Annotated in this window: 105 protein-coding genes and 1 other RNA gene (2 of these 106 only partly in view); 37 read left to right on the top strand and 69 right to left on the bottom strand. The window is 42.3% G+C overall.

Annotated features, from left to right (window positions below):
- On the top strand, positions 1-487 hold the final stretch of the coding sequence (cysI, locus tag IEE86_RS01720; RefSeq protein WP_191095653.1) for an assimilatory sulfite reductase (NADPH) hemoprotein subunit. Its footprint begins 1,232 nt before the window's first position; only the last 487 of its 1,719 coding nucleotides appear in the window; the start codon falls outside the window, past its left edge; the stop codon is at positions 485-487.
- A 29-nt stretch (positions 488-516) separates the two neighbouring features.
- Here cysI and IEE86_RS01725 read toward each other — a convergent pair whose 3' ends face one another.
- The 10 genes from IEE86_RS01725 to IEE86_RS01770 all read right to left on the bottom strand — a co-directional run bounded on the left by IEE86_RS01725 (position 517) and on the right by IEE86_RS01770 (position 12,635).
- Positions 517-2,451, bottom strand: a complete 1,935-nt coding sequence (locus IEE86_RS01725) for an AMP-binding protein (protein ID WP_191095654.1) — start codon at positions 2,449-2,451, stop codon at positions 517-519.
- 14 nt (positions 2,452-2,465) lie between these two features.
- Positions 2,466-3,989 carry an acyl-CoA carboxylase subunit beta gene (locus tag IEE86_RS01730; protein ID WP_191095655.1) on the bottom strand — a complete coding sequence of 508 codons (1,524 nt, stop codon included), beginning with the start codon at positions 3,987-3,989 and terminating at the stop codon, positions 2,466-2,468.
- 19 nt (positions 3,990-4,008) lie between these two features.
- Positions 4,009-4,791, bottom strand: coding sequence for an enoyl-CoA hydratase (locus IEE86_RS01735; RefSeq protein WP_191095656.1), 783 nt, complete (start codon positions 4,789-4,791; stop codon positions 4,009-4,011).
- A 12-nt stretch (positions 4,792-4,803) separates the two neighbouring features.
- Positions 4,804-5,712: a hydroxymethylglutaryl-CoA lyase gene (locus tag IEE86_RS01740; RefSeq protein ID WP_191095657.1), complete on the bottom strand. Its 909-nt coding sequence runs from the start codon at positions 5,710-5,712 to the stop codon at positions 4,804-4,806.
- Positions 5,713-5,723: 11 nt separating this feature from the next.
- Complete coding sequence (locus tag IEE86_RS01745) at positions 5,724-5,939, bottom strand: acetyl-CoA carboxylase biotin carboxyl carrier protein subunit (RefSeq protein WP_191095658.1); 216 nt, start codon at positions 5,937-5,939, stop codon at positions 5,724-5,726.
- Positions 5,936-7,285, bottom strand: coding sequence for an acetyl-CoA carboxylase biotin carboxylase subunit (locus IEE86_RS01750; protein ID WP_191095659.1), 1,350 nt, complete (start codon positions 7,283-7,285; stop codon positions 5,936-5,938). The genes IEE86_RS01745 and IEE86_RS01750 overlap by 4 nt, the downstream gene beginning before the upstream one ends.
- Before the next feature lie 8 nt (positions 7,286-7,293).
- Positions 7,294-8,931 carry an AMP-binding protein gene (locus IEE86_RS01755; protein ID WP_191095660.1) on the bottom strand — a complete coding sequence of 546 codons (1,638 nt, stop codon included), beginning with the start codon at positions 8,929-8,931 and terminating at the stop codon, positions 7,294-7,296.
- Positions 8,932-8,973: 42 nt separating this feature from the next.
- A complete protein-coding gene (locus tag IEE86_RS01760) occupies positions 8,974-10,116 on the bottom strand; it encodes an acyl-CoA dehydrogenase family protein (RefSeq protein WP_191095661.1) in 1,143 nt (380 codons plus the stop codon).
- 149 nt (positions 10,117-10,265) lie between these two features.
- Positions 10,266-11,804 (bottom strand): glycoside hydrolase family 10-like protein, encoded by a 1,539-nt coding sequence (locus tag IEE86_RS01765; protein WP_191095662.1) that lies wholly within the window; start codon positions 11,802-11,804, stop codon positions 10,266-10,268.
- Between the two features lie 24 nt (positions 11,805-11,828).
- On the bottom strand, positions 11,829-12,635 hold the full coding sequence (locus IEE86_RS01770) for a tyrosine-protein phosphatase (protein ID WP_191095663.1): 807 nt from the start codon (positions 12,633-12,635) through the stop codon (positions 11,829-11,831).
- A 155-nt stretch (positions 12,636-12,790) separates the two neighbouring features.
- Between IEE86_RS01770 and IEE86_RS01775 the strand changes: the two genes are divergently transcribed.
- Positions 12,791-13,552 (top strand): DeoR/GlpR family DNA-binding transcription regulator, encoded by a 762-nt coding sequence (locus IEE86_RS01775; RefSeq protein WP_191095664.1) that lies wholly within the window; start codon positions 12,791-12,793, stop codon positions 13,550-13,552.
- A gap of 72 nt (positions 13,553-13,624) precedes the next feature.
- On the opposite strand, the gene IEE86_RS01780 is transcribed toward IEE86_RS01775, so the two are convergent.
- Entirely contained in the window at positions 13,625-14,182 is a 558-nt protein-coding gene (locus IEE86_RS01780) for a branched-chain amino acid aminotransferase (protein ID WP_191095665.1), read from the bottom strand.
- A gap of 125 nt (positions 14,183-14,307) precedes the next feature.
- Between IEE86_RS01780 and IEE86_RS01785 the strand changes: the two genes are divergently transcribed.
- From IEE86_RS01785 to IEE86_RS01805, 6 genes are all read left to right on the top strand, one after another.
- On the top strand, positions 14,308-15,441 hold the full coding sequence (locus IEE86_RS01785; RefSeq protein WP_191095666.1) for a CdaR family transcriptional regulator: 1,134 nt from the start codon (positions 14,308-14,310) through the stop codon (positions 15,439-15,441).
- A gap of 77 nt (positions 15,442-15,518) precedes the next feature.
- On the top strand, positions 15,519-16,928 hold the full coding sequence (gene glcD, locus IEE86_RS01790) for a glycolate oxidase subunit GlcD (protein WP_191095667.1): 1,410 nt from the start codon (positions 15,519-15,521) through the stop codon (positions 16,926-16,928).
- A complete protein-coding gene (locus IEE86_RS01795; protein ID WP_191095668.1) occupies positions 16,925-18,262 on the top strand; it encodes a (Fe-S)-binding protein in 1,338 nt (445 codons plus the stop codon). The genes glcD and IEE86_RS01795 overlap by 4 nt, the downstream gene beginning before the upstream one ends.
- A 78-nt stretch (positions 18,263-18,340) precedes the next feature.
- On the top strand, positions 18,341-19,483 hold the full coding sequence (locus IEE86_RS01800; RefSeq protein WP_318010236.1) for a spore germination protein: 1,143 nt from the start codon (positions 18,341-18,343) through the stop codon (positions 19,481-19,483).
- The gene (locus IEE86_RS19275) at positions 19,395-19,619 is read left to right on the top strand and encodes a spore germination protein (protein ID WP_263479565.1); all 225 of its coding nucleotides are present in this window, start codon (positions 19,395-19,397) and stop codon (positions 19,617-19,619) included. The genes IEE86_RS01800 and IEE86_RS19275 overlap by 89 nt, the downstream gene beginning before the upstream one ends.
- Positions 19,620-19,631: 12 nt before the next feature.
- Positions 19,632-19,949 (top strand): GerAB/ArcD/ProY family transporter, encoded by a 318-nt coding sequence (locus tag IEE86_RS01805; protein ID WP_191095669.1) that lies wholly within the window; start codon positions 19,632-19,634, stop codon positions 19,947-19,949.
- Between the two features lie 73 nt (positions 19,950-20,022).
- On the opposite strand, the gene IEE86_RS01810 is transcribed toward IEE86_RS01805, so the two are convergent.
- Positions 20,023-20,253, bottom strand: a complete 231-nt coding sequence (locus IEE86_RS01810; RefSeq protein ID WP_191095670.1) for an excisionase family DNA-binding protein — start codon at positions 20,251-20,253, stop codon at positions 20,023-20,025.
- Positions 20,254-20,417: 164 nt separating this feature from the next.
- Between IEE86_RS01810 and IEE86_RS01815 the strand changes: the two genes are divergently transcribed.
- Genes IEE86_RS01815 through uptA form a run of 3 tightly spaced genes read left to right on the top strand, consistent with a single transcriptional unit; the run spans position 20,418 to position 22,367 of the window.
- Positions 20,418-20,828 carry a GtrA family protein gene (locus tag IEE86_RS01815; RefSeq protein ID WP_191095671.1) on the top strand — a complete coding sequence of 137 codons (411 nt, stop codon included), beginning with the start codon at positions 20,418-20,420 and terminating at the stop codon, positions 20,826-20,828.
- A gap of 1 nt (position 20,829) precedes the next feature.
- Positions 20,830-21,711, top strand: coding sequence for a UTP--glucose-1-phosphate uridylyltransferase GalU (gene galU, locus IEE86_RS01820; RefSeq protein WP_191095672.1), 882 nt, complete (start codon positions 20,830-20,832; stop codon positions 21,709-21,711).
- Between the two features lie 53 nt (positions 21,712-21,764).
- Entirely contained in the window at positions 21,765-22,367 is a 603-nt protein-coding gene (gene uptA / locus IEE86_RS01825) for an undecaprenyl phosphate transporter UptA (RefSeq protein WP_191095673.1), read from the top strand.
- A 39-nt stretch (positions 22,368-22,406) separates the two neighbouring features.
- Here uptA and IEE86_RS01830 read toward each other — a convergent pair whose 3' ends face one another.
- Positions 22,407-23,228 (bottom strand): uroporphyrinogen-III synthase, encoded by an 822-nt coding sequence (locus IEE86_RS01830; RefSeq protein WP_191095674.1) that lies wholly within the window; start codon positions 23,226-23,228, stop codon positions 22,407-22,409.
- 142 nt (positions 23,229-23,370) lie between these two features.
- On the opposite strand from IEE86_RS01830, the gene IEE86_RS01835 reads away from it, so the two are divergent.
- The gene (locus tag IEE86_RS01835) at positions 23,371-23,991 is read left to right on the top strand and encodes an acetate uptake transporter (protein WP_191095675.1); all 621 of its coding nucleotides are present in this window, start codon (positions 23,371-23,373) and stop codon (positions 23,989-23,991) included.
- A gap of 39 nt (positions 23,992-24,030) precedes the next feature.
- Here IEE86_RS01835 and IEE86_RS01840 read toward each other — a convergent pair whose 3' ends face one another.
- The 9 genes from IEE86_RS01840 to nirB (IEE86_RS01880) form a co-directional block, all read right to left on the bottom strand.
- On the bottom strand, positions 24,031-25,050 hold the full coding sequence (locus IEE86_RS01840) for an LLM class flavin-dependent oxidoreductase (protein ID WP_191095676.1): 1,020 nt from the start codon (positions 25,048-25,050) through the stop codon (positions 24,031-24,033).
- 487 nt (positions 25,051-25,537) lie between these two features.
- Positions 25,538-26,905, bottom strand: a complete 1,368-nt coding sequence (locus IEE86_RS01845; RefSeq protein WP_191095677.1) for an MATE family efflux transporter — start codon at positions 26,903-26,905, stop codon at positions 25,538-25,540.
- Between the two features lie 19 nt (positions 26,906-26,924).
- The gene (dacB, locus tag IEE86_RS01850) at positions 26,925-28,409 is read right to left on the bottom strand and encodes a D-alanyl-D-alanine carboxypeptidase/D-alanyl-D-alanine endopeptidase (RefSeq protein WP_191095678.1); all 1,485 of its coding nucleotides are present in this window, start codon (positions 28,407-28,409) and stop codon (positions 26,925-26,927) included.
- Between the two features lie 127 nt (positions 28,410-28,536).
- Positions 28,537-29,517, bottom strand: coding sequence for a pectinesterase family protein (locus IEE86_RS01855; protein WP_191095679.1), 981 nt, complete (start codon positions 29,515-29,517; stop codon positions 28,537-28,539).
- A gap of 89 nt (positions 29,518-29,606) precedes the next feature.
- Positions 29,607-30,314 (bottom strand): DUF421 domain-containing protein, encoded by a 708-nt coding sequence (locus IEE86_RS01860; protein ID WP_191095680.1) that lies wholly within the window; start codon positions 30,312-30,314, stop codon positions 29,607-29,609.
- Positions 30,315-30,374: 60 nt separating this feature from the next.
- Complete coding sequence (gene nirD, locus IEE86_RS01865; protein WP_191095681.1) at positions 30,375-30,698, bottom strand: nitrite reductase small subunit NirD; 324 nt, start codon at positions 30,696-30,698, stop codon at positions 30,375-30,377.
- 23 nt (positions 30,699-30,721) lie between these two features.
- Positions 30,722-33,133 (bottom strand): nitrite reductase large subunit NirB, encoded by a 2,412-nt coding sequence (gene nirB / locus IEE86_RS01870; protein ID WP_191095682.1) that lies wholly within the window; start codon positions 33,131-33,133, stop codon positions 30,722-30,724.
- 70 nt (positions 33,134-33,203) lie between these two features.
- Positions 33,204-35,363, bottom strand: a complete 2,160-nt coding sequence (gene nasC / locus IEE86_RS01875) for an assimilatory nitrate reductase catalytic subunit NasC (protein WP_191095683.1) — start codon at positions 35,361-35,363, stop codon at positions 33,204-33,206.
- Positions 35,360-37,636: a nitrite reductase large subunit NirB gene (gene nirB / locus IEE86_RS01880; protein WP_191095684.1), complete on the bottom strand. Its 2,277-nt coding sequence runs from the start codon at positions 37,634-37,636 to the stop codon at positions 35,360-35,362. The genes nasC and nirB (IEE86_RS01880) overlap by 4 nt, the downstream gene beginning before the upstream one ends.
- Positions 37,637-37,807: 171 nt before the next feature.
- Here nirB (IEE86_RS01880) and IEE86_RS01885 point away from each other — a divergent pair, with 171 nt between their 5' ends.
- A complete protein-coding gene (locus tag IEE86_RS01885) occupies positions 37,808-39,010 on the top strand; it encodes a nitrate/nitrite transporter (protein ID WP_191095685.1) in 1,203 nt (400 codons plus the stop codon).
- 60 nt (positions 39,011-39,070) lie between these two features.
- Here IEE86_RS01885 and gltD read toward each other — a convergent pair whose 3' ends face one another.
- Positions 39,071-40,555: a glutamate synthase small subunit gene (gene gltD, locus IEE86_RS01890; RefSeq protein WP_191095686.1), complete on the bottom strand. Its 1,485-nt coding sequence runs from the start codon at positions 40,553-40,555 to the stop codon at positions 39,071-39,073.
- A gap of 16 nt (positions 40,556-40,571) precedes the next feature.
- Positions 40,572-45,143, bottom strand: a complete 4,572-nt coding sequence (gltB, locus tag IEE86_RS01895; protein ID WP_191095687.1) for a glutamate synthase large subunit — start codon at positions 45,141-45,143, stop codon at positions 40,572-40,574.
- A 153-nt stretch (positions 45,144-45,296) separates the two neighbouring features.
- Here gltB and gltC point away from each other — a divergent pair, with 153 nt between their 5' ends.
- From gltC to IEE86_RS01910, 3 genes are all read left to right on the top strand, one after another.
- On the top strand, positions 45,297-46,199 hold the full coding sequence (gene gltC, locus IEE86_RS01900) for a glutamate biosynthesis transcriptional regulator GltC (protein WP_191095688.1): 903 nt from the start codon (positions 45,297-45,299) through the stop codon (positions 46,197-46,199).
- Between the two features lie 94 nt (positions 46,200-46,293).
- The gene (locus tag IEE86_RS01905) at positions 46,294-48,027 is read left to right on the top strand and encodes an ABC transporter ATP-binding protein (RefSeq protein ID WP_191095689.1); all 1,734 of its coding nucleotides are present in this window, start codon (positions 46,294-46,296) and stop codon (positions 48,025-48,027) included.
- Positions 48,024-49,853 carry an ABC transporter ATP-binding protein gene (locus IEE86_RS01910; RefSeq protein WP_191095690.1) on the top strand — a complete coding sequence of 610 codons (1,830 nt, stop codon included), beginning with the start codon at positions 48,024-48,026 and terminating at the stop codon, positions 49,851-49,853. The genes IEE86_RS01905 and IEE86_RS01910 overlap by 4 nt, the downstream gene beginning before the upstream one ends.
- A gap of 52 nt (positions 49,854-49,905) precedes the next feature.
- On the opposite strand, the gene IEE86_RS01915 is transcribed toward IEE86_RS01910, so the two are convergent.
- On the bottom strand, positions 49,906-50,727 hold the full coding sequence (locus IEE86_RS01915; RefSeq protein ID WP_191095691.1) for a MerR family transcriptional regulator: 822 nt from the start codon (positions 50,725-50,727) through the stop codon (positions 49,906-49,908).
- An 88-nt stretch (positions 50,728-50,815) separates the two neighbouring features.
- Between IEE86_RS01915 and IEE86_RS01920 the strand changes: the two genes are divergently transcribed.
- Positions 50,816-51,385: a GNAT family N-acetyltransferase gene (locus IEE86_RS01920; RefSeq protein ID WP_191095692.1), complete on the top strand. Its 570-nt coding sequence runs from the start codon at positions 50,816-50,818 to the stop codon at positions 51,383-51,385.
- Between the two features lie 222 nt (positions 51,386-51,607).
- Here the strand turns inward: IEE86_RS01920 and IEE86_RS01925 are convergent, their stop codons facing one another.
- From IEE86_RS01925 to proC, 3 genes are read right to left on the bottom strand one after another with little or no spacing between them, the layout of a single operon-like run.
- A complete protein-coding gene (locus IEE86_RS01925) occupies positions 51,608-52,876 on the bottom strand; it encodes a glutamate-5-semialdehyde dehydrogenase (RefSeq protein WP_191095693.1) in 1,269 nt (422 codons plus the stop codon).
- Positions 52,877-52,894: 18 nt separating this feature from the next.
- Positions 52,895-54,013, bottom strand: coding sequence for a glutamate 5-kinase (gene proB / locus IEE86_RS01930; protein WP_191095694.1), 1,119 nt, complete (start codon positions 54,011-54,013; stop codon positions 52,895-52,897).
- Positions 54,014-54,040: 27 nt separating this feature from the next.
- Entirely contained in the window at positions 54,041-54,838 is a 798-nt protein-coding gene (proC, locus tag IEE86_RS01935) for a pyrroline-5-carboxylate reductase (protein WP_224740731.1), read from the bottom strand.
- Between the two features lie 469 nt (positions 54,839-55,307).
- Here proC and IEE86_RS01940 point away from each other — a divergent pair, with 469 nt between their 5' ends.
- Positions 55,308-56,504: a cytochrome P450 gene (locus IEE86_RS01940; protein ID WP_191095695.1), complete on the top strand. Its 1,197-nt coding sequence runs from the start codon at positions 55,308-55,310 to the stop codon at positions 56,502-56,504.
- 135 nt (positions 56,505-56,639) lie between these two features.
- Positions 56,640-58,682, top strand: coding sequence for a molybdopterin oxidoreductase family protein (locus tag IEE86_RS01945; protein ID WP_191095696.1), 2,043 nt, complete (start codon positions 56,640-56,642; stop codon positions 58,680-58,682).
- 56 nt (positions 58,683-58,738) lie between these two features.
- On the opposite strand, the gene IEE86_RS01950 is transcribed toward IEE86_RS01945, so the two are convergent.
- The 3 genes from IEE86_RS01950 to xylA form a co-directional block, all read right to left on the bottom strand.
- Positions 58,739-59,425 (bottom strand): glycoside hydrolase family 11 protein, encoded by a 687-nt coding sequence (locus IEE86_RS01950; RefSeq protein ID WP_191095697.1) that lies wholly within the window; start codon positions 59,423-59,425, stop codon positions 58,739-58,741.
- 89 nt (positions 59,426-59,514) lie between these two features.
- Positions 59,515-61,014: a xylulokinase gene (gene xylB, locus IEE86_RS01955; RefSeq protein WP_191095698.1), complete on the bottom strand. Its 1,500-nt coding sequence runs from the start codon at positions 61,012-61,014 to the stop codon at positions 59,515-59,517.
- Between the two features lie 36 nt (positions 61,015-61,050).
- Entirely contained in the window at positions 61,051-62,388 is a 1,338-nt protein-coding gene (xylA, locus tag IEE86_RS01960) for a xylose isomerase (RefSeq protein WP_191095699.1), read from the bottom strand.
- 212 nt (positions 62,389-62,600) lie between these two features.
- Here xylA and xylR point away from each other — a divergent pair, with 212 nt between their 5' ends.
- Positions 62,601-63,761 carry a transcriptional repressor XylR gene (gene xylR / locus IEE86_RS01965; protein WP_191095700.1) on the top strand — a complete coding sequence of 387 codons (1,161 nt, stop codon included), beginning with the start codon at positions 62,601-62,603 and terminating at the stop codon, positions 63,759-63,761.
- Positions 63,762-63,798: 37 nt separating this feature from the next.
- Here the strand turns inward: xylR and IEE86_RS01970 are convergent, their stop codons facing one another.
- The 3 genes from IEE86_RS01970 to csaA form a co-directional block, all read right to left on the bottom strand.
- Positions 63,799-65,406, bottom strand: coding sequence for a glycoside hydrolase family 43 protein (locus IEE86_RS01970; RefSeq protein WP_191095701.1), 1,608 nt, complete (start codon positions 65,404-65,406; stop codon positions 63,799-63,801).
- A gap of 15 nt (positions 65,407-65,421) precedes the next feature.
- Positions 65,422-66,813: an MFS transporter gene (locus tag IEE86_RS01975; protein ID WP_191095702.1), complete on the bottom strand. Its 1,392-nt coding sequence runs from the start codon at positions 66,811-66,813 to the stop codon at positions 65,422-65,424.
- 535 nt (positions 66,814-67,348) lie between these two features.
- The gene (csaA, locus tag IEE86_RS01980; RefSeq protein ID WP_191095703.1) at positions 67,349-67,681 is read right to left on the bottom strand and encodes a chaperone CsaA; all 333 of its coding nucleotides are present in this window, start codon (positions 67,679-67,681) and stop codon (positions 67,349-67,351) included.
- A gap of 269 nt (positions 67,682-67,950) precedes the next feature.
- Here csaA and IEE86_RS01985 point away from each other — a divergent pair, with 269 nt between their 5' ends.
- Positions 67,951-68,430, top strand: coding sequence for a hypothetical protein (locus tag IEE86_RS01985; RefSeq protein WP_191095704.1), 480 nt, complete (start codon positions 67,951-67,953; stop codon positions 68,428-68,430).
- Here the strand turns inward: IEE86_RS01985 and IEE86_RS01990 are convergent.
- The 7 genes from IEE86_RS01990 to IEE86_RS02020 form a co-directional block, all read right to left on the bottom strand.
- Positions 68,427-70,052, bottom strand: a complete 1,626-nt coding sequence (locus IEE86_RS01990; RefSeq protein ID WP_191095705.1) for a YndJ family protein — start codon at positions 70,050-70,052, stop codon at positions 68,427-68,429. The genes IEE86_RS01985 and IEE86_RS01990 overlap by 4 nt on opposite strands.
- Positions 70,045-70,650 (bottom strand): DUF4166 domain-containing protein, encoded by a 606-nt coding sequence (locus IEE86_RS01995; protein WP_191095706.1) that lies wholly within the window; start codon positions 70,648-70,650, stop codon positions 70,045-70,047. The genes IEE86_RS01990 and IEE86_RS01995 overlap by 8 nt, the downstream gene beginning before the upstream one ends.
- Positions 70,613-71,494 carry a hypothetical protein gene (locus IEE86_RS02000; RefSeq protein ID WP_191095707.1) on the bottom strand — a complete coding sequence of 294 codons (882 nt, stop codon included), beginning with the start codon at positions 71,492-71,494 and terminating at the stop codon, positions 70,613-70,615. The genes IEE86_RS01995 and IEE86_RS02000 overlap by 38 nt, the downstream gene beginning before the upstream one ends.
- Positions 71,495-71,630: 136 nt before the next feature.
- A complete protein-coding gene (locus tag IEE86_RS02005) occupies positions 71,631-72,203 on the bottom strand; it encodes a TetR/AcrR family transcriptional regulator (protein WP_191095708.1) in 573 nt (190 codons plus the stop codon).
- 3 nt (positions 72,204-72,206) lie between these two features.
- A complete protein-coding gene (locus IEE86_RS02010) occupies positions 72,207-72,926 on the bottom strand; it encodes an MBL fold metallo-hydrolase (RefSeq protein ID WP_191095709.1) in 720 nt (239 codons plus the stop codon).
- 37 nt (positions 72,927-72,963) lie between these two features.
- Positions 72,964-73,437, bottom strand: coding sequence for a GyrI-like domain-containing protein (locus IEE86_RS02015; protein WP_191095710.1), 474 nt, complete (start codon positions 73,435-73,437; stop codon positions 72,964-72,966).
- Positions 73,438-73,503: 66 nt separating this feature from the next.
- Positions 73,504-74,424 carry a helix-turn-helix transcriptional regulator gene (locus IEE86_RS02020; protein ID WP_191095711.1) on the bottom strand — a complete coding sequence of 307 codons (921 nt, stop codon included), beginning with the start codon at positions 74,422-74,424 and terminating at the stop codon, positions 73,504-73,506.
- 118 nt (positions 74,425-74,542) lie between these two features.
- Between IEE86_RS02020 and IEE86_RS02025 the strand changes: the two genes are divergently transcribed.
- The gene (locus IEE86_RS02025) at positions 74,543-75,067 is read left to right on the top strand and encodes a CcdC protein domain-containing protein (RefSeq protein WP_191095712.1); all 525 of its coding nucleotides are present in this window, start codon (positions 74,543-74,545) and stop codon (positions 75,065-75,067) included.
- Positions 75,068-75,100: 33 nt separating this feature from the next.
- Here IEE86_RS02025 and czrA read toward each other — a convergent pair whose 3' ends face one another.
- Positions 75,101-75,430, bottom strand: coding sequence for a Zn(II)-responsive metalloregulatory transcriptional repressor CzrA (gene czrA / locus IEE86_RS02030; RefSeq protein ID WP_060697044.1), 330 nt, complete (start codon positions 75,428-75,430; stop codon positions 75,101-75,103).
- A 187-nt stretch (positions 75,431-75,617) separates the two neighbouring features.
- Here czrA and IEE86_RS02035 point away from each other — a divergent pair, with 187 nt between their 5' ends.
- Complete coding sequence (locus tag IEE86_RS02035; RefSeq protein ID WP_191095713.1) at positions 75,618-76,949, top strand: APC family permease; 1,332 nt, start codon at positions 75,618-75,620, stop codon at positions 76,947-76,949.
- Between the two features lie 91 nt (positions 76,950-77,040).
- The gene (locus tag IEE86_RS02040; RefSeq protein ID WP_191095714.1) at positions 77,041-77,703 is read left to right on the top strand and encodes a lysozyme family protein; all 663 of its coding nucleotides are present in this window, start codon (positions 77,041-77,043) and stop codon (positions 77,701-77,703) included.
- Positions 77,704-77,791: 88 nt separating this feature from the next.
- On the opposite strand, the gene prpB is transcribed toward IEE86_RS02040, so the two are convergent.
- From prpB to IEE86_RS02060, 4 genes are all read right to left on the bottom strand, one after another.
- A complete protein-coding gene (prpB, locus tag IEE86_RS02045; protein WP_191095715.1) occupies positions 77,792-78,709 on the bottom strand; it encodes a methylisocitrate lyase in 918 nt (305 codons plus the stop codon).
- Positions 78,710-78,723: 14 nt separating this feature from the next.
- On the bottom strand, positions 78,724-80,160 hold the full coding sequence (locus IEE86_RS02050) for a bifunctional 2-methylcitrate dehydratase/aconitate hydratase (RefSeq protein ID WP_191095716.1): 1,437 nt from the start codon (positions 80,158-80,160) through the stop codon (positions 78,724-78,726).
- Between the two features lie 4 nt (positions 80,161-80,164).
- On the bottom strand, positions 80,165-81,307 hold the full coding sequence (mmgD, locus tag IEE86_RS02055; protein ID WP_191095717.1) for a citrate synthase: 1,143 nt from the start codon (positions 81,305-81,307) through the stop codon (positions 80,165-80,167).
- 168 nt (positions 81,308-81,475) lie between these two features.
- The gene (locus IEE86_RS02060) at positions 81,476-82,015 is read right to left on the bottom strand and encodes a DUF420 domain-containing protein (RefSeq protein WP_191095718.1); all 540 of its coding nucleotides are present in this window, start codon (positions 82,013-82,015) and stop codon (positions 81,476-81,478) included.
- Positions 82,016-82,213: 198 nt separating this feature from the next.
- Here IEE86_RS02060 and IEE86_RS02065 point away from each other — a divergent pair, with 198 nt between their 5' ends.
- A complete protein-coding gene (locus IEE86_RS02065; protein ID WP_224740732.1) occupies positions 82,214-82,726 on the top strand; it encodes a GNAT family protein in 513 nt (170 codons plus the stop codon).
- A 151-nt stretch (positions 82,727-82,877) separates the two neighbouring features.
- Here IEE86_RS02065 and IEE86_RS02070 read toward each other — a convergent pair whose 3' ends face one another.
- The 8 genes from IEE86_RS02070 to IEE86_RS02105 form a co-directional block, all read right to left on the bottom strand.
- A complete protein-coding gene (locus IEE86_RS02070; protein WP_191095720.1) occupies positions 82,878-83,669 on the bottom strand; it encodes a LysM peptidoglycan-binding and 3D domain-containing protein in 792 nt (263 codons plus the stop codon).
- Positions 83,670-83,915: 246 nt separating this feature from the next.
- A complete protein-coding gene (gene recQ, locus IEE86_RS02075; RefSeq protein ID WP_191095721.1) occupies positions 83,916-85,706 on the bottom strand; it encodes a DNA helicase RecQ in 1,791 nt (596 codons plus the stop codon).
- Positions 85,707-85,841: 135 nt separating this feature from the next.
- A non-coding RNA gene (gene ssrS / locus IEE86_RS02080) (6S RNA) lies at positions 85,842-86,027 on the bottom strand.
- A gap of 133 nt (positions 86,028-86,160) precedes the next feature.
- The gene (locus IEE86_RS02085) at positions 86,161-86,661 is read right to left on the bottom strand and encodes a TraR/DksA family transcriptional regulator (protein ID WP_191095722.1); all 501 of its coding nucleotides are present in this window, start codon (positions 86,659-86,661) and stop codon (positions 86,161-86,163) included.
- A gap of 91 nt (positions 86,662-86,752) precedes the next feature.
- Complete coding sequence (locus IEE86_RS02090) at positions 86,753-87,400, bottom strand: SDR family oxidoreductase (RefSeq protein WP_191095723.1); 648 nt, start codon at positions 87,398-87,400, stop codon at positions 86,753-86,755.
- 178 nt (positions 87,401-87,578) lie between these two features.
- Positions 87,579-87,920, bottom strand: coding sequence for a PH domain-containing protein (locus tag IEE86_RS02095; protein ID WP_191095724.1), 342 nt, complete (start codon positions 87,918-87,920; stop codon positions 87,579-87,581).
- Positions 87,921-88,200: 280 nt separating this feature from the next.
- Complete coding sequence (locus IEE86_RS02100; protein ID WP_224740735.1) at positions 88,201-88,338, bottom strand: DUF4025 domain-containing protein; 138 nt, start codon at positions 88,336-88,338, stop codon at positions 88,201-88,203.
- 49 nt (positions 88,339-88,387) lie between these two features.
- The gene (locus tag IEE86_RS02105) at positions 88,388-88,600 is read right to left on the bottom strand and encodes a DUF6501 family protein (RefSeq protein WP_191095725.1); all 213 of its coding nucleotides are present in this window, start codon (positions 88,598-88,600) and stop codon (positions 88,388-88,390) included.
- A 214-nt stretch (positions 88,601-88,814) separates the two neighbouring features.
- Here IEE86_RS02105 and IEE86_RS02110 point away from each other — a divergent pair, with 214 nt between their 5' ends.
- From IEE86_RS02110 to IEE86_RS02125, 4 genes are all read left to right on the top strand, one after another.
- Positions 88,815-90,299: an aldehyde dehydrogenase family protein gene (locus tag IEE86_RS02110; RefSeq protein ID WP_191095726.1), complete on the top strand. Its 1,485-nt coding sequence runs from the start codon at positions 88,815-88,817 to the stop codon at positions 90,297-90,299.
- 117 nt (positions 90,300-90,416) lie between these two features.
- Positions 90,417-92,294 carry a terpene cyclase/mutase family protein gene (locus IEE86_RS02115; protein WP_191095727.1) on the top strand — a complete coding sequence of 626 codons (1,878 nt, stop codon included), beginning with the start codon at positions 90,417-90,419 and terminating at the stop codon, positions 92,292-92,294.
- Complete coding sequence (locus IEE86_RS02120; RefSeq protein WP_191095728.1) at positions 92,287-93,111, top strand: superoxide dismutase; 825 nt, start codon at positions 92,287-92,289, stop codon at positions 93,109-93,111. The genes IEE86_RS02115 and IEE86_RS02120 overlap by 8 nt, the downstream gene beginning before the upstream one ends.
- A gap of 147 nt (positions 93,112-93,258) precedes the next feature.
- On the top strand, positions 93,259-94,215 hold the full coding sequence (locus tag IEE86_RS02125; protein WP_191095729.1) for a bile acid:sodium symporter family protein: 957 nt from the start codon (positions 93,259-93,261) through the stop codon (positions 94,213-94,215).
- 27 nt (positions 94,216-94,242) lie between these two features.
- Here the strand turns inward: IEE86_RS02125 and odhB are convergent, their stop codons facing one another.
- From odhB to cdaS, 7 genes are all read right to left on the bottom strand, one after another.
- A complete protein-coding gene (gene odhB, locus IEE86_RS02130) occupies positions 94,243-95,499 on the bottom strand; it encodes a 2-oxoglutarate dehydrogenase complex dihydrolipoyllysine-residue succinyltransferase (RefSeq protein ID WP_191095730.1) in 1,257 nt (418 codons plus the stop codon).
- 14 nt (positions 95,500-95,513) lie between these two features.
- Positions 95,514-98,348, bottom strand: a complete 2,835-nt coding sequence (gene sucA, locus IEE86_RS02135) for a 2-oxoglutarate dehydrogenase E1 component (protein WP_191095731.1) — start codon at positions 98,346-98,348, stop codon at positions 95,514-95,516.
- A gap of 224 nt (positions 98,349-98,572) precedes the next feature.
- Complete coding sequence (locus IEE86_RS02140; RefSeq protein WP_191095732.1) at positions 98,573-100,489, bottom strand: vWA domain-containing protein; 1,917 nt, start codon at positions 100,487-100,489, stop codon at positions 98,573-98,575.
- Positions 100,490-100,500: 11 nt separating this feature from the next.
- On the bottom strand, positions 100,501-101,379 hold the full coding sequence (locus IEE86_RS02145) for an ATP-binding protein (RefSeq protein ID WP_191095733.1): 879 nt from the start codon (positions 101,377-101,379) through the stop codon (positions 100,501-100,503).
- A gap of 89 nt (positions 101,380-101,468) precedes the next feature.
- Positions 101,469-102,047 carry a superoxide dismutase family protein gene (locus IEE86_RS02150; RefSeq protein ID WP_191095734.1) on the bottom strand — a complete coding sequence of 193 codons (579 nt, stop codon included), beginning with the start codon at positions 102,045-102,047 and terminating at the stop codon, positions 101,469-101,471.
- Between the two features lie 75 nt (positions 102,048-102,122).
- Positions 102,123-103,436: a C40 family peptidase gene (locus IEE86_RS02155; RefSeq protein ID WP_191095735.1), complete on the bottom strand. Its 1,314-nt coding sequence runs from the start codon at positions 103,434-103,436 to the stop codon at positions 102,123-102,125.
- A gap of 411 nt (positions 103,437-103,847) precedes the next feature.
- A complete protein-coding gene (gene cdaS, locus IEE86_RS02160; protein WP_191095736.1) occupies positions 103,848-104,465 on the bottom strand; it encodes a sporulation-specific diadenylate cyclase CdaS in 618 nt (205 codons plus the stop codon).
- Positions 104,466-104,548: 83 nt separating this feature from the next.
- Here cdaS and IEE86_RS19520 point away from each other — a divergent pair, with 83 nt between their 5' ends.
- Positions 104,549-104,674, top strand: coding sequence for a hypothetical protein (locus IEE86_RS19520; RefSeq protein ID WP_003215647.1), 126 nt, complete (start codon positions 104,549-104,551; stop codon positions 104,672-104,674).
- 59 nt (positions 104,675-104,733) lie between these two features.
- Complete coding sequence (locus IEE86_RS02165) at positions 104,734-106,110, top strand: MATE family efflux transporter (RefSeq protein WP_191095737.1); 1,377 nt, start codon at positions 104,734-104,736, stop codon at positions 106,108-106,110.
- Between the two features lie 63 nt (positions 106,111-106,173).
- Here IEE86_RS02165 and bshB2 read toward each other — a convergent pair whose 3' ends face one another.
- From bshB2 to rarD, 4 genes are all read right to left on the bottom strand, one after another.
- Entirely contained in the window at positions 106,174-106,839 is a 666-nt protein-coding gene (bshB2, locus tag IEE86_RS02170; RefSeq protein ID WP_191095738.1) for a bacillithiol biosynthesis deacetylase BshB2, read from the bottom strand.
- 18 nt (positions 106,840-106,857) lie between these two features.
- A complete protein-coding gene (locus IEE86_RS02175) occupies positions 106,858-107,208 on the bottom strand; it encodes a YojF family protein (RefSeq protein ID WP_012010262.1) in 351 nt (116 codons plus the stop codon).
- The gene (locus tag IEE86_RS02180) at positions 107,205-107,486 is read right to left on the bottom strand and encodes a hypothetical protein (RefSeq protein WP_191095739.1); all 282 of its coding nucleotides are present in this window, start codon (positions 107,484-107,486) and stop codon (positions 107,205-107,207) included. The genes IEE86_RS02175 and IEE86_RS02180 overlap by 4 nt, the downstream gene beginning before the upstream one ends.
- Positions 107,487-107,564: 78 nt before the next feature.
- Positions 107,565-108,470 (bottom strand): EamA family transporter RarD, encoded by a 906-nt coding sequence (gene rarD, locus IEE86_RS02185; RefSeq protein ID WP_191096034.1) that lies wholly within the window; start codon positions 108,468-108,470, stop codon positions 107,565-107,567.
- A 95-nt stretch (positions 108,471-108,565) separates the two neighbouring features.
- On the opposite strand from rarD, the gene IEE86_RS02190 reads away from it, so the two are divergent.
- On the top strand, positions 108,566-109,039 hold the full coding sequence (locus tag IEE86_RS02190; RefSeq protein ID WP_191095740.1) for an Hsp20/alpha crystallin family protein: 474 nt from the start codon (positions 108,566-108,568) through the stop codon (positions 109,037-109,039).
- 39 nt (positions 109,040-109,078) lie between these two features.
- Here IEE86_RS02190 and IEE86_RS02195 read toward each other — a convergent pair whose 3' ends face one another.
- Together IEE86_RS02195 and IEE86_RS02200 are read right to left on the bottom strand one after the other, a co-directional pair.
- The gene (locus IEE86_RS02195; RefSeq protein WP_003215921.1) at positions 109,079-109,297 is read right to left on the bottom strand and encodes a hypothetical protein; all 219 of its coding nucleotides are present in this window, start codon (positions 109,295-109,297) and stop codon (positions 109,079-109,081) included.
- A gap of 75 nt (positions 109,298-109,372) precedes the next feature.
- Positions 109,373-109,705: a winged helix-turn-helix transcriptional regulator gene (locus tag IEE86_RS02200; RefSeq protein WP_191095741.1), complete on the bottom strand. Its 333-nt coding sequence runs from the start codon at positions 109,703-109,705 to the stop codon at positions 109,373-109,375.
- A gap of 139 nt (positions 109,706-109,844) precedes the next feature.
- Here IEE86_RS02200 and IEE86_RS02205 point away from each other — a divergent pair, with 139 nt between their 5' ends.
- The 3 genes from IEE86_RS02205 to IEE86_RS02215 all read left to right on the top strand — a co-directional run bounded on the left by IEE86_RS02205 (position 109,845) and on the right by IEE86_RS02215 (position 112,397).
- Positions 109,845-110,462 (top strand): nitroreductase family protein, encoded by a 618-nt coding sequence (locus IEE86_RS02205; RefSeq protein WP_191095742.1) that lies wholly within the window; start codon positions 109,845-109,847, stop codon positions 110,460-110,462.
- A gap of 238 nt (positions 110,463-110,700) precedes the next feature.
- Positions 110,701-110,919, top strand: a complete 219-nt coding sequence (locus IEE86_RS02210; RefSeq protein ID WP_191095743.1) for a DUF3311 domain-containing protein — start codon at positions 110,701-110,703, stop codon at positions 110,917-110,919.
- A complete protein-coding gene (locus tag IEE86_RS02215; protein WP_191095744.1) occupies positions 110,904-112,397 on the top strand; it encodes a sodium:solute symporter family protein in 1,494 nt (497 codons plus the stop codon). The genes IEE86_RS02210 and IEE86_RS02215 overlap by 16 nt, the downstream gene beginning before the upstream one ends.
- Positions 112,398-112,432: 35 nt before the next feature.
- Here IEE86_RS02215 and IEE86_RS02220 read toward each other — a convergent pair whose 3' ends face one another.
- Positions 112,433-113,818 carry a S41 family peptidase gene (locus IEE86_RS02220; protein ID WP_191095745.1) on the bottom strand — a complete coding sequence of 462 codons (1,386 nt, stop codon included), beginning with the start codon at positions 113,816-113,818 and terminating at the stop codon, positions 112,433-112,435.
- Positions 113,819-113,969: 151 nt separating this feature from the next.
- Between IEE86_RS02220 and IEE86_RS02225 the strand changes: the two genes are divergently transcribed.
- Together IEE86_RS02225 and IEE86_RS02230 are read left to right on the top strand one after the other, a co-directional pair.
- Complete coding sequence (locus tag IEE86_RS02225) at positions 113,970-114,668, top strand: class I SAM-dependent methyltransferase (RefSeq protein ID WP_191095746.1); 699 nt, start codon at positions 113,970-113,972, stop codon at positions 114,666-114,668.
- 92 nt (positions 114,669-114,760) lie between these two features.
- A complete protein-coding gene (locus tag IEE86_RS02230) occupies positions 114,761-115,024 on the top strand; it encodes a hypothetical protein (RefSeq protein ID WP_191095747.1) in 264 nt (87 codons plus the stop codon).
- 50 nt (positions 115,025-115,074) lie between these two features.
- On the opposite strand, the gene IEE86_RS02235 is transcribed toward IEE86_RS02230, so the two are convergent.
- On the bottom strand, positions 115,075-115,343 hold the final stretch of the coding sequence (locus tag IEE86_RS02235) for a M15 family metallopeptidase (protein WP_191095748.1). The gene runs 562 nt beyond the window's last position; the window shows 269 of its 831 coding nt (coding positions 563-831); its start codon lies beyond the right edge, outside the window — the gene reads right to left on this strand; its stop codon occupies positions 115,075-115,077.

The raw sequence follows: 115,343 nt of genomic DNA on the forward strand, positions 1-115,343 counted from the left end.
CGAGCAGCTCATTCAGGAATTCGGTTTGTCAGATGGCCAGCAGCACTCTGCACTGCGCCGTAGTTCAATGGCTTGCGTTTCTCTTCCAACATGCGGCTTAGCGATGGCTGAAGCAGAACGCTACCTCCCGCGTTTGATTGATAAAATCGAAGACATTGTCGAGGAAAACGGCTTAAGTGATAAAGAAATCACGATTCGAATGACTGGATGTCCAAATGGATGTGCTCGTCATGCTTTAGGTGAAATTGGCTTTATCGGAAAATCACCTGGCAAATACAACATGTATCTTGGTGCTGCGTTTGATGGCAGCAGGTTAAGTAAACTGTACCGGGAAAATGTGGGTGAGGAAGATATTTTAAAAGAACTTGGCTCTCTTCTCCCCCGCTATGCAAAAGAACGAGAAGAAAATGAACATTTCGGTGATTTTGTGATACGGGCAGGGATTGTGAAAGAAACAACAGATGGAACGAATTTTCATGTGCAATAAAAAAAGACAGGAATCATCCCTGTCTTTTTTTATTGATTCTGTTTCCTTTTCAAGTATTCGCAAATGCCCTTATACACATTTGGATTATCTAGTGATGAAAGATCTGGTGAAGGCTGCTGTTCATATGCTGCTTTTAGTAAACGCCGGACAATTTTTCCGTTTCTAGTTTTCGGTAAAGCTGAAATAAGATGAATCTCCTTTGGTGTGAGCGCTTTTCCCGCATGTGAAGCAACATGTGCTTTGAGCTCTTGAATGAGCTTTGTTTCTTCAAAAGAGTGTGAACCGCTCACAATGAAACAGACAAGCGCCTCCCCCTTCACCTCATCCTTTACCCCAATGACAGCGGCCTCATGCACGGCCGGATGCCAGGCAAGGATGGATTCAATTTCTGCTGGGCCGATGCGTTTACCTGCTGTATTAATGACATCATCCGATCTGCCGGTGATATGGAATTCTCCGTCCTCTGTTTGCATCACCCAATCACCATGTGTCCATACGCCAGCAAATCGTTTGAAATACGTATCTTCATAACGCTCAGGCTCATTCCAAAAACCACATGTCATGCCGACCCATGGCTTTTTCACAACAAGTTCTCCTACTTCATTCGTGACGCTCTGTCCTGCGTCATTCAGCACATCTGCTGCCATTCCTAAGATTGCCGCATTAAAAAGGATTGGTTTGATTGGACGAAGCAGCGTGCTTCCCACAATGCCGCCAGAGACTTCAGTCCCTCCGGAGTAATTTAAGATGGGAATGTTCTTTTCGCCGATTGTGTCAAAAAGCCATTGCCACGGTGCTTCATTCCAAGGTTCACCTGTAGAAATGATGGCTTTGACATGTGGCAGCTTCATACCTGCAAGGTCTTGCTGCATCGCAGAACGAACAAATGTAGGTGAAAGCCCAAATTGGGTGACTTTTTGCTTGTGGATGAATGACCAAAGCTGCCTTTCATCTGGATAATCGGGTGCACCGTCATATAGAACAATCGCGGCTCCATTGATCAAGCCGCCAAAGACGAGAAACGGTCCCATCATCCAGCCCATGTCTGTGAGCCAAAACAAGCGGTCTCCAATTGCGACATCCATACAAAGACCGGCATCAAAAGCCGCTTTCACAGGGAAGCCTGCGTGTGTATGAACGGCTCCTTTTGGTGTACCGGTTGTTCCAGAAGTGTATAAGATCATGAGAGGATCTTCATTTGTGACATAGGTCGTACCCTTCATCGGTTCTTCTTTTAATAAATCATTTAGTTTTACATCATCTTCATATCCAGTATGAGAGGTAGCGTGCACAATGACTGTTTTGACGGTATTTGTTTTTTCAATCGCATCCGCTACACATTCTCGCATGTTGATGGTCTTCCCCCGGCGCATCATGCCGGAGCCTGTGACGACAATAGTTGCACCTGACGCACGAATACGTACGGCAAGAGGCTCACTTCCGTAGCCCGAGAAGACCGGACTAAAGATCACGCCAATCTTTGCAAAGGCAAGCATGACGGCAACCGTTTCAGGAAGCATCGGCATATAGATGATCGCTATATCCCCTTTTTGAAGCCCTTTTTTCAAAAAACCAGCTGCGAGGCGATTCACTTTTTCCTGAAGGTCGAGGTACGTCCATCTTCTCTCTTCCCCTGCTTCATTTCCCCAAATCACCGCTGGTTGATGTTTGGTCTCTTCTTTCTCTGCCCATTTGTCCACGGCCGTTTCGGTCACGTTTAGTAGACCGCCCTTATACCACTTTGGCCACATGAATGATTCTTGACCTAATGTAGCTTCATACGGCACCTTCCACTGTATGCCGATGGCTTTTTCAGCTTCTCTCCAAAACCAATCGGTACGCTCGATACTAGCTTGATAGAACGCATCATAAGAAGAAAAACCAAGTGAGTGCATCCATTTGTAAAGTCGTGTTTTTTGGATCATCTGCTCCTCCGGTACCCATGCTGGCTTTAGGTTTATCATGAGGCTTGCCCCCTTTAGACCGGATAGACCGGATGTTTTCGTCTCGTAAATGTCATCTCTTTAGAGGTATAAGCTTGTAATCTATGACATAATTCAGCTCTTAAATGATCAAATGGGATGACGCCATCGACAATCATTTCAGAGGCAAGCTCGTATATATTCATATCTTCCTGATATTCCTTTCGTTTCTCTTGTATAAATGTAGCTCTTTCTTCAGCAGGCAGTGCGGCAATTTTATTCGCATAGACAGCATTTACTGCGGCTTCTGGCCCCATCACAGCAATTTGCGCAGATGGAAGAGCAAGACAGCAATCCGGTTCAAAGGCAGGGCCTGCCATTGCATATAAACCTGCACCGTATGCTTTACGCACGATGACAGATATTTTCGGAACGGTCGCCTCTGACATAGCGGAGATCATTTTCGCCCCGTGCCTGATAATGCCCGCTTGTTCTACTTTTGTTCCAATCATAAACCCCGGTATATCCGCAAGAAAGAGAAGCGGGATATGAAAGGCGTCACATAGCTGAATAAACTTGGCGGCTTTATCAGCTGAGTCATGGAATAAGACGCCGCCTTTCACCCTTGACTGGTTTGCGATAAGACCGACAGGCTGACCATTCATGCGGCCAAAGCCTGTAATCAGCTCTGCGGCAAACAGCTTTTTGATTTCAAAAAATGATCCTTCATCGATGAGTAAGTCAATGAGCTGATACATATCGAAAGGGGTATTCTGACCCTTAGGGATGAGGTCTTGGATGGTGATCTCAGATGGTTTAGGTGCTTTGGCGGCTCTCGTTTTTGGTCTTTCCGTATAGTTGGCAGGCATGTAGGTTAAATAGTCACGGGCGATGTGAATGGCCTCTTCCTCTGTTTTTGCTAAAATATCTCCGCATCCAGAAATGCTGCAATGCATGCTTGCCCCGCCCATTTCTTCGAGGGATACTTTTTCTCCAATCACCATTTCGGCCATTCGCGGAGAGCCTAAATACATGGAGGCGTTCCCTTTGACCATGACGACGATGTCACAAAAAGCAGGGATGTAAGCACCGCCGGCCGCAGAAGGGCCAAATAGTAAACAAATTTGCGGGATACGTCCAGACAGCTTGACTTGGTTATAAAAAATGCGCCCTGCCCCCCTTCTGCCTGGAAACATGGCGATTTGATCGGTGATTCTTGCACCCGCAGAGTCGACTAAATAAAGCATCGGGCAGTTGAGCTTCTCGGCTGTTTCTTGGATTCGAATGATTTTCTCGACCGTTTTGACGCCCCACGACCCTGCTTTGACGGTCGAGTCATTTGCCATAACGCAAACGGTCTGTCCATTCATACGCCCCGTCCCTGTGACGACACCATCTGCTGGTAAGTGTTCATCTTTACACGCTGCAAACATGGCATCTTCAAGGAACGATTCCTCATCTAATAACAACTGGAGCCGATCACGGACGAACAATTTCCCTTTTTCTTTGTTTTTTTGATGATATCGTTCGGCCCCGCCTTTAAGAATTCGCTGTTTGTTTAATTCATATTCCTCCATCATATTCATTCCCCTTTCCCTGCTATTTGCCTCTATAATGAGGCGTTCGTTTTTCACGAAAAGCCTGAAGACCTTCCGTTCGGTCCTCTGTATCAATGAGCCGTAAATAGGCTTCGTATTCCTTCGTCAGACCTGTACGCAAATCATGATCAAGACTTAATTGAATCGCTTGTTTCGCTTCTTTTAAAGCTATCGGGCCATTTTTGGTGATTTGTTTTGCGAGAGAGATGGCATCCTGCATGAGTGAGTCTGCTAAGGAGATGTGCTCGATTAATCCGATTTGTATGGCTTCTTCGGATTTTAATGAAGCACCTGTGAAAATGAGTTCCTTTGCTTTACCAAGTCCGATCAGACGCGGAAGTCTTTGCGTACCCCCGGCCCCTGGTATAATAGCTAGTCCTGTTTCCGGGAGACCGAGTCTTATCCCGGCTCTTGCTATGCGAAGATCACAAGCCAGGGCTAGCTCAAGGCCTCCGCCAAGTGCGTGTCCGTTCATCATTGCAATGACAGGTATAGGCAGGGATTCAATCTCTGTAAAGGTTTGCTGAATGATAAGAACGGCTTCCTTTGCTTCTTCTTCTGTCATTAATCGTCGTTCTTTTAAATCTGCTCCTGCGCAAAAGACTTTAGAGCCAGCTCCTGTGATGAGCAAACAGCGGAGGCTTTGATCGTGTTTGATTTCTTGGATGGTTTGATTGATTTCCTCCAGCATCGCAGCGGATAGGGAATTTGCTTGCTCTGGTCTGTTTAAGGTCATGATGCCAATCTGCTCATCTAGTATCGAAAAATGAACCATTGATGTCATATCATTCATCCTTTATGAATTATTGTGAGAGTGAAAAGCTCGTAGGCAGTGGCTAGGCAGGGTTCGATTTACTTTTGTTTCAATCCATTCTGCCGCTTTTATCAATGCAGGAAAATTGATATTTGTTTCAACCCCTAGTTTTTGAAGCATATGCACCACATCTTCTGTTGCCACATTCCCGCTAGAGCCAGGTGCATACGGACAGCCACCAAGCCCGCCGCTAGAGGAATCAAAAGTCGTGATGCCAGCCTTTAATGCGGTATAGATATTGGCAAGACCCATCCCCTTCGTATCATGAAAATGAAGGGCGATTTTATCAGCAGGGAAACGTTCAAGTAAAATGTCTAAACGCCGTTCTACTTGCAGTGGATGAGCTTCTCCGATGGTGTCGCCGAGAGAGATTTCATCAATGCCATAAGAGAGCAGAATATCTGTTAACCGCAGGACTTGATCCATTGGCACTTGTTTTTCATAGGGACAGCCAAACACGGTGGAAATATACGCGCGTGAGTTCTTTCCTGCTGCTTTTAAATCTGCTGTCATTTGCTTGATGACAGGAAGGGTTTCATGGATGGATTGATTCATATTCTTCTTGTTATGAGTTTCACTCGATGAGATAAACATAGCGCCTGTGTCAAGATTTGCTTCTAAAAAATGGGCTAAGCCTTTTTCGTTAGGAATGAGTGCTGCATAGGTGATATCGTCTTTTTTGTGTAAGGATTGGGCTAATTCTTTAGCATCCTTTAAGGCTGGAACCCATTTAGGATGGACAAACGATGTGACTTCAATATAAGGGAGATCGGCTGCTGCGAGCAGATCAATCCACGTTTGCTTCTCGCTTGTGTCTAGCCAAGCTGATTCATTTTGTAGTCCGTCCCGCGGGCCGACTTCCCTGATAAACACACTTTTTGGTAATGCCATTTGCTTCCCTCCTATTCTGTCAGCTCTAGTAGCACCTCTCCCTCATCGACAAATTCACCCTCTGCCTTATATACTTTACTGATTACACCTGCCTCTTCTGCAAGAATTGGAATTTCCATTTTCATCGATTCTAAGATGGCGACCTCCTGTCCCTTTTGCACTTCATCGCCTTGTTTGACAAGAAGCTTCCATAAGTTCCCGGCCATTTGTATCGTGACGGTTTTCATGAGCGGTTTTCCTCCCTTTTTTTCATCAAAAAATCGGTTGTGATGCTGCCATGTAAGAAAGCAGCTGATCCGGCCATTTCTCTTAAAAGTGGTAAATTGGTTTTGATCCCTTCTATTTCATATGCTTGTAAAGCTTCTTTTAATCGTCCTATTGCGAGTTGTCGTGTATTGCCGTAAACGATCATCTTCGCCATCATTGGATCGTAAAATGGGGTAATGACGCTCCCGTTTGTGATGCTTGACTCATGGCGTATATAGGGAGCTTCAGGCATAGAAAGCCTAGTGATTGTTCCAGGTGATGGATAAAAGGTGACTGGATCTTCTGCATAGATTCTGACCTCGATGGCATGCCCGATTTGATGAATATCCTCTTGATTAAAGGAAAGCGGCTCTAATGCAGCGATTTTCAGCTGCTCTTCGACAAGATCAATGCCTGTGATTTCTTCTGTGACAGGGTGCTCTACTTGCAATCTCGTGTTCATTTCTAGAAAATAAAATTGTTGATTTTGATCGACTAAACATTCAATCGTCCCTGCATTTTCATAGCCAATCGCTTTGGCTGCTTTGACGGCCATTTGCCCCATTTCATGTCTGACTGATTCATCGAGACAGGCGGCCGGTGCTTCTTCAATGATTTTCTGGTGTCTTCTTTGGAGTGAACAGTCACGCTCAAATAAGTGAACCCCGTGGCCGAAGGAATCAAAGAGAACTTGGATTTCGATGTGCCGCGCGTCTTCAATGACCTTTTCCATATACAGCGTCCCGTCGTTGAAAAAGCTTTGCGCTCTTTTTTGATTCCCTTCAAAAGCCCTATGCAGCTCCTCATCATTTCGAACGAGCTGCATGCCAATGCCCCCGCCTCCGCTTGATGCCTTGAGCATGATGGGATAACCGAGTGACTGCGCTTTACTCACCCCTTCATCTGCGTCATGCAGCGGGGCTGAAACGCCTGGTACAATTGGGATGCCCGCACGAGCCATCGTTTTTCTCGCTTCAATTTTATTCCCCATTTGCTGAATGACTTGTGCAGATGGTCCAATAAAGGCGATTCCTTCGCTCCGGCAGCGTTCAGCAAAAGCGGCGTTCTCTGATAAAAGACCATATCCAGGATGGATGGCATCTGTATTTGTTTGTTTGGCGACCTCAATAATCGCTTCTATGTTTAAATAGCTCTCAGATACTTTTGCGCCTCCAATCGGAAAGGCGCTATCTGCTTCTTGCACATGAAGCGCATGCTTATCTGCCTCTGAATAAACGGCGATTGTTTTGATCCCGAGCCGTTTACAGGTCCGAATTACTCTACGGGCTATTTCGCCTCGATTGGCAATCAGTACTTGCTTAAACATTGCTGTCTTCACTCCTTTATTAGATCAAGCGCCTGTTTTTTTAGTCGGAATTTTTGAATTTTCCCTGAGGCGGTCATTGGATACTCATCTGTAATGAAAAAATATTTCGGGATTTTGTATCGTGCCATTTGCGCCTTACAAAAGTTGGTTAATGTCTCAATCGTGACTGACCTACCTTGTTTGAGCCGAATGAATGCGGCTGCTTCCTCTCCATATGTCTCGTCAGGAATACCAACAACCTGTGCGTCGAGAATCGCTGGATGTGTGTAAAGAACGTCCTCAATCTCTTTTGGGTAAACATTCTCTCCGCCTCTAATGATCATCTCTTTCAGCCGGCCTGTGATTTTCACATAGCCGTCATCATCCATCTCAGCTAAATCTCCCGTATGAAGCCAGCCATCCTTATCGATGACTTCATTTGTGGCTTCTTCGTTTTTATAGTAGCCTTTCATCACATGGTAGCCTCTTGTACACAGCTCTCCTTGCTCTCCTCTTGGTACTTCACTCGTCGTGCCTGGTCTGGCGATTTTCACTTCGATATGAGGAAGCGCTCGACCGACCGTTTGAACCCGTCTTTCAAATGAATCATCGGTTCTTGTTTGGGTAATGACAGGTGAGCTTTCGGTCTGACCATAGGCAATTGTCAACTCCCTCAATCCCATTTTTTCAATGACTGCCTTCATCACATGGGATGGGCAAAGAGATCCCGCCATAATGCCCGTTCGTAATGTGGACAGATCGTATTGATGGAAATTCGGATGATTGAGCTCTGCGATAAACATTGTCGGGACGCCGTGAAGAACGGTGCACTTCTCTTTTTCCACTGTTTGGAGGACTCGCTCAGGATGGAACAATTCGGCTGGAATGATCGTTCCCCCTTTTGTCAGACAAGCAAGCACGCCAAGAACGGAGCCGAAGCAATGAAAGAATGGCACGGGGATACACATTCGGTCCTTTTGGGTGAGCTTCATACAATCTGCGATTTGACTGGCATTGCAGACGATGTTGGTATGGCTAAGCATGACTCCTTTTGGATAGCCGGTTGTGCCTGAGGTATATTGCATATTAATGACGTCATCAGGCACAAGCTCATCCATTCGTTTCTCCCACTCATGATCCTCTGTTCTTTTGGCAGCGGCTTGAATACTGTCCCAGCTTCGCATGCCCTTTGGCATGTGCTCGCCAATATAGACGACACTTTTTAAATAAGGAAAAGATGCGGATGTGATCTCATCTTGAGTAGCTGTTTGCAGCTCTGGAATGAGCTCTTCAAGCATTTTGACATAGGATGTCTCTTTAAAGCCGTCTACGATAAACAGCATGCTGCTATCAGAGTGCTTTAGTAAATAAGCCAGCTCCTGCGATTGAAAATTTGTATTCACGGTGACAAGAACGGCTCCAATGGAGGCGCAGGCGAATTGCAGAATGAGCCATTCAGGTACATTTGGTGCCATGATGGCGATATGATCGCCCTTTTGAACCCCTAATGCCATAAGACCTTTCCCTATTTCCTTGACCTCCCTATAAAACGCTTCATATGAATAACGTAAAGAACGTTCTGGATACACAATGGCTTCATGTGCTGGGTGCTGCTCCGTTTTCTCTCTTAATAGGGAGCCGATCGTCTGCGGGTAAATCGACATCATTGCTTTCCTCCCTCATAAATAGTAAGCGTTTTCATCATGAGGTTACGCTAATAGCTGTCTTGCGATGACTAGACGCTGAATTTCAGAGGTTCCTTCTCCGATTTCCATCAGCTTGGCGTCTCTTACAAGTCGCTCTACACCGCATTCTTTCATATAGCCTGTTCCTCCGTGAATTTGGACCGCATCAAGACTTGCTTTTGTCGCCATTTCAGAAGCGAAAAGCTTGGCATAGGCAGCTTCCTTTGTAAATGGCTTGCCGCTGTCTTTCAGCCAAGCGGCTTTCCATACCATTTGTCTGGCGAGTTCTATTTGCATCGCCATATCTGCCAGCTTAAACTGAATGGCTTGAAAGGAGGAGATCGTCTGCCCAAATTGTTTTCTTTCCTTTGCGTAGGATAGCGAGGCATCAAGTGCCGCTTGCGCGATGCCAACAGAAAGGGCAGCAATCGAAATTCGTCCCCCGTCTAATGTATATAAAAATTGCTTGAACCCTTTGTTTGGGTCTCCTAATATGTGATGTGTTGGTACACGTACGCCGTCTAAAATGATTTCAGCCGTATCTGAACCGCGCACCCCCATTTTGTCATATGGATTGGTAATGGACAGCCCTTTTTGCCCTTTCTCTACAATGAACGCCGAGATGATCGGGCGGCCGTGCTCATCATGATCTGTGACAGCTGTAACGATAATGGTTCTGGCAAAATTAGCATTTGTAATCCAGCACTTCTCTCCGCTGATGACATACTCTTGTCCGTCTTTGACCGCTTTTGTTTTCGTTCCTTTTGCATCAGATCCTGCGTTTGGCTCTGTTAATCCGAAGGAACCGAGTGCTGTTCCAGATGCTAGCGGGACAAGGTGATCCATCTTTTGCTCCTCAGTACCGAAGTAATAAAGCGGGCTTGCACCTAAGGAAACGGCTGCGGCATAGCTAAGACCTGTACTTGCACATTGCTTTCCAATCTCTTCTACAGCGAGCGCATACGATATCGTATCTCCTCCCGACCCTCCATATTTTTCTGGAAAGGGTATGCCCATAAAGCCTAACTCCCCCATTTTTTGAAATGTTTTGATAGGAAATACGGCCTGTTCATCAATCGTTTGAGCGAGCGGTGCAATTTCTGCTTTGGCGAATTCTTTGACCATCTGGCGGATCATTTGTTGCTCTTTCGTTAATTCAAAGTCCATCCTGCTTCCTCCTTTGGCTCTTTTCTATCATATTTATTAATCAGGTAGCTGCTTCATGCCAAGCTTGATTGAATTCAGAAAATTAAAATAAGAAAAGTAGAAAATAAAAAAGCATGAATGAAGATATATCCTCATTCATGCTTTTTTCGTTATTTTACTGTTTTTATAGAAGGCTTGCTTTCATGATGAAGGCGATTGAGAGCCGTTACTTTGTAGGTATCTCGCTGCTTCTGATTGACTGAAAGGTCTTTGACAGAGGTCAGCGGGCCTTTTTCTTTTCTGACCGTTTGTAGTAATTCATATGTTCCTTTATTCGTCAATCGATAGACCGCATAATAGGAAGCAGTAGAATGCGGATCATTTTTGATCTGTAAAGCTGCGCCATCTCCTGTTTTCTTCACAGATTGGATGACTGGCTTTTTTGGAGCTTTCTGATGAAGCCATGGCATTTCTGGAATGAGTGCTGGTTTATGATAGGTTTCTTCTATTAATCGATCCTTTACATTCAAAGGGTTGCGATTGATATCCTTCAGGCTAAAATGCATGCTTCCTTGTACGAGCTGCGACTGCCTGTTCAGCTTGATCTGCCTAAAATATTCTTCTGGGTCAGACCAAGCAGGGTCACTATTTTGATTGATTTTATAAGTCGCCTGACCAATGTATAGGTGAACGGGCTCACCCTTCACTTCATTTGACCACCATTTCGTTAGTACATCATAGGCGGCTGCCTGAAAGCCGATGCTCCAGTAAATTTGCGGGGTGACGTAATCGATATTGTGCTGCTCAATCCACTTTCTAGTATCCGCATACAAATCATCGTAATTGGTCATACCTGCTGTGGTATTTGAGCCAGTTGGATCGTCTTTTATATTGCGCCATACACCAAACGGACTAATACCGAATTTCACATACGGCTTTTCTTTCTTTATCGTATCGTTGATTTGCTGCACCAATTGGTTCACATTATCTCTTCGCCAATCTTCTATGTTCGTGAATTCTTTTTTTCCATATGTTTCATACGTTTCTTGATCTGGAAACGGCACACCGGCTATTTTATTCGGGTAAAAATAATCATCCATATGGACCGCATCAATATCGTAGTTTTTCACGACTTCTTCTATGCCGCCGACAATGAAGTCCTGAGCATCAGGGATGCCTGGATTAAAGTAAAGCTGATTTCCGTAGGCAATCGTCCAATCAGGATGTTTTCTTGCAGGGTGATCGGCTGATAAGCGGCTGAGGTCGGTATGATTCATTGTGATTCGATAAGGGTTAAACCATGCATGAAATTCCAGGCCTCGTTTATGTGCTTCTTCTATCATGAACTCAAGCGGATCATACCCAGGATCTTTCCCTTGTGTCCCGGTCAAATATTCGGACCACGGCCCATATGCCGAAGGATAAAAGGCATCTGCTGTTGGTTTAATTTGCATGATGACGGCGTTCATATTCATTGCTTTGATGTCATCTAACAATTGAATAAACTCTTGTTTCTGCTCATTTGCGGGCAGTCCTTTCTTTGAAGGCCAATCCAAGTTATAAACCGATGCGATCCACACCGCGCGCATCTCTCTTGTGCTTTCAAGCTTCCCTTTTGGCATTGGACGAGCTAGACTGCTAGAAGGAATCAATAAGAATACAAACATTAAAATGAGTGTTAGAACCGTCATACTGCTCTTTTTCAACATGTTTTGCATCACCTCATAACAAGTTTATTCTGCGTTTTGTGATGGAATACCAGCAGATGGTGTCAGCATGATGTTTTTCATTTCATTGAGCTGGGCTTCAGGTACTTCGCAGGCTTCGATTAAATACTGCTCTGCACTCCCGTATGTCTCCATCATCTCGTTTAGCACATCTTCAAGATAATCTTGCTGCACACCAAGAAGCGGCTGAATTTGCTTTTTTGATACCCGGTATAAACTCATCATTCGAATAAATCGCTGCTGCCTTCTAACAAGCATTTGCACGCCTTCATTGGAACGCATGTATTCACTTAAAACGGTATGCACCGGTACACCTGCAGCTAATTGAATAAGAGCAGATAAAAACCCTGTACGGTCCTTCCCACTCGTGCAGTGAAGCATCAGTGGATAATTGCTCTCGTCTGACAGTAGTGCAAACAGCTGCTGAATCTCTTTTTTACGCTCGGTGAGCATGCTTTGATATAAATTTTTCATGATTGGCGTAAATGAGAGAGACTTCCCTTCTGCTATCAGCATACGAAACATCTTCCATTTACTTGGCATCATGCTGTCAGGCTGCATAGGGATATGAACAATTTTGTCAAGTTCCTTGATTTTTGCTGGATGTGATTTACGTTCTGAGGTTGTACGGAGGTCACAAACGGTTTGAATCCCAAGCTTCGAGAATATCGTGATATCTTGTTTCGTCAGGCGGGATAAATCTGCGGATCGATAAATCATTCCGTGCTTCATGACCATTTTGTCTGTTGTTTCAAGTCCTCCTACTTCTCTAAAATTTGCAAGCTGTGAAAATTGATTGTTTGACTGATTCATAGAAGTTATTAATCCTTTCTTCCTTCATTTTTCCTTTCTCTATCATACGCTTTTATAGAATAGGAGAAAAGAGGAGAAAACGACTAGGTCATCATGTAAGAGGAATTATTGGTATAATGAAAAAAAGGACATTCGGAATGATTGGAGATTGTAGCATGATCAAAACAAAACGCATCCAGCAAATCAAAGAGTATGTGTTTGACCGGGAATCTGCCTCACTTGATGAGCTTGTGGCGCATTTTGGCGTCTCAAAAAACACGATACGCCGAGATGTACAAGCATTGGTCGAATCCGGCGTGCTAAAGAAAGTGTACGGCGGTGTGGCTGTGAACCACTCAACGTTAGTGGTGTATCACGAGCGTAAAACCCGTCAAATGAGTAAAAAACAATTGATCGGTCAGACCGCTGCCGCTTTTGTTGAAAATGGAGATATGATTTTTGTGGATTCTGGTACGACGACGCTCGAAATGCTTCCGTATTTGGCGGAAAAACAGGTGACCGTTGTGACAAATAACGTGGATTTCATTACACAGGCGATGCCTTATGAAAATCTTACCATCTTTTCGACCGGCGGGATGCTTGAGCGAAAAACGAATTCTTTCGTCGGCTATCAAAGTGTAGAGCGTCTAAAAGCATACAATGTGAATAAAGCGTTTATTGCGTCAACTGGTTTATCCATTGATCACGGGGTTACGAATTCTTCCCCGCTTGAAACAGATATTAAAAAAACACTCGTTCAAAAAAGTGCAAAAACGTTTTTATTAGTCGATGACAGTAAATTCGATCATTATGCACTGACCACGTTTTGTGACTTACAAGATATTGATGTCGTCGTGACCAATAAAGAACCAAATGAAGATTATCTTCAATATGGAAAAGAGCACGATGTGCACTTTATCACGCCTTCATCAACTTAGGAGCCACGAATGCTTGGACCAGTTTTATAGAATGACGACTAAAAAAACGGCTCAGGAATTTGAGCCGTTTTTTCATTCATTTATCTCAAGCTGCATCATGAGGTGGAATAAAAATTGATACATGGACGAGATGACATCTATGAAAGACGTATCTTCATGGATGCCCTCAAGCTCAAGAAGCGGTAAATTCACATCGAATAAGCCGTCTTGTCCATTAAATTGAAGCTGAGCACCCTTTAATGAAGACAGCATATCCTTTAGAATGCCCGTATCTTTTTTAGGACGTTTTAATCCGAATAACACGGTATACGTTTGAAACACTTCATCCCATTCAATGGCTAATCCATCGACTTTCACTACATCAAACCACTTCGATTCGATATAAATGAATTCTTTTTTTTGTTGTTTTACATATGTAAGCGGTGTGTTTAAAAATGAGGCGGCTTCGGTTTGAATCATTTCCTCTGATTCCTTGTCCACACGCTCTATATATACATCGCTAAAGCGCGCTTCTTCCTTTATTCTTGCACCTTCTAACGGCCAATTGTGACGCGCAGCTTCGTTATATTCAAAGTCCGTCAGCGCCTGCCCTTCTTTCAATAAATCTTGTAAGCGATTTTTAAGCGACATGGCTATGTCTCCTTTCTTCTCCTTCATGTGCGTTTATTATTTTAGCATAACTCATGAAAAGAAAGATATATCTCAGTATATGATGGTATCATAGTGTAAAAAGAAACATCTCGGAGGGGTACGTTTTGCTCACAATGACACTGGCAGAAAAAATCATAGACGAGGTTAAAAAGGTGCTGACTGAGGAAGTCATCATTGCACAAACAAACGGTACCATCATTGCGGCAACAGATCCAGCGCGTATTGGTCAATTTCATGAAGGGGCCTATCTTACGTCCTTTGAAGGGCAGAAACGAATCCTGACAAAGGATGATGAAAGGCATATGAAAGGCGTCAAAGCTGGTATCAATCTGCCTATTTACTTTGAGCAAGAGGTCATTGGTGTGATTGGGATGACAGGAAATCCTGTACATGTATCCCCTTTTGGCGAAATATTACGAAAAATGACAGAGCTGCTCATACAAGAACATGAATTTTTTCAAGAGTCTGAAACAGATGAACGACAACTGGAAGCGTTTGTGTTCGACTGGCTTCATTTGCCGGAGACAGCGATTGACCTCACTGAAAAAGCATCGCGGCTTCAGCTTGATATCAACAAGCAGCGTGCGGTTGTCCTGATCGATTGTCAGGATGAATCATTTATGAAGCATGATCAATTCAAAAAGATGAAGGCGGTGCTGCAGCTGACGAAGCAGGAGATCATCGTGCGCTGGGGGCATGCGCGTTTTTTGCTGATGCTGCAATCAAATGCGGAAGATCGTGACGCTTTGCAGCAGCGCCTTTTTCACATGCATACCTCGCTCTCAGCGCTGTCCTCCTCGAACATATTGATTGGTACGGGAAAACCCGCGGCTTCTCATTCGATGAAGCAATCCTTTCATCAAGCCTTTCGTGCATTAAAATTGGCGCATACGGATACACCGATTGTGTTTGATGAAGATTTGACACTTGAGCTTTTTATGGAGGAAGTGAGTCAGGAAACAAAAGAAGTGTTTCTTGATCGAACGATTGCCCCCCTTCTCCCCTATCCTGAACTGATGAAAACATTGCGGGTACTCATGACATCAGATGATTCACTGAAATATGCAGCTGAAGCGATGCATATACATATTAATACATTGCATTACAGATTAAAACGCATCCAAGATTTAACGACACTTGATCCAAAACGCATGCAAGATGCGATGCTTTTTTATTTAGCCTTGATGCTGTTAGATCATCATCCAAAAAAAACAAGAAAACAGTCCAATATTTTGTAGAATCGTCCATAGGCATGTGGCGATTCTTTTTTTATACTGAAAGGAATGATACGTCAACAAAGTGGGAGTGAATGTACATGCTAGATTCTGAATTTTCAAATCAATTAAAAAAGATTGTCGGTGCGTCTTATGTACAGGACAGCAAGGCGGATCGAGTTGCCTACTCTTATGATGCAACGCCGAATTTTCAGCACATGCCAGATGCCATCGTAAGGCCCCGCACGGCAGAGGAAGTCCAGCAAATTGTCCGGCTCTGCACCTCATACAACATACCGATCGTGCCAAGAGGATCAGGAACGAACCTTTGTGCAGGAACGTGTCCTACACAAGGCGGACTTGTGATGTTGTTTACAAGAATGAATCAATTAATCGAAATAGACGAAGAAAACCTCACCGCAACCGTCCAGCCTGGTTTGATCACACAGGAGCTCATTCGGCAAGTAGAGGCAAAAGGTCTTTTCTATCCCCCTGATCCAAGCTCTATGAAAATCTCTACGCTAGGCGGAAATATCAATGAAAATTCAGGTGGTCTGCGTGGCTTAAAGTATGGTGTGACAAGAGATTATGTCCTTGGACTTGAAGTGGTTCTGCCAAACGGTGACTTGATCAAAACAGGTGGCAAGCTCGCAAAGGACGTGGCTGGATATGATATGACCCGATTATTCGTTGGTTCAGAAGGAACGCTCGGGATTGTTACAGAAGCCACGCTAAAGCTTTTGCCGCTTCCAGAAACAAAACAAACGATGCTTTGCTTATACGACAGCCTAGAGGAAGCCGCTGCTTCTGTCTCTGCCATTATTGCAGAGCGGATCATCCCCGCCACGTTAGAATTTATGGATCAGCCCACCCTTGAAGTTGTTGAGGAATTTGCGAAAATTGGTCTGCCTACTGACGTTCAAGCGGTGCTATTAATCGAACAGGACGGCAACCCTGAGGCGGTTTCCCGCGATATGCAAACAATCGCAAAGGTTTGCCTAGAGCATGGTGCCAAAAGCGTCAATATCGCACAATCTGAAAAAGAGGCAAGTGCGCTCTTAACAGCGAGACGCTCTGCTTTATCTGCTCTCGCCAGGTTAAGCCCGACAACGATTTTAGAAGATGCGACAGTTCCTCGTTCTGAAATTGCCAACATGGTGCGTGCGATCGAGGAAATTGCGCGAAAGTATCAGGTGAAAATTTGTACGTTTGGGCACGCAGGTGATGGAAACTTACACCCTACCTGCGCAACAGATGCAAGAAATGAAGAAGAAATGAGACGAGTAGAAGAAGCCTTTCAGGCCATTTTCGAAAAAGCAGTCTCACTTGGTGGCACCATTACAGGTGAACATGGCGTGGGCCTTATGAAAGCCCCCTATTTGGAGCTAAAGGTCAAAAAAGAAGGAATCGCGGCAATGAAAGCAATTAAACAAGCGCTAGATCCAGCAAATATCATGAACCCTGATAAAGTATTTGGAAAAGCAGCAAGAAAGCGGGTGGTGGTTTCATGAATTCCACTAAACAAACAGAGATTCAGCAAAAATTTCAGCAGCAAATGGATGAAAAGGAGCTGCTCAATTGCATGCGCTGCGGCTTCTGCCTCCCTTCCTGCCCCACTTATATTGAATCTGGTCAACAAGAAACACACTCTCCCCGCGGAAGAATTGCGTTAATGAAGGCGGTAAGAGACGGCATCATTGAGCCAGATGAAGAGGTCGAGCATTCACTGAATCTTTGCCTCGGCTGCCGTGCATGTGAACCGGTCTGCCCTTCCGGCGTGAAATACGGACAGTTACTCGAGGATGCAAGAGACATCATTCAGCAGCATAAAAAACAATCTATCCCTGTCAAATTGATGAGGCATGCTGTTTTTAAAGGTCTCTTTCCTTCTCAAAGCCGAATGCGGCAAGCGGCAGGTCTTCTTCGGTTTTATCAAACATCTGGTTTGCAAACGGCTGCCCGTAAGACGGGTATGCTGAAGGTGCTTCCGCCGCATTTACAGCTGATGGAACAGGCTCTCCCAAGGGTGCCGAGACAAAAAAAGAGTCGTTTGACTGAATACAAAGCCGCCGGCCAAGCAAGAAAACGTGTGGCATTTTTTTCAGGCTGTTTAATGGACACGGTTTTTTCCAGTACAAATGCAGCGACAATCCAGCTTCTACAGCTGGCAGGCTGTGACGTTGTCGTGCCTCCTATTCAGACATGCTGCGGAGCCCTTCATGGCCATAGCGGAGAAAAAGAGCAAGCGAAGCAGTTAGCAAGGCGGAATATTGAAGCCTTTGAGGAGATAGATGCCGATGTGATTGTCATGAATGCAGGTGGATGTGGTGCCTTTTTAAGTGATTACGATCATTTGCTTCAGGATGATCCGGCTTTTCAAAAGCGAAGTGAAGCCTTCTCAAAGAAGATTATGGATATATCAGATATTCTTGTGGAGCTTGAGTTTCACCAACGCATGCCATTGGCTTTGCCTGAGCAAGTCATCACCTATCAAGATTCCTGTCACTTACGGAATGGAATGGGTGTAAGGCGTGCGCCAAGGGTGCTGATGAAGGCTGTTCATGGTGTTACGTTCAAAGAAATGAAGGATGCCGATCGCTGCTGCGGCTCGGCAGGGATTTATAACATCTTGCAGCCAAAGATGTCGATGCAAATTTTAGATCATAAAATGACAGAAGCAAATCAAACAGCGGCGGTTGCCATTGTCACCTCTAATCCAGGCTGTGAGCTGCAAATGGCAGCAGGCATCAGGCGGTCAGGGCACTCACCGGGCATGCGGGCCGTTCATCTTGCTGTCTTTTTATTAGAAGCCGTCCAATATGGAAAAGAAGCGTCCAGCTCATGAGGCTGAACGCTTTTTTCATGCATATCTTCAGACAATTGGTTGGATAATAGAGGCAAATCGCGGAAGGAGATGGTTCAAGTGCTGAAGAAAAACAAACAAGATCAAAAGGACCCGAATTCAGTATTTGAGGCATTGTCACGTTCCGCTGATTTTACAAATGAGTTATCACGCAGTGAAGGTTTTCTTTATCGGATTTCTTTTTTTCGTTCTTTAATTAATGGACATCTCCTGCATGAACAAATTCTGCCCTGTATGAAAGAATTGCACCTAACACCGACTCTTGAAGAGCTGAAAGAACGAATACCCATTGAACAGGCTGTCATCACAAGTGACCTTCAAAAAGTGGAAGAAGCTCTTCATCTGGGCAATATGGCGATTCGGCTCGAAACGGACTGGGGCAAAACGCTTCTTTTACCGATTGAAGAAAAGAAAGGCAGACAAGTGGGTCCACCTGAGATTGAGTTTGGCATCATTAGTGCGCAGGAAGCGTTTGTTGAGGTTCTTGATACAAACTTAAATTTGCTTAGAAGGCGGCTTCCAACGCCAGATCTCAAAATGGTTGAAAAAACGGTTGGCACCCTTTCTCAAACAAAAGTAGCCGTTTTATATATTGAAGAAATCGCCAACCCGCAAAACATAGAAACCGTCCTTCAGCGAATTGAAGATGTTGATTATGATCAAATTTTAGATGCGAATTATCTTGTGCAAATGCTTTATGATGTGTCCAATACGATTTTTCCATTGTTCTTAAATACAGAAAGACCAGATCGCGTATCTTCAGGTCTTACGGAAGGAAAAATTGCCATCATGGTAGATGGATCGCCTCATGTCTTGCTTGCTCCAACGATTTTACTTGAGTATTTTTCGACAATGGAAGATTATAATATGTCGTGGATTGCGGCTTCCTGCTTTAGGCTGTTACGAATATTTGCTGTCATATTTTCCATTTTTGCGACGCCTTTATATGTAGCCGTTTTAACCTTTCATTATGAACTGATCCCAAAGGATTTATTAGAAACGATTGTGGCCTCGCGCTATCTTGTGCCATTTCCTCCGATTATCGAGGCTTTATTTTTAGAGATTTCCTTTTCTTTTCGCAGCGCAGGTTTGGGGTGCATTAGGTATGACACTAATGGGGGCTTTTCTGATCACCCATTTAATGAAATTAACATCTATTGGCCGGCCGTATCTAGAACCAATTTATCCACTTCGTTTGGCTGATTTAAAGGGCAGTTTGATTCGTCCTCAGCTTCGCTTTTTGAATAAAAGACCGGAAAATTTACGTGGACAAAATAGAACCATTCACCAGCCAAAGCCAAAGCAAGGCCGGAAGGGGAAAAATGATTTTTACGAATAAGGAAGTGAAAGTGTGGGCTCTTCTGTTAAAGAAAAATTTCAAATCTCCCCTTTTTTTGTGTTGTTTTTAATCAATGCCAATCAGGTTGGTGTTGGCATTTTAAATTTTCAAACGAACCTTGTTCGGTCAGTCAATAATGATGGATGGATTGCGATCCTTATTGCAGGGATCAGTGTCAATTTCATGATTTTTCTCATTTACTTGATGTTTCGCAAGGCCCCTTCTCCTGAATTTAGTGACATCACACAATATGTGTTTGGCAAATGGTTAGGGCAATTTTTATTGTCATTCCTTATCTTCAATGTTTCAGTAGAGGAAAAGCAAGAGTGACGGTGGATGAGAGATCACCCTTTCGATCACCCGCAGACATTGCTTAATATGAAAGTGAAGAAATAACAATCTTCTAATCTTCATCCTTTACATCTGGGTCATCAGGTATCGGTTCATTTAAGATCTCTTGGACGAGCTCTTTATATTGTTCAAGCTGCTTCATATGTGTTTGAAACTGCCCTTGATTAATTAGGTAAGATTCTCCGTCAAATACGAAGCGAATCTTGTTTTGCTGGATTAATTTTTCAATATACGCTTCTGATACTTCTAGGTATTCAGCTGTTTCTGCAATTGTTAAATACATGTATGTGCACCACCCGTTCGTTTCATCTTACAAATTATATCACGAGCTGCTAAAAAAACGGATACGGCCTGTTCATGTTTTTTTCATCTTTTCTTCACTGATTCGTCAACTCCCTTTTGTACAGTATTCATATACACAATTTATAGGAGGTGGCCATTCTTCACATGACAAGGAAAAACATACGAACCTATGCCGCGTTTTCAATTGTAGGTGCGGGCAATACGCTTATTGACTTGAGCTTGTTCTTCATACTAACAGTCTGCTTTGTGCCCCCCTTCCTCGCGCAGTGCCTTTCCTATAGTGCAGGGATGATGAACAGCTATTTTTGGAATCGAAAATGGACATTTCAGGTGAAAAAGAAAGCTGACAAGTGGGAATGGATCAAATGGATCACTGTCAATGGCGCAGCGTGTCTCCTTACCTATCTAGTCTTATATGTCATGCAGATAGCAGGTTTTCCATTATTCACTAGCAAAATCATCGGCACTCTTCTTGGCATGATCATCACTTTTACTGGAAGCCGTCTTTGGGTCTTTCAAACAGGAAATCAACAATCAGAAATGGAGCGATCATAAAATGAACATTAAAAAAGCCGTCATACCAGCAGCCGGATTAGGCACTCGTTTTTTACCAGCAACTAAAGCACAGCCGAAGGAAATGCTGCCCATCGTCGATAAACCCGCCATTCAATATATTGTTGAAGAGGCCGTTCAATCAGGAATTGAAGATATTCTTATTATTACAGGCAGGAATAAAAAATCGATTGAAGATCACTTTGACCGGTCGATTGAGCTAGAACAAAATTTACTCGAAAAAGGGAAAAAGCAGCAGCTGGCTGAAATCAAGCATATTTCGGATATGGCCAATATTCATTATATTCGTCAGAAGGAACCTCTAGGTCTCGGACATGCAGTGTTATGCGCACGTCATTTTACCGGAAATGATCCTTTTGCTGTTCTGTTAGGGGATGATGTGATGGTATCAGACAAACCCGCCCTCTCTCAGCTTATGGAAGTCTATGAAGATAAACAAACCGAGGTCATTGGTGTTCAGCAAGTAGATCGTCTAGATGTCAGTAAGTATGGTATGATAAAACCAGCTAGACTAGAAGGTGATGTGTTTGAAGTCTCAGACTTGGTGGAAAAGCCAGCCATTCATGAAGCACCTTCCGATTTCGCCGTGATGGGCAGATATCTTTTAACCCCATCAATTTTTTCTGTGTTAGAAAGAATCGGCAGAGGCGCTGGCAACGAAATACAGCTAACAGATGCTCTGAAAGAAATGGCCCATCAATCGCCCATTTATGCAAGACAATTAGATGGTTTGAGATTTGATGTTGGAGACAAGCTTGGCTCTTTTAAAGCAGCGACTGAAATTGGATTAATGCGTCATGATATGAGGCCAGCCATGCTAGCATTTATGCAAAGCATACTCATGAGAGAAGCAAAACAAGCATAGGCTCTTATAAGGTGCTTGAAGAAAATCGTATTTAAAGGCAGTGTGAGAAATGAATGGGAACCTTTTTTAATGAAATTTTAACCTGGCTGACAAGCCTTGGTTATGTAGGTGTTGCACTTGGACTCATGATTGAAATCATTCCGAGTGAAATTGTCCTTGCCTACGGCGGATATATGGTATCAACAGGAACAATTGGTTTTGTTGGAGCTGTCATTGCCGGGGTCATCGGAGGTACGCTGGCTCAGTGCTTCATTTACTGGATTGGGCTTTACGGCGGAAGACCTTTTTTAACAAAGTATGGAAAATATTTATTCATCCATGAGCATCATATTGCCACTGCTGAGCGCTGGTTTGACCGATATGGAACAGGTGTGGTGTTCACAGCACGCTTTATCCCTGTAGTTCGCCATGCCATCTCGATCCCAGCGGGTATTGCCAAGATGCCCTTTTTGAAATTTGTTCTCTTGACCGGGTTAGCCGCCATCCCTTGGTCCATCTTATTTATTTATCTCGGGATGCAGCTTGGAACAAAATGGGATCACATTCAAAGTGTTGCCCACGCTTATACAACACCGATTATGGCTATTGCCATCGTCCTGATCGTTCTCTATTTCGTGTTCAAAAAAATTCGGTCGAATCGAAAACGGACAATCTAACGAAAACGCCTTCCACTGATATGGTGAAAGGCGTTTTTTCTATGAATGTGTCGATTGTTTTTTCATATATTGGGATAATTCCATAATCATTGCACCCATTCTTTCAAGAGACGGAGCAAGAATTCGGTCTATTCCCTCTTCTTTTAAAGCTTCAGCTGTCACCTTTCCGACAGCGACTGCCAGTACTTGCTGCTCGAATAGATCTTGAAGCTCTTCTTTTCTGCCCCATTCTGATGCTAGCTTGAAAAAGGCGTGAACCTGGACAGCAGTTGTAAAACAGACGGCATGGACTTTCCTATCCTTCATTTCTTGAAGCAAAGTTTCAGCAGCCTCTGGTTCAGGAGGCGTATGCTGATAGGGTAATAGCGGCAAAACATCTGCCCCCTTATCATGTAAAAACTGCATAAGAGCTGGCGCATTTTCGCCGTGAAGCTGTACCATCACCCGTTTGCCTTGAAACTCCTTGTCTTCAAGCTTTGAGATGAGGTCACGAACGGTTCCATCTTCATCAGAAACATCTGGCTGAATTCCGTGTTTTTTGAGAGCAGCAAAGGTTTTGTACCCTCTTGAAGCGATGTGGGCATTTGCTAAAATATTCATAAAAGCTTCCCCAAGCTGCAGTTCTTCTGCACTCTCAATTAATGTGTTTGTCCCAATACCCGTTGTTAAAATCACCCAGTCAGCCCCTTGTTTCACAAAGGTTTCGATACCTGGTTTTAACTCTTCTTTGGCTAAAAACACTGTTCCTTGAAGAGAGCGAATAACGGCTTGTCCTCCTTGCTTTTCAACAAGTGTACGCATTTCTTCGGTTTTTCTCGTTCCACAAATGGCAATCGTTTTTCCAGCTAAGCCTTTACTCATTTTATCCCTCTTTTTCTATCACATATAATATGTATTAAATATAGATTTATTTGGAAGAGGTTGCAAGTGTCTACTAAAAAAGAGCTTGACGTTTCTGTGGAATTCAAGTATCTTTTGTAAGTGCAAATTGTAGGAGGTCATTATGGAAAAACAGAATGTTCAAGCAATTCGATTATCAATTGCAGACCCAACACCACTTGGTTTGTTTGGTTTAGCAATGGTGACGCTCGTTGCGTCCTCACAAAAACTAGGAATCACAGATGGTACGTCCCTTATCTTACCATGGGCTATCTTCCTTGGAGGAATCGCGCAGTTGATCGCGTCCATACAAGATTCAAAGCATCATAATATTTTTGGAGCCACTGCTTTTGGCGCATTCGGTCTTTTTTGGATGGGCGTTGGAACGACTTGGCTCATTCAAGCTGGCGTTTTTGGGAAAACGCTTGCGGAAGCTGCAGACCCAAAACAACTAGGTTTTGCTTTTATTGGTTATTTGATTTTCAGCTTGTTTATGACGATCGGTGCAATGGAAACACATAAAGTGTTATTTTTGATTTTCGTCTTTATTGATTTCTTATTTATCGGCCTTTCCCTTAGCTCGTTTGGTGTGATGTACGATGTGACCCATACGATTGCAGGCGTGTCAGAACTGATCATTTCTCTGCTTTCGTTTTATGGTGCAGCAGCTGTTGTCCTGAATACACATTTTGGTCGTACTGTGCTGCCAATTGGACAACCATTTCGCATTTTTACAAAAGCATAAATAAAAAAAGAACTGCTCTGTGCAGTTCTTTTTTGTTGCTTATTTTTCTTGTTCCTCTTGAAAGATCTCTCCGATGATTTCATAAGAGCGCATTCTTTCTTGGTGATCAAACATATCCGAATTAATCATCACTTCGTCTGCTTGAGTGGCTTCAATAAAGGCTTCTAATTCTTTTTTCACCTTCTGTTTATCTCCAATTATCGTCGAACTTAATTGTTCATCAACCATCGCTTTTTCATATGGGCTCCAAAGGCCATCCATACTATCAACAGGTGCCTTGAGTTTTCCTGGTGTATTGCGAATGAGACTCAAAAATCGCTGATAATGAGAGGTTGCCAAATATTCAGCTCGCTCTGTTTGGTCTGCAGCAAAAACTGTCACACCCACCATCGCATAAGGCTCTTTTAACACGTCAGAAGGTGTAAATGACTGTCTGTACAATTCTAAAGCGGGAATTGTATTTTTAGGTGAGAAATGTGCAGCAAAGGCAAATGGCAATCCAAGCTCTCCAGCTAGTCTTGCGCTAAAGCCGCTTGAGCCAAGGAGCCAAATGGGAATGTCCAGACCTTCACCCGGTACTGCCCTGACATGTTTTTTCACCTGACCTGACGGTTTGAAATATTGACGAAGTTCTTCAAGTTGCTCAGGGAAATCTTCTCCGTTATGAAGGTTACGTCTGAGAGCTCTTGCCGTTAACTGATCCGTTCCGGGTGCTCTGCCAAGACCTAAATCAATTCTTCCCGGATACAATGTCTCAAGTGTCCCAAATTGTTCGGCAATGACAAGTGAAGAATGGTTTGGAAGCATAATACCGCCAGAACCCACCCGAATTTTTTCGGTTCCTCCCGCAATATATCCAATCAAGACAGACGTTGCAGAGCTCGCTACCCCTTCCATGTTATGGTGTTCTGCAAGCCAGTATCTATGATAGCCCCACTTCTCCGCCTTCTTCGCTAAATCCATACTATTCTCAAAAGATTCCTTAATGGTGCCGCCTTCTGTCACAGAGGATAAATTTAATACGGAATAGGCTGTGCGCTGTAAAACTGATTGACTCATGAATGATGTCCCCATTTCTGTCAAAAATCATACTATTTTCATACTTTCAACACCATAACATAAAATCATTTAACTTTTAAATAATTTGATTCGATGTTTATCGAAATGAGGAATGTTTGATGTGGAAACAACATGGAAAAGCACAGTAATGATTGATTCAGAAGCAGTCTGACCCAGCTAAAAGTCCAAAAGTGGTACAATCTTTAACCATCATACGTCTCAGCTGAACTAAAAATAAAGGCTTTTTCAGCCTTTCTTCAGCGTGTAAGCAAATCCTCGCATGTTGCGTTAGTCCTGGGCGCAGATACAGGTGCTTACGAATGGCACATTTGCTTTGGTACTCGTCCTTCCTAGGGTTGCAAAGGTTTTCATGTCACGCTAAAAAGTCATCGATATCATACAAGCTCTTTGATTTAAAAACATAGAAGATCAGACCTTCTAAAAAGTAACGGATCTTCGTATGTATATGCTGATCAATATCATCGCATTATGATTGAATAAGCGCGACGATCTGTTTTTTCTTCCAGACGAGCTGGTAGTAGCCGTATTGAAGGAGTAAGTTCACAAAGAAAGCCGCAGGATAACCGATCCAGATTCCTTTTATGCCAAGTGAAGTGTGGTGTGACAACACATAAGCGACTGGAACTTCAACGAGCCATATAGAACAAATACTAAAGATCGTCGGCCATAGAACCGTTCCACTAGCTCTCATCGTGGCTGCAACGATTTGAGCCGTGCCAAATATGAGATAGCTCCATAATGTAATGATGACCAAGCTATATGCAATGTCAATCGTCTCAGGATCAGTTAAAAAGATGGATAAAATCTGCGGTGCAAAAATATAAACGAAAATAATGATACATCCGCCTATCGCAAAGTTGAGTCCTAGTCCAATTTTAATCACATCTTTCAGACGATTCATATTCCCTGCCCCAATGAATTGTGCTGCAAAGATAGAGACCGCAATGCCAAGACTCACTGCCGGCATCTGCACGTAGCTCACGACCTGATTGACAACACCATAAGCAGCTGTCGCCTGTGATCCATAATCATTGACAAAAGAGATCACAGCAATTTCTGATAAAGAAATGAGGATCATATTAATGCTTGAAGGAATACTGAGCTTTAATAACGTTTTTAATAGATCCCCTTTCATCAATAAATGCTTTCTCACCGACGCATCAATGCGAAGTGGGTGCTTTGTCTTATATAAGTAGATATGTAGAATGATAAACGTCACAATTGTTGAAATCACAGAAGAATAAGCAGCGCCGTACAAACCAAACGCCGGCAGCCCTAGCCAGCCGAATAACAAAATCGGCAGGAGCAATATATTCGTTGCCGTACTAATCATTAAGAAGTAAAAAGGCGTTTTCGAATCCCCTGTCCCTCGCAGGAAGGTCGTATAAACAAAATAAAGAAATAAGATCGGCATTGAAATAAATAAAATTCTGGCATAAGCCGCACTTTCCTCCACTATATTTGCAGGTGTTCCCATGAGGTTTAGAATGTCAGTTGCAAATAAACCTCCAATGACCGCTAAAGAAAGTCCGATCAAAAAGGTGAACGAAAGCGTTGTGCCAATAATCTCTTTTAATCTCTGTTCATTTTTTGCTCCATAGGCTTGTCCAATAAGGATGGAGCTACCTGATCCTATTCCAATAGAAAATGAAACGAGTAAAAAGAAAAGCGGAAAGAATGCAGAAATAGCAGCTACTGCATCCTCCCCAATCCATCTGCCGACAAGTACAATAGACACAAGCTGTCCGATTGATTGCAAAATATTACTTAACAAAAGTGGAATAAGAAAAATGGACATGGTTTTTACTAAAGATTGATTGTTATCTAACGTCATGATGGTTCTCCTTTTTTGTCTAAAGATCCTCAGCTAAGATGCTGACAATACGGTCTTCTATATCCTTTCCTTTTTCGTCATCTACAAGATGATTTAATAGGATAGAAAAAGCGAGCGTCTTTCCGCTCTTCGTTTCAATATACCCAGAAAGTGTGCTGACCGTTGTTAATGACCCCGTTTTTGCACGTACTTTTTCTCGTGTAGCTGGCTCTTTCAATCTGTTCCTTAACGTCCCTCCCACCATCCGTTCACTTGCTCCTGCTAATGGAAGCGCATGTTGATAGGTCTTAAACCATTTTTTCTTTTGAATGTTTGTCAAAAAGAAAGTGAACTGGTTGGCAGAGACAAGGTTAATAGGTGATATGCCCGATCCATCACGCAGCACTGCATGCGAAGGATCGATGCCAAAAGCAGGAAGCCGTTCCTTCATTACGTCCAGCCCATCGTCAAAGCTTCCTTTGTTCTTCACTTGCTTTCCAAGTTCTTTTAGCAAAATTTCTGCGTGTGTATTGTTGCTTAATTTCATCATGGGTACAAGCAGCTCTGATAAAGGCATCGATGAATGGGAGGCGATTTTTTTTGCTTTTTTAGGAACTTGTTTTGTTTTGAGTGGTCCCTTCACTTGAATCCCTTCAGCCTTTAGCGCTCGTTTCATTAAGTCTAAAGCATAGGTTGTCGGCTCCCATAATGCTACCCATTGTTTAGACGAAGATGCTTTTAGCGGAATAGTCCCAGTCAATGTCACCTTGTTTGTGCCGTGAGAGCGCTTAAAAGAGATCTTCTTTTTTCCGCCTTCTGGAACAGTTTTCACTCGATTGATGACTTGAGCGACATCCGTTTTCGGGATCATGTCATAGGTGGCCTTCTGCCCTGCCTTTTTTCCTGGTTTGACTTCGAGAATCATGGTTCCTGCATCATAATCTTGATTCGGTGAAGCTGTAAGCGCAGAAATTTGTGCGCCATAATATTGATCCTCATCACTCCACGGCAGGTCAATGGAATATCTTGTGTCATCAAACCAAGTATCATCTGCTGCAAGCTGCCCACGAATTGTATGTATTCCGGCCTTTTTGACTTGCTTGGCAAGTGCTGCAAAATCCTCCTCTAATAAAGTCGGATCGCCGGTACCGCGAAGATAAAGATTGCCATGTAACGTTTTCTTTTGTATAGAACCATCCATCCAGACATCTGTAGGGAATGTATGTGTTTCTCCAAGTATATCAAGGGCAATGGCTGATGTGAGCAGTTTTATATTAGAAGCAGGAGTAAGCCGGATATCAGCTTGATGTTCATAAAGAAGAGAGGTGTCAGAAGTATCGCGGACGCTGATGCCAGATATAGCGCCCTCTAAGTCAGGTGCTGTTCGTATGAATTCATCTAATGCAGTGATCCATTTTAATTGATCATCACGAGCCGTTAATTGTTCATCTTTCGCTGAAAAAGGGAGAAATAAAATCGATAGGATACATATTTGTAAAAACATGAACTGTGAAAAACGCTTCACGCAATTCCTCCTTTTTTATGGCAACCAATTTTAGAAGATTATGTTCATTATACACAAAAGAACGTTTGTTCTCAAAGGTTTTTTAAACAGAAAAGTCAGCTTTCTTTGACGAAAACTGACAAGCCCTTTACCTCTTTTCAGGATTCCAGCCATCGGTTCCGCTAAGAACGGCATGTACTGTGATTTGACTTGCTTCGTTTTTTGTTAAAATCGTTGACCATTTCACCCGATTTGCCACATGGCTCCCTGCCCCTGTCGATCCATATTCTTTATATCTAGCCGTTCTTTCATTCTCTTTGTTATCCCAATTATGCCATCCCTCTCCTTTTATATGATCATCCATTTTTGTATGGAGAAACGTGACAGCGGAATGTGGCCTCCACGGACGACCTAAGTAAACAGATTGAGACGCAGTCGTTCCTTTATTTAACGTGGAATCAATAAAAACGTAGCCGTACTTTTGTGCTTCTGTTGTAGATGCCGCAGTAATATACCCATTTCCAAGACTTTTTATTTCAGCTCTTTTAAACACAGCCGTTGCTGAACCAAATATGAAATCAACCGTGCCCTCGATATAGCAGTTTTCATAATATTGTCTTCCTGTGCCTGTGGCATAAAGCGTATCTTGATATCCGAGAACACGTACTTGTTTGAAACTGGCACGGTCTCCAGACACATAAAGGGCAACCGCCTGCCCTGCATGTCTGCCAGCTGTGTTTTGAAAGGTGATATTTTCAGCGTAAAAGTGGTTCGCCCGAATCATTGTACTAGAGCTATTGGTCGTGCTCCCAGTGCTTGCATTTGTATCATCATACGTTAGAATCGTCTTGTACTGATCTTCTCCGATAAAGGACACGTACGGCTTATTTTGCGGAAGGAGAATCTTTTCTTTATACACCCCATTTTTAATATATATCGTCGTGTGCTGTTGATTGTTCACTGGTATCGCATCAATGGCGGATTGAACCGTTCGGAATGACCCATTTCCTTTTTGATCGACTACAAGAATGAGATTCGTTTGATTTTTGTGTCCAGCTGCTTGCAGCGAAGCTAAGTCCAAAAGGAGTAAGGACAATACCATCATCAGCAGTAATTTCCCATACTTCATCACACATCTCCTCCTTATATTGTGAACGTTTTCATTGAAACATTCCTTTTGATCATATTCATGCATTAAACAAAAAAACACCCACTGTGTTAGGTTGTGGATGTTTTTTCAGATTTATCATATTTCATCGCATAAATGCCTTCATTTTCAATCCATTCACAGAATAGGACGTCCTTATAGGAAGAAATGTGCTGCTTTTTTAATTGCTCACGCAGCCACGACTCATCAAATCCAGCTTCCTGTAAGTCTTTTTTTAAAATTTCCCCGTCGATTATAAACGTTCTAGGCAATTTGACTTCTTTTCCTTTCACGTTTACATCTTCGGCAGTAGCTGGTGCGTATTTCATTTTCGGAAGCACACTCACAGATCCGTCCGTTTCTAAAATCGCATATTCAATTTCGTTAAGAGCAAAATGCCCTTTCGCTCGTATAAGCGTCTGCAGCTGATTTAAATCAAGCATATTTTTCTTTAATCGATTGTAGCGAATCTTTCCTTTATCAATGACAAGGGTCGGTCTTCCTTCTAAAAAGGCACGAATCGATTTAAATTTTTGCGAAAGCAATTCAATTGTGTATATCAAAATGCCCCATACCGCTACTGCAAAAAGAATATGCAAAATGCTGACTTCTGGATCAAAAATGGCGTTACCGACCATTTCCCCTAAAATCAGTGCAGAAATAAAATCAAACGGCGTGATTTGTGCAAATTGTGTTTTTCCTAATAGTTTTGTAATGAAAAATAAGGCGGAAAATCCGATGAAGAGCTCAATAAATATATTAAAAAATGCCACAAACATACCTTCCTTTCTTACTGCATGTATCTACAGCATGTACAGGAAAGGAAGGTTTTAAACCATTTATGAAGGCAGTAAAATAAAGATGTCGTCTCCCTCAACGAATGTTTCATATGTTTTGACGCACCCATGATCTGGTGCTTGAACGTTCCCTGAGGTAAGATCGATCTTCCAATCATGCATTGGACAGAATACATGATCTCCGCTCACCATACCTTCAGCTAGCACACCGCCTTTATGAGGACAGCGATTTTCTATGGCTTTGAACTGCTTGTTAGAAGTTTGAAAAACAGCTAATTCAAGCGTACCGACTGCGACTGTTTTCCCTAGCTGCAGCGGGAAATCTGAGAGGGTGCCAATGTGAACTTTTACACCTGAAACTGTCATATGATCTCATCCCTTCAATTGATTTAGACGGAAGCCGTCGCTTTTTGAAACAATTGTCTTGTGTCTTTTTGACTCTCGCGAAGCTCCTGCCAAGGGTCCTCATAAGTTGAAAGTGCGATGTCCATTCTTTGGATTAAGGCTTCTCGTTTCTCATCATCTAGAAGGACTGATTGAATATGATCTAATCCAAGTCGTTCAACCCAAGCAGAGGTTCTTTCTAAATAATTTGCCGTTTCTCTGTAATATTGAAGGTATGCAGCCGCCACTTGCTCTACTTCTTCTGCTGCATGGACCTTCATCAATAAATCTCCAGCCCGCAAGTGTGTGCCGCCATTTCCGCCGGCGTACAATTCAAACCCTCCATCAATTCCCACAATGCCGAGGTCTTTGATTCCAGATTCTGCACAGTTTCTAGGGCAAGCAGAGACAGCCATTTTCACTTTATGCGGTGTCGCAAGACCTTCGAATTTCTTTTCTAGTGCAATTCCAAGAGCCATGGAGTCCTGCGTGCCAAACCGGCAAAATTGTTCTCCGACACATGTTTTAACCGTTCTTAAAGATTTTCCGTATGCATAACCAGAGGGCATATCCAGATCCGCCCACACTTTAGGTAAATCTTCTTTTTTGACTCCTAGTAGGTCGATACGCTGGCCGCCCGTCATTTTCACAAGCGGTATTTCATATTTGTCGACGACATCTGCTATTTTTCTCAGGTCATTTGCATTTGTGACGCCGCCGTACATTCGCGGGACAACCGAATAGGTGCCATCTTTTTGAATATTGGCATGCATGCGTTCATTCACAAATCGTGAGCTCTTTTCATCTTTGTACTCAAGAGGATGAAGCATACCTAAATAATAATTTAATGCTGGCCGGCATTTTGAACAGCCTTCCTCTGTCTCCCAGTCAAGTACATTCATCACTTCTTTGACATGCTGCAAGCCTTTTTCTTTGATTTCACGAATGACTTCATCTCGTGAAAGAGTGGTGCAGGCGCAGATCGTTTCTTTTTGCACCGTTCGGTTCGTATCATCGCCTAAAGTGTGCCAAAGAATCTCTTCGACAACGGGTTGACAGCCGCCGCATGATCGTGAGGCACTTGTACATTGCTTCACTTCTTGAATCGTTGTTATGCCTTCTTTCTGAATGGCTTCGACAATCTGACCCTTCGATACACCATTACAGCCGCAAACGATATGGTCGTTTGCCATGCTTTCAATCGTGCTTTCTTGCGCAGGATCATTTGATGTTAAGACGGATACCTTTTCCATATCCGACATATCTACCCCTTCCCTAATATAAGAGAATAAACGAGGTCCGTCGCTTGTTTCTCCAAACATGACGGCTCCTACTAATCGATTTTGCTGAAAGACCAGTTTTTGATAAATCCCTTTTTGTTCATCAAAAATCTTAATCGCCTTTTTCTCATCGGTTTCTATAAAATCACCAGCAGAAAAGACGTCAACTCCAGATACTTTCAGCTGTGTTGATAGAACAGAGCCTTCATACGGTGCAGGATTCATGTCACATACATGTTTTGCGAGTACATTTGCTTGGTCATATAAAGGAGCGACAAGTCCGTATGTCTGCCCCCTGTGCTCTGCACATTCTCCGACGGCATAAATACCTGGGACACTTGTTTCCATAAAATCATTGACGATAATCCCTCGGTTCACTTCAAGACCACTTATTTCTGCAAGCATTTTACTTGGTTTAATTCCTGCTGCCATGACGACCAGGTCTGTCTCGAGTGCAGAGCCATCTGAAAATGTTAATCCTTCCACTCTTGTATCTCCTAAAATCTCATTTGTTTGTTTTCCTAACAGGAAGTTCATGCCCTGTTTTTCTAACGCTTTTTGAAGAAGCTGACCTGCTATAGGATCTAGCTGGCGTTCCATTAAATGAGAGCTGAGGTGAATGACGGTCACTTCCATGCCTAAGTTTAATAGACCACGTGCCGCTTCAAGTCCAAGAAGTCCGCCTCCAATGACAGCTGCTTTTTTATATTTTGTGGAAGCCTTCACCATTTCTTCTGTGTCTTGCAATGTACGAAAGGCCGTTACGCCTTTTTTATCACACCCTGGAATTGGCAAGATAAAAGGAAGTGACCCCGTCGCTAATATCAACCGATCATAATGCACGGTCCGTCCTTGATCGCTGACCACTGTTTGGTTTACTGTATCGATCTTCACGATGGTCTCATTTGTAAACAGCTGAATATGATGCTCTTGATACCAATTCCAATCGTTTAACGTAATATCATCGACCTTCGTATCCCCTTGAAGCACCTTTGATAAAAGAATCCTGTTATAGTTAGGATGCGGTTCACTTCCAAATACCGTCATGTCAAACCGCTCGCTGTCTGTTTTTAAAATGTTTTCAAGACTTCGAATACCAGCCATACCGTTCCCAACTAATACGAGTTTTTCTTTCATAATAAAAACACCCCTCATGTGATCATTTTTTAGATCGTACCATCATCTAAACAAAGATAGAAAATACATGTTATGATTTCTCACATATTTTTTCCTTCACGTAGGCTGACAGCTGAACAGGACAATATTTAAAGCCTGGCATTTTACTGTGCGGATCTAGTTGTTCACCAATTAATTGGTTAATCGATTGATGTTTACTCCAATGAAATGGAACAAACACAGTATCTTTGCGAATGGTGTCTGATATGTGGCATCTCATGATGACACTGCCTCTTTTTGACTGGATGGTCACGAGCTCCCCGTGCTGAAGTCCATATGTTTTCGCTGTGTCAGGATGAAGCTCTGCATAAGCTTCAAACTGCCGGGCAACAAGAGAGGTGCTTTTTCTTGTTTGAACGCCTGTTTGGTAGTGTGCCATCACTCTGCCAGTCGTTAAATAAAGAGGATATGCTTGACTGACTGGTTCCTTTGCCACAATTTTTCCGTGTGTGACGACGGCAAACTTTGCTAAACTGTCAGAATGTGAGAATTCATCTTCAAATAATCTTTCGGTTCCTGGGTCTTCTACATGAGTACAGGGCCATAATAGGCCTTGCTCCTTCCTCAGCCTTTCATAGGTTATGCCAGAATAATCAGCTTTTGAGCATTTTGTTGCGGCTCTTAATTCCTCAAAAATCTCTTCTGCGGATGAAAAGGAAAAATAGCCGCCTTTGCCTAATACAGCTGCTATGTCACAAATAATTTGCCAATCGTGCTTTCTTTGGTGCTTAAGTGGATATGTTGCTTCTCTCAGCGTAACGCGCCCCTCTACGTTTGTCATGGTACCTTGATCCTCTAAATATGACGAAGTAGGTAAAATTACATCTGCCAGTGCAGCTGTCTCAGAGATAAATAAATCAACCGCCACAAAAAAGGATAACTTCTCGATCGCTTGTTGAATAAAGCGCGCATGCGGGGCCGATTGAACAGGGTTAGAGCACATTAAAAAGAGCGCTTTTATCTCACCTTCTTGCATTTTTTCAAACATTTCAAAAGCAGACACGCCTTTTCCAGGCAGTTCCTTTTCATCGATGTTCCATATCTCGGCGATTTCCTTTCTGTGAACACGGTTTGTGATATCACGATAACCTGGAAGCTGATCTGCTTTTTGTCCATGCTCTCTTGCCCCCTGGCCATTTCCCTGTCCAGTTATTGCGCCATAGCCGCATCCGGCGCGGCCAATCTTCCCAGTGACAAGCAGAATATTCAGGAAATTCCGCACGGACGCTGTTCCGTCTATTTGCTGCTCAATGCCTCTTGCTGTGAAAATCATGCCTGTCTTTTCTTGGGCGAATTTCCTCGCTATTTTCTGTATAACTTCAGCCCGTACGCCGGTTTCCTCTGAAATGTCAGAGAGGGACATGCGCAAGACATGCTCCTTTAATTCCTCGAAACCTGATGTTCGTTTTCTAATAAAGGCTTCATCAATTAAATTGTCATGAAGCATGATGTGCAATATGCCATTTGCCAGTGCGGCATCTGATCCTGGTTTCAGGCTTACATGTAAATCGGCTAGTTTGGCTGTTGGTGTGCTGCGCGGATCAATGACAATCAGAAATGCCCCGTTCTTTTTCGCTTCTTCGATGTATGGCATGAAGGTTGGCTGACATTCGGCTATATTCGTTCCAACTAATATCAAAACCCGTGTATGCTCGATGTCTCGTAAAGGAAACGTCAACCCGCGATCAAGTCCGAATGTTTGGTTTGCAGCAGTTGCTGCCGACGACATACACAGTCTCCCGTTGTAATCAATGTATTTCGTTTTCAGCGCCACCCTTGCAAACTTTCCGAGTAAGTACGCCTCCTCGTTTGTAATGGATGCGCTTCCGTACACACTAATGGCATCATGGCCATGTGCCAGCTGAAGGGCTTCAATGTTTGTTTTGATTTCATTAAGTGCCTCCTGCCATGTCGCTTTTACAAATTGTCCGTCTCTTTTGATAAGCGGGTGATTCAAGCGTTCTTTGTGCAGTGCGTGCTGGTGTGCATGCTGTCCTTTCATACAAATTCTTCCGTGCGTGGTTGGATTGTGAACGCCAATCGTTTGATAGCGTGTTCGTCCCTCTACATGCTGCTCGACTAATTGCATTTTGCACTGCATACTGCAAAATGGACATTGAGATGGAAACACTCGTTTTCGTTCTTTCTGCTCTAATTTGTGCTGCGCATATGGTAAAAAAGATTGACTCATACCTTCACATCCTTTTGTCTGACATTCCCTTGTCTGCTTTGGTCAAATCGCTCACAAAGGTCCTCTCTTATTTCTTCATCAAGTAATTTTTCGCGAATGGAAATATCCCCATGCCGTAGAAGCCAATCGCCAATGGATTCCTGAAAATAAGCACTTTTTCTATAATCTTCAAGCAGCGCTTTTAAAAAAGGAATGAGCTCACTTGAATGAGATAAAGTGTAAAAAAGCTGACCAGCCTTAGGCTGACGCACATCGCCGCCTATGTAAATGTTCCATTCATCCAGCTGTTTCTTTATGCAGATATCATGAATTGGGCCGATTTTACACGTGCAAGAAGGACCGGTGACATGAATGGATGTGACGGCTGGTAAAAGCGTGTCTTCTAATTGTCTTTCCATCTCCATGACTAGTGCCGGTACAGCTGGCTCGTGATGACAATCACATGAAAGGACATGAGATAGCCTTTTTTTGTCTTTCGGCATAATTGGCCAATGCTTTTTGACAATCTGTGCCGCCTGCTCTGAAACGCCGATGAGCCGTATTCGTTTATGCTCGATCAGCTCCGCCTGCTGAATGAGCCTTTGCTCTAATAAAGAGGTAATGATTTGCAAGAAATCCAGATCAAGACGGCCTCCATATAACTGTGGAATCAACATGTCTTCTTGATCAGCAGCGCTGATGTTTTCCACCGGTGCTTCGAACTGTTCGAGATAGTATGGAATGGCAGACTGGCAGATGCCGCAGCCGTTATCCGTTTTCCAATCAAAATGTCTTCTTATTTCCTCAACATTCACCGGAAGATGCTTTTTGATAAACGAAAGAATGGTCTGTTCATCTACTTCTGTACATGGACAAAAAGAGGCCGGCGCTTCTGTTTGCTCATTTGATGATAAGTGGAAGCAGGCACGGACAAGCTCTTGACAGCCCCCGCAGCCAGTTGCTGCCCCTGTCTGTTTTTTGATCTCTTCTAAGCTTGTCAGCTGATGGACCGATATGCTTTTTAAAATGGCGCCTTTTGTCACTGTTTGACATTGGCAGACGAGATCTTCCGTTTTTAATGTCTCTAGAGGGGATGGCTGCTCTTCATGAAGTGATCTCATGACGACACTTTTATCACGTCCCACTTTTACATCTTGCAAAAGCTGATCAGCTTTCTCCAACTCGCCAACTAATAAAAAGCCTTTTAGCGCCTCGTGTTCAAACACGAATTTTTTATACACTTCTTGTTCTTCGTCTAAATAGGTCACCACTGACGTATATGGGGTACGGTTCTCAATCCATCCGGCAGAATAGATGAGCATGTCATTTGCTTTTAACTTTGTTGAGTAAATGTGATGAGGTGCCTGTGAGATTTCTTCGTCTAATAAATGCTTGGCAAGCACGCTTGCTTGTTCGTAAATAGGCTGAACAAGACCGTGCACCACACCTTTGTGCTCTGCACATTCCCCAATGGCATAAATATTAGGGACATTTGTTTGCATCACGTCATTGACGACAATGGCTTTTCTCGTGTGAATGCCGTGATTTTTTGCAAGTTGTATATTCGGACGGATACCTGTTGTGAAGACAACAAGATCAGCATCCACGATATCGCCATTTTTGAGTAGAACCCCTTCTACCCTCTCGCCGCCTAAGCATGCAAGGGTATGGGCATTTATTTTCACCTGAATGCCCTTGCGCGTTAATTGCTGCTGTAATAGACCGGCGGCTGTTTCATCTAATTGGCGCTGCATCAGCCATTCGGTATGATGAACGATGGTTGTTTCAAGCCCTGCAATCTGCAAACCAGCCGCCACTTCCACACCAAGTACACCGCCTCCGATTACTGCTGCTCGTTGATAACGCATCGAATCAGCACAAATGGCCTCATAATCATCAATCGTTCGAAAAGCGTAAACCCCTTTTTTGGACACGCCTTGAATGGGAAGGAAATAAGGTGATGACCCTGTTGCGATCACGAGCTTGTCATAGGGAATATTGCGGCGCACATCTGTCATGATACTTTTCCGTTTTGTATCGATGTGTACAACTGTTTCTCCTCTGTACATTTTGATGCCATGCTTCGTGTACCATTCTTTTTCCTTTAGTTCAATTTGAGATAATGATTCGCTTTTTTGCAAAATTGACGAAAGTTTTATTCGATTGTAGGCAAGGTGCTTCTCTTTTCCGATGATTGTGATGGAAAAGCGTTCCGGCTGCTTTTGAACGATCTGCTCGATACATTTCATACTCGCCATGCCGTTTCCGATAAACACGAGCTTGCGTTTTGTCATGTGTGATCAACCTTTCTAAGCCTCTTGCTCCAAAACATGAGTATGGCTAGATTATGGCACGTATTTGTAAAAAAGTGTTTATTTATGTCAATTATTCTAACACAATACTTTCATTCTCTAGTTAAACTCGCTATCTTTAAGTCAGAAAGTTCAAAATAGAGGAGGCGTTTTATGAAACTCTCAGAGTTAAAATCAAGTGGTCATCCTAAGACATTGTTTGGTTCATTTTTATACTTCGATGTGAGTTTTATGATTTGGGTGTTATTAGGGGCACTGGGGGCTTTTATTGCACAAGACTTTGCTTTATCGACATTAGAGAAAGGCATGATTGTTGCCATCCCGATTCTATCTGGTTCTTTCTTTCGAATTGTGCTCGGTTTATTCACCGATCGGATAGGACCTAAAAAGACAGCGATGATGGGAATGCTTTTAACCACCATTCCTCTCATTTGGGGATTCATCGCTGGTACAACCCTTTCAGAGCTTGTCCTGATTGGCATTTTGCTAGGAGTGGCAGGGGCAAGTTTTGCTGTTGCTTTGCCAATGGCAAGCCGCTGGTATCCTCCTCATTTACAAGGAGTGGCTATGGGGATTGCAGGCGCCGGAAATAGCGGTACACTGATCTCCACGCTATTTGGGCCAAGACTTGCCGAGATGTACGGATGGCATGCAGTGATGGGGCTCGCCCTTATTCCATTAAGTCTTGTCTTTTTGTTTTTTATTTTCACAGCAAAGGATGCACCCAATCAGCCTGCTCCTCAGCCGCTTCGATCGTATTTTTCAGTATTTCAAGTAAAATCGACGTGGTTTTTCTGCCTTCTTTATGCGATTACATTCGGAGGCTTTGTCGGGCTTTCCAGTTTTCTAAGTATTTTCTTTGTCGATCAATATGGAATCTCGAAAATTCATGCTGGTGATTTTGTGACTCTTTGTGTGGCGGCGGGCAGCTTCTTTCGGCCTGTTGGCGGTCTCATTGCTGATAAAATAGGCGGAATGAAGGTACTGCTTGGATTATTCGCAGTCATCGGCATCTGCTTAGGAGCAGTAAGCAGTCTGCCAGCTTTACCTGTCGTCATTGCCCTTTTATTTGGCGGGATGATGTGTCTTGGTATGGGAAATGGGGCTGTTTTTCAGCTTGTGCCGCAAGTGTTTCATAAGGAAATTGGGATTGTGACTGGAATTGTTGGTGCCGCGGGGGGCATTGGCGGATTCTTTTTACCAAATGTTCTTGGCAGCTTCAAGGAAATGACTGGCTCGTATACGTTTGGCTTTTTGACCATTTCCCTTATTGTTCTTATCGTCTTTCTTTGTTTAGTCGTATCACAGCTTAAACGTAAAAAAGTCATCATCCATCACACCATCTCTGAATCATAAAAAGCCATGACCACTCTTTGGTCATGGCTTTTCTCTATGTGTAAACACCCTTTGTTTGACCTATTTTGGCAGAACCGAACTCCCCATTAAATAACGGTCTACCTCGTGTGCCACTTGTCTGCCTTCGTTAATTGCCCAAACAATCAGACTTTGGCCGCGTCTTGCATCTCCCGCTGCAAATACGCCTTCTACATTTGTTGTATATTCCCCATACTTTGCGTCAATGCGATTGTTTTTGCTGTCCACGCCAAAGTGTTTCACAAGTGGCTGTTCAGTTCCCTCAAAACCAATTGCAATAAAGACAAGCTGAGCAGGCCATACCTTCTCTGTTCCTGGAATTTCATGAAATTCGAACTTCCCATGCTCGTTTTTCACCTTTTCCATTTGAATGGTATGAAGCTCTTTTAATTTCCCATTTTTATCTGCCACCATTTTTGTGGTTTGAATTGAATATTGACGTGGGTCTTCTCCGAATTTAGCTTGTGCTTCTTCATAAGCATAATCGAGCGAGAAGACATAAGGCTGCTCTGGCCACATGTTATCCCCTACACGTGTATCTGGAAGCTTTGGATGCTTCCCAAATTGAACAACACTTTTTGCTTTTTGGCGAAGTGCAGTTGCTACGCAGTCAGCACCTGTATCTCCTCCGCCAATAACAATCACGTCTTTTCCTTTTGCATCAATGAAGTTTTTGTCTTTAAATCCTGAATCAAGCATGCTTTTGGTAGCGAGGGTTAAATAATCCATCGCCAGGTGTATCCCTTTTGCTTCACGGCCTTCAATTAATAGGTCGCGCTGCTTTTGGGCACCTGTGCAAAGGATAACCGCATCAAATTGTTCCTTTAGCTCGTCGGCAGTGATATCCACCCCGATTTCTGTATTCGTCACAAAGTCAATGCCTTCTTGTCTCAGAAGTTTGATTCTACGCTCAACGACTTCTTTGTCCAGCTTCATATTCGGAATACCATAGGTGAGCAGTCCGCCAAGTCGATCAGATCGTTCAAACACTGTCACGGCGTGTCCTGCTTGGTTTAATTGATCCGCACTTGCAAGTCCTGCTGGCCCTGAACCGACAATAGCAATCTTTTTCCCTGTACGACTGGAAGGAATTCTTGGCGTGATCCATCCATTTTCAAAGCCTTTATCAATGATTGTGCGTTCAATATTTTTAATCGAAACAGCTGGATCATTGATTGCGACGGTACATGAGCCTTCGCAAGGTGCTGGACAAACTCTCCCAGTAAATTCAGGGAAATTGTTCGTTTTTTGTAGTCTTTCGAGCGCTTCTTTCCATCTTCCGCGATAGACTAGGTCATTCCACTCTGGTATTAAATTGTAGATCGGGCAGCCAGACACGCCGCCCCTGATTTCCATCCCAATTTGACAAAACGGTGTGCCGCAATCCATACATCTAGCACCCTGCTTCTTTAATACCTCATCTGTATAAGGAGCTGAATATTCCTTCCAGTCATTTTGACGAGTGAGAGGGTCACGTTCATTTGGCTTTTCTCTTTTATATTCCATAAAACCTGTTGCTTTGCCCATTGTCCTCTCCCCTTTCTTAATGAGCGAGGGCTGCTTTTTGCCCGTTTGCCGCTTCTTTATTTTTCGGTTTTGTGTTTGCTTCAAAGGCATACATCACCGCTTCTTCATGACTGAGACCCGCTTGTTTTTGTTCTTCAATGCTTTCAAGCATCATTTTGTAATTTCTCGGAATGACCTTGATGAATTGATCCTTTTCTTGCGCCCAGTTCTCTAGAAGTGCTGATGCTTTTGAGCTGTTTGTATAATCAAGGTGCTCCTGAATCATTTGCTTCACTTCTTGTTCTTCTTCATGATCTGTCAGCTTTTCAAACATGATCATTTCCCTGTTACACATTCTTTTGAACTGCTTCGCATCAGATGTATGCACATAAGCCACACCGCCAGACATACCTGCGCCAAAGTTTTTCCCGACATCCCCTAAAATGACGACACGTCCACCAGTCATATACTCACAGCCGTGATCCCCAATTCCTTCAACGACCACATGTACACCTGAGTTACGAACGGCAAATCGTTCACCTGCACGGCCGTTAATATAAGCCTTTCCGCTTGTTGCGCCGTAAAATGCAACGTTTCCGACAATCACGTTTTCATGTCCATTTTGCACAAAATGATCAGAGGTTTTAACTGCAATTTTCCCCCCGGAGAGTCCTTTGCCGATATAGTCATTTGAGTCACCTGTTAAATATAATGACATGCCCTTTGGCACAAATGCGCCGAAGCTTTGTCCAGCAGAACCAGTAAAACGCAGTGTAATCGTATCCTCTGGCAAGCCTTCTTCCCCGTAGCGCTTAGACACCTCACTGCCGGTGATTGTTCCGGCCACACGATTGATATTTCGGATGTTCAGTGATAGATCAACCGGTGTTTGATGATTCAGTGCTTCCTGTACATAAGGAAGAATTTCATTCATATCTAGTGATTCATCAATTTTATGATTTTGCGGTGTTCTGAACGTTCGCGCCCCTTCTGGTTGATACAGCAGTGTTTCAAGGTTTAGCTGCCCTGCTTTCCAGTGAGCTTTTGCTCGCTCACTAACTGTTAGAACGTCTGTGCGCCCAATTAGTTCATCCATTGATTTAAAGCCAAGCTCAGCCAAGATTTCTCTTACTTCTTCTGCGATAAACATCATGAAGTTCACAATGTGATCAGGGTTACCCATAAATTTTTTGCGAAGCTCTGGATTTTGTGTCGCAACACCGACTGGGCAAGTATCTAAATGGCATGCTCTCATCATCACGCAGCCTAAAACGACTAGTGGAGCTGTCGCAAAGCCGTATTCTTCTGCTCCTAAAATCGCAGCCATGACAACATCACGGCCTGTCATTAGCTTTCCGTCCGTTTCAAGCACCACTCTCTCGCGAAGACCGTTTAAGACAAGGGTTTGATGCGCCTCTGCCAAACCGAGCTCCCAAGGAAGTCCTGTATGCTTAATACTCGTTTTCGGAGAAGCACCAGTGCCGCCATCATAGCCACTGATCACAATGACATCGGCAGTACCTTTTGCTACACCTGCTGCAATCGTGCCAACGCCGGCTTTAGAGACAAGCTTGACACTAATGCGGGCATCACGGTTCGCGTTTTTCAAATCATGGATCAGCTGCGCCAAATCCTCGATCGAATAAATATCATGATGCGGCGGTGGTGAGATCAATCCAACACCTGGCGTAGAGCCTCGTACATCGGCGACCCAAGGATATACTTTATTTCCCGGCAGCTGTCCGCCTTCTCCTGGTTTTGCTCCTTGCGCCATTTTAATTTGCAGTTCATCTGCATTGACCAAGTAATGACTTTTAACCCCAAAGCGGCCAGAAGCAATTTGTTTAATCGCACTTCTGCGATCATCGCCGTGTTCATCTACTGTAAAGCGTGCAGGATCTTCCCCGCCTTCTCCGCTGTTACTTTTACCGCCAATTCGGTTCATGGCAATCGCAAGTGCCTCATGCGCTTCTTTACTTAATGAACCAAATGACATGGCACCCGTCTTAAAGCGGCGCACAATCGATTCAGCAGATTCAACCTCTTCAAGAGAAACTGGCTTTTGTTTTGGATGAAAAGCGAATAGATTTCTAAGGAAGCCAATTCTTTCTTCATCCGCTGCCTTTGTATATTGCTTGAATAGGTCATAATCTTCGTTGCGGCATGCCCACTGAAGCGTATGGATCGTTTTTGGATTAAAGGCATGGTGCTCTCCATTTTTTCTCCACTGGAATTCACTGCCTGATTCAAGTGTTTGATCAGTAGCTGCCTGATACCCTGCTTCATGACGAAGCTTCGCCTCACTAGCTATGGTGTCAAGATCAATTCCGCCCAGCTGCGATGCTGTTCCTGTGAAATATGCCTGAATGACGTCTTCACTAATGCCGACGGCTTCAAAGATTTGTGCTCCTCTATAACTTTGCACAGTGGAAATCCCCACTTTAGACATGACTTTGACTACACCCTCGGTCACACTTTTACCAAACCTTGTGACAGCTTCATCAAAGCTGATAGAGATCGCTTCTTCTGCAATCAGCTGTTTGTACGTTTCATAGACAAGATAAGGGTGGATCGCATCTGCTCCGTAGCCAATGAGTGCAGCGAAATGATGGACTTCTCTGACTTCTCCAGATTCAACGATCAAACTCACTTTTGTTCGTAAGCCTTGACGCACAAGGTGCTGATGAAGTGCACTTAACGCAAGAAGTGGTGGAATCGGCACTTTTTCTTCTGTCATTTCACGATCTGAAAGAATTAATAAAGATACGCCCGCGCGAATGGCTTTTTCCGCTTCTTCAAACATCGCATCAAGTCCGCGCTTTAGATCATCGGTGAAAAGTGTATGAATCGTCTTGCTTTTAAAGGCATTATGAACAATTGTTTTCAAGCCATTAAATTGCCCGCTCGTTAAGACGGGTGTATAAAGTTTAATTCTTCGGCATGAATATTCATTTGGATGTAAAATATCTCCCTCAGCGCCTAACCAAGTCATGGTTGATGTAACAAGCTGCTCACGAATCGCATCAATCGGTGGATTCGTCACTTGCGCAAAGAGCTGTTTGAAATAGTTAAACAGAGACTGCGCACGATCTGATAACACAGCAAGCGGTGTGTCACTTCCCATTGAACCAATTGGGTCCTTGCCTTCCTCTAGTAAAGGAATTAAATATTTTTGAATGTCTTCGTACGTATAATGGAACGCACGCTGACGTGTCAATAAATCATCCATTATACTAGAATTTTCTGAATTTTCTTCCGAGCGATTGACGTGGACCATTTCTTCATCGAGCCATTTTTGATACGGAAGTTCATTCGCAATCGTTGATTTCACTTCTTCATCAGAAATAATTCGCCCTTCTTCTAAATCGATTAACAGCATTTTGCCTGGCTCAAGGCGGTCTTTATATTTAACATCTTCTTCATTTGTATCAATGACGCCGACTTCAGAAGAGAAAATGATATGATCATCATTTGTGACATAGTATCTTGCCGGTCTTAAACCGTTTCGGTCTAAGATAGCCCCGATTTGCTTCCCGTCCGTAAAGGAAATGGCTGTTGGTCCATCCCACGGCTCCATGAGAGAGCTATGATATTCATAAAATGCCCGTTTCTCTTTTGACATGTGCGTGTTTTCAGTCCAAGGCTCAGGAATAAGCATCATGGCTGTATGAGCAGGTGTACGACCTGCGAGCACAAAGAATTCAAAGGCATTGTCTAAAATGGATGAATCACTTCCGTCTGCATTCAGCACTGGTAAAATCTTGTCTAAATCGTCTCCAAAGGCTTCAGACACGAATTGTTGTTCTCTTGCTCTCATCCAATTGATGTTTCCTCTTAATGTGTTGATTTCTCCGTTGTGAATCAAGTAACGGTTTGGATGGGCTCTTTCCCATGTAGGAAATGTATTTGTACTAAATCTTGAATGAACAAGTGAAAATGCAGAAACAAATGTTTCATCCTGTAGATCAAGATAAAAAGCATCGACTTGATCTGATGTTAAAAGCCCCTTGTATACAATGGTTTGACTCGACAGGCTGACAAAGTAAAATTGTTTTTCCTCTGCTGCTCCCCAGTTTTCAGCCTGTTTACGAATGACATATAATTTTCTTTCAAATGACAAACGATCTGTGACATTGTCGTTTGCTCCGATAAAGACTTGCCTTACAACCGGACAGCTCTTTGCTGCGACCGTACCAATTTTCCCAGCATCGACAGGAACCGTTCTCCAGCCAATTAATGTTTGACCTTCTTGCTTAATGAACCCGTTGATTTTCTGTTCGATGGCTTGACGCGTTTTTTCGTCATCATCTTTTGAAAAGAAAACCATTCCTACCCCGTAACGGCCCTTTTCAGGAAGTGCAAATTCTTTGCAGCTTTTTCTAAAGAAAGCGTCTGGCAGTTGTACCATTAAACCGGCACCATCACCTGTATACGGATCACTGCCTTGCCCGCCGCGGTGATCAAGCTGGCATAGCATTTGTAATCCCTTTTTGACGATGCTATGTGTCGCCTCCCCTTTTAAATGGGCGTACAGTCCGATTCCACATGCATCATGTTCAAATTCAGGACGGTAGAGACCTTGTGGTTGTGGTAGTTGATTATAAGTCATCGTTTCTCTCCCCCGTTTAAAAGATCCGTTTTTTCACAGTAATAAAATCTCACAAACTCTGTAACTTATTTTAAGTTTTCAAATTAATATAAACAATATATAATTTAGATCAAAACAATCTCTTTTTGAGATAGATGGGTGTGAAGTGCAAAAATGGAGCTTCGTCAGTTACGTTATTTTGTAGAAGTCGCAGACCGTGAACACGTGTCAGAAGCGGCTGAAAACCTACATGTTGCTCAATCTGCCATCAGCCGGCAGATTGCCAATTTAGAAGAAGAACTTGGAGTCGCTTTATTCGAACGAGAAGGTCGAAATATTAAATTAACGAAAATCGGCAGACAATTTTTAGATCATGTCAGAACTGCACTAAAGGCCATTGATTACGCAAAAGAGCAGGTGGATGAATACTTAGACCCGCACAAAGGGACCGTGAATATTGGCTTTCCTACAAGTCTAGCAAGCCAAGTCCTTCCCTCTGTCATATCCGCATTTAAGCAGGAATATCCAGAGGTCGATTTTTTACTTCGTCAAGGATCCTATAAATTTCTCATTGAAGCTGTAAAAAATCGAGATATTGATCTCGCCTTTTTAGGACCCGTACCGACAAACGATCCTCAAATAGAAGGAAATATTTTGTTTTCAGAAAGCATTTATGCCCTTTTGCCTATTAGCCACCCCTTTAGCGGGCAAAGAAGTATTCATTTAAGTGATTTGAGAAAGGACCATTTCGTTTTATTTCCTGAAGGGTATGTGCTGAGACAAATTGCGGTAGATGCTTGCAAGCAGGCAGGCTATGAGCCAACCATTTCATCTGAAGGAGAAGATTTGGACGCGATTAAAGGTCTCGTATCTGCGGGTATGGGCGTTACCTTATTACCCGAAAGTGCCTTTTATGAAACAACACCACGATTTACAGTGAAAATTCCGATCGATTTCCCGCAAGTGAGAAGAACCGTTGGTATTATCGCATCTAAGTCACGAGAGATGTCTCCATCTGCCCATGATTTCTATGTGTTTGTGAAGGATTTCTTTTCTAAAATTGAACAATATAAATAATTCATTAAAACAAGACATTTCATTTGTAGAAATAATCCCTCTTTGTATATGATGGGTTACAGAACAACAGACTATATGGAAGAAAGGTATTCGTATGAAATCAATTTTATCGTTTTTAAAGCCCTATCGGCTATCCGTTGTGTCCATTGTCATCCTCACCTTTTTAAGCAGTATGCTCCAGCTGTATTTACCGACTTTGACGGCAGATATTGTCGATGTTGGAATCGTACAAGGAGATATCGCTTATATATGGAAGGTTGGCGGCTGGATGGTGGCCTGTTCTTTACTTGCCATCTTGCTGACGATTTGGAAGTCTTACCTGTCATCAAAAACTGCCCTTGGCTTCGGGCGTGATATGAGAAGACAGCTGTTCGTGCATGTCGAACGATTTTCACTAGAAGAATTTCAAAAGATCGGGACGTCTTCCTTTATTACAAGGTCAACAAATGATGTGAAGCAAGTCCAAGATGTCACGATCATGATTTTACAAATGATGACGAGAGCTCCTCTTATGCTTGTAGGCGGAATTATTTTAGCTGTCTCTCGAGATGCTGTCCTGTCTCTTATCTTTTTAGCAGCCCTCCCCCTGCTTGGCGGGTTTATCTATTTCGTTTCAAGAAAAGCCATCCCGTTATTCGGACAGCTTCAGAAAAAAACGGACCGCCTGAATTTAATTATGAGAGAATCTCTTTCAGGCATCCGGGTCATTCGAGCTTTTAACCGTGTCGATGATGAAAAGGAGCGTTTTCAAGAAGCCAATACCTCCTATAAGGATACGGGTCTCAAGGTCAACCGGTTAATGGCTTACCTGTTTCCATTTATGCTGATCATTATGAACTTCACGAATATTGGCATTGTCTGGCTTGGTGCAAACCGAATTAATGCCGGAGAGATGGAGGTTGGCAATCTTATTGCCTTCATTCAATATGCGATGATGATTTTAATGGCGCTTATTATGCTATCGATGAGCTTTATTATGGTGCCAAGAGCACAGGCATCAGCTAAACGTATGAATGAAGTGTTAAACATGGAACCGAAGATTAAAGACAAAGAACAGTCTGTTACAGAGCTTCAACAACCCGCACAATCCATTCGCTTTGAGGATGTGTCATTTTATTACTCAAATGCTGAAAAACCGGTCGTTCAAGACATTACGTTTGAAGCCAAAACTGGCGAAACGACTGCTATCATCGGAAGTACGGGTTCTGGGAAAACAACTCTCCTCCAGCTGATGACGCGCTTTTACGAAGCTACAGAAGGACGGATTACACTAGATGGTGTAGATATCAGAGAGCTGCCTCAGGAGAAACTAAGAAGTCAGATGGGCTATGTCGCTCAAAAAGCTGTTTTATTCAGTGGAACCATTGCCGATAATGTGCGCTTTGGCCGGCAGGATGCAAGCGAGGAAGACATATGGCAGGCGCTGCGAACCGCACAGGCTGAAGACTTTGTTTTGCAAAAAGATGGCGGGATCCATGCAGAGATCGACCAAGGTGGTTCCAATCTATCTGGTGGACAAAAGCAGCGGCTTTCCATTGCAAGAGCACTTGTTAGAAAGCCTTCATTCTATCTGTTTGATGATAGTTTCTCTGCACTTGATTACAAGACGGATGCAAAGCTTCGAGCAGCATTAGAAGCCGAAAAGGAGCACGCAGCCCTCATTATTGTCGCTCAAAGAATCAGCACAGTAAAGCATAGCGATAAAATCATTGTGCTAGATGAAGGAAAAATCGCAGGTATCGGAACACATGAACAATTACTGAAGGACAATCTTGTGTATCAAGAAATTGTCGCATCACAGGAAGGTCAGGAGGTGGAGCAAGGATGAGTAAGAAAATGTCTTCCGGCATGGGCCATAAAGGCGGTCACCCTAGGGGGCCGGTCGCAAAACCGAAGGAATTCAAAAAGACACTTCTTCGGTTGACTGGGTATTTAAAACCGAGGAAATTTCAGCTGATGATGGTCCTGATTGCAGCGATCGGTTCAACCGTCTTTAGCGTCATTAGTCCAAAGCTGCTCGGGGATGCCACCTCTTCTCTATTTGAAAGCTTTACACAAGGAACAGCCGTTCAATTTGATGTGATTTCACGCATTTTATTGCTGCTTGTCCTCTTATATGTCGTGGCCTCTCTCTTTTCATTCGTTCAGCAATACGTGATGGCGGGTGTTTCCCAAGAGACGATTGCTGAGTTACGACAAGAGGCAAGTGACAAGCTCACACGTCTCCCCCTTCGTTATTTTGATAAAACCACTCATGGGGACACGCTGAGCCGTGTGATGAACGATATCGACAATATTAATACATCGCTTCAGCAGGCACTCACCCAGGTGATCACATCTGTTATTACGGTCATTGGAATTGTCGTCATGATGCTTTTCATTAGTCCGCTGCTTACCTTGCTTGTTTGTTTGACGCTGCCACTTAGTCTATTTGCGATTCGCGGCATCACGTCATTTTCTCAAAAGCATTTTAAAGCGCAGCAAAAAGAGCTTGGGATGATCAATGGACATATAAATGAAATGTTCACAGGACATCAGACCGTTCGTGCGTACGGCTATGAAAAGAAAGCGATTGATACCTTTGATCAATTAAACGAAAAACTGTATGAATCATCTAGGAAAGCACAGTTTATCTCCGGTTTAATGATGCCAATGATGACCTTTATCGGGAACCTTGGCTATGTGGCAGTAAGTGTGGCCGGCGGTATTCTTGTCATTAACGGGAATATTCGTGTTGGGGACGTGCAGGCGTTTATTCAATACACGCAGCAAATGTCGCAGCCGCTTGTGCAAGCATCAAGTGTCGCAAACTTAGTTCAATCAGCGATTGCTTCTGCTGAAAGGGTGTTTGAAATCCTGGATGAGGAAGAAGAAAGTGCTGAAGAGGATGCGGCAATTGATCTTGAATCACTTTCAGGCGATGTGACCTTTGAACAAGTTCAATTTGGATATGAGAAAGATCATCCGATTATTAAACATTTGAATTTGCATGTTCAAGAAGGACAAACGGTTGCCATCGTCGGACCAACAGGCGCGGGAAAAACAACCATTATCAATCTTTTAATGCGTTTTTATGAGTTGGATCAAGGCTCCATTCGCATTGGCGGCGTCAAAACAACGGACCTTAGCCGTCAGCAAGTACGGGACTTATTTGCGATGGTTCTTCAGGATACGTGGCTTTTTGAAGGAACGATTTACGACAATATTGCCTATGGCAGGCAGCACGTCACAAAAGAGGATGTCATGAAAGCCGCGAAACATGCCTATGCAGATGATTTCATCCGCACGCTTCCAGACGGATATGACACACTCCTAACAGAAGATGCTGGCAACCTATCACAAGGTCAGCGTCAGCTCTTAACTATCGCCCGTGCGATTTTATCTGATCCAAAGATTTTGATATTAGATGAAGCGACGAGCAGTGTCGATACGCGGACAGAGATGCACATTCAAAAAGCAATGAATGAACTGATGAAAGGCAGAACGAGCTTCGTTATTGCACACAGGCTCTCGACGATCAAAGATGCCGACCTCATTTTAGTCATGAAAGATGGCTCGATCATTGAAAAAGGAACTCACAGTGAACTTTTGAAAGAAAAAGGCTTCTATGCTGACTTATATATGAGTCAATTTGCCGAACATCAAGTGGGGTAAAATCAAAAAAGAGGAAAGACAGCATGGAAAAATGCGTGTCGATCCTCTTTTTTTAATCTGCTTGTTTTTTCACTTTTACACTCAGTTTTGTCATATACTCTGCTTCATTTTTAGACATGAGCGAATGAAGCAAATACTCCTCAAATACATCTCCATCCACCACCATGTTCTCTTTTTCGATTCCATCTAACAGCTGTAAATAGGCTGATTCGAGCTCTTCATATGTTCCTTGGTCATACATCACCGCATAGATACCAGCAGGTTTTTTAACTGCACCTGGTCCTTCCATTCGGCAAAACAGCACATCTGACTGATGAAAGTTACGCTGAAGAAATTGCTCTTTTTTTAACACAGAACCATTTGCCGCAGCACCTTTAATGCCAACCTCCTTTAGAAATTCTCCTACAATACGAGAGATTTCTTCTATTGGCGTGCTTAAATCTATCGGGTGTGATGCACTTAGTACGACCGGTTCTTCTGGCAGTTCTTGAAACAAGACCTCCCCTGTTTTCACAGATGATAATTCATTCGTCGTCTCAATCACGCGCAAAAGAAAAGACTGGATATCCTGCAGTTTTTCAATCTCCTGCTTGACCTTTTCAACTTGTTCGGTCGCAAGGCTTTGCAGTCTGTCCCGGGAAGGCTCTGTGAAATATTGTTTTAACTCTTTAATAGGAAATTGAACAGCTCGAAGGGATTGAATGGCGATAAAGTGATCAAATTGCTCGAGTGTATAGTAACGGTATCCATTTTCATGGACACCAGCCGGCTTAAATAAATCGATTTTATCATAATAAAGCAGTGTATCTTTTTTGACATCAAATAACTTGGCAAATTCCCCAGTGAAAAACGTTTTTTGTACCTCATTCATCATGATTAGGGCTCCTCTCTTGACTATGGAGTTACTCCATCCTTTATGATAACATGCAGAAAGACCACTTCTGTGGAGAAAGGATATAAAAATGAACAAAATATCTCAACATCAAGTCACATTATCACTTGCAAAAAAAGAGGACTTCCCTTCCATGAAAAAGGAGTTACAGGAGGCGTTTACAGCTGGCGTGATCGAGGCGTTTGGCGATGCAAAAGGTGGACCGATTCCTCCAGATGAAGCAATAGATGAATCTTTTCATGCGAATGGAAACACTGTTTATCATATTTTACTAAATGGCGAAAAAGCTGGCGGCGTTGTATTAAACATCAACCCACAAACACATCACAACTCGGTTGACTTGCTATACATCTCTTCATCCTCACACAGCCGGGGCATTGGTCAGACAGCATGGAAAGCCATTGAGGCGCAATATCCAGAAACGATCGTATGGGAGGTGGTGACCCCCTATTTTGAAAAACGCAACATTCATTTCTATGTCAATAAATGCGGGTTTCAAATTGTTGAGTTCTATCACTTACACCACCCAGACCCAAACACCCCTCGCGAAGCTGATCAAGAAAACGTGCCTTTAGCACCTGAGGAATTTGAATTCTTTAAATTTGAGAAAGTCATGAAAAAAGAGTGTGCAAACAAATGAAAGGTTAAAAAACTCCCTGGAGAGCTTTTAGATTGTTGACTAAGGGCTTCAGATAGCCCTTTGTCTACTTTTTTAAGTTATGTCAGCACTTTAGCATCGTCTTCTATAAAGTCTTTTCGATATATTGATGAGTTAATTTATTCCCCTCTCTTCTCTATTTATTCATCATACACTAAAAAAACACTACCCCATGAAAAAAGGTAGTGTTTTTAACATTCATTCTCAGTCTCTAATCTGACCATCACCAGATAGAAGCAGCTTAGTTGTCGTAAGTGCAGGCAGTCCCATTGGCCCTCTTGCATGTAGCTTTTGAGTGGAGATCCCAATTTCAGCCCCATAACCCAGTGCGCCGCCGTCTGTAAAGCGGGTAGATGCGTTATGGTAAACAGCCGCCGCATCGACTTCGTTTAGAAACATTTGTGCATTTTTTTCATCTTCTGTCACGATGGCTTCCGAATGTTTGGTTCCGTACTGATCGATATGGCTGATCGCTTCCTCGATTGAATCAACAACTTTCACCGCAAGATCAAGACTTAAATATTCATCTGTCCAATCCACTTCCTCCGCAGGAACCGCTTCAGAAAAGAAGGATTGTGCGCCTTGATCTCCATGAACAGTGACATGATGCTGAAGCAATGCTTCATTTAATTCAGCCCCATTCTCTTTCAGCCAATCGCGATGAATGATCAGAGTCTCAATCGCATTACAAACAGCCGGGCGATTTGTTTTCGCATTAATCACAATCTCAATGGCTTTTTTCACATTCGCTGTTTGATCAATAAAGACATGGCAGTTCCCTGTCCCTGTTTCAAGAACTGGAATGGTCGATTCTTCTACAACGGTTTTGATTAAAGACGCGCCGCCTCGCGGAATTAAGACATCAATCCATTCTTTTAGATGAAACATCGCTTGAACCGATGAACGGTCTGTTTGTTCAATAAACTGTACCGCATCACGAGGAATCTTTGTTTGATCTAATGCGTCATGAATGACGCTGACAATGGCTTTGTTGGAAGAAATAGCGGAGGAACCGCCTTTTAAAATCACTGAATTGCCTGCCTTGAGGGCAAGCCCTGCTGCATCGACAGTGACATTCGGTCTCGCTTCATAGATCATACCAATCACGCCGAGCGGTACTCTTTGGCTTTTCACATGTAAGCCGTTTTCAAGAGTCCATTCATCCAATATTTCTCCAACAGGATCTGTTAATCTCGTCACAAGCCGCAAGCTTTCAGCAAACTCATGAATTCGTTCTTCATTTAACATTAATCGATCCATCAATGCCTCTGAGAAGCCCTTTTCTTTCCCTGCCTCTAAATCCTTTTGATTTTCCTTTAAAATGAAACTGCTCTGCTGCTCTAACGCTTCTGCTATTTTTAGCAGCGCCTCATTCTTTTCCTCTGTTTGAAGTAAACCTAGTTTTTTTGAAACGTGCTTTGCTTTTTTTGCTTTTTCTTTGACCGATGTGACAACTTCAGCTGTCAGTGTCATGAAATTCCTCCCTTATGGTTAGCAAACTGGTATAGATAAATCTAAATGACAAACAAACGCTTCAAGATCGACGACATGAACCACTTCATCTTGTAACAAGTTACTGCTCAGTGCGAGTTCGTCAGACGGATAATTCACAATGCCAAGTCCAATTTCTCTTCCATCTTGATCTAAAATACGGACGACATCGCCTTTTTTAAACGAACCCTTTACATCTACAATGCCATCGGAATCAAGGCTTTTCTCACGGTGCATGAGGTTCTCCTGTGATTTCTTTTGAACAACGATTTCGCCTTTAGGTCCAGAATGAAAGGCAATCCACTGCTTTTTATAATTCAGCGGCGCTAAATTTTCATCAGCTGTAAAATAAGTGCCGTCCTCTGTGCCATTGATCGCTTTGTCTAAAATGTGAGGCGTATCCGCTTTTCCTAGGAAACCGTTAATGCCTGCGGCCATTGAAATTTTAAAGGCGTCGAGCTTTGATTTCATTCCGCCTGTGCCCACGCTACTTCCTGCATCTCCAGCCGCTGCTTCGATGTCTTCTGTAATCTCTGTGACTTCAAGAATTCTCTTCGCATTTGGGTTTGTATGCGGGTTATCTTCATATAGGCCATCAATATCAGATAAAATGGCAAGGAAATCCGCATCAATGAGTCCAGCTACTTTTGCAGACAATGTATCGTTATCTCCGAATTTCAAGCGATTGATCGTCACTGTATCATTCTCATTAATAATGGGAATGATGCCTCTATCCAATAACACATTCATCGTATTTCGCACATTTTGATAGCGCGTTTCATCTGAAAAATCACTTCTTGTGATTAAGAGCTGTGAGGCAATATAGCCGTGCGATAAAAATAAAGTAGAATAAGATTCCATTAAAAGTCCTTGCCCTATTGAGGCAGATGCCTGTTTTTCCGGCAGTGTTTTCGGTCTATCGATAAATCCTAGTTTTCGGTAACCAGCTGCAACCGCACCAGATGAAACCAAAATGACTTCGTGTCCTTCATCTTTCAGTTTCACAATTTGATTGACGAGGTTTTCTAATTTTTTTAAACTAATCTCACCTTGAAAGCTAGTAAGAGAGCTGCTTCCAATTTTCACAACAATTCGTTTTCTCTCTTTATCTGCGTACACCTTATCACTCCTGTACATGAGCTCTATTTATATAGATACTTTTTGTTTTTGCTGCTTGCTTATCTCTTTTGAACGATTGGCAGCATGTTTGACGGCCTGCTTGATCGCTTCTCCTCCGCCAAAATCATCTAATGCATTCAGTCCTGCAGCAGTTGTTCCATTCGGTGACGTAATTTTTTCTCTTAGGACAGAAGGGGTTTCAGCTGTTTCTTGCAGCATTTTCGCTGCGCCAAGCAGTGTCTGTGCACCAATCTGGCGAGACATTTCCTTAGATAAACCTGCTTCTTCCCCTGCTTCTTCGATTTTTTCCATTAAAAAATAAAAATAGGCTGGCCCGCTTCCGGCAATTCCTGTGAAAATATCCATTTGCTCTTCCTGAATGGTATAGACTTCTCCCATTTCAGATAAAAGGGCCTGACTCATGCTCACATGTTCATTTTTTACATAACGTCCAGCAGATAAAGCGGTCGCTGAAGCCCCAATTGTGCTTGACGTATTTGGCATTACCCGCATAACGGGCTGCCCTTCATGCAGCATGTCTTCAATATACGATTGCTTAACACCTGCAAGGACAGACAAGATCAGCTGATCTGGCTGAATATGTGGTTTTAATGATTCAAGTGCTGTTTCAGCATCCTTTGGCTTCATGGCCAGGATCAAGATATCCATTTCTTCAAAAGGCAATGAATCCATTGCGGGTGTTTGTATCCCGTATCGTTTCGTTAGTTCATTCAATCGAAGTTGATTTTTTCTGTTTGTGGCGTAAATTTGGTCTAGCGGCATCTGTCCTGATCGCACAATCCCTGCAATCATTCCCTCCGCCATAGAACCTGCTCCAATGAAAGCCACTTTCTTTTGATCAATGATATTGATCCTCTCCCTTGTTCGGTTTTGTTCGTGTTTTTCGCACGTTAGTTATCGTAACATGATGAGAAATCGTGTCAAGAAAGAGCCAGTGCTTTTCAAAAGTCCCGAATGCACGGTGAACAGCTTGCTGTATGTATGTTAGCTGCGTTTTTTCATTTCAGTAATTTAGATCAAAAGAACTAGTATAATTTGAATCATAGTACCCTTTCGTTCGACTGAATTCACCATTTTATTTTTGGTTTCGGTGACTTCAATTCTATTTTTTAGAAAGCGCTATCATTTTGGAGACTTTCTATTTTCCTATACAATGAATGTGCTTGAATATTCCGATCAGACTATTGACATATTTTAGAAAACATGTCCGTTGAAATGACATTTTACTGGTGATACCGTGAAGGTGAAATCAAGTGAAAAAGGAGCGTTCATAATGAAAGTGAAAGAAAATTACGTCAACGTCATTCCAATGAAAGAAATCCGATCCACGGATGACCTTCTTTTCCCATTCCCTATTTACAATGATTTACGTGCGCAGAGTGATTTGAGATACGATGAGACAAGAAAGTGCTGGGACCTCTTTCGATATGCGGATATTCAGTCCGTTCTAAAGCAGCCAAAAGTGTTCTCTTCACAGCGAGGAAGAAGCACGTCTAAAACGAGCATTTTAACAATGGATCCTCCAAAACATACAAAAATGAGAGCACTCGTGAATAAAGCATTCACGCCAAAGGCAATCAAGCAATTAGAAGAAAAGATCAAAGACCTGACACATGATCTATTAAAACAAGTCAAGGATCAACGTACATTTGATATCGTGCAAGATCTAGCTGCTCCCCTTCCTGTGATGATCATCGCAGAGCTTCTCGGTGCAGAGGTAGAGGACAGAGAGCTGATTAAAAAACATTCTGATGCTCTTGTGGCAGGTGCTAAGGATGAATCAGCACAAGCCATTCAGGCTGTTGTAGACATGCAGAAACGCGCAGAAGAAGAGCTGTCCGTTTATTTTGCCCATTTGATCCAAAAACGAAAGGAAACCCCTGCTGATGACTTGATCTCTCTTCTCATCCAAGCAGAAATCGATGGTGAGCGATTAACGGAAAATGAACTGCTTGGCTTTTGTATTCTCTTACTCGTTGCTGGCAATGAGACAACGACGAATTTAATCACCAATGCAGTACGACTGCTGACAGAGCAGCCGCATATCGCCGAATCAGTGCGCCAAGATCCCTCTCTTATTCCTCAATTGACCGAGGAAACGCTACGTTATTACCCGCCTGTTCAAGCCATTGGGCGAATCGCAGCAGAGGATGTTGAGATCGCAGGCTCACGTATTGAAAAAGGAGACTACCTCATCAGCTGGGTTGCTTCTGCAAATCGTGATGAACGGAAATTCGAAGATCCTGATACGTTCCGCCTTGACCGGAAATCAAATCCACATATGAGCTTTGGCTTTGGCATTCACTTTTGTCTCGGTGCACCGCTTGCCCGCCTCGAAAGCCATATTGCGCTTGACGTTTTACTCCATACGTTTCAAGACATCACCTGTGCCGCAGAAAAGCTAAAGCCCATTCAAAGTACGTTTGTTTTTGGGGTAAAAGAATTTCCTGTACAGGTTACTCGTTTTTAAAAGGCCCTTTTTAGGGGGGGCTTTTTTTTCATTTTCTTCAGGTTCATCATCTCTTTCTTACCTTCCACCCTCGAACATGCTAAAATAAAGTCCATACAAAGTGATAACGGAATGCAGAAAGGGAGCCAAAAACTCATGACCGATTATACAGCTATGAAAGACGGAATATTCAAATCAGTTTGTTCGTTAGATTGCCCGGATCAGTGCGGTCTTTTAATACATAAAGAAAACGGAAAGATCGTGAAAGTCCAAGGAGATCCAGACCATCCTGTGACACAAGGAAACATTTGCAACAAAGTACGGAATGTCACAGCCCGTTTATATGATGAAAAACGGCTGACCACTCCTTTAAAACGTGTTGGCAGAAAAGGCGATGGTCAATTTGCACCCATCACGTGGAAGGAAGCCATTGAAACCATTCGGCAAAAATGGACAAAGCTGATCGAAGAAAAAGGCGCGGAAAGCATTTTACCTTACAGCTTCTATGGAAACATGGGCAATCTAAATGCAGAGGGAATGGACCGCCGCTTTTTCTATCGTCTCGGTTCAAGTCAGTTAGACCGAACCATCTGTCAGTCGGCAGGAACGACTGGCTATAAATACACAATGGGTGGAAGCATCGGGACAGACCCAGAGGACACCATTCATACAAAACTATTTATCTTTTGGGGCATCAATGCCGTGTCGACCAATATGCACCAAATCACCCTGGCACAAAAAGCGCGAAAGCAAGGAGCAAAGATGATTGTCATTGATGTTCACAAAAACCAAACCGGCCGGATGGCTGATTGGTTCATCCCGCTTCGGCCTGGCACTGACAGTGCGCTTGCCCTCGGCATCATGCATGTCCTTTTTGAAGAGGATCTTACAGATGCTTCATTTTTAGAGACTTACACGGTCGGTCATAAAGAGCTGCGCGAGCATGTGAAGCAGTATGATCCAGAAACCGTTGAGCATATCACAGGTGTCCCTAAAGACGACATCATCACACTTGCAAGAATGTACGCAGAGACATCACCGTCTCTGATTCGTATTGGCAATGGTTTACAGCATCATGATAATGGCGGAATGAGTATTCGAACCATCGCCTGCCTCCCTGCCCTGACTGGTCAATGGCTGCACAAGGGCGGCGGCGCGATGAAATCAAACTCTTCTTTTCTCAGCTATAATGAAACAGCTCTTCAGCGGCCTGATCTATTAAAGGAACGCACGCCTAGAACATTTAATATGAATCAGCTAGGCAGTGTGCTGACGAATGCAGAGCCTTCCGTAGATTCACTCTTCGTCTACTCTTGCAACCCTGCTGTCGTCACACCTGAAGCAAATAAAGTAAGAGAAGGTTTGCTGAGAGAGGACTTATTTACAGTTGTTCATGACTTGTTCCTGACAGAAACAGCCACATATGCAGACATTGTCCTGCCGGCGACATCTGCCTTTGAAAACGAGGATTTCTATACATCATACTGGCATCATTATATTCAAATTCAAGAGCCTGTCATTGAACGCTATGGAGAAAGCAAATCAAACACAGAAGTTTTTCGCCTTTTGGCTCATGCGATGGGCTTTGAAGATGACGCCTTTCGCGAGACAGATGCGGAACTCATGGAACAAGCCCTTCATCACCCTGAAAACCCGCATTATGAGAACATTTCATACAAAGCATTAAAGGAAAAGAAATGGATTAAAGCAAAACGAGGACCTTTCCAGGACTTAAAGCTCTCTACACCAAGCGGAAAAATTGAGCTTTATTCAAAGCAAATGAAAAAAGACGGGTATCCAGCGCTTCCAACCTATGTGCCCCTTTATCAGGAAAGTGATTATCCGCTTATCTTTATACCGGGGCCAAACCATAATTTTCTTAATTCCACCTTCTCACTTCATGAAAAGCATCAAAAGCTTGAGAAATGTCCGAAGCTTCACATGAATGAACAAGATGCAAAGGAAAGAAAGATTGAAGATGGTGACATGGTGCGTGTCCTAAATGACCGTGGAGAATGTGAGCTTGTCGTTTCGGTCGGTCACAATGTGTTACCAGGCGTTGTGGTCAGTCAAGGATTATGGGCAGATCAAAAAGGCAAAAAGCATTTGGTCAATGGCCTAACACCTGATCGTTTAGCAGATATGGGCGGCGGCGCCACATTCTTTTCTGGAAGAGTCGAGGTTGAAAAGAGAGCATAGAAAGAGGAAAAAGCCAGCAGTGAAATTGAGACTGCCGGCTTTTTTTATCATCTTTTTTAACGTCCAATAAACAATTGATTGGTCATCACATTCGCACTTCCGTTGCTGCGATAGCCTTCTACAGTTAATGCCGTTTCATACATTTTCCCCATTGGCATCCCTAGGCTTTCCCATTTTCTAAAATGCTGACTGACAGACACAGTCCCGCTTGTACGTTTTGTTTGACGTACACTCCAATATTGCTTGAAGGTCGCAATCCCAATAATGGAAGGCTGGTTGACACGGGTTGTTTCATAAATGTCATATGTCCCCCCGTCTACCGTAAATGTTCCTTTATGTGTTCCTGTTGGACGATATGTGCCCCATGAATCAACAATGTAGTATTCAGCTAGTGGAGATTGTGTCCAGCCATAGACACATAAATAGGAATTCCCGCCTGGGTTAAAGCTTGCGTTGTAATTGATGGAGATGTTGCCAAGCTGATGATGGGTTTGTGTGGAATCAAACTTCTTTCCTTTTCGAAACAAAGCATTTCCGATATTGTTCCATTGCGCGCTAAATGCCCCGCCGTTATTGAGTGTCATCGATGTGTTTCCGTAGTCCTTCCATAATTCATAATCGTACCCGCTATGGTTCCCCATTTGATTATTGGTAATAGTCATTGCATGAACTGGTACAGCAGTCAGTGTCAGCGTGAGTCCAATGCACATCACAATCAATAGCCTGAGTCTTTTTAAATTCATTCTTTATTCCTCCCTTTTTCATCAATATTATTGTGTCATCTCTCAGATGAAACGACCCCATCACCTCCTTTCATGTAGCGGCTGTCTTGCTAGGTGGAACGATACTGCTTTAAACCGGCATGTATGTCTCTTGTTTTTGTATAAATGCTTTGATACAAACAGAATAGATGAGCATAGATATCAACATGCTGCTGATGCGGCTCATATACGCCGGCTCGGTGAATAAACTGATCAGCGCATGCTTCAAGCGATGAATGCCATCCTGAGCCAACCGCTGCAAGCATGGCAGCACCTAAAGCGGGTCCTTGTTCATGTTCTAACTGAATGACCTTTGTCTGAAAAATGTCCGCTTGCATTTGAAGCCATGTTTGACTTCTCGCACCGCCGCCAATGGACACAATAGAATCTATTCTTTTACCTGCCTGACGGAATAAAGCGATGGATTCATTTAACGAAAAGGTGATCCCCTCCAGCACAGCTCTGACCATATGCGCCCTTTTATGCCTGCTGTCTAATCCAATGAAGCTTCCGCGGATGATAGAATCCGCATAAGGCGTTCTTTCCCCCACTAAATAAGGGGTAAAGAGCAATCCATTCGCTCCTGGCGCTACATCCGCTACACCTTCTAAAAGCGTCTGGAACGATTCCTCCGGAGCCAGTAAGGATTTTGTCCAATCAAGACTATATCCAGCTGACAGAGTGACACCCATTGTATAAAAAGCGTCTTTTTTTGCATGATGAAACAAATGCAAGTTTCCTTGCAGCTCTCTTGCCTGGTCCTCTTCGTAGGAAAGAATGACACCTGAGGTGCCAATACTGCATAACGTGTCACCGGATGACAAAATACCAGCACCAATTGCCCCGCAAGCATTATCTGCTCCCCCTGCAAAGACTTTCACACCTTCTTTGATCCCAGTCTCACGTGCAATATGCGGCAAAAGTGTACCAACCTCTGCATCTGATGAGACAAGCGGCGGACAAATATGAGGAGGTATATCAAACGCCTGACAAATCTCCTCACTCCACGTTTGTTCTCCGATATCCAACAGTAAAGTGCCAGCTGCATCAGAATAATCAATATGAATGGCACCGGTTAATCGAAATCTGACATAATCTTTCGGGAGTAAAAACATGTCTATTTGTTGATCAATCTCTCGTTCATGTTCTTTGACCCATAATAATTTAGGCAGTGTGAACCCTTCTAACGCATGATTTTTAGTGATCTTTTGCAGCCGATCCCCTAGCTTTTTTGTGATACGTATACATTGCTCTGTCGTTCTTGTGTCATTCCACAAGATTGCAGGGCGGAGCACCTCACGGGATTCATCCAATAAAACAAGACCATGCATCTGTCCTGAAAAGCTGATGCCTTCTACTTGCTTTGAATGAACAGGCTGCCTTTCCATTAATTCTTTCATCGCGGCTATTGTCTGCTCTACCCAATCCTCAGGATGCTGCTCGCAATAGCCAGGTTTGTCTTGAATGAGCCGGTAAGGCTTAGCGGCTTCGCCGCACACCTTTCCACTCGCATCTACTAATATCGCTTTGACTCCGCTCGTTCCAAGATCAATTCCCATTACATATTTCATGTTTTCACTCCTTCAAAACAAGTCCGCCCATTCCATTTAATCTTCTAACAAGTATTGATTCAATCGGGCTTTTAGCTGTTCCTCTCTCCCCGATTCGTTTCGGATCAATGGATGCTTCAACGCATATTCTTCTAATGTATGAAAGTTTGCTTTCCCTTCTGAAATGTCGCGTCCAATTCCTTCAGCAAAGCTGCGGTACCTGTGCTTGATCACATCTTCAAATACACGGTCTTCGATGAGTCTATGAGCCACCCGCAGCCCTTTTGCGAACGCATCCATTCCCGCAATATGAGCATACAAAATATCTTCAAGCTGAAAGGAGGCTCTTCTGACTTTTGCATCAAAATTGAGACCACCAGTTCCTAGTCCGCCATTTTGCAAAATTTCATACATGGCAAGGGTTGTGGCATATAAATCGGTTGGAAATTCATCTGTATCCCACCCAAGAAGCGAATTTCCTTGATTCGCATCAACTGAACCGAGGAGTCCATGAATTCTTGCGACACGTAATTCATGCTCAAACGTATGACCAGCGAGCGTCGCATGATTGGCCTCGATATTTAATTTAAAATGTGAATCTAATCCGTATTGCTTTAAAAAGGCGATAGATGTCGCTGCATCTGTGTCGTATTGGTGGGTTGTCGGCTCCTTTGGCTTTGGCTCAATTAAAAATTGACCGGTGTACCCAATTTCTTTTGCATAATCGACAGCCATGTGCAAAAAGGTCGCCATGTGGTCAAGCTCCCTTTTCATATCTGTATTGAGCAGTGTGTCGTAACCTTCTCGTCCTCCCCAGAAAACGTAATTTTCTGCGCCGAGTTCTTTCGCTGTTTCAATTCCTTTCTTAACCTGTGCGGCCGCATAGGCAAATACATCTGCATGACAAGATGTCGCAGCACCGTGTACAAATCTAGGATGCTTGAACATGTTAGCTGTGTTCCACAGAAGCTTCACTCCGCTTTGCTGCATATAATCTTTCATTCTTTCTAAAATGATGTCTAATTGTTGGTTTGTCTCTTGCAGCGTGTCTCCCTCTGGTGCAATATCACGGTCATGGAATGAAAAATATGGAACATCCAATAGGTCAAAAAGCTGAAAAGCCACTTCTAATCTAGCTTTCGCCAAATCCATTCCACTATAGGAATCCCAGGCTCTTTGCATGGTGCCAGTTCCAAACATGTCTGTTCCATCAGCAGTTAAAGTGTGCCAATAAGCGACTGAGAAACGCAGGTGTTCTTTCATTGTTTTTTTGCCAATCATTTCGTTCGGATCATAATATTTAAAAGCAAGTGGATTTTTTGATTGCTTTCCTTCATATTGAATTTTGCCGATTCCCTCTAAGCTGTGTAAGGATTTTATATTTGAGTTGACCATACTTGATTCCTCCTATTAATACGCTTTGTAAGTTGATTCAACAAACTAACGAATCATCTGTCATCAAATGTCTTTGAATTTTCCATATTTTTTAGTTTTTTAGAAATATTTTCGTTATAATAAAGTTGAAATCATCATTCTCATAGAATACATTCATAAAAAAGTACCTGTTTTCAACTTAATCTAAAGACGAAACAAATGGAGTGGATAACGTGGATATCGCTGATCAGAACTTTGTGAAAAAGATAAATCAAAAGCTATTACTAAAAGAAATCCTCCAACATGCGCCAATTTCTAGAGCGAAATTATCTGAACGCACTGGTTTAAATAAATCGACTGTTTCTTCCCAAGTAAGTACGTTAATGAAAGAACACCTCGTCTATGAAATCGGTCAAGGTGAATCTAGCGGCGGGAGAAGACCTGTTTTACTCATGTTTAATAAACGTGCTGGCTACTCGATCGGTATTGATGTCGGCGTTGATTATGTTCATGGCATTTTAACCGACCTTGAAGGCTCCATTCTTTATGAAGAGCAGATCAAGCTTCCATCTAGCTCTCCTGATGTGACGATACGCATATTAATTGAATTGATTCAGCAATTGATCACGCAAATCCCTTCTTCTCCATACGGGCTTATTGGGATTGGCATTTGTATACCTGGGCTAGTCGATGAGCATGAACAAATCGTGTTTACCCCTCATTCAAAATGGAAAAATGTTGACCTGAAAACAACGCTCCAACATACCTTTCAAGTGCCGGTCTTCATCGAGAATGAAGCAAATGCTGGTGCATGTGGCGAAAAAATCTTTGGTTCTGCTAAACACTATGACCACCTGATATATGCAAGTATCGGCACTGGAATTGGGATTGGGATCATCATTAATCATCATTTATATAGAGGTGCTTTCGGCTTTTCTGGTGAGATGGGACACATGACGATCGACTTTAATGGGCCAACATGCAGCTGCGGAAACCGCGGATGCTGGGAGCTGTATGCTTCTGAAAAAGCATTGTTTCAGTCACTTCAAACAGATGACCAGCACGTATCCTATCAAGACATTGAACAGCTGGTGAAGTTAAATGATATGAAGACGCTTAATGCCTTGCGTAACTTTGGTTTCTACCTTGGCGTGGGTCTCACAAACGTCCTGCATACCTTTAACCCGCAAGCCGTGATTTTACGAAACAAGGTCATTGAATCACAGCCAACGGTTCTAAGTGTTATTCAAGATGAGGTCTCCTCGAGAATGGATGCACAATTTAGCTCTCGGGTTGAACTGCTTTCATCATCACTAGGACACAATGCACCGGCATTAGGGATGACCTCTCTTGTCACTGAAGCTTTCCTGCATAATGTCACCCTTTCACAATGACTGATTAAAAGAGACAGCTTTGACAGAGTTGTCTTTTTTACTCCTCTTTTTCCTCATAGCGAAAATAGTGAAAATCAGCAGGCAGACGCTCGCCGCTTGTATCTTGGCACTGCATGCCGACAAATGCCCCAGTAAAGAATCCCCCGCCTCGAATGAAATCATCGGATAAATGGATTGATTCAAACGGCACATCAATTTCTTCCCACTTTTGCTGATCAAAAGAATAAGAATACGTGTAAGTTTCTCGCTGCACAGTCACTTTTAAATACACATACGTGACCCCATCTGGAATGACAATTTTTTTGGTCAACGGCTGAGAAAAGGTAAGGTTTTGACAGACAGATAATTCAAGAATGCGGCCAAGGTCCTCATCATATGTCACCTGAAGCGCTGTCCAGTTTTCGGTATTATAATAGTTCACAAGACCAGCGGCTTGCTGAAAGTTTTCTGGAAAGAATGAAACCGCTGTCTCTGCTTCAAAATAAAAACTTTGCCAGCGCCTTGCAACAAACGCTTGAGTAAATTTAGATGTAAGAGACTCCTGACCGTATAGCCTTAAATGATCAGGTTTCTCCGTCAATGAACCAATCTGATCGGTAAAAGGGATTCTTAATGTTTGAAAGTGTCTATTTAACACAGGTTCTTTAAATTCATCGACTGTATGGTGCGTTGGAGCGAAGACCTTTTCGCTTATGGCTGGCGCTTCAACCTCCAGTGATCCTTCTTTTCCTCCTACAACATAAGGCCAGCCATCTTTCCATTCGAGCTTTTGAATCGCTGTTTCTCTTCCTAAAGGACACCAGCCTCTTTGTTGAAAAATATATTCCTTACTTGATTGAATCGGACGCCCCGTGAGATGAGCCAAATACCATTCATTGGTATGTGTTTGGACAATTGAGGCATGCCCGCATTTTTGAAGTGGATGGCTAGGCGCATGGAACGCACTTAAAATCGGGTTATCAGGATGAACCTCATAAGGCCCTTCAATGTGAGTGGACCGGGCAATCGTGGCTGCATGCTCGTAGCGAGTACCCCCTTCTGCTGTTAATAAATAATAGTAATCACCAATGTGATAAAGATGCGGAGCCTCTGTCAATTTAATAGGAGTACCTTTAAAAATGACCTTCCGCTGACCGATCAGTTTTTTTTCAGTCACACTGTATTCCTGCAATGCAATTCCTGCAAAGGAATGATGCTTTTCCCTATGATCCCACAGCATATTTAAGACGTATTTCTTCCCGCTTTGATCATGGAATAAAGACGGATCAAATCCAGAGCTATTGAGCCGAATGGGTTCGCTCCACTCGCCATCGACTTCGCTCGCCGTGACCAAATAATTATGACCATCCTTAAATGGACCATCCACTACCTTAATATCTGAATAAATGAGCCAAAACTGGCCATCCGCATAGCTTAAGCACGGCGCCCATACCCCGCCGGAATCGGGATTTCCTTTCATGTCAAGTTGAGATGTTTTTTGTAAAGGGCGCGCAACGAGCCGCCAATGGACGAGATCCTTCGAATGATAAATTTGGACCCCTGGAAACCACTCGAATGTAGAGACCGCAATGTAATAATCGTCTTCTACACGGCAAATACTCGGGTCGGGGTTAAACCCTTTTAGCACTGGGTTGGTCATCTTCACCTGAATTCCCTCCTCTTACATTTTAAAATCGTCAATATGATCGACATACACCTGATCCCTGTTTTCAAGCTCCCTCACGACCTTTTGATGTTTTTCTTCATCTAGGTTATAAAAATTAATATCAATCATCGCTAAAATAAGTAAGCATACAGGAATGACCGTTGTCGTGATTAAAATGCCTAGCAATGCATCTGGTGTTTGTATTTGGTTCGCTACATAGCCAAAGCGATCGAGTACAAGCCCTGGAACAATACCGCCTAATGCCATACCAAATTTAAAGAAGAATCCAATCACTGCATAAATCAGTCCGCCCATCCTTTTCCCTGTTTTATATTCGCCATATTCAACGGTTTCCGGAATGAGCGCCCACATGTAAGCACCTGCTGTAATACTTCCAGCAGCAGCGACGAGCCTGAAAACGAGAATGAGAACTATTTGACTCGGCGGTATCACAAGTAGAGCAAGAAGACCTACGATATTCAGAAGTAATGAATAATTCAGCAGCTTTTTCTTTCCTAACACCTTGTGTAACCGCGGAATAAACGGGAGGACCATTAAAGCTGGCAGACTGCCAATGAGACCGTACCACTTCACTAAATCTTCTCTGCCAAGGTTATATGTCACATAATAGATTCCCACCGAGTTGCTAATCGAGTTCACACCAAAAATAATGATAAAGAAAATACTTAACACAACAAGCGGACGATTCACTCGTAACTGGACAAAGATATCGCTGAATTTAATTTTTTCCTCAGGCTTTTGAAGCGTGACGCGTTCATTCGTGCTTTTAAAACAGAAAATCAGCAGTGCACCACCAAGAACGCCGAGAAATGCCATCGTCATCTGCCAGCCGAGTGCTGTATTTCCTGTTGTATCGCCTAAAAAAGTGGCAAGAAAAGGTACAAAAAAAGCAACAACCAAACCGCCGAGATTTGCAAAAACCATACGAACAGACGTAATGCTGACAACCTCTTGGTTATTTCTTGTCATTGCTGATGTTAAAGCCCCATAAGGAACATTGATGAATGTGTATGTAAGCGATAAACCGACATACGTGATGTAGGCATAAATGAGTTTACCCATAGCGGAAAAGTCAGGTGTCGTAAAGCAAAGGATGGCGAGTACCACAAAGGGAAACGCACCGAATAACAAATAAGGTCTAAACCGGCCAAAACGGCTGTTCGTTCGATCAACCATTGCGCCAATAAAAGGATCTGCAAGCGCATCGATGGCGCGAACAACCAAAAACATCGTCCCTGCTGCTGCCGCTGATAAACCATATACATCTGTATAAAAAAATAATAGATACGTAGAGACCGTTGCATAAATTAAATTACATGCGAAATCTCCTGAAGCATATCCCACTTTCTCAGACATACGAATCTTCTTTAAATTTTCACTAACCATGAGCTTTCTCCCTTCTTCACTTAGCCTCTTCTAACGAACAGATGGTGCAGGGCAGCAGCAATCAATACATAAAATATAAAGCGCTTTCAATTTTGTTATAAAAATGTAGCTGAACCTCTCAATCTTTCAGCTTAGCCCACATACACAGTCAATCATTTGAATGATGGAATCATCCCCTCTATGATCGGATCAATAATTGAACATCATCTTAGTTTATTGACTAAACAAACTAAGATGAATTCATTTTATAAAATCTGATCTGACTTTTCAATATTTTTTGAAAAAATAATCCAAATAATCGATATCTTGTCATTTTTTCTTTTATATAAGGACCCCTCTCTACTAAAAATGTCACAACATCAGAGAGAAATCATTTAATGGTTGCATTCACACGCATCTCGTGCTATATTAATCAAGCGATGAGCTGAATTGTGTAAGTCGGGTAACACGTCTCTTTGAGACACACACGAATGTGGCGTGTGGTTATTCCGCCTCAATACGCAAAAGACATCTTCTGTTGAAGATGTCTTTTTTCTTATCCTATTTTCGTCCCATTTTCAACCGGCTCATCTGTAGAAAGCAAGACAACGTCTTCTTTCGACGGCATGCCTCCTAAGACAAGCACCTCTGATTTGAATCCTGCAATTCTTCTTGGCGGGAAATTAACGACGGCTACGATTTGTTTGCCGATGAGATTCTCAGCCGTATAACGCTTTGTCAGCTGAGCACTGGATTGCTTTAGCCCAATATCGTCACCAAAATCTATCTTTAGTTTCAGTGCAGGTACTCTGGCTTCTGCAAAAAATGCTGCTTCAATGATGGTCCCGACACGAATATCTAACGCCAAAAACTGTTCAATATCTGCCATATGAATCTCTCTCCTTTTCATTTAAAGATACATGCACTCAATTCCTCATCTGCTAGATGGCGACTAATCTCTTGTTGATTTCTCTATTGTAGCACATCCAATTTGCCAGGTAATCGAGTTCAAAAAGTTGATGTAGCGGCAATATCACCCTTTAGTTTACATAATCAATTTATTGTAGTCTATTAAATGTTTGCATCTTGAAAATGAATTCTGTAAAATGGCAAATAATCCTACTGCTTCCTCTCGAATATTTCAGGGAGGGTTAACACTTGTTTACATTATCAGATATGTGGACGTTTTGCTGGTCGTTTTTCGTCATTCTTCCTATCGTTGCCATCCTGCATCAGCTAGGCCATATTATGGTCGCATGGATGTTTGGCGCAAAGGTTTCCTTTGCTCTTGGCAGAGGCAAAAAAGTATTGAAAGTAGGCGTCGTTGAAATTAGACGAATCTATTTTCTAGATGCATTTTGCCATTATGAAGAAATGAGGAAAAATAACCGATTGTCGCACATTCTTGTCTACTTAGGCGGATCATTATGCAACCTGCTCAGTGTTCTCATACTGAATACGATGATCGCCAATGATTTCCTGCCAGAACATCAATTTTTCTATCAATTTGCTTACTTCTCAGTCTACTATGTATTTTTTGCGCTGCTGCCAGTACAGTATGCAGATCATCATCCGAGTGACGGGCAAGCGATTGTGAACATCATTCGGCACGGTGAACCATGTGACATCATTGACTAAGATGAATGACTTTCACTGTGAATATCGTAATGAATTGTTAAAAAAGGAATACCGAAAAGCTTCATTTGATGAAACGCTGTGAGACTTTTTTCTGTCTCTGGTTTCATATGAAAGCTTTCTTCCATTGGCAGTTTCATGGTGATAAAAGGCGTATGCAAATACAATCCTTCATCACCGGTACTGCCTTTTGGACATGTGCTTTTTAATAGAAAGTCTTCCTGCTCATTAACAGGTTTTAAAATGGCGGTAAGCTGTGAATACGGAAGCGGCAGCGCAATATTCATATAACCCGCATCTGCATCGTGATGATGAGCATAAAGCGCAAAAAAGACTTGCTCGCCCTTCTCATTGTGACGAATCCACGCACGCACATTCTCTCTTTCTTCCTTAGGGTGTTGAAATCGACACAGACTCCCCTTCATTTGATATGGAATCCGGGATACCCCCAAATACAGCTGACCTATTTTTTTAAAAGCTGGTTGAAGTAAAAAGACAAACGGTCTCACCCACCAATGAAAACATACCGCTGCTTTTAACGTAAATGCCATGGGATTTTCATAAAATCTGCGAATTACCGGTGACACCCTTTCAGCTGAAAACGACTCTCCATTTAATTCTTCAAGTGAATCTACTAAACCGACCTTCTCCTGATCAAGCATTCTTTCATTTTGAAAAGAGATCAAATGAAAGCGGCCGTGTACCCTCGAAATCGGAAAATGATTACTTTTTAATCGATCAGCTGGCCTTTCGATCAGCCACCCTATCAGACCTGGTAAAATAACAAAACATGCGTTGATACTGCCATGAAACCAAATCATTTGATCAATACTGATGTAGGTCACGCGCATGAGCATACCAGCGGAATAAAGAAGAGATAATACGATCGTTCCCATTAACACGCAGCTAGAAAACACAACCAGCCCTTTAGCCACAGTTGATCGAAATCTTGTTTTCATACACAGGATGCCATACAGATAGAGTGCGATCACATAAAGGATGACGCTGAACGTATCAAACAGACGGGAGAAGCTAATCCCAGCAGCAATCATCACAGGAGACAGCAACATCACCCACCCGCCCGCTTTGTATAAAACCGTCTCTGTTTTCCGCTGTCTCCCTAATAACCCATAAAAAATCGGGATGAAAAAAGCGGAGTAATGAAAATGAATAGCAGTCAAAAGAACAATAAGTGGTGAAAATGTCATCACTTGTATATCTGCTGTGTACAGCCAAAACCAAAGTCCGCCTAAAGCGATATATATAAACGCACCATCTATCATCAGCTCATGCAGTGGAAAGGTTCCTCTTTTCAACAAACGAGCGAAGCCAAATAACGCCAGTATGATGGTATAAAAAAGCCATCCCGCTGCAAGCCAAGCAGAATGATAGATGAATGCACCCGTTGCACAAAGAGCAGCAACTGGAAAGGCTTTCATGATAAAGCCGATCAGTACCTCCTGCTGCCGCTTTTTCTCTTCCTGATCGAAAAAGTGTATTACAGCGGGAAGAAAAAACAAAATCGCCAGAAGAACAAAGAACTCTGCTATCGGACCTGTCATCAAACGGATAGCGAGAAAAAAAGACATGAAGATGAGGCTTGATGCCAAATGCCATTTATTCATCATGAGACACCCTTTCATGAAACCGGCCCTTATAGGTAAAAAGAGTTCCAAAGAGGCGATTTTTCACATGCACATGAATGGTATACTCACCTGTTTGCTCGTCGTAGCCCTCCGTGACATCTGATACACCATAAAGCCATGAAGGCAACGGCCACTCTCCTCCTAACATCAAAAACTTCTGCCGGCCGGATTGAATATGTAAGAAGCCTTGCTTTGTTACTGTAAAATGAAGCTCTGACATAAGAAGCCTAGGCTTCCCAAAATAGTCTAGTACTTGATGACTTTTCTCGTCAATGATCATATCTGCATCAAAGTGTCGTTCCTTCTTTGGGAAATAAAACGTACGAAACCAGTGCATTCCTTCCTCTCCCTTACTTGTCATAAAGGGCTCATTAACAATTCGAAAGGGAATGTTTTTCCCTCTCTCATGGAAAAAACAGCGAAACAATGGACCTATTCTAAACATAAATCGAATGAGCCTCGTCCCGCCGCCTATTTCCTCCATGATGCCTTCAGCAGTAAACGCGCGGTTGTACCGCTCTTTTAGTTTCGGATGCAGCTTATCGTAATCTTTTACTTGATGACGATGAACGACCATGCCTTCCTCCCCTTTTTCGTTTGATCGAAAATACATCTACACAATCTTTTAAATTCATCATTCCTGCAATGGACAAGATGAAAAATGCACTCAACACAAGTGGCTCATGAAGGGTCATTTCTGGAGATAGGATCCTTATACAAAGCATGATGAGAAGAAAAATACTTTGCAGCATGAAGACATATTTCTTTGATCGCTTGGGAACGAGCCATGAAACGCCTAAAAGACCATAAAACAATCGAAACCAGGGGCTATGATCAAAAGCAGAATGTGAAAAAGGAATGATCGCTTGGCATAGCCAGACGATAGCAAACAGTAAACAAATCCCGTAATGAGCAAGAGTTCTCTCTAGTAACAACCGGGGGTGTGTTCCCTTTTCGATCCACGTCTTTAATGCACCAAAACTAAAGGCGGTCATAAAGCCCATCATTGGCCGAAAAAAGAACCGGTCTGCCCATTTCCACCCTTGTCCTTCTTTCGTTTCATAATCAAATTGAGTTTGAAACACAATGTGATCGTTCGTTTTCATGTACTTCCAATAGCCGCCGCCTTCTTTAATGAAAGATAAGGGATGTGACGATTGGAATTTGAGCGACGATACTCTTTCATTGCGCTCATCCATTGTTCTTGTGCGATACGCTCCTGTCCCTGTCACACTTATGCCGAATCCAAGATGTTTTTCATACAAAAAGGATTGAGGCTGTTCGTCTCTAGGTCCATTTAATGAAATGGTTGAAAATCGCAAATCCCACTGTTCATGCAGCTTTGGATTTTGCGTATATTCCCATACTTTCTCTATAGGTGCATGAATGGTTGTTTCCACATAAACAGGCTTTCTTTTCATCTGCCTCTACTCCTCTATGTGAATTATTTCACATAACAAGCATATCATGTTTCACAAAACTGTCAATTCTTTATTGATTTTTTGTTTCAAAAGACCACCCCTTTATGATACCGATTAGATACATAAAAAAGACCTGTCAGTGAGACAGATCTTCTTGCTTCTTTATGCCTGCGATATAAAGACGAACCGCATAACTCACACTATCTTCAAGCTGTTCTTTTCGTTGAAACCCCTTTTTATTTGAAATATCTCCAAAGCCGTGCAGTAAGCTTCTAAGTCCCCTTACTACATGCGTCATATCCTCTTCTTTTACACCAAATGGTGACATCAAGGATTGGACGAACTCAGCAAGGCGTTCGGCAGCAATACCGACTTCTTTCTCATTCATATGTGAAAAGGCGGCTTCATAAAGACCGGGATGTTCTCGGAGAAATCGAACATATTGTCTTGCGAAGGCTAAAACGGCGGCTTCTTTTTCTAGCCTTTCCGTTACCTGTATTCCTTCCTCACAAAGCATTGACAGTCCCTTGACTGCGAGAGCCGCTTGAATCTCTTGAAGACCAGATACATGATTGTAAAGTGAGGGCGGCCTGATGTTCAGTCGTTTAGATAATGTAGCAATTGTCAAAGCAGAATAGCCCTCTTCATCAACAAATGCAGCAGCTGTATCCATGATTTTTTCTTGCGTGATACCCATTCTTGGAGACACGGTTTACCGCCCCCTTTTCTTTAATTGATGCTCCCTTTTTGCGATGGCAGCTTGAAGCTTTGCATGAGGCCCCGTGATAAGATCACCATGTCCTGCTGCAAGACAGGATAAGCGGAGGGCCAGCAATTTTTTAGCACTTTTGAGTGCTGTTTCTGCATCCCAAGTAGCAAAAGCCGGGAACGGGAAGGTCAAACGAAACTCACCCGTTACAGATAAACCGCCTTTTGTCACAAGTGCATCTCCTGTAATGAGAACTTCTGACCTTTCATCGTATAAAGAAATGCTTCCAGGTGTATGTCCTGGTGTAGCAATGACTTTAAACGGCCCAATCTCATCCCCTTCTTCGACAAGCATATCCGGTTTTGTGAGAATGTCTTTCGAAAAACTGCCTTTGATTTTTTGCTGAGGCTCATCAGGCAGGAGGGAAAAGTCACCAGCAAAAAGGCGGGCATCGCGTTTTGATAAATAGACAATTGCCTCTGGAAAAGCCTTTTTGACTTCATCTAATGCTCCGATATGATCCATATGACTATGAGTAAGAATAATCTTTTCAATTGGCTTGTTCTTTTTGCGGGCAAAATCGATGATCGAATTGGCTGCCATTTTCAAAGCCGCATCAATTAATATCAGTCCATCCTCTTCCTCAAATACATAACAATTTACCGGAAATAGTCGCGGCATCAATGTGAGCTGGTGCAGGCGGTCAAAAGTTGTCAATCTCATCATGTGTCCTCCTAAAACTAATGTCGTTAGTTTTATATTAACTAATGTGATTAGTTTTAGCAACTATTTTTTCATCAACCGTAATATAAATATCAATTTGTGCTTCTTTTGGATCAATTGATCTCTCGTCATACCATTCAAAATCGCCCGTATATGTGCGGAAATGACGCTGATCCCACTTCCAAATCTGCTGCCATGTTTCAAGCACTACCTCTTCAATCGGTCCCTTTCTCGTTCGAAATCTTGCGTAGGCAGACGCAGGAATCTCTATTGCCTGCTCAGTATGCTGATTCACGAGTTGTCCCGCTGTAAACAAATAAGAGCCATTTTCATCTTTTTCATAATCTGAATAAAGACCTATCACTGGAGCTTGTCCTCCATGAAGCTGCTGCGCGAAAAATTGCTCCCAAAGAGGGGCAATTTTTCGCTCTTTTGTTCGCTCCATTTCGTTCGTTGTTCGAATAGACAACCCTTTAATCCATTGTTTCTGTAATGTCACGATATCGTACATACATTCTCATCTCCTTTTTTTCCATCATATAAAAAGAAACCTGACAACACTGTGTCAAGTTCCTTTTCATTTGTAAAATTGTTTCAACTGGAATTCAAAAGCTTCTTGGATATGCTGCGGTGAGATAATGTCCACATCTGGGCCTAAATAGAATAGAAAACTATATAACCAATCATCTTGAGGCACGGTGATGGTTGCAAGATAGGTTCCGTCTGAACATACGATCCATTCGTTCTCATCCACCCATTCCTTCACTTTGCCCACTGATGCTTCCGTTAACCTTAGCGTAAGTGTGGTAGCTGAAGGTTCTTCGTGCCAAGAGTCATTCCAAGGCTTCTCCTCGTTTTTGACTCTTTTCGGTTGGAAATAACCTGAAATGGTGATGAGGTCTGTCATTCTTGTGAGTTTGAACAGACGAAAGGCTTTCTTCATACAACAAAATGCATACAAATACCAATGTCTTCCTTTTAAGACGAGCGTATAAGGCTCCACCTTCCGTGGAAGTGTTTCACCTTTCGCATTACGATAGGTGAACTGAATGTATTGGTGCGCTAAGGCAGCTGTATGTATGAGCTGGAGCTTCTTCTCTGCCTGACTGTCTTTTCCCCAGGAGCTCAAATCAATGAAGACATGATGCTGTTTTTCGCTTTCATCGGTATGTGGCGGAATCAAGGATTTGATTTTTTTCAGTACATGCTCACTTTCTTTAAAGGAGTAGGCACTCGTCATGCTTTCAAGGGCTGTTAAAATAAGCTCAATGTCATCATCGGTGAATAATTTTTTCTCTAGACGATAGTCGTCCACAAGTGAAATGCCTCCGCCTGCTCCTTGCGTTGTCACAACTGGAATCCCGGCTTGATTGATGGTATCAATATCACGATAAATGGTCCTCACGCTCACCTCATAGAGTTCAGCAAGGTCTTTCGCTTGTACTTGCTTCTTGCTAATAAGCACCATCACAATAGACAAAATGCGATCGATTTTCATGTCTTTTCCTCTTTTTCATAAATGTAGGTTTTGATTTGATAAAAAAAGAAAGAATGGTAAAGATAAGTAACAGCCAGCATTCGTTTACATCCCTGCACATGCAGGAGGAGGTTGCATCATGACACATCACGTGTGGCAGTTATTCATAATTGGGGGCATTATAGTGATCTGCATCATCTTTCGAATGAATCGAATGAGACGCTATCAGCTTGTGCGCCCGATCAGTCTTTTGATGAGAATGTATGTATTTGGACTCACTGCCCTTATTCTCCTATCAGAAGGCTGGCAAAATCACAGCATTTTCATCTATGCCGCTATTGGTACGCTCTTTGGAAGCAGTCTGGCCGTTCATGCCTATGAGACGATCCGCATGAAAGAGGAAAATGGCCGTCTTTATGTGAAAACGAGTAAATGGATTGAAAGCTTCATTTTATGCTTATTTTTATCTAGACTTAGTTTTAAGCTGGGTGAGCTGACGAACCATTCGTTGACGAAGATTGGTGTCGTTGAACTGTATCAGCATATTGTGAGCAATGATGCCATGACCATGCTCAGCTTCTTTCTTTTAGCTACTTACTATATTGTTTTTTCTTATCACATGATGAAAGCAAGTAAACGATCGACGCATGTGCATCATGTATAAAAACCTTCCTATACGAAAATAGGAAGGTTTTTATCAATCATGCTGCGCATGGTGAATCATTTGTTCAAGCACTTCCATCACATGCTGATCTTCAGGACTGTAAAAAATCGAGGTCCCTGCTCGTCTAGATTTCACAAGACGAAGGTTTTTTAAAAAGCGCAACTGATGAGAAACGGTTGATTGCATGAGGTCCAATGTCTCCGCTATATCATTTACCGAGTGTTCACCTTGAGACAGCAGGTGCAGGATACGAATACGTGTCGGATCAGATAAGGCTTTAAATGTTTGGGAGACAAGAAATAGACTTTCTTCGTCCAGCTCCATCCGCTCCTGTTCTTGATTTGTATTCAATTCTTCCTTCATTTTGCTTCACCTTTCTTGTCAGTCAATTCACGACTTATTCTATGTATCATCATATAACAAAACGTGCGGCGTGCAAAGCTTACACACCCTCTGAGAAAAGATTTATTCAAATAGCATTGACACTTGGTAGCATTCTTTTTAAAATGAGCATTATTTATTCATTTTTTTAGAGGAGCTGATAGGCAAATTGACTGAAGAGCCAAGACTAAAACGCAGCCTGACTGTCTTTCCACTTGTTGTGATCGGGCTTGCTTATATGGATCCACTTGTCGTATTTGATTCATACGGCATTGTTGCTCAGCTGACGAAAGGACACGTAGCTGCAGCTTATATATTTACTTTACTAGCATTACTATTGACAGCGCTTAGCTATGGGAATATGGTGAAGGCTTTTCCAAAAGCGGGATCTGCTTATACATACGCGCAAAAAAGTATTCATCCTCACGTCGGCTTCCTTGTAGGCTGGACGCTTTTGCTGGATTATTTATTTTTGCCTATGGTGAATTTTGCAATCGGAAGTGCTTATTTAACCGCAGCCTTTCCAGATGTACCTCATTACATTTGGATCATCATACTTGCTATCGCCATAACGACTGTCAATGTAATCGGTATTCGTCTTACAGCCAACATTACTGCGCTATTTGTTACCTTTCAGGTCATTGTCGCCGTCACCTTTGTTGGGTTTATTATTTATGGACTCACGCAAAACGCAGGCAGTGGAGAATTATTGTCAGCGCGACCCTTTTATTCAGCGAGCTTAGATCCGGCGCTTATTTTTTCAGGGGCGACCATTTTATGTTTTTCTTTTCTAGGATTTGATGCGATTTCGACTATGTCGGAGGAAACCATTAAGCCAAAAAGAACAATCCCTCTTGCGATTTTTTTGACAGTTGCTATTGGAGGTGTTCTGTTTACCCTCACCTCATATTTTTTGCAGCAGGTGTTTCCAAATTTCCAGCAGTTCAAGCATCCAGATGCGGCCTCACTTGAAATTGCAGAATTTGTAGGTGGGGCATTTCTCCACTCGTTCTTTTTAGCTGGCACAATGGTCGCTGTCATCTCTTCCTCCTTATCATCTCACGCGAGCGCAGCAAGACTGCTCTATGCAATGGGAAGAGATGAGTCGTTACCGAAACGTTTCTTCGGTTATATTCATCCGACATTCAAAACCCCTGTATTTAATATTTTATTAATTGGTGTTTTCTCTTTAACCGCTGTTATTGGTGAACTTGAAGTCATTTATTCGTTTATCAGTTTCGGGGCATTGATTGGATTCACTTTTGTGAACGTGTCTGTTTTTGCATATTATTTCGTTAGACAAAAACAAAGAGGTGTTCTGAACACATTGAGATATGCAATGATCCCTCTATGCGGAACAGTCTTTTGTATTTGGCTGTTAACAAGCATCAGCCCAAATGCATTAATCATTGGAATGGGCTGGCTTATTATCGGTTTCCTTTATTTCTGCTACAGGCTGAAAACAAGACCCGAATTTACATTTGGATATGATGGATCATAAGGTTTTCACTTGGTATCCGGTGCAGGATGTGGCATAATAAAAAGGCTGTACTTCCCTTTTAAAAGCGGGGCAAAACAGGGGTGAACTGACCTTGAAAAAGAAAAAGACAGGATGTTTTGCCATTTCAGGCTGTTTCACGATTTTTCTGTTTGTTTGCGTATTCGCAGCCATTGTCATTTCCTTTAATCAAAAGGAGTTAAAAAAGCTGCCGATTGATACGGAATCAATTGTTTTGTCGAGACTGGATGATTACAAACCGCTTGTAGAAACAGAGTTAAGAGATCAAGATTTAGATCAATATACCGCATTAATCCTCGGTATGATGTATCAAGAATCAAAAGGCAGAGGCGGAGATCCAATGCAGTCCTCTGAATCTCTTGGTTTGAAACGAAATGAAATCAATGACCCTCAGAAAAGCATTAAACAAGGAATCCATCATTTTTCAACCATGTACAAGCATGGAAAGAAAAAAGGCGTTGATTTGGAAACCATTATTCAAAGCTATAACATGGGAATCGGCTATATTGATTTTGTTGCAAAAAACGGGGGAAAACATTCCGAGAAATTGGCAAAGCAATACTCCAAAAAGCAAGTGAAACGAAACCCCGAAGTTTATACGTGCGGGGGCAACAAAGATAACTTCCGCTATCCGTATTGTTACGGTGATTTCACTTATGCTGAAAAAGTAAAAGAAAAAACGAAAACAGTTGAAGAAAAGATGAAATTGGCTTCATCATCCACACCATCATCGTAAAAAAAAGCACTTCCAATCAGAAGGTGCTTCAAATTGTTGACAAAGGGCTAAAATGATCTTTATTTTAGCCCTTTTTCTTCTTTTCATTTTATGAATGTTCCTTCCCAATTTCCGGCAGGATCGTTTTCGCTAAATGCTGATCCATTTCTTCATATTCATCATAATGAATCGTTTCATATAGCTCTTTTCTCGTTTGCATGTCCTTCAGCATTCCCTGCTGCGTTCCCTTTTCCATGATTTCTTGAAATAAACGCTCATACGCCTTTGCTGCGACTCTGAGTGATGACACAGGGTAAATGACCATTTGAAAGCCAAACACAGAAAATTCGTCTGTATGATAATAAGGCGTCTTGCCAAACTCCGTCATGTTTGCAAGGAGCGGCCCTTTTATATTGTTTGAAGCATACGTGAAATCTTCTGCTGTGATCAGCGCCTCAGGAAAAATGGCATCTGCTCCTGCTTCTAGATAGAAATTAGCCCGCTGAATCACATCCTCCATCCCGTTTACTGACTTCGCATCCGTTCTTGCGATGACGAGAAGTGTAGGAGCCGCTTGTTTGATCGCTTTGATTTTCGCGATCATCTCTTCTACTGGAACAAGTGACTTCCCGTTTAAATGTCCGCATTTCTTCGGCATTTGCTGATCTTCGATTTGAACAGCCGCCACCTTACTCTCAACCATTTCCTTTGCCGCCCTTGCTGCATTTAATACACCGCCATAACCAGTATCCATATCTACCAAAAGCGGCAGCTGGGAAGCGCGAATGATTTCCTTCGCTTTTTCAGCCATTTCTGTTGAATGGATCATGCCGAGGTCAGGAAGTCCTTTGCTCGCGCAAAAAGCGGCACCTGATAAATAGAGCCCTTGAAAGCCCATTTTTTTCGCATAGAGCGCAGACATTCCATCGTGAACGCCTGGGATTTGAAATAAAGCGGATTTGTGCATTTGCTCTTTAAAAGCTGCGGCTAAATCAGCTTGACTCGTTTCATCATTCACGATCCACACGCTAGTTCCCCCTTTTATATCACGAATAAGTCCATAAATGCTGGTACGGTCGTTGTTTTTAATTGATTTGGATTTTGGCAGAGTGACACAATTTGATCGACTTGTTTTTGTGGAAATCTTGTCTTCAAATGATACACCCATTTCTTTTCAAGCAGCGGGATCCCTTCCTGCCTTCTTCTGCGATGACCTAGCGGATATTCAATTTCGATTCGGTCTGTCATTGTCCCGTCTTTAAAGAAAATTTGAACACAGTTTGCAATCGATCTTTTTTTCGGGTCTAAATAGTCTTCTGTATAACGTTTCTCTTCTTTCACAACCATTTGATCACGCAGACGGTCAATGAGCGGATTCTGTGCCGTTTCTTCTTCATAATGATCAGCTGTCAGTTCACCATAGATTAACCCAATGGCCGTAATATATTGCAAGCAATGATCACGGTCTGCCGGGTTGTAGAGCGGTCCTTTTTTATCAATAATTCGAATGGCTGATTCATGTGTCGTAATTTCTATCCTGTCAATCTCATCTAAACGGTCTTTTACCGCGTCATGTAGAATAACAGCCGCCTCAGCGGCAGTTTGCGCATGAAACTCTGCTGGATAAGCAATTTTAAAAAGTACATTTTCTATCACATATGACCCAAGTGGCTGGGCAAGTGTGAGCGCTTTTCCTTTCATTAAAACATCTTCGAACCCCCACTTTTCTGCACTGAGTGGTGTTTGATAGCCCATTTCCCCTTTCAGCGTCATCATTGCCAGTCTCACCCCGCGGCTTGTTGCATCTCCTGCTGCCCATGATTTCCTTGACCCTGTGTTCGGGGCGTGGCGGTACGTTCTAAGCGGAGAGTTGTCAACAAAGGCTTGCGATAAAACATGCTGCACTTCTTCCTTCGTTCCGCCAAGCATCGCACAAACGACTGCACTTGTCGCCACCTTGACAAATAAAACATGATCCAAGCCATTTCGATTCAAACAATTTTCTAAAGCAAGCACACCTTGAATTTCATGAGCCTTTACAATCGCATGCAGTACATCATTCATTGAAAGCGGCTCTTCTCCATTTGCAAGCCGCGTTCTGCTGATATAGTCACTTACAGCTAAGATTCCGCCTAGGTTATCAGACGGATGTCCCCACTCCTGTGCAAGCCATGTGTCGTTATAATCTAACCAGCGAATCATACATCCTATATCAAAAGCCGCTTGAACAGGATCTAGCACAAACGAAGTGCCAGGCACTCTTGCTCCGTTAGGCACAACTGTTCCAGGAACAATCGGCCCGAGGTGCTTCGTGCATTCTGGAAAATTGAGCGCAAGCATTCCGCAGCCGAGCGTGTCCATGAGCACATAGCGCGCTGTTTCAATTGCCTCTTTGCTCGTAATTTCTCCGTCCACTGCATAGACTGCGATTTCTTCTAATAGCTGATCTGTTTGATTGGCTACTGCTGTTTTATTCATGTTCTCATTCCCCCGTTTTTCCATCATCATGTGAAACCTTTAATCCTCTTGGCCCTAAATATCGAACTCTCGGTCTAAAAATACGATTGTGCAAATGCTGTTCTATGACATGGGCAGCTAACCCGCTTGCTCTTGCAGCAAAGAAAATCGGTGTATAAAGGGAGATAGGAATCCCAAGCACGTAATATATAGGTGCTGCATAATAATCAAGGTTTGGATAGAGGTTTTTCTTCTCTTTCATGTATGCCTCGCCGGCTACACACATGTCATATAGCGTTGTATCTCCCTTCGATTCCGTAAGCGTTTTCAATGATTGTTTTAAAAGAGCGGCTCTTGGGTCCATTTTTCTCATGTATACCCTGTGGCCAAAGCCCATCATTTTTTCTTTTGCGGCTAATTTTCGTTCAATGAGCGCAAGGAAACCTTCTGTTGTTTTTCCTTCGAGAAGCATGTGCATAACAGCTTCATTCGCTCCTCCGTGTAAGTCCCCTTTCAATGAAGAGATCGCTCCGGTAAAGGCGCCATACATGTCAGAATGAGTGGATGCAATAACCCTAGCAGCAAACGTTGAATTAGGCAGCTCATGTTCACTATATAACGTGAGTGTTTGGTCAAAAGCGGTGATTTCGTCTTGTGTCGGGGTGCGGCCAGTTAGCATGGCTAAAAAGTTTTCAGTGTAGGATTTGGTCTGATCTGGAGAAATAGCGGCGTCTTTTGCGAGAATATGATAGCTTCCAGCAACAATGACCGGCAGCTGACCCAGTAATCGAACTGCACGCCTTTGCTGGCACGCTTCTGATCGATCATGTAATGCGTCATCGTACCCACTAAGAGCAGATAAGCACGTTCTCATGGCATCCATGGGGTGAGTGGATTTTGGTAGCTTTGTCAAAATGGTTTGAATGGTTGGATGTAAGTTGGTTTGTGAGGAGATGTCTTGCTGAAATTGGTGATGCTCCATAGCATCTGGTAATCTTCCGTAAATAAGCAGATAGGCTGTTTCTAGATATGTCTTGTGTTGTGCTAATTCGATGAGGTCATAACCGCGAATCACAATTTCTTCTTGCTGCACATCTAAGTATGAAATAGACGTTTCGCTTGCCACAATGTCTTCAAGCCCCGGTTTATACTGCAATTGTTCAGTCATCATATAACCCCCGTTTCGTTCAATTGTTGTTCTCCAAACGAGCAAACGGCCAGAAATGATGTGGTTCTACAGATGGGAAGATACCGTGCAAGCCGGATACCCAATTCCCATTTTATCCAAAGCGCTTCATCTTGTAAATAAAAGAACGTATGTCCGATTGGACATACGTTAGCTGTAATAAGGTGAAATCATGATATACACAATGACGCCAGTTAGACTGACATAGAGCCAAAGCGGCATTGTCCACCTGGCAATTTTACGGTGACGCTCGACTTGCATCTGTGCGCCTCTAAATAGTGTAATCAGTGCAAGCGGCACAATGACGGCAGATAACACGATATGTGTAATTAATATAAAGAAGTAGATCGGACGAATGATCCCTTCTCCCCCGAAGTGGGTATCAGCTGCCATTGCATGATACGTTACATACGAAATTAAAAAGACCAGTGTTGTGGAAAAAGCAGCAAAGATAAATCGTCTATGCGCTTTAATGTTCTTTTGTTTAATCATGATGAGTGCTGAAAGTAAAAAGATAAACGTAAAGCTATTCATCACAGCATTGAGTAACGGCAGAAATGTGATATCCAGATGACTAAATTTATCTGTTTTTGGCATGAAAAATAATAAAGCAATTAATCCGTTTATGGCAATTGTTAAAAAGACAACAATGCCGGTGAAATTTTTCGGTTTTTGATTCTGTTCTTTCATGTTTGAAAACCTCTCTTTATTAGTTCCGACTAAGAGTATGTTATTTAACTTTCTCTATAAAGTCAATGAATTCGCTATCTTCGTCGAATTTTAGACAAACTTGCCGATTGCCTGCATTCTACTAGCTTGAAAGATCGATCCACTTCCTTTAGAATGGGAATTTGTGTGGTTTTTATGATCTCTTATAAGAAAGGAGCAATGGACTTGTCAATCTTACAGGAAACAACCAAAGATGTGAAGACATTAGAGCAAGAATTACAGCAATTGCAATTCCAAATGTATCGAATGCAAGAAAATATGAAAGATATTTCAAAAAAAGCAAAGATCATTGGCATCGATCAAGCGAAAGAAGATGAATGGATGATCGTCTCTGCCATTGAAAGTGCTGATACATGTAAAATCATGTTAAGCGATTGTGAAAAAGCTTTTCGTGGAAAATCTGATTTTTCCTTAATTGCGGAATATCCTGAAGAAGGAAAGATTCATATTGCTGATATTAAAGGGCCCCCAGACAATGGTTACGGCTCAATCTGTATGAAGCATTTAAAAGAAATCGCAAGAGAACAGAACATTCCAGTCATTACTGGTGATCTCGTGAAAAGAGACTGGAATCACGTGGACCGCTTGATTCATTTTTATGAAAAGCATCAATTTGAAGTTCAAATCAATTGGAAAGAACAAAGTGGAGAAATTTATTGGGTGGACAGCTAACGACAAAAACCAGCGTGTATAATAAGATAAGCGCTGGTTTTTGTCGAAAATGCAAATTTTTCTGAAAAATATGTGTATTTTTGACCAAAAAAAGGTATAATAAAAGCATCAGGCCGCCACCTGATGCTTTCTTCCAAAATACAATAGACTACTAGTTAAGTACTTTTACTTTAACTGATTTTACGCCCCAATTTTTCGCTTGGGATTTGTTTGGTACGTGTACATCAATTTTATTACCTTTAATTGCGCCGCCAGTATCTGCTGCGATGGCTTCACCGTAGCCTTCAACATAAACCTTACTTCCTAGTGGAATGACATTAGGATCTACTGCAATGACTTTTGCATTCGGGTTTTTGTTTAAGTTTACCCCTGTTGCAGTGATACCTGAGATGCCACCATCATTTGCTGTATAAGCCGTAGCTGTTACAGTCATTTCTTTTTGAACACTTTGACTAGCAGAAGATGATTCTGCTTTAGCTGTTTCCTTTTTAGGAGCAGCTTTTTTCGTTGTTTGCTCTTTTTGGACAGGTGCCTGTTTTTGAACAGGCTCTGAGCTTACCGGAGCTGAAGCTTGACCTGCAACACTGAGTGTTGTACCAGTCACAATTATATCTGAGTTTAAGTTATTCCAAGACTTAAGATCGCTAATTGACACATTGAATTTTTGAGCGATTTTCCAGAGGCTGTCCCCCTTCTGGATTTTATACTGCTCCTGAGTTTTCTCTTTTGAAGAGATTGTCAATTTATCACCTACATAGATCATATCAGTAGATAAATTGTTCCAACCCTTTAGGTCCTTTAGAGACACATCATTTTTTTGAGAGATTCCCCAAAGTGTATCACCTTTCTTCACAGTGATTTCCTTTGCAGAAGCTTGCTGCGCTCCAAATGCTGTTGTTGAGATTGCTGCAACAGCAACCAAGGACATAATAGTCTTCTTCATAAAGTAAATCCTCCCTTGTTAGCTTTTTATGGCGGCTAACGAGTGCTATCGTAACATATGTAAATGTCATTTCAATAACAAAACGATATGTTTTAGGTTACAGTTCCTTTACATGAAACATCTCTCTCCATTGGTAAATCAGCCCATAAAACAGCTCGATTACCCGCCATATCAAGGTTTTGAAAGGATGGAAAACGTTCTGATGAAAACGTGTCCAATCGCAGCAAAAAAAATTATTTTTCTTCTTCAAACTTTTTGTTTTTTCTCTTTTTCTATAAATAAACGAATTTCTTCTAGAAAAACATCCCCGTATTTCTCTCTTTTGTGAGCGCCGATCCCCTTAATATTGAGAAGCTCTTCTTCCGTTTTAGGCTGAGTTGCTGACATTTCCTTCAAAGTTTGATCAGAAAATACAACAAATGGCGGGACGCCCTGTTCTCTTGCTAACGTCATTCTGACCATTCTTAACTGCTCAAATAAAGCATCATTCTCTTGAATAGCTTCTGCTTTTATCGCTTGCTTTTTATAGACAGCTTCTTGTCCAACTAACACTTTCTTTCCTTTATGTGTCACCTTTAGGGTTGGATAAGCCCCATCAGACATGTGCAAATACTCTTCCGTAATTAAAAATTCGATGAAATCACTAATTTGCTGAGCTGAATGTTGCTTCATTAAAGCATATGTAGGAAGCCGGTCGAAGCCAAGGTCAAGCACTTTTTTGTTTTTAGAGCCTGCCAGTACTTGGGCAATCATCATTTTCCCGAATCGTTCATTCATTCTCACCGTACACGATAAAACCATTTGCGCTTCTCTTGTCACCTCTTCACGCTCTCTCTCGTCTAGGCAATTGCTGCATTTTTGGCAAGGGATGCTTGTTGATTGATCAAAGTAGTCCATGACAAATTGCTGAAGACACTGCTCTGTATGACAGTAATCCACCATTTGTCTTAGTTTAAGCAGTTCATGCTGGTACCGCACTTCATCTTCTGTCGATTGTTCTATGAGAAAGCGCTGCACCCGAACGCCTTGTGGTGAAAACAGTAAAATACATTCACTTTCAAGACCATCTCTACCGGCGCGCCCAGCTTCTTGATAGTAGCTTTCAATATCTCTTGGAATTTGATGATGAATCACAAAACGGACATTCGACTTATTGATCCCCATACCAAATGCAGATGTAGCGACCATTACCTGAATGTGATCATTTAAAAAGAGGTTTTGCTGTTCTTCCCTCACATCATCATCTAACCCGCCGTGATAAATGCCAGCTTTAATCTTTTGCTTTTTCAGACGATTGTAAATATGATCTGCTTCTTTTCTTGTAGCTGTATATATAATGCCAGACTCACGACTGTTTTTCTTCATATATTGGGTAATAAAACGATCGCTGTTTTCTCCTTTCACCACTTGAAAGGACAAATTTTCTCTAGCAAAACCAGTAAAGATGGTTTCTTCCTCATTCATGCCAAGCTGCTGACATATATCCTGATGAACCTTCTTTGTGGCAGTTGCTGTTAATGCGACAATCACAGGCCTTTTTGCCAGCTTGTTTAAGCATTCTTGAATATAGCGATAGCTCGGTCTAAAATCATGACCCCACTCTGATATACAGTGCGCCTCATCAATTGCGATTAAGGGGATCGTCAACCGATCAAGCAGCTGAAAGAAGCGCTCATTTTGTAAGCGTTCAGGCGTGATATAAAGCAGCTCATATTCTCCATTTTCGCATTTTTTCAGCCTGTCATTCATTTCGCCTGCTGACAGTGTACTGTTTAAAAAGGAAGACCGTATCCCCATCTCATTTAACGCATCGACCTGATCTTTCATTAAAGAAATAAGAGGAGATACAACGATCGTCGTTCCTTCCATCATAAGGGCAGGAATCTGGTAGCAAACCGATTTCCCTCCGCCTGTCGGCATAATGCAGACGGTATCCTTCTGTTTGTTCACAATCGATTCAATGGCCTGTTTTTGTCCCCGCCTAAAGGCGTCAAAGCCATAGTATTGTTTAAGAAGTGCTTCTGCTTGTTCTAACATCCAAAATTCCCTCTCCGTCATTTGTTTTGTCTATTTTAACATATATTCATGCATCAACATGTCGTCTAATCAATTTCGTTTTTTTACAAAATAAAAAGCCATTTTCCGAAATGGAAAATGGCTTGAATCATCCTAGGAAAAGCTGCGGATGCCGTAATCTAAGTAAGAAAGTTTTAAACCACCACTCCTCAAAGTGGGTGTTTGCAGAAACGTTCCTGTCTTCCTCTCTAAGGAGGCATGACATTCCGGCTTCAATATAAAACTCCCTATTACAGCTTAAAGGTTAAAACTTAATTAACATTACGCGCATCGCAGCCTTTAAACTATACTACACGAAAGTTTATTAAATTTCAAGAGATCTTTTTTCTATCAAATCACTCATGTATACAAAACATTTGACCATGCGTATACAAGAAAATATTATTCTGAAAAAATTTAACGACTTCTCATCACTTTATTTTTCCTCATCTACATCAACATCCTGCTCTTCCTCTAATCTTTCATACGTATCTGAATGCATCTGATCCATCGTTTCTCTATTTGTTAAATCACGCATTTGATCGGAAAACGACCGGTCAAACTCATTCGGATCTTGATTGGTTTCTTCGTTCTTTTTCGCATCGATAGAATAACGTGTATATGGTACTGCTTTTAAACGTTCGTACGGGATCTCTTTACCTGTTTTTTCACATATCCCATATGTTCCATCTTCCATTCGTTTCAGCGCGGCATCAATTTCACCTTCAAGCTGATCATCAACTTGATCCAGCGTTTGTTCTGTCATACGGTCTAAATAGATGCTCCCGTGATCAGCGATGTGATTTCCAACACCATTTGAAATCTCACTTGATTCGACCAGCATGGATTCTTCTTTCTTTTTTGATCCTGTCACATCTTCTTTTAATTGAATCAGTCTTTCGTATAAATCAGCTTTTTGTTCTTTCGTTAAGCCCACGGTCAATCACTCCTTTCTCATTACCTTCCCGCTACAAAGGAGATGAAAACATCAAAAAAGCCACCGCCTCTCTGGCAGCAGCTTTCTTCTCTTAAAGCATACGAAGTGCTTCCTCTACTGGTTTGTCGCCTTTAATCAAGTCGAAGGACTTATTTTTCACATTGGATTCTGTTAAGCTTTCCACAAGAACAATAGCTACGTCCTCTCTTGAAATCTCAATGTTTCGATCATCTGGAATATGTGCGGCTGCTTCGATTTTTCCTGTTTTTTCTTCATGAAGCAAAGCACCTGGACGGACAATCGTATAGGAAAGACCAGACTGTTTTAAATGTTCATCTGCTTTTCTTTTCGCTTCATAATAAATTTCCATACTTCCTTGTCCTTTTCCTTGATTAGGATCGTCGGCATTATAGGAACTCAGCATCACAAAATGCTGAATGTTTTCTTTTTTGGCTGTATCCACGAGGCGCTTTGCACCTTCTTGATCCACCGCAATGGTCTTATCTGCACCGGTTTTTGAGCCTGAACCAGCTGCAAAGATGATTGCTTCCGCTTGCTTTACAGCAGAGGTAACATCCTTTTCAAGATCACCGATGACAGGCGCTGCACCGAGTTCTTTTAACGCATCAGCCTGTTTTTCATCTCGAATGAGAGCAAGCGGCTCATGTCCTTTTTCTTTTAAATAACGAATGACAAGTCTACCTGTATGTCCATTTGCTCCAGCAACTAATACTTTCATTGTTCATTCTCCTTTCTGTATCTTTTTCATGTTTATCCTTTTTTGCCCTTATTCAAACACGCAAGCAGAAAAAAGCCTTTCCCATCAAATATGGAAAAGGCTCAGGCAATGTGCGATCTATTAAGATAAGAACGAAGAATGAGAAAAGTGCATGTGATCTATGTAATCGCAACGTTGATCAGCAAAGATGTTTTGTTAAAATGGCTTGCACATCACTCAAATCAGTATCTTTAGAAAAATCGAGTTCAAATACTTTTGAGCTTGTGACGAGCAATATACCAGTGTCCTGATCAAACACGCCAGCTTCTTGAATAGCAAAACTTTCAATTGATCGATACGGCAAGGAGACCCTAACTTTCTTCTTAGAAAATACGCGGTTATCGCCAAAGATCAGTCGTTTATTGGTGAAACAAATTTGGTCGTGACGCAGTCTGTAAACAGCCTCAATTCTCTCCCCTTCAATCAATAAGGATTCGAATTTTTTATGATCATTTTGTTTACTGACAGAAAAAATACCCACGTAAACCCCCTCTTCCTGCATCAAATTCCTTTATGACAAAACGGCCACACGGCTCTGTGGGTACGTTTTATTCTCACTTATAGAATACGCTATAAATGGTCGTTATTCTATTACGAATAGATTAAATTTCATTTAACTTTTTCTTTTTGATCCGATGCTCTTTCCTCTACTTATTTAGACTGTTAAAGCAGGAAAAAAGTTTCAGTTCTTTTTGAGAAAAAATGCTGAATCATTCCAATAAAAAAACAGTGATTATTTTCAAATCACTGTTTTACAATGGCTATTCGTCTTTTGGTGTATCAATGGTTCCTTCGGCATATACATCGGAAATCTGTTCAAGCGTCATCGCCATATCTGCATCTTCATTGTCATGCCAAGCATTTTGATGATTCTGCTCGTCTGTTTGCTGCTTTTTCATCATCATCACCCTTTACTGTTTTTCTTAGTATGAGTGATAAGCCTTAAAATCATTCAGCAGACATATCTTCGAAATACTCCTTGTAATACCCGCCTACTTTGCCCGTATTATCAACGACAAACAGAAATTCCTCTGTTTCGTTTTTCACTTCATATGTATTTCCAACCGTTAAAGCCCGGTCGACCATATATTTTTTCGCATTCGTATGTACACATTTTACTTGTTTTAACGTTTGAGCCGTTTGCCAATTTTGATGGATCATGATTTAAAAACTCCTTTTTTCATCTATACATTTATTGTAGCTAATTTTTCGCGAATTGCAATGAGTGTTATGGATTGCTTTCAAACATGTCGTGTAATATGATAAATGTATACGTTTACATATGTATGCGTATACAGGTTCAGTTGCTTCATGTCCGCTTTTTCCACCTAGAACTCGCAGAACAACCCATATCTTTAAGGAGGTTTGTTTATTTATGAGCTCTACAACACTTCAAATTAGTTCAAAACTCGAATCTTTTCTCCAAGGGACGAAAAAACTCTACATTAACGGTCAGTTTGTCACAAGTCACGATCACAAAACCTTTTCTACTCCTAACCCAGCCACAGGCGAAACCCTTATTGATGTATATGAAGCAGGTGCAAAAGATATTGATGAGGCAGTGAAAGCGGCTAAAAAAGCTTTTCATGGTCCTTGGCGTTCAATGTCAGCTGCTGAACGCGCTCGGCTGATGTTTAAGCTTGCCGATTTAATGGAAGAACATCAAGAGGAACTGGCTCAGCTTGAAACACTTGATAACGGAAAACCAATTAATGAAACAACAAATGCGGATATCCCTCTCGCCATTGAGCACATGCGCTATTATGCGGGCTGGACGACAAAAATGACTGGACAAACCATTCCTGTCAGTCAGGGGTATTTTAATTATACCCGTCATGAGCCTGTTGGCGTTGTGGGACAAATTATTCCTTGGAACTTCCCGCTGCTAATGGCCATGTGGAAAATGGGGGCTGCACTCGCAACAGGCTGCACCATTGTGTTAAAGCCCGCAGAACAAACACCACTCTCTGCACTTTATTTAGCAGAATTAGTGGATCAAGCTGGATTCCCAGAAGGCGTCATTAACATCGTTCCTGGATTTGGTGAAACAGCTGGGGACGCATTAACCGATCATCCTGATGTGAACAAGCTTGCCTTCACAGGATCAACAAGTGTTGGAAAATTAATCATGGAGAAGGCCGCTAAATCCATCAAACGTGTCACATTAGAACTTGGCGGAAAATCGCCAAACATTATTTTACCTGATGCAGATTTAAAGAAAGCCATTCCAGGCGCTTTAAATGGCGTCATGTTTAACCAAGGCCAAGTTTGCTGTGCAGGTTCAAGGGTCTTTGTTCACCGCAGTCAATACGATGAAGTAGTCGATCAAATGGCCAAATACGCGACATCACTTAAGCAAGGCGCCGGTCTTCATCAAGATACGCAAATTGGACCACTTGTGAGTAAAGAACAGCACGAACGCGTGTTAGGCTATATTGAAAAAGGTAAATCAGAGGGTGCAACAGCCGTTGTTGGTGGTGATTGCCCTTATGAGGCAGGCTATTTCGTCTCTCCTACTGTTTTTAAAGATGTAGAAGATGACATGACCATCGCAAAGGAAGAAATCTTTGGACCTGTCTTATCTGCAATTCCATACGACTCCATTGATGAAGTGGTCGAACGGGCCAATCAGTCTGAGTATGGTTTAGCCGCAGGCCTTTGGACAGAAAACTTAAAGCATGCCCATGACATTGCTTCACGTCTTGAAGCAGGAACGATTTGGGTCAACTGCTACAATGTCTTTGATGCCGCCTCCCCGTTTGGAGGATATAAGCAATCAGGTCTTGGCAGAGAAATGGGATCATACGCCCTTAACAACTATACAGAAGTCAAAAGTGTGTGGATTAATCTCCAAGACTAATGTCGTCAAGAAAGCCGGTGATCATGGGACTGCCCCCCATGGCATCGGCTTTTTTGTGTTTGCATGTGACAGGCAGGCTCCTGAATATAGTAGGAAAGGAAAGGAGCATGACCGAATATGCAAGATTTCAAAACGAGAGTAAACGAGTATTTGAAAGAACTGCACAAACAAGTAGAACACAGACAACGAGAAGATGGTGCCTTTATTTTCTGCTTTGAAGGCCCGATGATGACAAATGCTTTTTTGATTATGCTGTTAAAGGCTGTCGGCGATTCTGATCAGGCATTCATTCATCAATTGGCGGAAGCTATACGCGGAAAGCAAAATGAGGATGGTTCCTTTTCTTTGTATCATGATCAAACAGGACATTTAACTGCAACAGTGCAAGGCTATTGCGGAATGCTCACTTCTGGCCGATTTCAACAAGACGAACCTCATATGGAAAAAGCAGCACAATACATTCGAGCAAAAGGCGGGTTAAAGAACGTTCATTTTATGACAAAGTGGATGCTCGCTGTCAACGGCATGCACCCTTGGCCCTACTTCTATGCACCCCTTTCTTTTTTGCTCATTCCCACATACTTTCCACTGCACTTCTACCATCTTAGTGCATATGCAAGAATTCATTTTGTGCCGATGATGATTGCACTGAATAAGCGGTATATCTCTCATGTAACCTTTCCATCCTTAGCACACCTTGATGAGCGCATGTCTAAGAATCCATTTGATTGGTTTATGGTAAGAGAGGAACGTTCCACTCACCACTTTTTGACGTATATGCGTTCATATGCAGCCATAGACAGCCGTCTAGATTTTTTCGGGTATGAAGCGGCTAAACGATATATGTTTGATCGTCTTGAAAAGGATGGCACGCTTTACAGCTACTTAAGTGCGACCATCTTTATGGTCTATGCGCTTATGAGCCTTGGAGCCTCTCCGGGACATCATCTCATCCAAAAAGCGGTGAAAGGCATGAAAAAGCTTGTTACCTCCTGTCACGGTGAGCTATATGCTGAGAATTCGACATCCACAGTTTGGGATACTGCACTTGTCAGTTATGCTTCTCAAAAAGCAGGCAGAAAACGAGAAGACCCTCTTATCACAAAGTCATTCACATACTTGCTGAACCGGCAGCAAATGAAGAAAGCAGATTGGGCGATTCATAACCGCCATGTCGCTCCAGGAGGCTTTGGTTTCTCACATATCAATACAAATAATCCTGATTGTGACGATACCCAAATTGTGTTAAAAGCTATTCCTAAAGCTTATGCACCAGTTCAATGGAAACGAGGGTTTGATTGGCTTCTATCCATGCAAAACCGTGATGGCGGCTTTTCTGCTTTTGAAAAAAATCAAGACCACTTCCTGCTTCGTCATCTTCCGCTTGAATCTGCAGAGGATGCGGCGATTGATCCCTCGACTCCTGATATTACTGGCCGTGTGCTGCATTTGATTGGACTTGAGGAGAAAAACACGGCTTCTCCATCTTTTCTCAGGCAAAAAGATCGGTGTGTGAAATGGCTCCTTGATCATCAAGAGAAAAACGGATCATGGTTTGGGAGGTGGGGTGTTTGTTATATTTATGGGACCTGGGCAGCGTTAACAGGACTCAAAGCTGCCGGCATTCCCTCCTCACACCCTGCAGTTCAGAAAGCTTGCCGTTTTTTAAAACAGATTCAACTAAAAGATGGTAGCTTCGGAGAATCGTGCAAGAGTGCTGAGCTGAAAACCTATGTCCCGCTTCCATTTGGCACAGTGGTTCAAACAGCTTGGGCAGCAGAGGCTCTTTTGCAATATGAGAAAGCAGATGACAAATCGATTTTAAAAGCCATCTCATTTTTGGTGAACCCTCAGCATTCCAATGAAGCGTTGTACTATCCAGTGGGCATTGGTCTTCCAAAGCAATTTTACATCACCTATCATAGCTATCCATTTGTATTTCCAATGATGGCTTGTTCTACATTTTTAGAAGAAATGGGGCGTATCAATGAATAAGGAAGAATACCGAATACAGCTCAAGGAGTGGCTTCACTCTATTCAAAACATGGCTCAAGATGACACCATTCGTCAAAAAGCAGAACATTTATGGTTAAAAATGAATGATGAGCACACCAGTGAACAAGAATGGTATGAACTGGCTGAACGTATTGCAGATGACATGAATCAGGCCGCAGAAGCACTGCGAGATGTAGCAGCCGGTGACCACCAATTACCTCCCCTCCCTTACCCGTATGAAGCACTAGAACCCTATATTTCAAAGGAGATTATGTATTTGCACCACCAGAAGCACCATCAATCATATGTCGATGGTTTGAATCGAGCTGAGCTTGCATTAAAAAATGCGAGAAGAACGAATGATTTTACGATGATCAAGCACTGGGAACGAGAGCTTGCCTTTCATGGGGCGGGGCATTATTTACATTGCATTTTTTGGTTTTCCATGAGTCCTTCCGGAAAAAGAAAGCCTACTGGTCAAATGCTCCGTCTCATTGAGCAATCGTTTGATAGCTATGACGCATTTAAATCTCAATTTTCAGCAGCTGCCAAACAAGTAGAAGGTGTTGGCTGGGCCATTCTTGTATGGGCGCCAAGGTCACAGCGTTTAGAGATTTTACAGGCAGAACGTCATCAACTTTTATCACAATGGGATGTCATTCCTCTTCTTGCCCTTGATGTATGGGAGCATGCCTACTACCTTCAATATCGGAATGAAAAGGCGCAATACGTAGACAGGTGGTGGAATGTCGTCGATTGGCGTGAGCCAGAAGCAAGACTGAAGCAAGCGCAGCAAGTGAAATGGACACCTTACTGAAACCATACGCCATGTAGGCAAATGCCTATGTGGTGTATTTAGTTTACATAATTTTATTATAGACACCCCTGTAAAAAATGGGTTGTTTTTTCAGAAAATTCATTTAAAATAAGAAAGATATGTGAAGAAAGAGAGCTGAAGCAATGAATGAAGATTCTATTAACCATTAGTCACTTTGCAGGAAGAACCTTTGCGATTTGGGTCATTGTCTTTGCGTGTCTTGGATTTGCTTTTCCTAGTGAATTTTCCAAGATTGGACCTTATATTCCTTTTTTACTCGGCATGATTATGTTTGGAATGGGGCTTACACTGTCTGCTGAAGATTTTAAAGAGTTGTTTCGAAAGCCTCTCTATGTACTGATTGGGGTTTTGGCGCAGTACACACTTATGCCACTTATTGCCTTTCTGTTAGCATATGGATTGCGCCTCCCTGCTGAAATCGCGGTAGGTGTTATTCTCGTAGGCTGCTGCCCAGGTGGCACTGCATCCAATGTCATGACCTTTTTGGCGAGAGGTAATACAGCATTATCTGTAGCCGTAACCACCATATCGACACTCCTTGCCCCCTTTTTGACACCTGTCTTTATTTTCATCTTTGCAAGATCTTGGTTATCAGTATCACCGGCGGCTCTATTTTTGTCGATTGTACAAGTTGTGCTGATTCCAATTATTTTGGGCGTCATCGTTCAGTTGTTTTTCAAAAAACAAGTGACATATGCAGTTCAAGCACTGCCACTTGTATCTGTTGCCGGAATTGTGGTGATCATTGCAGCGGTCGTTAGTGCAAATAAAGACCAGATTCTTCAATCTGGCTTGCTGATATTTGCAGTTGTCGTTTTACATAATGGGCTTGGTCTTTTATTTGGTTACTCCATTGCAAAATGGTTCAAAATGGATATTCCTTCTCGAAGAGCGATTTCGATCGAAGTAGGCATGCAAAACTCCGGACTCGGTGCAGCTCTTGCGACAGCACACTTCTCACCACTCGCAGCCGTCCCAAGTGCGATTTTTAGTGTGTGGCATAATTTATCCGGGTCCTGGCTTGCGACGTATTGGTCAAAACGGGGAAATCAGGAAAATAAAAAGAAAAAGGCTAGCACCTAAACGGGTGCTAGCCTTTTATGTTGATCATTATCCTTCAAGCAATAGCTGCTCAGGATCTTCAAGCAGGTTTTTAATTGTGACAAGGAAGCCAACTGCTTCCTTACCATCGACAATACGGTGGTCGTAAGAAAGAGCTAAATACATCATCGGACGGTTTTCAAAACGTTCTTCATCAATCGCAACAGGACGAAGCTGAATTTTGTGCATACCTAAAATTCCAACTTGAGGGCTGTTTAAAATTGGTGTTGAAAGCAGTGAACCGAATGTTCCGCCATTTGTGATCGTGAATGATCCACCTTGTAACTCACTAAGGGACAATTTGTTATCTCTTGCTTTTTTCGCAAGATGACCAATTTCTTTTTCAATCCCTGCAAATGACAATCTATCTGCATCACGAACAACCGGTACGACAAGTCCTTCATTTGCAGCGACAGCGATACCGATGTCATAGAATTTCTTCAAGACAAGTTCATCACCTTGAATTTCTGCGTTAAGTAGCGGATATTTCTTCAGTGCTGCTACAACTGCCTTTGTGAAAAAGGACATGAAGCCAAGTTTTACATCATTTTGTTCAAGGAAGGCATCTTTCCGACGTTTTCTTAAATCCATCACAGCTGTCATATCAACTTCATTAAATGTTGTCAGCATGGCAGCCGTTTGTTGAACTTCAACTAAGCGTTTTGCAATCGTTTGTCTGCGGCGTGACATTCTTTCACGCTCAACAGGTTTTCCTGCTTGTTCATTTTGCACCGCAGCATTTGCTTGTGGCGCGGCTTTTGGTGCACTTGCAGGTGCTTCATTCTTTTGATAAGAAGCGACATCCTGCTTTCGTACCCTGCCCAGCGGATCTACGGTTGGAATTTCAGATAAGTCTAGCCCCTTCTCTCTTGCTAGTTTTCTAGCTGCAGGAGAAGCGATGGTTCTGCCATTACCAGATTTCGGCTCTTCTTTCACTGCTTCTTCTTTTTGTTCAGCTGCCGGTTCTTCTTTCGAAGCTGGTGCAGAATCTTGCTCAGGTGCTGGAGCTGCGGACTCGCTTCCGCCAGCTTCACCTGCTGCAATCGTTCCAATGACTTCTCCAACTTGTACAGTGTCACCAGAATCTTTCAGTACTTCTTTGAGTACACCAGATTCTTCGGCTGTCAGTTCGACATTGACTTTATCTGTTTCAAGTTCTAACAGGTATTCTCCCTGCTCCACATAATCGCCCGGCTGCTTTAGCCATTGAGCAATCGTTCCTTCCGAGATTGATTCCGCTAATTCAGGTACTTTAATTTCCGCCATTTTTCATTTCCCCCTTAGTTTTTGCGAGTCAAGCTATCAGATACAATTCGTTCTTGTTCTTTTTTATGCACAGTTGGATCACCCTCAGCCGTACTTGAACGTCTTCTTCGGCCGATGTAACGTACTTTTATTTTTTCAGGCGCAATTTCACGTAAATATGGCTCAATGTATCCCCAAGCCCCCATATTTTGTGGTTCCTCTTGTACCCATACGATTTCTTCTAAGTTTTTCAGCTTCGTTAAAATTGCTTTAATATCTTTGGCTGGGAATGGATATAGTTGTTCCACTCTGGCAATATGAAGCCAATCTTTTGGCTCTTCCATTTGAGTAAAACGATCACTAATATCGATCGATACCTTCCCGCTAGATAGAACAAGGCGTGATACCTTTTCATGATCATGCACAAGACCCGGCTGCTCAAGAACGGGACGGAACTGTCCATCCGTTAATTCTTGGACTTCAGACAATGTGTTCGGGTTACGAAGCAGACTCTTCGGTGTCATGATGACAAGCGGACGAATCTCTTCACGAAGCAGCATTTTTGCCTGTCTTCTAAGAATGTGGAAGTATTGCGCTGCACTTGTCAGGTTCGCCACTGTCCAGTTATTCTCAGCAGCTGATTGCAGGAAGCGCTCTGTTCTTCCACTTGAATGTTCAGGACCTTGTCCTTCATATCCATGCGGCAAGAGCATAACTAAACCTGATTTTTGTCCCCATTTTGCGCGGCCTGCTGAAATAAATTGATCGAAATACACTTGAGCCGCATTTGCGAAGTCTCCAAATTGAGCTTCCCAAATCACTAACGTTTCAGGAGAATAGACATTATAACCATATTCAAATCCGATGACAGAGCCTTCCGACAGTGGACTGTTATGAACGGCAAATGATGCATTCACATCACTCAGTTCATGAAGGGCAATAAATTCCTCTCCCGTTTGACTGTCGTGTAGAACAAGGTTTCTTTGAGCAAATGTGCCTCGCTCTGAATCCTGTCCGGTCATTCGAATTGGCGTACCGTCTTTTAATATAGATGCAAATGCGAGTGCTTCTCCAAGTGACCACTCCACTTTACGGTCATCTGTAAACACCTTTGCACGTTTTTCAAGGATCCGCTTTAGCTTACCGAAGACTTGAAAATCTTTCGGCCAGCTAATTAATTCTTCGTTCAGCTTTCTTAATACATCAAATTCTACTGATGTATCCACTGCTGGGAAGCCGTTTGAGACAGGCTCTGGAAGTTCAATTTCTTGAATCGTATGCTCTTTCTTTGAAGGCACTTTTTTATAGGCTTCTTCAATCCTCGTCGTAACAGCCTGCTCAATTTCTTCTCGTTGCTCTTTTGTCAGCAGACCTTCTGAGACAAGTTTATCTGCAAAGATATTCTTGACAGTTTTGTGCTTTCTGACGGCATCATATAGCATTGGCTGAGTTGTAGAAGGCTCATCCATTTCGTTATGGCCATATCTGCGGTAACCGATCAAGTCAATTAAGAAATCCTTCTTGAAACGTTTGCGGTATTCTACAGCTAGCTGAACAGCCGCTAAACATGCTTCCGGATCATCTGCATTGACGTGAACAATTGGAATCTCAAAACCTTTTGCAAGGTCACTTGCATATTTCGTCGAACGAGATTCATTGCTTTCCGTTGTGAACCCGATCATGTTGTTTGCAATGATATGGATGGTTCCACCAACTTGATAGCCTACAAGTTGACTTAAATTTAATGTTTCTGCCACAATTCCTTCTCCAGGAAATGCCGCATCACCATGAATTAAAATGGCTAACGCTTTTTCAACATCTTGTACTGGATAGCCTTTTTGAGTACGCAATTCCTGAGCCGCGCGTGTGCTTCCTTCAATAATTGGATCAATAAACTCCAAGTGACTTGGGTTATTAGCAAGTGTGACTCTCGCACTCTTTGTATCTTCGTCTCTAATTTGACGGTCAGCTCCAAGATGGTACTTCACATCCCCTGTCCATCCGTAGCTGATGCCAATAGAGCCTTCTGATGGAACAAGCTCTTTATTTGGTGCATGCTGGAATTCTGAGAAAATGATCTCATATGGTTTTCCTAACACATGTGCTAATACATTTAAACGGCCTCTATGCGCCATTCCAATGTTAATATTTGAAGTCCCTTGTGTAACAGACTCTGAGATAATTTCATCAAGTACTGGAACAAGTGCGTCTAATCCTTCAATAGAAAAGCGCTTTTGCCCAACAAATGTTTTATGAAGGAACTGCTCGAAATACTCAACTTCTGTTAATCTTTTGAGTACAGAAACTAGTTTATCTGCTGGTTTTTTCTTAAATAGTTCACCAGATTCGATAGAGCTTGAAAGCCAGTTTCGTTCTTCGAAGTCATGCACGTGATCAAACTCAAATGAAATCGTACGCTTATACGTATTTCTCAAATGGTTAATGGCTTCTATGCCGTTTGAAATGTGTTTTGGTGCGTCTGGACTAATAATTGATATCGGAATATTCTTGACATCTTCTTCTGTTAAACCGTACTCCTTTAAAGGAAACAGCTCTTGTAATTCCTTTTCTTTACGAAGAGGATTGACGGAAGCATTTAAATGGCCATACGTTCTGATGTCTTCTGCCAGTTTAACGACTGATGCTATCTTTTGGATTTGTTCAGAAGTAACAACACTATTTTCTTTTTTCCCAATTTCCTCCTTCATTTCACTCGGTGGTGCACCAAGTTCATCAAATATGCCTCTTAGATCTTCATCAACACTATTAGGATCTTGGACATACTGATCGTAGAGCTCGAGCACATAGCCGAGGTTCGGACCATGAAATTCTTCCCAACTCAACGGTTGTTTCACATCATTTTGAAACATTTTGAACACTACCCCCAACTTTGATCATCAAGTGATTGAACACTATCTCGATATAACTTCCAGAACACAATGACCAAATTTATGTAATAAAACGCTTCCAATAATATTCTACCACTGTTTCGGATTACTTTCTACATTCTTTGTTCAATTAAAGATAAAAAATTCGCAGAAAAACAAAAAATTTAAATCATTCCGAAAAATATTTTGAAGAGAGGGGCAAAACCTTATGCCCCAATGCTTTTATGCAGCAGTTTCTTCAGTAATGGATATAATACATCTGGTAATGTATCGACATCTGGTACAAAAATGCTGAACTTGCCATACATATCTTGAATGGTTTTCATCTGTGCTTCTTCAATCGGCGAATTGGATAAAAACACGTTGATGACCTCAATGCCCTTTTTTCTCGCTTCAAGAACCGCTTCATGTGTATCGACGATCCCATTTTGTTCGTAGCTGAACGCAGCTGGTTCTCCGTCTGAAAATACAATGAGAAACTTTTGCTCTTCTCTTCGTTTTAAAATCATTTTCGTCATTTGGCGAATCGCATAGCCGTCCCGGTTATCCTCTTCTGGCTCAAGTGACATAATGGAAGGCCCTGCATCAAATAAAGAATCTTTGAACGATACGACTGTATTGAAATAGTTCGGCTGACTTGTTTCTGTTGCGTCGTTTGTATCTTCCCAAAACCCAACAATTTGGTGCGGGACTTGGACTGATTTTAAGGCTTCATGAAAAAGAACAATCCCTTTTTTCGTCTCATCCATCTTGTCGAACATGCTTGCAGAGCAATCGACTAATAAGGTGAAAACAGCATCAATTTGAGAAGATGGTGCCTGTTTTTTATAAAAAAGACGAGGGTTAGATTCTGTAAAATAGCGAATGAGCTTTTTACTTAGACGGCCTGCATGAAGATCTGTTTTTGGCCATGTTTTTTTATGCTCAAGTGTTTTTTGAATCATTTGCTTTAAGCGTTTTTGATAAGGCTCAACCGCCTTTGCATGCTGCTTGTACACGTCTATTTGTTCTGGCGCGGGCGGCTCTGGTGAAATCATCACTGGAAATGCGTATTTGTTCTCTTTTCCATTCTCATGAGCATCTGCTCCGCTTTCTTCGCCTTCTGCCTCTTCTAGTGCCTCAAGCTTTGAATAATCTTTTCGATGTGTTTGTTTTGCAGAGCCTTGAACAGTTCCAAGCGCCTGGTCTCCATCGTCACCTTCTCTTGCTGCATCTTTGCCGAGGTCACTCTTACCGCCATGCTGTAAATCAAATTGAAGGAAGCTTTTTGACGGCGCTTCAGTTTCTCTATGCCACACTTCCATATACTCTTGGTGGATGTCTTCATCCCCCTCTTTTTCCCGGTCAACTTTGATGTCCTCACTTAATGTAGGTTTTCTTTTTAAGTCATGGAACAGCGGTTCTTTTGCCGCTTTTTCATAGTCCAGTTCTGGGAAGAAAAAATACGTATTCAGCATATCTTTTTCAAGAAGCTCATCGAAGCCTTCCATCAATTCTTTTACAATGGCTGCGATGTCAGTTGTTGAATGTGCTTCATATACACGTTCAAGACTTGACTCAATAAACGGAATCATTGGATTGATGCGTTCGTGAAGGGGCGGAATCTCTTCAAGCGGTGAATCTGCTGTCAGCTTGACATACATCGCACAAAACAGGGCATCCGTTAAAATGCTTCGTTCTTGGTTAATCGTTAGTTGCGTCTTAAAGTGACGCCTATAAAGCTCTCTTCTACGTTTGAACACCTTTTTTGTTCCTGGGCGGTCGCGTTTAATCCTCTCTTCAATCCGGATATCTTCAAACAGCATAAACAATTGTTTACATAGGTCAGAGATTGTTAATGTACGAGCGTAGCGGATCATGTCCTCAAACACCGTCAGATCACTATACACAGTCCCTACTGCACGCAGGAAAACATCACTTTTCAGACCAGCTGTCATGTCTTCTTGTTTACGATCATCCCAAAAATGACTGATGAAAATTTTCTTTTCAAAGGGCTCATAGTAGGACTGCACACCGTATTCAAGCTCGACGTCATCACTTTTCGCTAATGTTTTAGCTAAATCTGTTAATTCCATAAATAGAAATGAATCGATTCTGCTGTCATTAAATTTGATGAATTTCAAAAGTCAGAACCTCACTCGAATAAAGTTTGAGCGATATTTCTTACCGCTGCTTTTTCCCGGTCATCTTCTAGCTTTTCAACAATCCCTCGTTCAACGGCACGAAGCGGCGGAATATATTGTGCAAGATCACATGTATCTAGAAGTGCGCGGATCGATGCTGCTTCTTCGCTAACCTGTCCATTGTGCGCTTGTGTAATGAGGTCTGATGAGAGCTGTACGAATTGATCGATTAACCGCTCATCCTTTAGTACAGATTGAGATTGCAGGACCTCTTTCAGGATGCTGCCGCCGATGTAAGGAACATCTATAACGACAAAACGGTTTTTCAGCGCTTCATTTAGAGGCACTGTGCCAACATACCCTTCGTTGATTGCCGCAATCACGCCAAAGCCCTCTTCTGCTCTGACAACCTCACCTGTAAATGGGTTTGTCATCATTTTTCGGTAGTCTAGTACACCGTTTAAAATAGGCAGCGTCTCCGGTTTCGCCATGTTGATTTCATCAATATATAAAAGATGACCTTTTTTCATCGCTTTTGTCACGGGTCCTTCAATGAATTCAATAGAAGCGACCTGACCATCGTTGTGGATGGTTTTATAGCCAATTAAGCTTTCTGCATCAAGATCAACCGAACAGTTTACACTATGCATCGGCTGCTGAAAGAAAGCGGATAAAGTTTCTGCTAGTTTTGTTTTACCTGAGCCAGTTGGCCCTTTTAATAGAACGTTTTTTCCTAGTGCTAGTGCAATCATGGCATCTTGCATGATAGTAGTATCCTGTGATTCATAGCCGCCTGTTCCAATCAGCGGACGGAATTCTTCTTCTAGCTCTTTTGCTTTCGCTTCGATCATTGCTTGAATTTCTTCTGGGAGTGATTGTTGGTTGAACATATATGATTAATTCCTCTCTTCGATCATTTTCCTCACCAAGTATACTAAAAAAACCTTTATGCACTCAATACATAAAGGTTAGACTTCTGTTATTTTACCATTTCTTTTGTGATCGCCCCGCAAGCAATTCGTTTTCCAGAGTTTCCAGAAGGGTTGCTTAAGTAATCATCTGCTTCTGCATGAATGATAAAGCTTCGGCCGTTTTGATCAATTAATTGATTAGGGCCTCCCTTTAACGTCACATTTGGTACATTGACGACAACATCAATTTGACCATCTGCTCCTACCTCTAAATTAGGCATATCTCCAGCATGATGCCCCTTTGGGTTGTCAAAACCATGCTCCCTGTACGTTGGATTAAAATGAGCACCTGCCGTTTCAAAATCTGGCGCTTCACATACACCTGTCTCGTGAATATGGAAGCCATGAGGACCTGGTGGTAACCCCTTTGCTTTCACATGAAGATCGAGGCCATTTACTGGAGATGCTCTAACTTCGATGCTTCCAATTTTTTGTCCACTTTCATTGATGAATGAAGTGGTGATTGGCGCACGGTTAGGTGCTGCAACTTCATGACTTTCTTCTGTCATTTCTTTTTTCGGTGGTGCCTGACATGCTGATATGAGAAAGACCACACATATCATGATCGTCCACACTGATTTTTTCATATAACTGCCCCCTTTTGTGATCAGTATGGACAATCTCATGAGAGGGCAAACAAAAAAAGCCGAAAATCGGCTTTTTTAGAAGAAACGTTTTGCACCTAAATAGGCTTTTTTCCAATAAGGATTACTTAAGTTTGAGATTCCTACGCCGCTGTCACTCGCATGAAGGAAATCTCCTCCACCTAGGTATAGTCCCATGTGAGAAGGACCCGCTTTGTATGTTGTAAAATAAACAAAGTCCCCAACTTGTGGTGTGCTGACAGGCGTCATCATATTCCAGTAGCCCGCTGTGCTTAATCTAGATACAGATGAAACCTTGTTAATGAGATAGTAAACAAAGCCGCTGCAATCAAACCCAGCTGGTGTATTACCGCCCCATCTGTAAGGAATTCCTGTTAGCTTTTTACCTTCTTGGATCATCGTTGTGATTTTTGCATTCATTGGTACATCGGTTTTGTTATTGTTCACCGGAGTCGTAGAACCATTAGATCCAGTCGAGCCAGAAGCCGTTCCATTAATTTTTAATACTTGTCCAATTCTAAGCACATCACTTTTCAAGCTGTTTGCCGTACGAATGGATTGTACCTGCACCTTAAACTGATTCGCAATTTTCCATAATGAATCGCCTGATTTTACGGTATAAGATGTTGTTTGACCGCTTGAAGACGAGTTACCACTTGAAGATGAGTTGCTTGGTTTTGAAGGTGCTTTCGGCTGACTTGGTTTTGAAGCAGCCGTCCCTTTTACTTTCAATACTTGATTCGGATAAATCATATCAGACTTTAACCCGTTCAATGTTTTGATTTCACCAATCGACATATTTAACGAATTCGCAATTTTCCAAAGAGAATCCCCTAATTTCACCTTATATGTACTAGATGATGAACTATTTGAGTTCGTTGTCTTATTGCTTGAGCTGGAATTTGATGTTGAGTTTGAATTTGATGACTGACTTCCGCTCGACTTTGTGCTCCCAGATACTTTTAGCTTTTGACCAGGTCGAATGAGGTCACTGTTTAAGCTGTTTAGGCTTTTTAAGCTTGCAACTGACATTTTGTGATTCTTTGCAATCAGCCATAATGAATCCCCAAGCTTGACTGTATAGCTAGATGTTGTTGAAGCGCTGGATTGCGTTGCCTTTGAACCTGTTGACGAGCTGGATTTCGTACTTTTTGCACCAGGAATCTTTAAGCTTTGTCCAGCAAAAATCATCGTCGTTTTTAATTGATTAAGAGATTGAAGCTCCGATATACTTGTTTTGTACTGTTCGGCAATCTTCCAAAGTGAGTCACCGCTTTTCACCTTGATCGTCTGTGCTTCTGCCGGTGCAGCAATAACAGCTGAGCCTGCGATCGCTGAAACTGTGAGGCCGGTTACTACTTTTTTCTTCATGTATGAATCTCCGCCTTTCATGATTTCGTTCAATAAGACTTATGTACTAGTTTTGAGTTTAGCATTTAATGGTTCTGCTTCTCTTGCACTATTTTATCTTTATTTCTATTATATTACTCGACATGAAGACGTTGGGCAATAACAAATAGGTTTGAGCAGCAAACTCAAAATGCTAAAACAAAGCCATATCGTTTCTATCGGCTGTTTGCTGTATTTATAAACATTTTTTAAGGAATTTTTAAGTTGACGTTTAGAAATTTGTCAAAACAAGCACTTTGCTAGTTTCATAGTTCTATTCTACATGACAAATTTTTCTGTATCAAATGACTTTTTACTTAATTGACTGTTTTTTCTCCTCAAATAAAAAAGCATCCTTCGGAATGAAGAATGCAGCGGTTCGTTTTTATTTTCTTATTTCCGATCTTTTACGGTAAGCGGATAAAGCACCCCTTCTTTAGCAAACGACATTTTACCCGTTTCTTCAGATACGACGAGAACCAGTGCGTCGGTCATACCAGAGAGCCCGATGGCTGCCCTGTGCCTTGTGCCAAGAGAAGGACTGACTTTTTTTGAGGTGAGCGGCAGTACATTTGCAGCGGAAACGAGTATATTTTCTTTCACTAAAAGAGCCCCATCATGAAGTGGGTTTCCCGGATAGAAAATGCTTTCTATTAATGATGCACTAATTTTCGCATGGAGGTTGGTCCCTTTTTGAATAAAATCCTCGACTTCATCTCTCCTTTGAATCACAATAAGTGCTCCGTGCTTTTGTTTAGATAAATGCTCAATTGCTAATGAAAATTGAGCAAAGCCGGGCGTGAATTCTTCCATATACGATTGCAAATAAAACGAGGAAGCCTCTGCATGCATTTCATTAAACTCATCATGTAATGATTCGAGGTCACAAAGTAAACATTGTTCAGTCTCATCAAGAGAATTGACGATTTTTTTTGCATCCATCATGATTTGCATCAAATGTGATTTCATCTCTAATTTAAATCTGGCTTCTTCATTTGTACGATTTAACATCTTGACCATTTCCCTCCTTCGCCGGTCTTGTGTCATAAAATAACAAATTGTGTACATTCTATTTGTATGGAGGTGAACTCAATATGACCATTCAGAAAGTCATTCAATATGCTTGCAGCATTTTAGGTGTTGTCAGCCTTTCTTTTATTTATGCCCAAATGTTTAAAAAAACGAAGCCATCAAAGAAAAATAATCCGACAGAGAATTGATTTTTTTACATAGCGTGATATAATTCCTCTCGTTATTTCTGTTCAGAGAGGAACTGATGATGAGAAAAACGAATAGCATTCGAGCAAAGTTGGCACAATTTTTAACCATTTTGATCCCGATTTTAATCACACAAGCGGGTCTTTCGCTTATTACGTTTTTAGACACAGTGATGTCTGGAAAGGTAAGTGCAGAAGACCTTGCGGGTGTCGCGATCGGTTCTAGCATTTGGACACCTGTTTATACAGGGCTTGCCGGTATATTGATGGCCGTTACTCCGATTGTGGCTCAGCTGATGGGCGCTGGTCATAAAGAAGATGTTCCCCGGGCTGTCTTTCAGGCGATCTATTTATCCCTTCTTTTAAGTGTCGTTGTGATCGTTATTGGAACGATTAGCGTTCCTTTCATATTAGGAGGACTTGGACTTGAGCCAACCGTAGAGGATATTGCCAGGAGTTTTCTGAGCTTTCTTGCTTTTGGGATCATCCCGCTGTTTGGTTATTCAGTGCTGAGGTCGTTTATTGATGCATTAGGGAAAACACGTGTGACGATGTTGATTACGTTAACAGCACTTCCTATTAACTTTGTTTTTAATTATGTATTTATTTTTGGGAATTTTGGCTTTCCAAAGCTTGGCGGTGCGGGGGCTGGCCTTGCATCTGCGATAACGTATTGGGCGATCTTCATCATGAGCATTTGTATTGTCATCAAGGCAGAGCCATTTGCCTCATTTCGTTTATTTCAAAAACTGCCTCGGTTCAATCTTTCCCGTATGGGGCAAATACTGAAAATCGGTATTCCTATTGGGTTTGCAATCTTTTTTGAAACGAGTATTTTCGCAGCTGTCACGCTTTTAATGGGTCATTTTGATACCGTGACGATCGCCAGTCACCAAGCAGCAATGAACTTTGCTTCTATTCTATATATTTTACCGCTTAGTATCTCAATGGCATTAACGATCGTCGTTGGCTTTGAAGCGGGAGCAAAGAGGTATAAGGACGCGCAAAGCTATAGCTATATCGGGATTGCAACTGCTGTTTTATTCTCTTTATGTACAGCAGCACTTATTTTGTTATTTAGACCTGAGATCGCAAGTTTATATACAACTGAATCACCTGTTTTACAGCTGACACAGCACTTTTTGATTTACGCAATCTTTTTCCAGCTGTCAGATGCGATCGCTGCACCGATTCAAGGGGCTCTGCGCGGCTATAAAGATGTGAACTATACTCTCATTGCAGCTTTTGTCTCTTACTGGGTCATCGGTCTTCCTTCCGGCTATCTGATTGGCACGTATACCTCATTTGGGGCGTTTGGCTACTGGATCGGTCTCATTACCGGGCTTGCTGCTGGTGCCATCGTTCTCTTTATCCGTCTTAGATTGATTGAAAGACGATATTCTCTGTCCCATACATTTGAAAATGAGCGTGCAAAATAATTGGCTCAATTCGAAGTTCAAAAAAGGAGGCTGTCGATATGATTTCGACAGCCTCCTTTTTATTTAGTCATTCCATTGATACGTCCAGAAAATTTCTTCATCGAACCATTTTTGAACGACTGGTTCTTTATTTTTCAGCTTCTGCTCAAGTTCTTTCAGCATGCCTTCTGTTTGTGTTCTGTGCGCTCTTAATGCATTTAATTTGATATCGGCTACATCTGTAATGTCGATCACAATATCTGCATTTCCTAGCACTTCTTCTCTATTTCTCGTAATGGCCATGCAGTATGTGACAGGACGGTCTTCTTTTTTCTTGCGGTAAAGAGCGCGGATGACGGCCTCCCCTGTCGCATCATGATCAGGGTGTACACCATGTCCTGGGTAAAAGGTGACAATAAGTGTTGGTTTGACTTCATCGATAATGTTTTCCATCACATCCGCCAAATACTCATCATCTTCAAATTCGAGCGTCTTATCACGGAGGCCAAGCATACGCAAATCCGTGATATCCATTTCTTTACACGCGTTGATTAATTCCTGCTTTCTTAATTCAGGAAGTGTTTCACGATTGGCATATGTTGGGCTGCCCATATTTCTGCCCATTTCCCCAAGCGTCCCGCATGCATACGTGACTGGAATTCCGCGTTTTCTGCTTTGTGCAATGAGACCTGCGACCCCAAAGGATTCATCATCGGGGTGAGGCAGCATCACTAGTACATGTTCGTTCATCACTTGTCACCCTTTCTTCTACACCTGAAATGGTGTTTCACTAATTTGTAATGAGATCGCTAGTTTTCCGTCTGGCAAATGCCCTGCTAATAAAAGGCGGCCCTGGTCATCAAACTCATAATCGGTTAATCCTTCTGCGTAAATCCAGCCATCTTCTGTTTTCATTCCAACACGGTACGGACCTTGTCCTTTTATTTTCGCCTGTGAATAGACGACTTTTGCATTGCGGATATACGCCACAACTGTCATATTTTGTTCATTTACATGAGCTGAATAAGAACCAGTAGTCGTTTCAAGATGAACGAAGACTGGACGATTTAAAAACGATTCAAGATGTGCAGTGACATCCTCCGTTTGAATTGGTTTCATGAGTGGTTCCTTCCTTCATTTTGAATTAATTCTCGCAGCTTTTTCGTATGTAAGCTGATCAGCTGCAATTGATGATCATGATGAACAGCACTTTCTAATATTCTCTCCACAGCGAGCACATACTTTTGATGTAATGATTTTCTCGCTCGCGGATGGGTACGTGCGTCGAGTAAATCATCACATATCGCCTCGAGTAAAGAAGACATATCATCGACATCAAGCTGACGATTTTTCCATAAAGATTGATAAGCGGCTGTAAGCTCATTGGCTGATGACATGTGATCACCTCTACAGTTTTGGTAACAACTTATTATGACATGATCCGCCTTCAAAAAAAAGCAAACTGCTTGTTCTATTTAATGAGAGTTCGCTGTTTTTTTCATTCGTAATTGTGAGGTGGTAAACAAGAAAATCGCCACCCAAATACAAAGAAACGTCACGATTTTTGCCGCAGATAAGTGTTCGTGATACACAAAGAGACCTAAAAACAGCGTAATCGTCGGTGCAATGTATTGCAAAATACCCACTTGATAAAGAGGAAGTCTTTTTGCACCTTCAGAAAATAAAAGAAGCGGCACAGCTGTAAAGACCCCTGCAAAAAATAAGAGGCCAAGCGATCCGAAGCTGCTCGGGTTCATGGTGACCACAGGTTCCTTTAAGAAGAAGAATAAGTAAATAAGTGCAGCTGGTGCGAGTAGTAGTGTTTCAATCGTTAACCCAATCGCACTCGTAAAGCTCATCCTTTTTTTAATCAGTCCATAGAAACCAAAGCTAAAGGCTAATAAAAGAGCAACGAAAGGAAATGAGCCATACTGGACCGTTGAAATGATCACACCAGCGGCGGCAATGAGTATCGCGATCGTTTGCATTTTATTCAGTCGTTCTTTCAAGAAAAGGATCCCTAATAAAACGGATACTAACGGATTAATATAGTACCCTAAACTTGCTTCTAGCATAAGATGATGGTTGACCGCCCAAATGTACACATACCAGTTGACCGAAATTAAAATAGCAGATAAAAGTAATGAGAAAAGTGCTTTTCCATCCATCATCAGCCCTTTCACAGTCTGCATCGCTGGACGGACTTGCTTTAGATAAAGGAGAATACCGCACATAAAAATAAATGACCAGACAATTCTGTGCGCTAAAATTTCGCCTGACGAAATATGCTCCATCAACTTCCAATATAACGGGAATAGCCCCCATAATGTAAAAGATGCTGCCGTATACAAAACACCTTTTGAATGCTGCTGTTCGTTCAATCTAACCATTCCTTTCTAAACCTATCGTATATTATAGCACGCACTCAGCTGAATGGGCATATACTAATTCAGGGCATTTAGAAAGGATGATTTGCATGTTTGACTGGAACCGATTATTCCCTTTTCAAAAGCAATTTTCGAAAGAAGCCTTAAAGAATTCGGACCCTAAAGACGTTGAGCAGTATGTCAATCAAGTGATGGAAAGTGTATTCGGCTCCAATTATCCTGCTCAGTTCCCTTTTCAGGACCCACTCTCTCAAAAACAAAAAAAGGGAGAAACGGACGTCAAAAAAGAAAAGGAGCCCGAAGTTGAAGTGTTCGAGACAACTGATCATGTGTTTGTCAAAATTGAGCTTGCTCGTCCGAACACGGAAAAAGTAAAAATCAAACATACAGCCAATCTGCTGTTTATCGATCATTTCCCTGAGGAGAATGCACAAAAAAAGGTCGTCCTGCCTGCTGCTGTGAAAAGGAAAGGAACGAAGGCTTCTTATCAAGACGGGATTTTGGAGATTATGTTCTTAAAGCATGATGATCCGGGAATTTCTGAAATTGATATTCCATTATAAAAAGCCTGCTTTGATATTGAAGCAGGCTTACTCTTTTTCTTAATAATATGGTGGATATCCGCCGCCATAAGGCGGTGGAACAGGCGGTGGTGGTGGCGGGTAATATGGGCGAGGATAATTAAAAATCGCACTTCCTAGAAATCCGCCAAGCAGTCCGCCGACTAAAGGAGCGCCAAAACCAAAAAACAAAGGGACTCTGGATTCATATGGCGGAATGCCAGGGGCGCCGCCTCGAAAATACGGAGTATGAGGGTACATGCATTTCTCCTCCTTTGTCATGTGCCTAACATCAGCATATTCATCAGGAGTCAAAACGTTTGGGCAAACCCGAAACTAAGCTTGCTCCTTTTTTTCATGAGAATCTGCATACTCCCCTGCCCAGCGTGATACCTCTCCGAATACATCGTTGAGTGCATTCCCTTTTTCGGTTAAACAATAGATGACTTTCACAGGTGTCTCAGGGAGGACAGTTCGCTCTATAATACCTTCTTGCTCGAGCTCTTTTAAACGTTCTGCGAGCATTTTTTGACTGATGGATGGGATAATGTCCGTCAGGTCTTTAAACCGTTTTGGACCATCAAGCAATACATGAATAATGAGACCATTCCACCTTTTGCCAAGAAGTAAAAAAGCTTGCTGAATGTGTGGACATAATTGGAATTCCATAAATTTCAGCCTTTCTTTTCATGATTGTTTGACAAACTAATGGTATACAATTTAAAATATCTCTAGTTACAATAAGTAAGTTTCTCACTTTTTTAGTTATTGTACCATACTATTTGCAAAAACGGGAGGAAATATCCATATGGCGATTGATCAAAAAACGATTGACATTTTAAAAGAAAGAGCTTCAGTAAAAGAGTATGATACAACTCATGAAATGACAAAAGAAGAACTAACAGAGCTTCTTGATATTACAACAAAAGCACCATCTGCCTGGAACCTTCAGCATTGGCATTTTACTGTTTTCCATAGTGCTGAATCAAAAGCAAAGCTTCTTCCAATCGCTTACAACCAAAAGCAAGTCGCTCAAGCATCGGCTGTGATTGCTGTGTTAGGTGATCTTGAAGCCAATCAAAATGGCGAAAAAATCTACAGCGAGCTAGCTGAACAAGGTTTCATTACAGAAGACATTAAAGAAACTCTGATGACGCAAATCAATGGTGCTTACCAAAGCGAGCAGTATGCACGTGAAGCTGCGTATTCAAACGCTTCGTTAGCTGCTATGCAGTTAATGATTGCGGCGAAAGCAATGGGATATGATACATGCGCAATGGGCGGTTTCAGCAAAGAAGCGTACGTGAAAGAATTCAATGTGAGCGGCCGCTACGAGCCAGTGATGTTGATTTCTGTTGGGAAAGCAGCAAAAGAAGCTCATAAAAGCAATCGTTTTGACATCGAAGAAGTATCTGATTTCCTATAAAAAATGGCAGAGTCTCAGCTTTCATGCTGGGGCTTTTTTATTTGCTTTAAATATTATTCCTCCATACTTTTTTTAAGCTCACGCTCTTTTTAGCCTTCATTATTCTCTCCTTTTGAGAATGAAAGCGTTATATTAGTATGATATTCTCAAAAATGATTGTTTTTTCTGAAAATGGTCTTGTGATCTAATCTGACAACTGCTATTATTATGAAATTACAAAATATTAGAGGAGGAAATCATGAATAAAAAATTGATGCTGGCACTACTTATATCGATTCCTTTCATCGGACAGCTTGCACTGCTTCCCTTTGTGAATCGTATTCATCCATTTGTGATCGGGCTACCCTTTTTCCACTTTTGGCTCTTACTATGGATTGTTCTCACACCAGTTTGCACATTTATCATTTACCGGATGCAACATTCAAATGGAGGAACTGACGAATGCAAGGAAATTTAACAGCTTTATTGATTACTGCAAGTATTATTTTCATCGTCGTGATCATCGGATTTGCCGCTGGTCGTGATAAATCGTCAAGACAGTCGGTAGAAGAATGGTCTGTCGGCGGGAGAAAATTCGGCGGGTTGCTCGTCTGGTTCCTCGTTGGCGCGGACTTATACACAGCTTATACCTTTTTAGGGCTGACAAGTACAGCTTATACGGCAGGAAGTGTCGCTTTTTTCGCTATCCCTTATTCGGTCCTTGCTTATTTTATTGCGTATTTTTTCTTACCGAAACTTTGGACGGTTGCGAAAAATCACAAGCTTACAACCCTTGCTGATTATGCACGTGAGCGGTTTGACAGCAAGCTGTTATCAAGTTTGATTGCCATTGTTGGTGTACTTATGCTGATTCCTTATATTTGCCTTCAGCTGAGCGGGATTCAAGATACGTTAACTGTCGCTGGAACGAATTATATTAATGTGAATGCAGTTGTTATCATTTCATTTATTTTAGTTGCACTTTATACATTTTTCAGTGGAATTAAAGGCCCTACATATACAGCCATTATTAAGGATATTCTTGTTTGGGTGATCATGCTCTTTATGGTCGTTTCTCTACCAATTATCCATTTTAACGGATGGACGCCGATGATGAATACGTTAGCCAAGGAAGCGCCGCAGCTTCTGACGATACCTGAAGGCGGCCCAAAAGGCATTTTATGGTTCATCACTGCTTCAGGTGTTTCTGCCCTTGCTCTTTTTATGTGGGCACATGCGGCAACTGGGGTTTTTACAGCCAAAAGCGCAGATGCCATCCGTAAAAACAGCATGTTTTTACCTCTTTATAATATTGTATTGATTTTGGTCATCTTCCTTGGATTTATTGCCTTTTTAGTCTTACCAGAGGATACAAATCCAAGATTTGCTCTTCTTCATTTAATTCAAACGTCATACGGCGGCGTGATGCAGGGACTCGCTTATTCAACGATTGCACTAGCTTCCCTCATTCCATGCTCTATTATGGCCATTGGCGCATCGAATTTATTTGCGAATAATTTATACCGTGACTTAATTCATCCGAATGTGTCTCCGAAAAAATTAACCATGATTACACGTTCGATGGTATTTATCGTCATCGGGCTGGCTCTTTTATTCGGGATGCTGTTCCCGACTGCACTTGTCACACTTCAACTGATTGGCGTTTCAGGAATGGTGCAAATTTTCCCAGCGATTGCGATCAGCTTGTTCTGGAAAAAGCAATCGAGAGAGGCAACGATTGCCGGGCTGATCATTGGCCTCATCGTCACCTTTACAGCGAATATCTCACAAGTCACGTTCGGACTTTATGAAGGTTTTCTTGGTTTACTAGCAAACGTTGTGGTCATCTTGATTTTGAATCCATTCTTCCAAAAGAATGTCACATCTAATTCAGTGACAAATGATCTATTTGAAAAGGACAACGAAAAAGCAGAAGCGATGGCAAATGAAGCATAAGAAAAAGCAGTCCCTTGATGAGGACTGCTTTTTCTTTATTTTATTTCTTTTTTCAAGACGTCAATGGCTTTTTTCATTTGCGTATCATTTTTCTTGAGCTTATCTTGGATCTTTGTCATGAGTACTGTCGTTGTATCCCCTGTGAGAATACCATCTGCCTTTAGATCGTGATCTGTTTGGAAGCTTTTCACGATCGACTGGAATGCTTGATCGTACTCGCCGTTTGCTTTTGCTTTGTAGCCAAGCGCTTGGAACATTTTTTGAGCCGCTTTGACTTCATCACCATTATCATTCAGCTGATACGTCTTTTTCGGGCTTAAATATGGCAGTTTCGCATAACTTGGCAGAGATGCTTTGACCTGTGGTTCAATTCCTTTTTTATGAATCCATGAACCGTTCGGTGTCAGCCACTTGGCAATGGTTAACTTCACACTAGAACCATCATTATAGCTTTGCGCATTTTGAACAGTGCCTTTACCAAATGTCTTTTCTCCTACAATTTGAATGCCTGAGGATTGATGCAGTGCCGCCGCCATGATTTCAGCAGCGCTCGCTGATCCACCGTTTACAAGGACCACTGCCGGCTGATGAACCTTGCGTTCTTTCTCAGCTTTGTACACTTGTTTTTTCCCTTTTTCTTCAACCTGCATAATGACTTTTCCTTTATCGATAAAGTCATTACTCATTTCAATCGCTTCTGTCATAATACCGCCTGGATTATCTCTCAGGTCGATGACAAATCCTTTTGCCCCTTTTTTCTCAAGGTCATCAATCGCTTTATCTAGCTCTTTAGATGTTGTTTCAGCAAAGGACGTAATTTGGATTTCTCCTATTTTGTCTTTTGTTAATTTGGCATAAACCGTCTCAAGCGGAATGGTGTCTCTTGTAATGTTCACATCAATATTGCCAACACCTTGCCGATTGAGATACAGCTTGACATCCGTTCCTTTTTTGCCCCTGATGAGTGAAACTGCTTTGTTTACCGACATGCCTTTTGTACTTTTTCCATCTACCTTTACAATGCGATCATGAGGTTTCAAACCAGCTTTTTCAGCAGGAGAGCCTTTAATCGGTGCGACAATTAAAATTTGTCCATCCTTTTCTTCTACTTGTGCACCAATTCCTTCAAATGAGGAAGAAATGGTGTTGTTAAACCCTTCGGCTTCCTCCTGATCCATATATGTAGAGTATGGATCATCAAGTGATGCAATCATTCCTTGAATCGCACCATCTACTAGTTTTTGATCATCCGTTTTTTCGTAATACTCATCTTTTACTTTCGTATAGGCAGCCATGAGTTTACTAAACTTCTCATCTCCTGAGACACTGACAGCACCTTGTTTTGTGATCACAAATGTAATCGCTGAGGAAAGTGCAGCTGTCACCAGAATGGCTATCACGAATTTAAATTGTTTTTTCAAAAAAACACCACCTTTATCTCCTTTCATTATTATCAAGGACGATTCTCCATCCGTCAACCAATGGATCAAACTTCTATTTGAAAAGAAAAGCCATTTGACCCTGCATTGCATAATCTTTAGAGAGGAACATGATAAGGAAAGAAGGGATTTCATGAGTGATTATGTAGATATGCTTGCCCATTTTGGTGTATCAGGTGCCCATCCTGGTGGAATTGAGTTAACGAAAACGATGATTGAGCATATAAGACTGACGCCAGATGCACGAATACTAGATGTTGGGTGCGGTACAGGACAAACGGCCGCGTATTTAGGAAATGTAGGTTATCAGGTGGAGGCGATTGATACGCACCCTTTAATGATTGAAAAGGCCAACCTTCGTTTCGAGCGAGAGGACCTGCCAATCCGTGCTTTGCAAGCATCCGTTGAACATCTGCCATTTCCAGATGAAGCATTCACTCTCTTGATCAGTGAATCTGTTTTAAGTTTCACCGAATTACCTGCTGCGCTTACTGAGATCAAACGGGTGCTTGCCCCTGGAAGTCAATTGATCGCAAATGAAGCTGTGTTAAAAGCACCTCTTGCACCTGAAGAGCTGGCAGTTGTTCGAAATTTTTATGGTTTCCACTCTCTCTTTTCACTTGAAGAATGGAAAGAGCAGCTAATAGAAGCAGGCTTCTGCGACATTCGAATTCTCTCATTTGATGAGCACATGGTGCAGGAGGAGCCGACAGAAATGGAATTATCAGAACACATACCGCCCTCTCTTTACGATACGCTGCAAACACACTATGATCTCATTCAAACGCACCGGGAACATCTGAGTCACATTTTATTTGAATGTAAAGTATAAAATGAGCGAAACTCCTATATGTTTTGTCCAAACTCTATGAGGACTCTCGCATAGGATAAGAGTGAAAAGAGTTTGTCATAAGGAGGAAAAACATGGAGCGCTACTACAAGCTTTGTCAGCAGCATATGGGAAAAGTCGCTAGAATCACTGATCGTCATGGCAGAGTACATGTCGGACGCATTGAGCGGGTGACAAACCGCAAAGTTTATATTCGTCCAGTCGGCGGGTCCCGCGGGGGCTTTGGCTTTGGCTATTGGGGAGGGTATTACGGAGGCTATTATGGCTGGGGGCCAGCTTATGGCATTGGACTCGGTTTTATTACTGGCTTCGCATTAGCAGGTTTGCTCTTTTTTTAAAAGGAGTATAGAAGAAGGCCTCCCAGCGTATTGGGAGGCCTTTTATTGGTTTAGATTTTCTTCACTTTGTTCAAATACTCTTCGAATGTTAAATCGTGATCATGCATCGCTTTTGCGGCTTCTTTTCCTACATAGCGCAGGTGCCACGGCTCATATTCATATTTCGTAATGTCTTCTTTTCCTTTTGGATAACGGATGATAAAGCCATATTTATAAGCGTTTTTGGCTACCCATTTACCATCGGGTGTTTCACCAAACTTTTCAGAGATCTCAAAGCCGGCACTTTTTGAGGAAATGTCCATGGCAAGACCTGTTTGAT

Origin of the sequence: Bacillus crepusculi, from assembly GCF_014764715.1 — a bacterium.
GTDB lineage: Bacteria > Bacillota > Bacilli > Bacillales > Bacillaceae > Bacillus.

What these genes read in the sequence shown, in the direction of transcription:
- IEE86_RS01725 (WP_191095654.1), bottom strand. Translation starts at nt 2,451, where the DNA reads ATGATAAACCTAAAGCCAGCATGGGTACCGGAGGAGCAGATGATCCAA.
- IEE86_RS01730 (WP_191095655.1), bottom strand. Translation starts at nt 3,989, where the DNA reads ATGATGGAGGAATATGAATTAAACAAACAGCGAATTCTTAAAGGCGGG.
- IEE86_RS01735 (WP_191095656.1), bottom strand. Translation starts at nt 4,791, where the DNA reads ATGACATCAATGGTTCATTTTTCGATACTAGATGAGCAGATTGGCATC.
- IEE86_RS01740 (WP_191095657.1), bottom strand. Translation starts at nt 5,712, where the DNA reads ATGGCATTACCAAAAAGTGTGTTTATCAGGGAAGTCGGCCCGCGGGAC.
- IEE86_RS01745 (WP_191095658.1), bottom strand. Translation starts at nt 5,939, where the DNA reads ATGAAAACCGTCACGATACAAATGGCCGGGAACTTATGGAAGCTTCTT.
- IEE86_RS01750 (WP_191095659.1), bottom strand. Translation starts at nt 7,285, where the DNA reads ATGTTTAAGCAAGTACTGATTGCCAATCGAGGCGAAATAGCCCGTAGA.
- IEE86_RS01755 (WP_191095660.1), bottom strand. Translation starts at nt 8,931, where the DNA reads ATGATGTCGATTTACCCGCAGACGATCGGCTCCCTATTAAGAGAGAAA.
- IEE86_RS01760 (WP_191095661.1), bottom strand. Translation starts at nt 10,116, where the DNA reads ATGGACTTTGAATTAACGAAAGAGCAACAAATGATCCGCCAGATGGTC.
- IEE86_RS01765 (WP_191095662.1), bottom strand. Translation starts at nt 11,804, where the DNA reads ATGTTGAAAAAGAGCAGTATGACGGTTCTAACACTCATTTTAATGTTT.
- IEE86_RS01770 (WP_191095663.1), bottom strand. Translation starts at nt 12,635, where the DNA reads ATGAATCAGTCAAACAATCAATTTTCACAGCTTGCAAATTTTAGAGAA.
- IEE86_RS01775 (WP_191095664.1), top strand. Translation starts at nt 12,791, where the DNA reads ATGATCAAAACAAAACGCATCCAGCAAATCAAAGAGTATGTGTTTGAC.
- IEE86_RS01780 (WP_191095665.1), bottom strand. Translation starts at nt 14,182, where the DNA reads ATGTCGCTTAAAAATCGCTTACAAGATTTATTGAAAGAAGGGCAGGCG.
- glcD (WP_191095667.1), top strand. Translation starts at nt 15,519, where the DNA reads ATGCTAGATTCTGAATTTTCAAATCAATTAAAAAAGATTGTCGGTGCG.
- IEE86_RS01795 (WP_191095668.1), top strand. Translation starts at nt 16,925, where the DNA reads ATGAATTCCACTAAACAAACAGAGATTCAGCAAAAATTTCAGCAGCAA.
- IEE86_RS19275 (WP_263479565.1), top strand. Translation starts at nt 19,395, where the DNA reads ATGGGGGCTTTTCTGATCACCCATTTAATGAAATTAACATCTATTGGC.
- IEE86_RS01810 (WP_191095670.1), bottom strand. Translation starts at nt 20,253, where the DNA reads ATGTATTTAACAATTGCAGAAACAGCTGAATACCTAGAAGTATCAGAA.
- IEE86_RS01815 (WP_191095671.1), top strand. Translation starts at nt 20,418, where the DNA reads ATGACAAGGAAAAACATACGAACCTATGCCGCGTTTTCAATTGTAGGT.
- galU (WP_191095672.1), top strand. Translation starts at nt 20,830, where the DNA reads ATGAACATTAAAAAAGCCGTCATACCAGCAGCCGGATTAGGCACTCGT.
- uptA (WP_191095673.1), top strand. Translation starts at nt 21,765, where the DNA reads ATGGGAACCTTTTTTAATGAAATTTTAACCTGGCTGACAAGCCTTGGT.
- IEE86_RS01830 (WP_191095674.1), bottom strand. Translation starts at nt 23,228, where the DNA reads ATGAGTAAAGGCTTAGCTGGAAAAACGATTGCCATTTGTGGAACGAGA.
- IEE86_RS01835 (WP_191095675.1), top strand. Translation starts at nt 23,371, where the DNA reads ATGGAAAAACAGAATGTTCAAGCAATTCGATTATCAATTGCAGACCCA.
- IEE86_RS01840 (WP_191095676.1), bottom strand. Translation starts at nt 25,050, where the DNA reads ATGAGTCAATCAGTTTTACAGCGCACAGCCTATTCCGTATTAAATTTA.
- IEE86_RS01845 (WP_191095677.1), bottom strand. Translation starts at nt 26,905, where the DNA reads ATGACGTTAGATAACAATCAATCTTTAGTAAAAACCATGTCCATTTTT.
- IEE86_RS01855 (WP_191095679.1), bottom strand. Translation starts at nt 29,517, where the DNA reads ATGAAGTATGGGAAATTACTGCTGATGATGGTATTGTCCTTACTCCTT.
- IEE86_RS01860 (WP_191095680.1), bottom strand. Translation starts at nt 30,314, where the DNA reads ATGTTTGTGGCATTTTTTAATATATTTATTGAGCTCTTCATCGGATTT.
- nirD (WP_191095681.1), bottom strand. Translation starts at nt 30,698, where the DNA reads ATGACAGTTTCAGGTGTAAAAGTTCACATTGGCACCCTCTCAGATTTC.
- nirB (WP_191095682.1), bottom strand. Translation starts at nt 33,133, where the DNA reads ATGAAAGAAAAACTCGTATTAGTTGGGAACGGTATGGCTGGTATTCGA.
- nasC (WP_191095683.1), bottom strand. Translation starts at nt 35,363, where the DNA reads ATGAGTCAATCTTTTTTACCATATGCGCAGCACAAATTAGAGCAGAAA.
- nirB (WP_191095684.1), bottom strand. Translation starts at nt 37,636, where the DNA reads ATGACAAAACGCAAGCTCGTGTTTATCGGAAACGGCATGGCGAGTATG.
- IEE86_RS01885 (WP_191095685.1), top strand. Translation starts at nt 37,808, where the DNA reads ATGAAACTCTCAGAGTTAAAATCAAGTGGTCATCCTAAGACATTGTTT.
- gltD (WP_191095686.1), bottom strand. Translation starts at nt 40,555, where the DNA reads ATGGGCAAAGCAACAGGTTTTATGGAATATAAAAGAGAAAAGCCAAAT.
- gltB (WP_191095687.1), bottom strand. Translation starts at nt 45,143, where the DNA reads ATGACTTATAATCAACTACCACAACCACAAGGTCTCTACCGTCCTGAA.
- gltC (WP_191095688.1), top strand. Translation starts at nt 45,297, where the DNA reads ATGGAGCTTCGTCAGTTACGTTATTTTGTAGAAGTCGCAGACCGTGAA.
- IEE86_RS01905 (WP_191095689.1), top strand. Translation starts at nt 46,294, where the DNA reads ATGAAATCAATTTTATCGTTTTTAAAGCCCTATCGGCTATCCGTTGTG.
- IEE86_RS01910 (WP_191095690.1), top strand. Translation starts at nt 48,024, where the DNA reads ATGAGTAAGAAAATGTCTTCCGGCATGGGCCATAAAGGCGGTCACCCT.
- IEE86_RS01915 (WP_191095691.1), bottom strand. Translation starts at nt 50,727, where the DNA reads ATGATGAATGAGGTACAAAAAACGTTTTTCACTGGGGAATTTGCCAAG.
- IEE86_RS01920 (WP_191095692.1), top strand. Translation starts at nt 50,816, where the DNA reads ATGAACAAAATATCTCAACATCAAGTCACATTATCACTTGCAAAAAAA.
- IEE86_RS01925 (WP_191095693.1), bottom strand. Translation starts at nt 52,876, where the DNA reads ATGACACTGACAGCTGAAGTTGTCACATCGGTCAAAGAAAAAGCAAAA.
- proC (WP_224740731.1), bottom strand. Translation starts at nt 54,838, where the DNA reads ATGGCGGAGGGAATGATTGCAGGGATTGTGCGATCAGGACAGATGCCG.
- IEE86_RS01940 (WP_191095695.1), top strand. Translation starts at nt 55,308, where the DNA reads ATGAAAGTGAAAGAAAATTACGTCAACGTCATTCCAATGAAAGAAATC.
- IEE86_RS01945 (WP_191095696.1), top strand. Translation starts at nt 56,640, where the DNA reads ATGACCGATTATACAGCTATGAAAGACGGAATATTCAAATCAGTTTGT.
- IEE86_RS01950 (WP_191095697.1), bottom strand. Translation starts at nt 59,425, where the DNA reads ATGAATTTAAAAAGACTCAGGCTATTGATTGTGATGTGCATTGGACTC.
- xylB (WP_191095698.1), bottom strand. Translation starts at nt 61,014, where the DNA reads ATGAAATATGTAATGGGAATTGATCTTGGAACGAGCGGAGTCAAAGCG.
- xylA (WP_191095699.1), bottom strand. Translation starts at nt 62,388, where the DNA reads ATGGTCAACTCAAATATAAAATCCTTACACAGCTTAGAGGGAATCGGC.
- IEE86_RS01975 (WP_191095702.1), bottom strand. Translation starts at nt 66,813, where the DNA reads ATGGTTAGTGAAAATTTAAAGAAGATTCGTATGTCTGAGAAAGTGGGA.
- csaA (WP_191095703.1), bottom strand. Translation starts at nt 67,681, where the DNA reads ATGGCAGATATTGAACAGTTTTTGGCGTTAGATATTCGTGTCGGGACC.
- IEE86_RS01990 (WP_191095705.1), bottom strand. Translation starts at nt 70,052, where the DNA reads ATGAATAAATGGCATTTGGCATCAAGCCTCATCTTCATGTCTTTTTTT.
- IEE86_RS01995 (WP_191095706.1), bottom strand. Translation starts at nt 70,650, where the DNA reads ATGGTCGTTCATCGTCATCAAGTAAAAGATTACGATAAGCTGCATCCG.
- IEE86_RS02000 (WP_191095707.1), bottom strand. Translation starts at nt 71,494, where the DNA reads ATGAAAAGAAAGCCTGTTTATGTGGAAACAACCATTCATGCACCTATA.
- IEE86_RS02010 (WP_191095709.1), bottom strand. Translation starts at nt 72,926, where the DNA reads ATGAGATTGACAACTTTTGACCGCCTGCACCAGCTCACATTGATGCCG.
- IEE86_RS02015 (WP_191095710.1), bottom strand. Translation starts at nt 73,437, where the DNA reads ATGTACGATATCGTGACATTACAGAAACAATGGATTAAAGGGTTGTCT.
- IEE86_RS02020 (WP_191095711.1), bottom strand. Translation starts at nt 74,424, where the DNA reads ATGAAAATCGATCGCATTTTGTCTATTGTGATGGTGCTTATTAGCAAG.
- IEE86_RS02025 (WP_191095712.1), top strand. Translation starts at nt 74,543, where the DNA reads ATGACACATCACGTGTGGCAGTTATTCATAATTGGGGGCATTATAGTG.
- czrA (WP_060697044.1), bottom strand. Translation starts at nt 75,430, where the DNA reads ATGAAGGAAGAATTGAATACAAATCAAGAACAGGAGCGGATGGAGCTG.
- IEE86_RS02050 (WP_191095716.1), bottom strand. Translation starts at nt 80,160, where the DNA reads ATGAATAAAACAGCAGTAGCCAATCAAACAGATCAGCTATTAGAAGAA.
- mmgD (WP_191095717.1), bottom strand. Translation starts at nt 81,307, where the DNA reads ATGACTGAACAATTGCAGTATAAACCGGGGCTTGAAGACATTGTGGCA.
- IEE86_RS02060 (WP_191095718.1), bottom strand. Translation starts at nt 82,015, where the DNA reads ATGAAAGAACAGAATCAAAAACCGAAAAATTTCACCGGCATTGTTGTC.
- IEE86_RS02065 (WP_224740732.1), top strand. Translation starts at nt 82,214, where the DNA reads ATGGACTTGTCAATCTTACAGGAAACAACCAAAGATGTGAAGACATTA.
- IEE86_RS02070 (WP_191095720.1), bottom strand. Translation starts at nt 83,669, where the DNA reads ATGAAGAAGACTATTATGTCCTTGGTTGCTGTTGCAGCAATCTCAACA.
- recQ (WP_191095721.1), bottom strand. Translation starts at nt 85,706, where the DNA reads ATGTTAGAACAAGCAGAAGCACTTCTTAAACAATACTATGGCTTTGAC.
- IEE86_RS02090 (WP_191095723.1), bottom strand. Translation starts at nt 87,400, where the DNA reads ATGAAAGTATTAGTTGCTGGAGCAAATGGACATACAGGTAGACTTGTC.
- IEE86_RS02100 (WP_224740735.1), bottom strand. Translation starts at nt 88,338, where the DNA reads ATGAAAAAGCAGCAAACAGACGAGCAGAATCATCAAAATGCTTGGCAT.
- IEE86_RS02105 (WP_191095725.1), bottom strand. Translation starts at nt 88,600, where the DNA reads ATGATCCATCAAAATTGGCAAACGGCTCAAACGTTAAAACAAGTAAAA.
- IEE86_RS02110 (WP_191095726.1), top strand. Translation starts at nt 88,815, where the DNA reads ATGAGCTCTACAACACTTCAAATTAGTTCAAAACTCGAATCTTTTCTC.
- IEE86_RS02115 (WP_191095727.1), top strand. Translation starts at nt 90,417, where the DNA reads ATGCAAGATTTCAAAACGAGAGTAAACGAGTATTTGAAAGAACTGCAC.
- IEE86_RS02120 (WP_191095728.1), top strand. Translation starts at nt 92,287, where the DNA reads ATGAATAAGGAAGAATACCGAATACAGCTCAAGGAGTGGCTTCACTCT.
- IEE86_RS02125 (WP_191095729.1), top strand. Translation starts at nt 93,259, where the DNA reads ATGAAGATTCTATTAACCATTAGTCACTTTGCAGGAAGAACCTTTGCG.
- odhB (WP_191095730.1), bottom strand. Translation starts at nt 95,499, where the DNA reads ATGGCGGAAATTAAAGTACCTGAATTAGCGGAATCAATCTCGGAAGGA.
- sucA (WP_191095731.1), bottom strand. Translation starts at nt 98,348, where the DNA reads ATGTTTCAAAATGATGTGAAACAACCGTTGAGTTGGGAAGAATTTCAT.
- IEE86_RS02145 (WP_191095733.1), bottom strand. Translation starts at nt 101,379, where the DNA reads ATGTTCAACCAACAATCACTCCCAGAAGAAATTCAAGCAATGATCGAA.
- IEE86_RS02150 (WP_191095734.1), bottom strand. Translation starts at nt 102,047, where the DNA reads ATGAAAAAATCAGTGTGGACGATCATGATATGTGTGGTCTTTCTCATA.
- IEE86_RS02155 (WP_191095735.1), bottom strand. Translation starts at nt 103,436, where the DNA reads ATGAAGAAAAAAGTAGTAACCGGCCTCACAGTTTCAGCGATCGCAGGC.
- cdaS (WP_191095736.1), bottom strand. Translation starts at nt 104,465, where the DNA reads ATGTTAAATCGTACAAATGAAGAAGCCAGATTTAAATTAGAGATGAAA.
- IEE86_RS19520 (WP_003215647.1), top strand. Translation starts at nt 104,549, where the DNA reads ATGACCATTCAGAAAGTCATTCAATATGCTTGCAGCATTTTAGGTGTT.
- IEE86_RS02165 (WP_191095737.1), top strand. Translation starts at nt 104,734, where the DNA reads ATGAGAAAAACGAATAGCATTCGAGCAAAGTTGGCACAATTTTTAACC.
- bshB2 (WP_191095738.1), bottom strand. Translation starts at nt 106,839, where the DNA reads ATGAACGAACATGTACTAGTGATGCTGCCTCACCCCGATGATGAATCC.
- IEE86_RS02175 (WP_012010262.1), bottom strand. Translation starts at nt 107,208, where the DNA reads ATGAAACCAATTCAAACGGAGGATGTCACTGCACATCTTGAATCGTTT.
- IEE86_RS02180 (WP_191095739.1), bottom strand. Translation starts at nt 107,486, where the DNA reads ATGTCATCAGCCAATGAGCTTACAGCCGCTTATCAATCTTTATGGAAA.
- IEE86_RS02190 (WP_191095740.1), top strand. Translation starts at nt 108,566, where the DNA reads ATGTTTGACTGGAACCGATTATTCCCTTTTCAAAAGCAATTTTCGAAA.
- IEE86_RS02195 (WP_003215921.1), bottom strand. Translation starts at nt 109,297, where the DNA reads ATGTACCCTCATACTCCGTATTTTCGAGGCGGCGCCCCTGGCATTCCG.
- IEE86_RS02200 (WP_191095741.1), bottom strand. Translation starts at nt 109,705, where the DNA reads ATGGAATTCCAATTATGTCCACACATTCAGCAAGCTTTTTTACTTCTT.
- IEE86_RS02205 (WP_191095742.1), top strand. Translation starts at nt 109,845, where the DNA reads ATGGCGATTGATCAAAAAACGATTGACATTTTAAAAGAAAGAGCTTCA.
- IEE86_RS02210 (WP_191095743.1), top strand. Translation starts at nt 110,701, where the DNA reads ATGAATAAAAAATTGATGCTGGCACTACTTATATCGATTCCTTTCATC.
- IEE86_RS02215 (WP_191095744.1), top strand. Translation starts at nt 110,904, where the DNA reads ATGCAAGGAAATTTAACAGCTTTATTGATTACTGCAAGTATTATTTTC.
- IEE86_RS02225 (WP_191095746.1), top strand. Translation starts at nt 113,970, where the DNA reads ATGAGTGATTATGTAGATATGCTTGCCCATTTTGGTGTATCAGGTGCC.
- IEE86_RS02230 (WP_191095747.1), top strand. Translation starts at nt 114,761, where the DNA reads ATGGAGCGCTACTACAAGCTTTGTCAGCAGCATATGGGAAAAGTCGCT.